The following is a 114,096-nucleotide window of genomic DNA, read 5'->3' as shown; positions in this document are numbered from 1 at the left end:
GATACGCGAGCTTCGGCAGGTCGGCGAGGAACTCCTCCTTCGTCGGGCGGACGACGTGGAGCTCGATGCCGGCGCGCTGGGCGAAGTCGACGGCGTAGAGCTCCTCGTCGATGGTCGACTTGAACTCGTCGAACTGGCAGGTGAACGCCTCCTTGATGCCGGCGAGCATGGCGATGATCGTCGAGTCGATGCCGCCCGAGAGGAACATCGTCACGGGCACGTCGGCGCGCATGCGCAGCTTGACGCTGTCGCGCAGGAGCTCGATGAATTGCTCGACGGCCTCGTCCTCGTTCTGGTGGCGCTCACCGAACAGCTGCGGGATGTCCCAGTATTCGCGCGTGAGCAGTGAGGCGCGGGTCGGGTCGTAGAAGAGATAGTGACCCGGCGACAGCGAGAACACGTCCTTGTAGAGCGTGTGTTCATTCGGGCAGAACTCGAAGACTTCGAACAGCTCGTTGTCGACGAAGGTCAGCTCGCCGAGGGCCTTGACCTCGCTGGCGAACTCGAAGGTCTTGCCGCGGCAACGGTAGAAGAAGGGCTTCTTGCCGAGGCGGTCGCGGGCGCAGAAGAAGCGGTGTCCGTCCCAGATCGCCAGGGCGAACATTCCGTTGAACTTCTCGAGGCAGGCGGGCCCCCACTCGAGGTAGGCGGCGAGCGCGACTTCGGTGTCGGTCTTGGTCTTGAAGCGGCGGCCGCGGGCCTCGAGCTCGGCCTTCAGCTCGATCCAGTTGTAGATCTCGCCGTTGAAGACGATGGCGGCCTCGCCGATGCGCACCGGGAGATCGATGTCGTGGCGATCGACGATGTTGAGGCGGGTCTGGCCGAGGCACACCTCGACGTCGGGGCCGACGCGGTCCCGCGTGAGGGACGACTGGTCGGGGCCGCGGTGGCGCAGCTTCTCAAGGGACGCCTCGTCCAGCCGGACATTGATGCCTCCCAGGATGCCGCACATAGCTCGTCAGACCTTGCGGGCGCGGCAGCTGATCCCGGCTTCTTGCTCGTCCCAGGCCAGGATCTCCCAGCCCGAGGCGAACCACTCGCGGAACTCCTCCGGTGTGTACCGGAAGCAATAGACCGGGTGGTACCAATCGGCGTTGACCACGTTGTTCGTGTAGAAGTCGAATTCGTCGTTCCAGAAGCACTTCATCACGTTCCAGTGCAGGAAGCGCTGGACGTCGTAGGTGCCCTTCTGGATGCCGAGGATCGGGATGTCCTCCTCCAGGGTGACCTTGGCCTTGAGGTCGCTGAAGGCCTTGCCCATCTTTGTGATGGCCTCGCAGAGCTCGAGCGCCTTCTCGAAGGACTCGTCCTTGATGCGGTCGCGGATGTAGTCGTCGACGAACTCGCGGATGACGGACTTCTTGCGGTAGACGTAGGTGGCGATCTGGCCGCCGGTCCGGAGCTTCTTCTTCAGGTTCTCGAAGGTCCTGCGCGGGTCGGGCGTGTGGTGGATGACCTGATCGCAATTGATGAAGTCGAAGAAGCCGTCCGGGAAGGGCAGGCGGTTGATGTCGGCGTGGACGAGCTGGACGTTGGGTCGATCGGGCTGAGCCGCCGCGTTCGAGAGGGCGTGCCAGGCCGTGTCGGCGCCGAAGACCACGGTATCGCTGACGGAGGACTGGTCGGCGAAATTCGCGGCGTCGCGGCCGGCGCCGGTGCCGGCGTCAAGGACGTAGCGCTGGTCCTTCAGGAAGCTCTTGAGGTTCTCGATGGTGCCGAAGCCGAAGCGGGCGAGGTACCAGTCGGTGTAGAAACGGCGCGTGTGTTCGCGGTAGTAGCGGTGCTGGTCCCACTTGTCGCCGAACGACTTCACGGTCTGGTCGGCCTTGACGTCCTCGGAGACGAAGCTCGGGATGCCCTCGCGGATCGGGTAGCGCCTTCCGTGCGTCCCGTCGGCCGCGTCGGGGGCCTGGAGCTCACCCTCGACCAAGTCGTCCCCGGTCTCGCGGGTGGCGTTGGCCGCGAGGCGGGTTTGGGTGTCGGGATCGACGAGACACTGGAGGTACTGTCTTTTCATGGGAGCGCGACCGTGAAGGCTCGTTGAATAGCGGCTGAGTGTAATCGGGGGGGACCTGCACCCGCAAGAGGGGCGGGGGCCTCTACTCGCACCGCGAGTCGGCGTCGGCAGACGAAATTGTGCGGTTTGCAGCGAATGATCAGGTCCTTGGTCTTCGCAGCGTCTCGAGACGGTAGCGGAGGAGGTCTTGGAAGATCCGGAGCGAAACCATGACTGGGAAGTTTGAGAGAAACGACTCACCAGCGTTTCGCGCATCGAAGTCGGTGTCGACCTCCTCGATGCGAAACCTACGCACCCCGGCGGCGACGCCGATAAAGCTCTGGAAGTACCTGTACCCTGGGGCATCCTTCAGGATGTCTGCCAGCACTTCGCGGCGACAGACGATGAATCCGCTCTTGTTGTCGCGGAGGTGCATCCCGAAGGTCACGTTCAGGAGCGCGTTGAGCCCCTTCGAGAACGCGAGGCGGCCGCCGCTGACCTTCGGGTTTCGCACCGCCTGAACGATGTCGGGCCGGGTCGCGCTGAACGAGGCGTAGAGGCGCGGGATGTCCTCCGGGCGGTTCTGCAGATCGGAGTCGATGAGGCAGACGATCGGGGCCGTCGTGTTGGCGAGGCCGGAGAGCCAGCCTCCGACGATACCCTTGTTCTGTTCGTGGCGGACGCCGCGCACGCGAGGGTCTCTGCGCATTGTCTCGGTGATGCGCGCCCAGGTGTCGTCCTTCGAGCCGTCGTCGATGAGCAATAACTCGGCCTGGACCGGCATCGCGTCGAAGACCGCGAGCATGCGGGCGCAGAAGGGGTCAACGTTGAGCTCCTCGTTGAAGCACGGTGCGATGACCGCGAGTTCTGGGGTCGTCATTGCGTCGGGATCTCCACCGTGTGCGTGAGCTTCGGTTCCGTCCGGTGCAGCTTCCCGTCGTGGTGGAACACCAGGTTCATCCACAGCTCGACCTTTGCGACCTTCTCCTGGGCGTCGAACACCTCGTTCTGCCCATCATTGAGCTGGCCCTTCGGCCACGACCAGATGTGCCGCGGACGCCCGACCCAGTTCAAGAAGGTGAGCCTTTGGCCGCCGCGGTTCAGGTTACCGAAGAAGCGGCGCATGAAGTCATCGTACCGGGCCTGCAATTTCTTGTTGCGGCACGAGCGCGCGCGGAGGTGGCGCTTCTCCATCTCCTCCGGCGTGATGGTCTCGAGCGCCCTCATCGTGGAATAGCTGCCCGTGGCGTAGATGCCGGTCATCGCGCGGCCGTCGGTCGCGTAGCACAGGCTCCCCTGCGACCAGTGCATGTCCGTCGGCTGAAAGTAGCTGCCCCGGACGAGGTAGCGGTTACCACTCTCGCCGATCGCGTAGATCTCGTAGTTCTCGGTCAGGCGGGTGTCGTACCAGGCGACGGCCGTCGGATAGTACCAGATGCGCGAGCCCGACCAGTAGATCGCTGCGAGGCCGAGGAGGAGCGGCAGCTTGTACTCGAGCATGCGGTCGATCAGCGGCTTGCCGCTCCGGCCGATCCACACGAACGCCAATACGCTGGTCGCCATCCACTTCCAGAAGCAGATCCCGCTCATCGCGAAGATGCCGAAGTTGAGCAGGAAGAGGCCGAGGAACCACCAGCGTGTCAGCTGCCGGAACAGGTAGAGCCCGACGATCGCCCCCACCTCGATGAAGAGCGTGTAAAATGCCATCCAGTAGTCGAACCGGCGGGCCAGGGCGTCGAATTGCAGGAAGGCCGACTCCGGGACGATCGAGAGCCAGCCGTGGACGTAGCCGGACATCCCGACGTTGGAGACGTGGTTCTCGTTGAGCCAGGAGCCCGTCGGCCCGATGTTCACCTTGGCGATGCCCGCCAGATAGTAGAAGGCTGCGAACGAGCCGATGCCGACGACGAGGAAATGCGCCGGCTTGAACGACCGCGACAGCGACGCCCAGACGAAGATCGAGAAGATGATCACGAGCTCGGCGGGCGCGCGAAAGTCGAAGTCGTCCAGCGGGGTCGGGACGTACGCCTCCTTGATCATCACGATCGACATCTTGACCGCGAGCGGGACGAAGATCGGGAATCGGATAGACAGCAGACCGCAGGCGACCAGCAGGAGGCGATCGAGGCCGTGGGCGCGGTCCAGATAGAGGTTGTACGGGGAGGTCGCGCCCGACCAACAGAGCATCAGCACGACGCCGAGCGTGAAGACACGCAGGGCTTTGCCGTGCTCCCAGTCGGTCCATCGCAGCTTCCTCCCGGCGACGAAGAACAGGGCCATCGGCACCAGAAAGGTCAGGAGCTGGGGCACGACGGGCACGTTCTTGGGCGCGCTCCGGGCGATGAGCGCCAGGTCAGCCTGTGCCATCGACAAGAAAATCGACGACGCATGATAGTGCGCGGCGTCCACGGCCTGGAAGAACAGCGGCCGGAACAGCGCGACGAGCACGAAGAGGACCGCCACGTGCAACAGCGCCGACAGGGCGTCGGCGCTGACCTGGCGACGCCCCCAGGCGCCGAGCCGCGGTAGCAGCGTTGACATCGCCTCGGCGCTGAACTGACTACGTGCCCACGAGGTGAGCCTCGGGATGATGCCTTTGAGGGTCTGCACGGAGCACGTTTGTGCGGTTCAGAACGATAGAATGATCAGGCCAGCGAAGTCCCGCGAAGTGGGCAAGATATCGTCATTTTCGCGGTCCGAGGGCAAGCGCAAATAATGCGTGACCCCTGGAGTGGGTCCTCCTGGGAGGACTACACATGTGCCTCGCCGCCGCATCCCAAACTGTTACTCTCTCGCCGCCCATGACCAGCACTGATGCCCGTGGCGGCGTGTTCCGAGCCGAACAGTTCCATTCGAATGTCCCCGATGGGATGGGGGATCACTACTGGCACCAGGCGCGCAACCGCATCATCGAGCGCCGCCTCGCCAGGATGCCTGGCAGCCGTGATGGCTTGCTCCTCGAGATCGGTTGCGGACGTGGGATCGTGGTGGGATTTCTCCGGCAGCGGGGGTGGCGTATCGTCGGCGCAGAGCTGGGAAGCCCGGAGCCCATCTCGGCGGAGGTGGCGCCCCACCTGCACCTCGGGACAGACGCCCTCGCTCTGCCCACAGCCCTGCGCAGCGAGGTGCGCGCCGTGCTGCTCCTCGACGTCCTCGAGCACCTCGACGACCCGGCCGGCTTCCTCACCGCGATCGTCGGGGCATTCCCGGCCATGGCGCGGCTGCTGATCACGGTGCCCGCCCGGCAGGAGTTGTTCTCGAACTACGACGAGTTCTACGGCCACCGTCTGCGCTTCGATGAGGCCGCCCTGGCCGAGCTGGTGGCGGCGGCGGGCCTCAGCCTCGCGGGCCAGGGCTACTTCTTCCACGCGCTGTATGCCCCTGCGCGCCTCCTGTCGGCCCTCGGCCGGCCGCGGGCGACGGTCGTGCACGCGCCCGCGGGCGCCGTGCGCCTGGCGCATCGCGTGCTCGGTGCGGCGCTCGCGGCCGAGGAGCGGCTGGTCCCGTCGGCGGTGCGCGGCACCTCGATGTGGGCCGAGCTTTGTGTTCCGGGGCGCTGATTCAGGTGTCGGCCCTGCCAGGAGATCGCACCACAGCGAATATTGTGCATTATGTCACAGTTGCCGGCGGCGGACCGTTCAGCGCGCACCAGTGACCAATTACAGACCCCCGCGACCCGTGAACCCTTGCCGCGAGAGACAGACCTGATGGCCAAGCAACACAACGTATTCGGGACGATGCGGGCGTTCGCTCTGCCAGTCTGGTTGCTGCTGGCCCTGGGGGTGTTCCTGTGGCGGATGAACCCGCATTACCCGATCCAGCACTGGCTGTTCTGGCGCTACGCCGGATATTGGGTCGCCTGCGCCGCCTTCGCCGCTGCCAGCCTCGGTCTCGGACACGCGATCGTGCGCCGTATCACCGGTCCGCGCCTGCCACTGCTGCAACACCTCTCGATCGCCTTCCCCGTCGGCGTCTTCGGCTTCGAGCTGCTGATGTTCTTCGCCGGCCACCTGCAGCTATACCGGCCGTGGCTCTTCTTCGCCTTCCCGGTGCTGCTGATCGCCGCGACCGGCCCGCGGCTGGTCCGCGACGCCCGCCGTTGGGCCACGCACCTCCGCGCGCACAGCCGTCGTGCGCCGCGCCTGGCCTGGTGGCAGTGGGCGATCCCCGCCTTCGGGCTGCTCGCCCTCAGCCTGCTCTACTTCGGCATCCTCACCCCCGACAATGTCCAGTTTGACGCCCGCTGGCGGCATCTGGCGCTCCCCGAGGACTACGTCGCCCATGGCGGCTTGCATCGCTTCGGCGAGGGCCTCACCGCCTCCACCGGCTCGCGCTTCCACGGCTTTCTCTACACCTGGGCCTTCCTGGTCCCGGGCAAGCTCTTCGATCGCATCGAGCTGGCGCAGCACATCGAATTCACCATCTTCCTGTTCACCACGCTGATCACGATCCCGGCGATGGTGCGCTGGATGGTCCCCGGCGCCGACCCGCGGCTCGTGTGGGCCGCGCGCTTCCTGTTCCCGGGTGTGTTCTGCTACGATTCGAACCTCAGCGGCAACGTCGACCACATCGCCGGGTTGTTCTGCGCGCCGCTGCTGCTGAGCACGGTCCGCGCGCTCCGCGACCTCAATCCGCGGCACGTGCTCATCCTGTCGATGATGCTCCCGGCGTTGATCATGGGCAAGGAGACCGCGGCGGTGATGATGGCGCCGATGGCGATCTTGCTCGTCGCCGGCAGAGCCGGGCAATCTGCGGTCCAGGCGGCGCGCCACCGCCTCGCGCCGCGGCGCGCGAGCAACTGGTGGCGCGGCCCGGTGGTCGCGGTGGTCGGGGTTGTCGTCTTCAGCGCCCCGCACTGGCTCAACAACGTCCTCTGGCACGGCGACCCCTTCTACCCGATCCTGCACAAATACTTCGACGCGCGCCCGTGGGCGGCCGACGCCACGTACAACTACGATTCATTCCTTGCGATGCAGCTGTGGGCCCCGCCGCGCACGCTGGCGGGCGTTTGGGAGACGCTGCAGGCGCTCTACAATTTCTCGTTCATCCCCAACGACTGGAAGAACCACCACGGCATGGTCCCGGTCTTCGGCTCGCTGATGACGCTGCTGCTGCCGTGCCTGCTGTTCGTGCGCCGCACCAGGCGTGTGTGGTTCCTGGTCGCCTGGGTCCATCTCGCCATCTTCTTGTGGTACTGGGTCAATCATCAGGATCGTTATCTACAGACGATCGTCCCGTGGATGAGCGCGATCACGGCCGCGATCATCGTGCTGGTGTGGCGTCAGAGCAGGCTCGTGACGCGCGGCGCCCTGGTCGCGCTGGTCAGCTTTCAGATCGTCTGGGGCGGCGACGTCCCGTTCTTTCAGACCCACAGCATGGCCAAGTCGACGTTCAAGAAGGTCGTCGACCTGTTGTCGAGCGGCTACAAGCGCAACTACGACAAGCGCCTGGACACGCAGGGCACCTACGCGGAGATCGGCAGGGCCCTCCCCGCTGGCGCGCGGCTGCTCATGCACGAGAACCACGCCCACCTCGGGGTTGGCGTCACATCCATCTCCGACTGGAGCACCTGGCAGTTTGGCCTCAGCTACGGGCTGCTCGCGTCCCCGCGCGATGTCTACGACGCCTACGTCGACCTCGGCGTCACCCACGTGCACTGGGTGAAGCTGCGCAGCCGGGCCTGGGACAGCGTCGCCGCCGACCTGATGTTCTTCGACTTCGCCCTCCGCCGCACCGTCAAGCCGCGGCGCTTCGGGAAGACCATCCTCGCCGAGATGCCCGCCGCGCCGCCGGTCGGCCCGGACGAGTTCGACGACAGCGTCGTCGTCCTCGGCTGTGGCCGCGGGTACGCCACCGGTAGCTACCGCGTCTCGGACCTCCAGACCAAGGAGTTCGGGACCGAGTCGCATGTCTTCGCCGAGCCCCGCGTCGCCGCGCCGGCGCGGCCGACGGTGGACGAGGTCGAGGCGCTGATCAGGGACGTCGCCTTCGTGGTCCTCGACCCGACCTGCAACGCCAAGGTCCGCCCCGCGGTCACCGCCAAGTTCGAACACGCGGCCACCCGCGGTCGCGTGTCGAAGCACCGCAATGTCCAGTACGAGCTCTACCTGCGCAAGCCGGTCAAGTCGCCCGGCAAGGCGGCCGCACGCACGTCGACGGCCAAGCCCGCGGCCGAGCCGGCCGCGCCCGTGGCCGAGCCGGCCAGGCCCGCTGACGAGCCGGCCAGGCCCGCTGACGAGCCGGCCAGGCCCGCGGCCGGGCCCCCGGCCGCGCCGGCGGACGCGCCCTTGTGATGCGGCTCAGCGCGGGCTGAGCTCGTCGCAGGCCGGGCCGGGGCCCAGGCGGGCGAGGGCGCGGTCGACGTCGCTGGCGAGCGCGCCCGGGTGCCGCGCGCGGTACAGGCGATAGGCGCAGCGGGCCTCGTCGCCGCGGCCGAGCTCACGGAGCAGGGCGGCGAGGTCGAGGAGGGCGCCGCGGGCGAGCGGGTCGTCGGGGTGTTCGCGGACGACGCGGGTCAGGAGCGCGGCGGCTGCGGCGGGCTGGCCCGCGGCGCGGAGGGTGTCGGCGCGGCGGACCAGCGCGTGCGGGTCGTCGCTGGCTGGCTCGCTGGTCGAGTTCGGGGTGTCGTCGTCGCCGGCCGGCACGCGCACGCCGGGGGCCAGCGGCGGGCCGCGCAGCACGGCGCGGTCGCTGGCTGGCGCGGGGGACATGTCCTGGGCGACATGTCCCGAGAGACCTGCCCTTTGGGACAGGCCGAGATCGAGGCCGGTGACGACGAGGGCGAGGGCGGCGGCGGCGAGGACGAGGCCGCCGACGATCACGCTGCGGCGGGCGCGGGCGCGGCGGGCGGCGAGGAAGCCGGCGTACACGCGCTCGGCGTCGACGCGCAGGGGCGGCGCGGGGGCGTCGCGGGCGAGCTGCGCGAGGGCGCGGAGCTGCGGGTTGAGGACGGCCGGCTCGTCGGCGGCGGGGCGGAGCTCGGGCTTCATGACGCCCTCCACGGGAGGCCGAGCGCGGCGCAGAGCAGCTGCTCGGCGCGGCGCGTACGGTACGAGACGGTGCTGATCGGGGCGCCGAGAGCGGCGGACGCGTCGATGAGGTTCATGCCCTCGATGGCGCGAGCGATGAAGGCCTCGCGTAATTTGTCGGGCAGGTCGGCGAGGGCGGCGTAGAGGTGGTCGCGTTGCTGGCGGGCGACGAGGTCGGACTCGGGGTCGTCCTGCGGCTCGCTGGGGCGCCCGGCCGCGACGTCCTCGCGGCGACGACGGCGACGCTGCGAGTCCCACCAGTTGCGGGTGCGGTTGGTGGCGATGGCATGCAGCCAGGTGCCGAGCTGGGCGTCGCCGCGGAAGCGCGGCAGGGCGGTGAAGGCGGCGATGAAGACCTCTTGCACGAGGTCGTCGACCGCGCTCGGGTCACCGACCATGCGAAGGATCTGGCGGGCGACGCGTTCGCGGTAGCGGGTGAACAGCTGCGACTGGGCGGCCCGGTCGCCGCGCTGGGCGGCCCGTAGCACTTGGGCCTCGTCGTCGCCGTCGTCGCTCACCATCGCCCGCGGCAGTGTAACGGAGGTCGACACCGGGTCATCGACCGCGCCGCGCGGGGAGATTCCAGGCCAGCCCCGGATCAGCCGAACACGAGGCCGATCTGGAGGCCGACGATGAATTGGGCCGGGCCTCGCTGGACGCGCGCGTGGTCGCCCTTGAGCTTGAGCGGCGGGAGGGCGAGGTCGACGCCGGTGCGGACGCCGATGAGCCAGCGTGGCCAGCGGATCTGCAGCAGGGCCCCGAGCTCGCTGCTGCTGGCCCAGGCGCTCGTGCTGCGGCGGTCGCTGGTGGTCGTCCAGGCCCCGTGCGCGAGCGCGTGGGCGCCGAGCCACAGGCGAGTGCGCGGCAGCGGGGCCCCGGCGGCGAGGCCGAGGCCGAGGCGCAGGGTGTGCAGGCCGAGGCCGGCGCGGGCGCTGGTCGACCAGCCGAGGCTGGCGAGCGGCTGGAGGTGCTCATGCAACAGCCAGGTGCCGCCCTGGACGTCGAGGCCGCCCTCGACGAGCGAACGGCCGAGCTCCATACGCGGGCCGAGGCCGAGCCAGCCGCGCAGCGGCGATGCCGGGGCTGGCGTGGTCGGCGTGGTGGTTGTTGTGTCGGCGCGGTGGTCTTGTGGGTCGTCCCACTGCGTGATGATGAGGGCGAGCGAGGCGGCCAGTTCGCGGCTGCGGTCCTCGGGGCTGGTGCCCGCGAGGGCGAGGCGGCGACGCTCGCTGCGGCCGTCGGGGCCGCGGAGCACGAGCTCGACCTCGCTGGGGTTGGCGCCGGGGGCTGCGTCGCGGACGGTGATCTGCCAGTCGTCGAGGGTGGGGACCCGGCTGCGCAGGCCGGCCTCGGCGGCGACGTGGTCGATCGCGGAGGCGTGCAGGTCGAGCGCCGGGGGGGCCAGCAGGGCGAGGGCTGCGAGGCTGGCGAGCGAGGCCACGAAGCGCAGGAGTGCCACGGGTCAACGGCGTTGGCCAGGGGGCGAACGGTCTGGAATCGCCGCGAGCGGGCCGGTCCCACGGGCCAGGATGCTTGTGGACATCGCCGGCCGGCTGAACGACATTGCCTACATGAGCACGGACGACGCGCGTTCGGCCTGGAATCGTTGCCGCCACGACCCCGCGCGCACGGCCGGGCACTACGAGAGCTACTTCCAGCGGGCCAACCACCCGTCGCGGCCGCTGGGCTTCTGGATCCGCTACACCCTGTTTAGCCCGGAGGGCCGCCCGCGCGACGCGGTCGGCGAGTTGTGGGCGATCTGGTTCGATGGCGAGCGCGGCACGGTGACGGCGGTCAAGTCGGTGCTGCCCTTCGCCCACTGCCGTTTTGACCGCACCTGTCTCTCGGTACAGGTGGGAGAGGCGCGGCTCAACGAGGCGCGGCTCTGCGGCGGAGCGGCGAGCACGGGGCACGCGATCGCGTGGGACCTCGAGTACAGCGGCGACGATCCGCCGCTGCTGCTGCTGGAGGCGCCGCTGTACGATCGGGCCTTCCCGGCCGCGAAGGCGCTGGTCGGCACGCCCAACGCGAGCTATCGCGGCACGATCTCGGTCGACGGTGAGGTGCACGCGATCGACGGCTGGATCGGCAGCCAGAACCACAACTGGGGCCGCCGCCACACCGACCGCTACGCCTGGGGGCAGGTGGCCGGCTTCGACGGGGTGCCCGGCAGCTTCCTCGAGTGCTCGACGGCGCAGGTCAAGCTCGGGCCGCTGTGGTCGCCGCGCTTCACCCTGGTGGTGCTGCGGGTCGACGGCGAGGAGTACGCGCTCAACTCGCTGACGCAGGCGCTGCGGGCCAGCGGTCGCTTCTCGTACTTCGAGTGGTCGCTGCATTCACGGCAGAAGCAGGTCGAGATCACGGCCCAGATCTCGGCGGTGCGCGAGCACTTCGTCGGGCTGCGCTATCACAACCCGCCGGGCGGCGGGAAGACCTGCCTCAACACCAAGCTGGCGTCGGTCCTGCTGACGCTGCGCCGCGCGGGTCGGCCGGAGCTGCAGCTGCGCTGCACGCAGCGGGCCGCGTTCGAGATCCTCACCGACGACGCGGCGCACGGGGTGCCGGTGGTCGCGTGATCACCAGATCACGCCGATGCCGCCGAGGATGTCCCAGTGCACGCCGATGCCGAGCGCTGAGCCCTCGACCTCGAGGTTGACGGGGCGGAAGCTGAGCAGCAGGCGCTCGCCGACGATCGTGGAGGCGCCGAAGCCGACGGCGGCGACGCCCCCGTGGGCGACGATGTTGCTGCCGGGGCTGCCGTAGTCCTCGACGCTGATGCCCCCACCGGCATAGCTGCTGAAGCGGTAGCCGGCGGTGAGGGTGGTGGTCAGGTAGATCGCGTATTCGGGGAGGATCGGCACGTCCCACTGAAGGCGCGGGGCGAAGGTGAAGCTGGTCAGCGGAAAGCCGCTGCGCACCTGCAGAACCGCGGCACCAGCGAGGTTGGGGCGGTTGCGGCTGTGGCCGCCGATCGCCGCCTCGAGCTTGAAGTCCATGCCGGGGAAATAGGCGTAGCCGCCGCGCAGCGACTTGGAGCCGCCGACGAAGAGGCTGAAGAAGTGGCGCTTCTCGGTGGCCCGCAGCAGCGAGGGGCGGGCCACCGGGGCCGGTGCGGAGCGCCGGGCCGCGTCGTCGACCTCGCGCCGCATCTCGGCGGATGAGATCGCGGGCGCGGCGGGGAAGGGGTCGACCGGCGGCGGCACGGCGGGCGGCGGGGTGGCGGGCGGCGGCGCGGGCACGACCACGGCGCCCTCGGGCGGGAGGGTCGGCGGGGGCTCGCTGACGGGGACCTGCACGGCCCCGGTGAAGCTGAGGGTGAGCTTGCCGGCGAGGCTGGAGAGCGGGAGCAGAGGCGGCGCCATCGACTCCCACGGTATCACGAGCGCGGGGCCTGGTGGCGAGACCTTCGCGGTGCTTGGTAGCGAGGCCGGGGATCGTCTATCGTCGCGCGGTGCTGGTCGTGACCGGAACGCGTCGCTCGGGGACCTCGATGTGGATGCAGGTGTTGGCGGCGGCGGGGCTGCCGGTGATCGGCGAGGCGTTCCCGGGTAATTGGGGGGAGTCGCTGCGGGCCGCCAATCCCCACGGTTTCTACGAGTCGCTGCTGCGCCACGGGATCTATTGGCGGACCAACCCGCACCCGGTGACGGGCGAGTTCGTGCTACCCGAGCAGGTGCGCCGGCACGCGGTCAAGATCTTCATTCCCGGGGTGATCCGGACCGATCGCGTATACCTCGATCGGGTGCTGGTATCGGTGCGATCGTGGCGGGAATATGAGGCCTCCTTGTTGCGGCTGCACACGATCGAGGATGCATATCGGGCGCGGGTGGCCCCGGGACGATCGGCGCCGCCGCGGATGCCCCCGGCGCTCGAATGGTGGGACGAGAACTTTGGCCTGGTCCGCGACCTAGCGATCCGCAGGTATGCGTGCCACGTGCAGGCGTACGACGCGGTGCTTGCCGACCCGGCGAGGGCGGTGCCGCGGATCCTCGCGTGGCTCGGCGAGGGCGGGGACGTCGCGGCGGCGATCGCCGCGGTGCGCCCGGAGGCGCGGACGCAGCGGCAATGGCAAGGGGCGGCGCGTGGGCACGCCGAACTGCCCGAGCACGTGGTGGCGGTGCTCGACGATTTTCACGCGGCGATCGTGTCGGGGGAGGGCCTCGAACGCGGGCTCATGGCGCGTATGAACGAGGTGCAGGCCGAGCTGGCACCGGCGCTGGCGGAGCACCGCGAGCGGGTGGCGGCGGCGGCGGGGAGCTATCGCGAGGACGAGCCGGAGCCGGACGACGGGCCCTCGGCGGTGCTGCGCGGCGAGTGGGCCTGAGGCGGTCGGGCGGCAGCACTGGCGCGGCGAGTGGGCCTGAGGCGGTCGGGCGGCAGCACTGGCGGAGAGTGGGCCTGAGGCGGTCGGGCGGCAGAATGGGCGTGCGGTGGTCGGGCGGCAGCACAGGCGCGTGGGCCGCAGTGCTCGCGGCTCCCACTCAATTTCTCGCTGGCTGGAATGTTGGCTCGTGGGGCTGTCGCACGGACCCCGGGGACGAATATGCAGATCCGAACATCGCTCGCACTCACGGCCGCGCTCGCGCTCGCATTCACGCCCACGCTCGCGTCCGCGGACGACTTCGCGGTGGGCTCGCTGATCGTGCCGATGGACACCGACTACCAGGATAGCGGCATGCTCGAGGCCTACGGGCTGGTGTACGAGCTGCTGCGCCAGGGCGTGCCGGTGCGCTGGGTGATCCAGTCGGGCAAGGCGCAGGGCGGCGTCGACATGACGGCGACCGGCAAGGACGTGCGCACGGGCGCGGCTGTGGTCGCGCACGGCTACCGCGGCGGGCCGTGGGTGATCGACGCGGCCGACGCGGCGAAGGCCCTGCCGATCGTCATGGCGTGGCAGAAGAAGAGCCTGGTGACGCAGGTGCACGAGGCGACCCAGATGTTCAAGGGCGAGGTGTCGCGCACGCTGGTGATCGCGCCGAACATTGCGATGATGGCGGACGGCAACCAGAAGATCGCCCGCAAGTACATGATCGCGGCGAAGATCCCGGACTCCGCCGGGGACCCGAATTGGCCCGACCTGAGCCCCGACATGCTCGACCCCAAGGAGCTGGCGGGGCCGACGACGGAGACGCACCACGACGGGGCGCTGTTCGACGAGGACGGCGACCCGGTATATTGCCAGTTCATGTCGATGCACTGGGCGGTGAAGGACGCCCAGGCCAACCCGGAGGTGGTCGCCGAGATGCGCGAGTTCCTCGGCTATCCGACCCACCTGTTCGCGGAGTGTCAGGCGGTCAACGCGTTCGAGAACCTGGCGCCGCACGGCTACTTCCTGACCGAGAAGGGGTTTGTGATCGGGCAGATGCCGAACACCTACGATTACTTCCAGCAGGACACGCCGTACGCGCAGCTCGACGGGGCCTTCCTGTCGGTCGGCGGCAGCGAGCCGGCGTACACGCTGCCGCCGGGGCAGATGTACAAGGGCACCGATATCGTGATGATCACCCAGAAGGGCACGCCGATCGGGGTCAATGACGTATGGATGACGGGCTTCCTCGACGGCGTGTGTCCGGCGGACGCGGGCGGCTGCCTCGGGGCGGGCAAGGTCAGTTATCTCGGGGGTCACGAGTACGACGTGGCCCTGCCGATCTCCAAGAACCCGAAGACGCAGGGGGTGCGGCTGTTCCTCAATTCCATGTTCGAGTCGCCGTGCGCGAGCGCCGAGGGCCTGCCGACCATCGAGCTGACGAAGACGGCGCCGCCGCAGGTGGGGGTGCCGCAGGTGACCTTCGACATCGCCTATGTGAACAGCGGGCCGATGCCGGCGCTCGAGGCGACGCTGACGGACACGCTGCCGCCCGGGACGACCTTCGTGTCGGCGACCGACAACGGGGCCTTCGCGGCGGGGGCGGTGACCTGGGACCTCGGCAACATCGGGCCCGGTGAGGCGGGTCAGGTGAGCGTGACGGTCGACCTCGACGCGCCGGGTGTGTATGTCAACACGGGGGTGGTCGACTTCCGCGCGGGGGTCAACAAGCTGTCAGTCGAGTCGGCGCCGGCGATGACGGAGTACGTGCTCGGGGGCGAGACCTCCGGGGACGCGTCGACTGGCGGGGCGAGCACGGACAGCGCTGGCACGGACAGCGCGGGCACGGGCGGGAGCGCCAGCGCGGGCACGGGCAGCGCGGGCACGGGCGGGGGCGAGAGCGCGGGCACGGGCGGCAGCAATGGTGGCAGCGGCGGCTCCGAGGGCAGCGGCGTGCCGACCGAGGGCAGCGGCGCGCCGACCGAGGGCGGCGGGGCCACGGGCGGCGCGGGCACGGGCGGGGGCCTGGACAGCGCGGGCGGCGAGGACGCCGGTGGTTGCGGCTGCAACGGGACGGGGCCGGCTCCGGCCTGGGCGCTGGGGCTGCTGGCGCTGGGGCTGCGGCGACGGCGGCGGGCGTGAATTTTCCTGAAATTCGGAAAATTCCGGATTTGGAAAATTCCGGATTTCAGGAAATTGTCGCGGCGACCGGGCTCAGCTCGCGGCGGCGCGGCGGGCCAGGACTTCGTCCATCTTCAGCGGGTTGAAGATGTTGGCGCGCTTGTGGTGGTTGGCGTGCATGTAGAGGCCGAACCAGATGCGGTTGCCGAGCCAGTAGACGCCGGTGTCGATGTTGATCGGCTTGTAGTCGCCGGTCTTGGAGAGGGCGTTGTGGGTGACCCAGTTGAAGTGGGCGACGTGCATCCAGCCGAGCGCCTGGGCCGGGACGAACAGGAACAGGAAGACCTCGGGGCCGAGGATGAGGTACCAGGCGAGCAGCAGCGGCAGCATGGTGGCGAAGCTGAGGACGGCCCGGATGCGCTCGCGGCTGCGGTTCTCGGGGGTGTCGCCGAACTGGTCGTAGGCCTGGTTTTGCAGCTGGCGCTCGACGTTGAAGAGCATCGTCTCGTAGAGGAAGACCAGGAAGTTGGGGAGGACGTGGTGGGGGTCCTTCTTCGGGTCGTCGGAGAAGCGATGGTGGCGCTGGTGAATGATCTCCCACGACGCGTAGCGGGTGATGACGACCAGGCCGGCGAGCTCACCGATGAGGCGGTTGATCGCGCGCGGGAAGTTGCCGTGGCAGCAGTTGTGGATGAAGACGTTGAGCAGGATGTGGCCGTAGAGGACCACCGGGAACGCGGCCAGGTACCACCAGCTCCACGTCAGGGTGCTGGGGATCAGCGACTGGCTGTGGTGCATCAGCAGCCAGGCGTCGAGGGCGAGCAGGCCCGCGAGGTAGCCGCCGTCGTAGAGGAAGTAGAACCACTTGTTCCTCCGGTACTGGACGGAGGGCTGGGCGGTGAAGCTGAAGACGAGACCTGAGACGAGCGCGGTCAAGGGGGTCCTCGCGGCGAAGCGGTAGGTGGCGACGAATAACACGGGGCGCCGCGCAGCGTCGAGATTCTCCCCACACGCGGGGCCGCGCGGGCGTCGTTGTCGGGGTTGCGAGGGCGGGTGTATGGTCGCAGCGCGATGGCCGAGGCGGCGACAGGCGATGCTCGCGGGGGTGCGCAGGCAGGTGCGCAGGGCGGTCCCTGGCTCGTGCGTCACCCCACGGAGTGGCGGCAGGTCGCGATCGTCGCGGTGTATCAGGCGCTGCTGCTGGGGATGATGTTCGTGCCGGGGCTGCGGCACCCGCTGGTGCTGGTGCCGGCGTTCTTGCTGAGCTTCCTGAACGCGGTGGTGATCCACAACCACCTGCACCGCGGCATCTTCCACAGCCATCGCTTGAACATGCTGTGGCGCGGGGTGCTGAGCTTCGGGGCGCTGTATCCGGCGTCGGCGAACGTGCCGTCGCACAACCTCGTGCACCACCACTTCGGCGACGACGGTCAGCCGGACTGGGCCGACCCGGGGCACGTCCGCTTCAAGTGGAACCTGCTGAACTTGATCCACTTCCCGAACATCGCGGGCCCGAACACCTTCGCGGGGGTGGCCCGCTGGGCGGCGAGCACCCGCCAGGCGAGCTTCGGCCGGCAGTACCTGGCGGAGACGATCTTCGCGTTCGGGCTGACCGGCGCGCTGCTGCTGTACGACTTCTGGCCGGCGCTGTGCTTCGTGGTGCTGCCGCAGTTCTACGGGGCGCGCTGCATCCTGCGCATCAACCTGATCCAGCACGATGGCACCGATACGAGCAGCGAGTGGAACCACTCGCGCAACTTCGTCGGTCGGGCCTTCAACTGGATCATGTGTAACAACGGCTATCACACGATCCATCACAACCGGGCCGGGCTGCACTGGTCGGAGCTGGCGGAGGCGCACCGGCGCGAGGTGGTGCCGCGCATCGACCCGGGCCTCGATGAGCCGAGCATGCTCGGGTACCTCGTGCGGCGGTATGTGATCGGGCTGCGGCGGCCGGCGGTGGGGGATGTCGCGGCGGCGGAGCGGGCGGCGGAGCGGTTGGCCGGGTTGGGTCGGCTCGAGTCGCGGGCGGCCCGGCGGGCGGCGGCGGAGCAGGCGGCGGCGGCGGAGCAGGCGGCGAATGGAGCGGCGTTGGGGCTGCCGGGCTAGGCGATGGACTTCACGGGGTTCATGGCCGCCTTCGCGCTGGCGGCGTTCTGGGTGAACACGCTGCTGATCGCGGGGGCCGGGTGGAGCGAGTGCGCGGGGCTGCGGCGGCGTTATGCGTTCCTGTCCCGCGGGACAGGTGCGCGGCGCGGGGTGGTGACGGCGGCGGGGGCTGATGGGGTGGTGGCGTTGTACACGGTGGTGCAGGTCGGGCGATCGAACGGGCGCGGGCCGATCTTGTTTCACGATCGCAGCCGCGGGTCGCGGGTGCTCGGCGGGGTGGTGGCGCTGGCGGACGGGGAGCGGCGCGAGCTGGCGGAGGGAGCCGCGGCGGAGGTGTGGGTGTCGGGGCTGCCGCGGGCGGCGGCTTGTCCTGACACGGCCAGCTTCGCGGGCGCGTTGCCGGCGGCGACGCGGGCGGCGGGGTGGGAGCGTCGCCTCGAGCTGCCGCTGCGGGTCGGGGACACGATCTGGCTCGCGGGACAGGTCGACGGGGAGCTCGTGATCGCCGACGCCGATCCGCGGCGCTGGTTGGCGCGCGTGACGTGGTGGACGGCGGCGCTGGTGCTCGGGCTGCTGGTGGTCGCGGGGGCGTGCACGGCGGCGTGCCTGTGGCCGCCGGTGTTCGGGACGGTGAGCAAGCTCGGGGCCCTGGCGGGGCTGGTGGCCTTCAACCTGTTTCAGCTGGCGGGCAAGCTGCACCACGACGCGATCCAGCCGCCGTCGCTGCGAGTGGTCGATGGGCAGTGGCCGGTGCCGCGTGGGCGGTGACGCTGGGCCGCGGGGCGGTGACGCGGAGCATGTGGGCTGGTAGCGTCGCGGGCGATGCGACGCGTGTTCGTCACCGGGGGATCGGGCTTCGTCGGCCGCAACCTGCTCGCGGCGCTGCAGCGGCGCGGAGTGACGGCGCTGGCGCTGGCCCGCAGCGACGCGGCGGCGGCGGCGTGCGCGGGCCAGGGGGCGAGGGTGGTGCGCGGCGATCTTGCCGACGTGAACGCGATGGCGGCGGGGATGGCGGGCTGCGAGGTGGTGTTCCACGCGGCGGCGCACGTGCTCGAGTGGGACGCGCCGGCGGTGTTCCAGCGGATCAACGTGACGGGGACGGCGAACACCTTGCTGGCGGCGCGGCAGGCGAAGGTGCCGCGCTTCGTGCACGTGGGCACCGAGGCGGTGCTGGTGGGTGGTGGGCCGATCGTTCAGGTCGACGAGACGCGGCCGCTGCCGGAGCAGCCGCTGCCCGGCTATCCGGCGAGCAAGGCGGCGGCGGAGCGGCTGGTGCGGGCGGCGACCGGGCTGGAGGCGGTGGTGGTGCGGCCGCGATTGATCTGGGGGGCGGGTGACAGCTCGCTGCTGCCGCAATTCGCGGCGGCGGTGCACGCGGGCCGGTTCCGATGGATCTCTGGCGGGCGCTACCTCACCTCGACCTGTCATGTGGACAACGTGGTCGAGGGGATGCTGCTTGCGGCGGAGCGCGGGCGGCACGGTGAGGCCTACTTCCTGAGCGACGGGGCGCCAGTCGAGTTTCGCGGCTTCGTCGCGGCGATGCTGGCGACCCAGGGGATCGACGCCGGGACGGGCAGCCTGCCGCGGGGGCTCGCGCGGGCCGTGGCGGTCAGCTGCGAGGCGATCAGCCGGGCGAGCGGGTACCGCTGGCGGCCGCCGCTGACGCGGGTGGCGCTCAAGCTGATGGGCGAGGAGGTCACGGTGGTCGACGCGAAGGCGCGGGCCGAACTTGGTTATGTCGGCGCGCGGCGCCACGAGGACGGGTTTCGGGCGATGCGCGAGGCGCAGGCGAGCACGGCGTCGTGAGGTGCTTGCAGATGCATCGTCTGGCCCGGTAGCGTGCGGCGGGTGACGGACGACCGAGTCAGCTCGCTCGCGCTGCTGCGGCGGGCGACGTCGGGGTGGCCGCGGCTGCTGCCGGCGGCGTGGGTGTGCGTGATGCTGGCGTGTCTGCTGGTGCCGCTGCCGACGGTGGCGGTCGACCTGCTGCTGTCGCTGAGCCTGGCGGGGTCGATGTTGCTGCTGGTCGCGAGCCTGGCGGTGCGGCGGCGGGCGGAGTTGCTGGCGTTCCCGTCGCTGCTGTTGTTGCTGACGCTGTCGCGGCTGGCGCTGAACGTGGCGACGACGCGGTTGATCTTGAGTCAGGCGGACGCGGGGCGGGTGATCGACGCGTTCGCGGGGCTGGTGGTGCGCGGGGACATCGTGGTCGGGGCGGTGATGTTCGCGGTGATCACGGCGGTGCAATTTTTGGTGATCGCGCGCGGGTCGGAGCGGGTCGCCGAGGTCGCGGCTCGCTTCGCGCTCGACGGGCTGCCGGGGCAGCAGGCGGCGATCGACGCCGACCTGCGGGCGGGGGCGATCTCACCGGAGGAGGCGGCGCGTCGGCGGCACGCGCTGCTGCAGCGCAGCGACTTCCACGGGGCGATGGACGGGGCGGTCCGCTTCGTGCGGGGCGACGCGATCGCGGGGCTGGCGATCACGATCATCAACCTGGTCGGCGGGATCGCGGTCGGGACGCTGCGGCATGACATGGACGTCGTCGCGAGCCTCGAGCTGTACGGGCGGCTGACCGTGGGCGACGGGCTGCTGGCGCAGATCCCCGCGCTGCTGGTGAGCCTGGCGGCGGGGGTGCTGGTGACCCGCGTCGACGAGGAGGCGACCAGGCGGCCGCGAGCGCTGGCGTGGCTCGAGCCGGCGATGTTGGCGGTGCCGGCGGCGCTGCTGACCGGGCTGGCGCTGGTGCCGGGGATGCCGCGGCTGGCGTTCCTGGCGACGGCGACGGGGCTCGTGTGCGCGGGGCTGTGGCTGGCCGCGCGCGCGCCCGAGGAGGCGCCGGAGGAGCCGGCGCTGGTGATCGAGCTGCGCCTGGTGGGGGCGGGGCCGGAGGCGCTGCGGGTGCTGCGTCCGCCGCTGGCGGCGCTGCGGCGGCGCTGCGCGGCGGCGCTGGCGATCGAGCTGCCGCCGATCGTGGCGGTGGCGCTGCCGGGCGAGCTCGGCGGCGTGGAGGTCCGGCTCGGCGTGCGTGTGCTGGCGACGCTCGGGCCGGCTGAGCTCGCGGTGCTCGTCGGTCCTCCGGGACAGGGCGCAGAGGACATGTCCTTCGGGCCAGGTAGCTTGGGGCCAGGTAGCGAGCCGTCGGGGCTGGTGGTCGACGCGCTGGTGGTGGTGTGCTTCCGGGCGGTGATGAACCACGCGGAGGCGTTCTACGATCTGCGCCAGCTCGAGGGGGCGCTCGAGCGGAGCCGGCGGCGCGACCCGGCGGCGGTGCGCGAGGCGCTGCGGGTGACGCCGGCGGGCGAGCTGCTGGCGCTGTGCCGCGGCCTGCTGCGCGAGCGCCTGCCGCTGCCGCCGCTGGCGACGCTGCTCGACGCGGTGGCGAGCGAGCCGCGGCTGCGCAGCGCGAGCGAGCGAGGGCGCTGGGGCGAGCTGCTGCGCGAGCGGCTGGCGGGGCTGTGGGTGCACGACCTGGTGGCGGCGCACGCCCGGCTCGGGCCGCTGCGCTGGGTCCGTCCGCTGCCGGACGTCGAGGCGGAGCTGCTGCAGCGGACGCGCACGGGCGAGGGCGGGTTGGCGCTGGCGCTGGCGCCGAGCGAGCGGGCGGCGTGGCTGGCGAGCCTGCGCGACGGGCACACCGAGCCGCCGATCGTGGTGACCACGCCGGCGGCGCGGCCGGCCTTCGCGGCGCTGGTCCACCGCAGCGCGCCGCAGGTGGCGGTGATCAGCACGGCGGAGCTGCAGGCGGTGGAGCTGATGCTGCCAGGCGAGCCGGGCGGGCCGCCGGTGCGCTGGTGGCAGCCGGGGTAGCTGTTTGGGGCGCGCGGCGATCGCGGAGGTTGAGACGACGAGGAGCGTCGGGCCGGGGTAGCGGTCAGCGGCGCGTGGCGATCGCGGCGGTGCAGCGATCGCACAGCTGGCGGGCGAGCTCGACGGCGTGCTGGGCGGGGCCGTGGGCGCTACGGCCGAGCTGGACCAGGGAGCCGCCGCCGCCCATGACGGCGATCTGCAGGAGGCCGGCGGCGAGGGGGCGGAGATCGTCGGGCAAGGGGGAGATGGGGACGCGGGGGTCGGCGAGGGCGCGGAGGTGGTCGAGGTAGCTGCGACCCCAGCGGAGCTCAGTGTCTGCTTCGGTGCCAGTTTCGACGCCAGCGTCGTGCGAGGCGACCAGCACGGCGTTGAGGGCCATGCCGGCGGCGCGGCGGGCGTGGGTGACGGCGGTGCGGCGGCTCTCGAGGTTGGCGGCGGCGGCAGCGAGCTCGACCTGGGCGGCGCGCAGCCAGGCGTCGGCGCCCAGGCGCCACAGCCAGTGCTCGCTGCGATCGACGGTCACGGCGGGTGGAGATCAGGTGGTGCTGCCGGTGCCAGTGCCGGTGCCAGTGCCGGTGCCGGTGCCAGTGCCAGTGCCAGTGCCAGTGCCAGTGCCAGTGCCAGTGCCAGTGCCAGTGCCAGTGGTGTCGCCGGTGGCGCTCGTGCCAGTGGTGTCGCCGGTGGTGCTCGTGCCGGTGGCGCCGGTGGTGTCGCCAGTGGTGGCGGCGCTCGTGCCGGTGGTGGCGGTGCTCGAGCTGCTGTCGGTGACGCTGGTGCTGGTATCGGTGGCGCTGGTGGTGGCGCCCATCGTGCCGCTGTGGCTGTCGCCGCCGAAGTCGCGGCGGGAGGGGAGGTCGAGGTAGACGGGGGGCTCGGTGGCGACGAGCGGGTCGCTGGCGTCGGAGTCCTTGCTGTTGTCCTCGACGCAGCGGCCGTTGGTGGGCGGCGGGAAGCACATGTCGGGGGTGAGGGTCTTCTCGCCCTCGGACTCGCAGACGAGGCCGGCGCGGCAGTCGGAGGCGCAGCGACAGACGGCACCGATGCCGCTGCGGCAGCCGGGCAGCAGGGCGGCGAGCACGAGCAGGGCGGCGGGGATACGAAGGGGGCCGGGCAGACGCAGGACCGCCGGCGATCGCCGTGCAGGATGCGAGGCGCGGCTCACGGGATGGCCTTGTACTCGACCATGACGACCTCGTATTCGCGGTCGCCCTTGGGCAGCTTGACGATGACCTCGTCGCCGACCTTCTTGCCGAGCATGGCGCGGGCGATCGGTGCGGAGATGGAGATCTTGCCGCTCGAGGCGTCGGACTCGTCCTCGCCGACGATGTGGTAGACGACCTCGGTCGCGTTATCGACGTCGTTGAGGGTGACGGTCGCGCCGAAGGTGACCTTGGACTCCTTGACGGTGGTCGGGTCGATGATCTGGGCCATGCCGATGCGGGCCTCGAGGTAGCGCATGCGGCCATCGAGCTGGCCCTGGCGCTCCTTGGCGGCGTGGTATTCGGCGTTCTCGCGGAGGTCGCCGTGCTCGCGGGCGACCTCGATGTCGCGGACGTTCTCGGCGCGGTCGTGCTCCCGGATCTGCTTGAGCTCCTGCTTGAGCCGCTCGAAGCAGCCGGGTGTCATCGGGATCTTGGGCTCGCTGGACATGACCGTGTCACCTGCGGGTGGGCTCAGGGCGAGTCGCCGCGGTAGCCGGTACGGCTGGCCTGGGCGGCGTCGGGGAGGTCCCCGGGCACGCGATGATAGTCCTGCAGGGTGCGGGCGACGAGGGTTTTCTCGCCGGCGCGGGCCGCAGCGATCGCGTGGGCGGCGGCCAGGGCGGCGGAGATGGTGGTGAAGTGGGGCACGCGCTGCATCAGCGAGGTGCGGCGGATGCTGAAGCTGTCGGCGATCGCCTGGGCGCCGACGGTGGTGTTGATGACCATGGCGATGTCGCCGTTGACGAGGGCGTCGACGATGTGGGGGCGGCCCTCCTTGACCTTGTTGACGGCGCTGCAGGCGAGGCCGGCGGCGCGGATGAAGGTCGCGGTGCCGCGGGTGGCGACCAGCTCGAAGCCGAGGGCCTGGAGGTGGCGGACGGCGGGCAGGACGGCGTGCTTGTCGGCGTCACGGACGGAGACGAACACGCGGCCGGACTGGGGCAGGCGCATGCCGGCGGCGAGCAGGCCCTTGTGGAAGGCGGCGCCGAAGTCGTCGGCGACGCCCATGACCTCGCCGGTGCTGCGCATCTCGGGGCCGAGGATGGTGTCGACGCCGGCGAACTTGTTGAAGGGGAAGACGGAGACCTTGACGGCGACGTGCCTGGGGATGCGCTCGTGCAGGTGCATGCTGGCGAGCGACTCGCCGGCGGCGACGCGGGCGGCGATCTTGGCGAAGGGGACGCCGGTGGCCTTGGCGACGAAGGGGATCGTCCGCGAGGCGCGGGGGTTGACCTCGAGGACGTAGAGGGTGTCGCCCTGGAGGGCGAACTGGACGTTCATGAGGCCGACGACGCCGAGCTCGCGGGCGAGGGCGGCGGTGGTGCGCCGGATCTCGTCGAGGATCGCGGGGGCGACGTTGACGGGGGGCAGCGAGCAGGCGGAGTCGCCGGAGTGCACGCCGGCCTCCTCGATGTGTTCCATGATGCCGGCGATGACGACGGCGCTGGCGTCGGCGACGGCGTCGACGTCGAACTCGGTGGCGTTGTGCAGGAACTCGTCGACCAGGACCGGGTGGTCGGGGCTGGCGAGCACGGCGGTGCGCATGTACTCGTCGAGATCGGCGGGGCTGTAGACGACGCGCATGGCCCGGCCGCCGAGGACGTAGCTCGGGCGGACGAGCACGGGGAAGCCGATGTCGCGGGCGATGGTCTCGGCCTCGGCGGGCGAGCGGGCGACGCCCCAGCGCGGGACCTTGATGCCGAGGCGGTCGACGAGCGCGCCGAAGCGGCCGCGGTCCTCGGCCTTGTCGATCGCCTCGGCGGAGGTGCCGAGGAGCTTGTAGCCGGCGGCCTCGATGTCGGCGGCGAGGCGCAGGGGGGTCTGGCCGCCGAACTGGACCAGGACGCCGACGATCGGGCCGGTGCTGGCCTCGCGGTCGAGGATCGCGAGGACGTGCTCGCGGGTGAGGGGTTCGAAGTAGAGGCGGTCGGAGGTGTCGTAGTCGGTCGAGACGGTCTCGGGGTTGCAGTTGACCATCACCGTCTCGAAGCCGGCCTCGCGCAGGGCGAAGGCGGCGTGACAGCAGCAGTAGTCGAACTCGATGCCCTGGCCGATGCGGTTGGGGCCGCCGCCGAGGATGACGATCTTGGGGCGGGTGCTGGTGTCGGCCTCGTCCTCCTCTTCGTAGGTGCTGTAGAGGTAGGGGGTGTGGGCGGCGAACTCGGCGGCGCAGGTGTCGATGCGCTTGTAGACGGGCCGGAGGCCGTGGGCGAGGCGCAGGGCCCGGATCTGGGCCTCGGGGACGTCGCGCAGATCGGCGAGGCGGCGGTCGCTGAGGCCGGCGCGCTTGGCCGTGCGCAGCAGCGGGGGGGCGAGCAGCTCGGTGCTGCGGACGCGGGCCTCGAGGGCGATGACGGCGGCGATCTGGTCGAGGAACCAGGGGTCGATGCGGGTCAGCTCGTGGACGCGCTCGATCGAGACGCCGAGGCGGAGGGCGGCGCCGACGTGCCACAGGCGGGTCGGGTGGGGCCGGCCGAGCAGGGCCTCGACGCTGGCGGCGGTGGCGTCGGCGGCCTGGAGGTCGAAGCCGTGGGTGCCGGTCTCGAGGCTGCACATGGCCTTGCCGAGCGACTCCTGGAATGTGCGGCCGATCGCCATGACCTCGCCGACGGACTTCATCTGGATGGTGAGGGTCTCGTCGGTGCCGGAGAACTTCTCGAAGGCGAAGCGGGGGATCTTGGTGACGACGTAGTCGATGCTGGGCTCGAAGCTGGCGGGGGTGGTGCGGGTGATGTCGTTCGTGAGCTCGTCGAGCGTGTAGCCGACGGCGAGCTTGGCGGCGAACTTGGCGATGGCGAAGCCGGTGGCCTTGGAGGCGAGGGCCGAGGAGCGCGAGACGCGGGGGTTCATCTCGATGACGATCATCCGCCCGGACTGCGGGTCGACGGCGAACTGGATGTTGCAGCCGCCGCAGGTGACGCCGATCTCGGTGACGCAGGCGCGGGCGGCGTCCCGCATGCGCTGGTACTCCTTGTCGGTGAGCGTCTGGGCGGGGGCGACGGTGATGCTGTCGCCGGTGTGCACGCCCATGGGGTCGAGGTTCTCGATCGAGCAGACGACGACGAAGTTGTCCTTCGTGTCGCGCATGACCTCGAGCTCGTACTCTTTCCAGCCGAGCACGGACTCCTCGATGAGGATCTCGTGGCGCATGCTCTCGCCCAGGGCGTGTTCGACGTGGGCCTCGAACTCGTCGCGGTTGTAGGAGATGGCGGCGCCGCTGCCCCCGAGGGTGAAGCTGGCGCGGATGATCGCGGGGAAGCCGATCTGCTCGAGGGCGGCGCGGGCCTCGGCGAGCGAGTGGCAGTAGACGCTGCGCGGGACGTCGAGGCCGATCTTCAGCATCGCGGCCTTGAACTGGTCGCGGTCCTCGGCCTTCTCGATGGCGGCGAGGTTGGCCCCGATGAGCTCGACGTTGTGGCGGGCGAGGATGCCCTGGCGGCCGGCCTCGAGCGCGAGGTTCAGGGCGGTCTGGCCGCCGACGGTCGGGAGGATCGCCTGGGGCTGCTCGGCGGCGAGGATGCGGTCGAGGAACTCGGGGGTGAGCGGCTCGACGTAGGTGCGGTCGGCCAGATCCGGGTCGGTCATGATCGTGGCCGGGTTGGAGTTGACGAGGATGACCTCGTAGCCCTCCTCGCGCAGCGCCTTGATGGCCTGGGTGCCGGAGTAGTCGAACTCGCAGGCTTGGCCGATGACGATCGGGCCGGAGCCGAGGACACAGATCCTGCGCAGGTCGCTGCGGCGTGGCATGTGGCTAGCGCTCCTTGATGCGGGCGCCGTCGAAGCTGTGCTCGTTGCCGAGGTTGGCGACGATGCGCTCCTTGTAGGCGGAGAGGTCCCACTTGAGGCGGGCGAGGCCGGTGAGGATCTTGGTGCGCAGGCGCAGCGAGTCCTCGCTGGGGTCGGCGAGGCGGGCGGTGAGGGCGTCCTGCAGGGCCTCGTTCGGGTGCTTGTCGTCGGCGATGTCGAGCAGGCTGTCGACGACCTGGAAGCGGACGGTCTCGTCGGGGTCGGCGAGGTAGCGCAGGAGGATCTCGGTGACCCGGGGGTCCTCGATCTCGGCGATGTGGGTGAGCAGCTGGAGCTTCTTCGCGGGGTCGCGCTCGTAGACCGGCGGGTGCTTCTCCAGCAGGGCGTCGAACAGCTCCCACTCCTCGCGGCCGTTGGCGCGGTCCTCGACGATGCGGAGGACCCAGGCGATGTTGTCGTTGTTGACGCAGAACTCGCGGGCGGCGCTGAGGAGCAGGCCCTTGTCGAGGTCGCTGAGGCGCTTGGACAGCCAGTTCTTCTCCTCCTCGTCCTCGATGCTCTTGCTCGAGTTGATGGTGAAGCGGCGCATCAGGCCGACGATCGCGGGGATGGTGCCGATCTCCAGCAGCTCCTGCATCGCGTGGTAGCGCTCGGCGGACTGGCCGTACTGGTTGATGACGGCGCGCATGTGGCGGTCGAGGCGGTTCTTGCTGCGGCCGCTGCTGCTAAACAGGTCTTTGAGTGCCAAGGTGCTCCTGGGGTCGGGGCTCGGCGTCAGGCCCCGAGGGGGCCGGTGCCAGAGCTGGTGCTGGAAGTGGTGCTGGCGTCGGTGGCGCTGCTGGTGCTGCTGCCGTCGCTGGTGCCGGTGGTGGTTGGGGTGCCGGTGGTGCCGGTGGTGCTGGTGGGGCCGCCAGAGCCAGTGCCAGAGCCAGTGCCAGTGCCAGCCAGTGCCAGTGCCAGTGCCAGGGCCAGTGCCAGGGCCGCCGGTGCCAGGGCCGCCGAGGCCGCAGGCGCCGGCGTTGGCGCTCAGGTCGCTGCCGTCGCGGTGGCAGCAGCCGTCGTCGGCGCAGGTGTAGCCGTCCGGGCAGGCGGGTGCGTCGGGGGTGCAGGCGAACAGCACCGCGTCGGCGGGCGGGTTGAAGCAGGCCGACAGGGTGGCGCTGGCGAGGCCGAGGACCAGGCCTGAGACAGCGCGCAAGCGAGGGCCTCCGAGCAGCTGTCCGAAAGGCCAGGTTGTGCGCGCGGGCGCGGCGGCGGCGGGGCGGGCCATGGCTAGAAGCGGACCTCGAGGCCGCCGCGGGTGAGGCCGACGCGTCGGGTCGTGCTGGCCGTGGCCTTGCGGGTCTTGACGGCCTGGACGATGAAGAGGACGACGCCGGCGACGAGGAAGGCGCTGGCGCCGGCGATGAGGCCCTTGGCGACGGCGGCGTCGCGGCGACCGACGCGGAGGACCTGCTCGTACTCGGACTGCACGTCGCTGTAGATGAGGGCTGAGCCGGTCATGCTGTCGAGGGTGATCGCCAGGCGTTCGGCCTTGTCCTCCTGGACCTCGGCGAGGCCGGCGAACACGCCGGCGGCGCTGCCGAGGGCGAAGGCGCCGAACATCGACCACCAGGCGTGGCGCTGCAGCGGCGGCAGGCGCTTCGGGACGTCGGCGCTGGCGCGCTTGTCGAGCGAGGTGCCCTCGAGCTCGGCCTTGGCGCGGCGCGCCTCGGGGTCGGTGGTGGACATCATGCGGCCGCCCATGCCGGCGGTGGGGGACAGCGGCGAGACGTTGTTGGCGGGGGCGACGATCGCGGGCTGGTCGCGGGTGCCGGGGCGGGGCGCGTCGTGGAGCGGCTTGCCGAGGGTGGGCGTGGTCGGCGGCGGGGGCTCGCTGCCGGTGGTGACCGCCTCGGGGCTGATCGGTGACGGTGGCGGGGCGTCGGTGGGGTCGTCGGGGGTCTCGCGGCGCGGCGGGTCGGGCTCCGGGGTCGGCGCGGCGGCCGAGGCGTGCGCGACAGCCGAGAACGGGACGACGGCCGGGACGATCGCCGGGACGATCGCCGGGACGATCATTTGTGTGGCGACCACGACGGCGACCGCCGTGAGGAGGCTGAGCGCGCGTGATGGCGACGAAGCCCGCATGGTCGGGGCGGGATTGTAGACGGGCGGCGCGGCGGCGGAAAGGCTGGCGAGCGTGCGTTCGCGGCCCGCAGGCCGCGTTTACGTGACTTTTGCCACCGCTGGACAGACGAACTGCGGACGCGCTGGTCGGGGCGGCGGGGCAGGTGGTATCCACTCGCGTCTCATGTCCCGCTCGCGCGCCATGCTCGGCGTCCTCTGGGTGGCGATCGCCACGACGGGGTGTCGCGTCGGGGCCTCGGGGAGCGGCGTCGATCCGTCGACGCCGGTGGCCGAGGCGTATGGGAAGGCGAGTGATTTTGCCGGCGAGTGGGTCGGCGAGAGCAACGGCGTGCTCGGTGCGCTGGCGGTGAAGTCGCTGAGCAAGGCGGACACGGTCGGGCCGCGGCGTTACTACGGGAAGTTCGTCGGCGACGACGGCGCGACGAGCTTCGTGATCAACATGCAGCAGCCGCTGGTGACCGTGGGCGAGCTGGGCATCGCGGGCAACCTGGCGCGCTTCACCTGGCAGGACGGGCGCGGCGGGCAGGGTGACGGGTGGGTCCTGATCAATCCTGAGGACTCGGCGCTCACGGGGGAGATCCGGGTCGGCAACGGCGGGCGCGCGCTGGACTTCGTGCGCGTCGACGACGGCTGAGCGGGCGCTCTGGACTTCGTGCGCGTCGACGGCGGCTGAGCTGGCGCGCGCTGGACTTCGTGCGCGGCTGAGCGGGCGCTCTACTTGGCTGCGGGCTTTTCTGCGGGCTTCGTCTTTGGTTGCTTCTTGGGGCTCTTCGCGGTGGGCGCGGGGGTCATGTTCGCGTCGACGGCGGGTGCGGCCTCGGGGAAGGGCTCGCCGTCGCTGCGCACGACGATCGGCTTGCCCTGCTTGTCGGTGCTGAACTTGCCGAACTGGTAGGTCGCGGAGGTGACGGTCTCGAACCTGCTCTGCGGATCGCGGCGGGTGACGATCTGCTCCTTGATCAGGTGCGGCTCGCCGACGTCGAGGAAGAAGTGGAGGATGCCCTGCACGGTGCCGGTGCGCGGCGACTGCTCGCCGGGGGCGAGGTAGTTGCCGAGGTAGGTGAAGTCGGCGCGGCGGCGGCCCTGCTCGTCGGTGCTGACGCGGGTCAGCTCCCAGATGACCTCGCGGGTGTCGACCACGCCGCCGGTGCGCATGTGACAGACGTCCTTCCACTTGGCGCCGACGCCGATCGGGACGTCGGGGAAGCGGATGCAGAAGAAGCGGTGGACCTCGTGCAGGGCCAGGCCCTCGGGGCTGCTCTGCTGCTCGGCGGGGCCGCTGACCTCGGTCTCGCCGTCGCGGGCGCCGTTGCTGCGCAGGGTGTGGCGGGTGACCAGCTTGTCGACCTTGCGCTCGTCGCCCTCGAAGATGCGGCCGTTGGGCGGCTCGGCCTCGAAGTGCACGTAGCTGTGGCTGAGGCGGCAGTGACGGGCGTCGCCCTCGCCCTCGCACTGGTCCAGCTCGATGCGCTCCTCACGGGCGAAGCCGCTCGGCTTGACGCTGGTGAAGCTGACCATGGCGATGGTGGTGATCTGGTAGACGCTGCCCTCTTTGAGCGCGAGGCGGACGGGGATGAGCTCGGTGCCGGCGGGCGGCTCGGCGGTGAGCTGGCCCGGGACCGCGGCGGGCGGCGAGGGTGTGGCTGCAGGTGCAGGGCCCGCGGATGGGCCCCCCGATGGGCCTTTGGGCGGGTTGCTTGGGCTGTCCTGAGGGACAGGTGTGGGCGTGGCGTTACGCTGTTCGAGGCCGGAAGGGGCGGGGCTTCCTGGACATGCGGACAGGACTACGGCAGGCACCAGCGCGGCGGATAGGAGCAGCGGGCGAGGCAGCACGCGGCGGAGCATGGCAGGTCGGCGCGCGCTTGCCCAGATCGGAGGGCGGATCGGAGGGCGGATCGGAGGGCGGATCGGAGGCGGTCCGGAGGCAGGGTGGAGGGGCTCGGGGGCGTGGGTCGGGGCGCGCTCACGCGAGGTCCGGGGAGCGCACAGGTGCCGGACAAACCCTGTATGCTGCGCCGCATGTCGTCGCCCCGTGTCGTCTCTCGCCCCATCGCGTTGTCGTGTGTCCTGCTCGCCGCTGCCGCCCCGCTGGCCTGTCAACAGGTCCAGGAGATGATCAACGGCAAGCCGGAGGAGAAGAAGCCGGACCCGGTCGTGGCCGTGGACACCAAGACGGTGACGCCGCCGGTGGTCGCGCCGACGGCGATGCCGAAGCCGGTGGCCGAGACGCACGCGGTGACGCTCGACGAGATGCTGGGGCTGGTGCACGCCGACTCGACCGGAGAGTTCGTGATCGTGCGCAACCCGAGCAGCCTGCTGGACCTCGGGGACGAGGCCTTCAAGTTCTACGACGGGCCGGTGCAGACGCTGGTCGGGCTGGTCGGGGCGCCGGAGGTGGCGAGCGGCTTCGCGGCGGCCAAGGCCGGGCTGCTGGAGGCGCGCAAGCAGCTGGAGACGGCGGGCATCGACCTGTCGCGCGGGCTGGTGATGACGCAGACGGCGTCCGGTGGATCGAGCGCGGTGCTGCTGGTGTCGGCGGCCAAGGCCGACGGCGTGAAGGGGCTGCTGACGGGGCTCAAGCTGCCGGACGCGGACAAGATGGTGTGCCAGGCGATCGACGCGGCGCCGGGCTATGTCGGCTGCGCTGACAGCGAGGCGGTGCTCAAGGCGTACAAGCCCGGCGACGGCAAGAAGCGGCGCGACGCGGCGACGGCCGGGTTGCCGGGGGTCAACCTCGACGAGCTGTCGCTGCTGGCGTTCTCCCCCGACAACGGCGGGGTGCACGTGGGCGCGGCGACGCCGGCGGGCGCGGGGGTGGTGCACATCGGGCTGCCGGCGGACGGCGACGACATCAAGCAGGCGATGGCGAGCCTCGAGCCGGGGCCGTCGACGACGCTGCGCTTCGCCCAGCCGGGCGCGGGCTTCCTGTGGGCGCGCACCGACGTGAACGAGATGAAGAAGCAGTCGCCGCAGCTCGGCGCCGTGCCGCCGCCCTTCGACGGGGTGATGGGGGCGTGGAACGGGGAGGTGTTCTTCGGCGGATCGAGCGACCCGGCGGCGCTCGAGATGCGGCTCGGCCTCAGCGACACCAAGCCGATCGAGGCGGCGATCACGGCCGGCGCAGCGGCGCTCAAGACCCAGATCCCGACGACGATCCCCGGGATCGACGCGAGCAAGCTGAGCTTCGACCTGGTCGACCTCAAGATCGGCAGCGAGACGGTCAAGGCGGCGCACCTCGGGGTCACCGGGATCGACGCCGCGCCGACGCTGAAGCACCTGGTTGGGCTCGGGCTCGACGGGTGGGTGTTCGCGGCCGAGGGCTCGCTGGCGATGGTGGTCGGACCGGACGCGGACAACGTCGGCAAGATGGTCGCGGCGAGCAGCGTCGACGCGACGCTGGCCAGCCTGCCGCACGCGCTGGCCGACGACCTGAAGGCGAACCGGGTCAACTTCATGATGCACATCCCGGTCGACGCGCTGCAGGGGCCGTCGCTGCGCCGGGGGCTCGACGCGGTGCTGAAGAACGTGGCGCAGTACCAGCCCGAGCAGGCGCGCAGCGCCCTGTCGCTGCTGGCCCCGCTGTCGAGCGGGACGGCGTGGATCACCGAGGTGGGCGGCGTCGGGGTGGTGCACATGGCGGTGCAGGGCATCGGCAACACGGCCGACGACGAGGGCAAGGCGGCGCTGGCGGCCGCGGTGGCGGTGGCGGGCGGCGGAGATCCGTCGGCGCTGTTCGGCGAGCTGGTCAGCAAGTATCCCGGCTCGCCGCGGCTGGCGGCCTACCAGGCGCGCGCGGGCGTCAATGGGCCCGGCGTGCTGGTCGGGTCGGCGGTCGGCGGGCTCGCGCTCACGGGCGCGATCGCCTACACGATCGTCAATGGTGCGGTGAACCCGAACCTGGCCACCGAGCTCGGTGTGCCGCCGCCGGACGCGGCCAAGCCGGTCGAGGCCAAGCCGGAGGAGACCAAGCCGGTCGAGGCCAAGCCGGTCGAGACCAAGCCGGAGGAGACCAAGCCGGTCGAGACGACGCCAGAGGACAAGGCGGCGGCGGACAAGGCGGCGGCGGACAAGGCGGCGGCGGACAAGAAGGCGGCCGACAAGAAGGCGGCGGACAAGAAGGCCGCGGAGAAGAAGGCGGCGGACAAGGCAGCGGCGGACAAGAAGGCCGCGGACAAGGCAGCGGCGGACAAGGCCGCGGCCGACAAGAAGGCCGAGGAGGACAAGAAGAAGGCCGAGGAGAAGCCGACCGAGAAGCCCAAGCGCAAGGGTCGCGACCAGATCGCGCTGCCGCCGGCGAAGTGAGCCCGGAGGCGGAGATGGACGCGGGGCTGTCCTTCGGGGCAGGTCCGCGTCGCTCGTCGGTGGCTGACCTTCGGGACAGGTCCTGTGCGGCTCAGCGGGCGAGCGTGGGGGCGGGGCCGTCGCAGCGCCAGGCCAGGTCGGGGAGGGCGGCGGCGTGGCGCTCGCAGAGGGCCGCGGTGGTGGTCTCGGGCCAGGTGAGGCGGGGCGGGGCGGACCAGGGCGGCGGGGTGAGGCCGGCGAGGGTGAATTGCGGGCTCATCAGGAGGGCGCCGGCGAGGCGGCGGAGGGCGGCGTCGAGGTCGGCGGCGTTTAGGTCGGCGGCGCGGGTCGTCAGCGGGACGGCGAGCAGGGCGGTGAGTTCGTCGCGGTGGGCGCGGTCGCTGAGCTCGGGCTCCTGCAGGATGCGGTCGTGGAGGGCGAGGGCGGCGTGCTCGACAGTGGCGTCCGGGTCGTCGCGGGCGAGGGCGACGAGGCGGGCGATCGCGTCGGTGTCGCTGTGGTCGATCGCGGGGGCGCCGAGCCAGCCCGGATCGCGGCCGGTGGCGACGCTGCGCTCCCACGCGAGGACGGCGACGAGATCTTGACCGCGGTGGCCGGGTTCGCTGTCGTCGATGTAGACCCCGAGCGCGCGCACGAGGGTCTCGTCCTCCCAGCCGAAGGGCAGCGGGAAGCGCTTGGGCGTGCGCCAGCCGAGCGCGTGGGCGGCGGTGTCGAGCAGGGTCCAGGGGTCCTCGCGGCGCAGGCCGTCGTCGCCGTGGTTGGTGGCGTTGAAGGGGTCGAGGATCGGCGGCAGGGCTTCGCCGCAGGCGCTGGGTTCGGCGAGGTCGAGGGCGGGGTGGAGCAGGGCGGCGACGACTGTGGCGCGGAGCGAGAAGTCGTGGTCGACGAGGGCGTCGGCGAGCTCGCGGAGCACGGCTTGTTGCTCGCGGTTGCGCGGCTGGCCGTGGGGCAGCACCAGGCTGCGGCCGCTGGCCTCGCGCCACACGGCGTCGGCGAGCTGGAGCGCGACGAGGCCGGCGAGCGCGGCCTCGGGGTCGTCGCTGGCGGCGTTGAGATCGTGCGCGGCGAGGTGGTCGAGGCCGCGGCGCAGGCGGGCCTCGAGGTCGAGGGCGTGGGCGCCGGGCGGGAGCGGGCCGGCGAGGTGACCGGCGCTGGCGAGCAGGTCGCTGCGGGCGGGGTCGAGGTCGCCGCAGGTGCGGCTGCCCCAGGGGGCGAGCGGGCCGTGGACGAAGCCGGCGACGCGGAAGGCCGCGTAGGCGCTGGCCTCGTCGGCGGCGGCGAGCGGGCCGTAGACGGCGGCCTCGAGGCCAGGGAGCACCGGCCAGCTGCGGTCCTTTGCGGGGTCGGGGTGGTCGGTGACACTGGCGTCGCTGTTGTGGCAGGGGAGGCACTCGAGGCGGCGGCCGAGGTAGGCGGCCTCGAAGCCGCGGCCGAGGAACACGCGGCGGGCTCGCTCGAGCTCGGCGGGGGCGACGTTGTTGCCGCCGACGGGGTGGGCCTGACGGGCGAGGATCTGGGCGCGCAGCAGCGGGCGGAGGTCGTCCAGGGCGAGGGCGCTGGGGAACAGGTCGGCCATGGACCATTCGGACATGTCCTCGGGGACAGGTACCTCGGGGCCGTGGTCGCGGAGGTGGAGCGCGAGCGCGGGGCTCTCCGCGGCGGGGCCGGGTTTGCCGTGGCAGGCGGCGAAGCTGGTCTCGCCGAGCCTGGGGACGCGCAGGTGGTCGAGCAGGAAGCTGTGCCAGCGGGCGGTGTAGCGGGGGCCCTGGGCGAGGCCCTCGGCGATGAGGCGACGGCCGGGCAGGCCGGCGGCGTCGAGCTCGCGGATCATCGCGGCGAGGACCTCGAGCTCGCGCACGCCGAGCGGGCGGCGGCCCTCGATGAGGCGCAGGGCGCGGAAGGCGAAGGCCGCGTCGCCGCCGGGGCATGGCGAGCGGGCAGCGGGCTCGGTGGGGGCGAGGGACGGGAGCTCGGGGTCGTCGTCGGCGAAGGGGGCGCGCAGGTCGTCGCCGCAGGCGGCGAGGGCGAGCACCAGGGTCGCCAGGCGCGGTGCGGAGGGGCTGGCGCTTGGGACAGGTTCGGATGGGCTGGCCCATGGGACAGGTTGGCGGGTCACAGGGGCACCCCCAGGAGTTCCGTGCGCAGGCGGAGGAGGGCGCTGCGGGGGTCGCTGGCGCCGCGGACGGCGTCGGGGGTGAAGCCGCCGAGGTCGAAGGGGTAGATGCCGAGGGCGAGGAGGAGGGCCATGCGCAGCTCGGCGGGGCTGGCGTGGTCGATGGCCTGGGCGCTGTCCCGGTCGATCGCGCCGACCACCGCGGGGGCGTCGATCGGGCCGCCGATCAGGACGGCGACGTGGGCCCCGGGCCAGTGGCCGAGGCCGTTGCGGTCGTCCTCGCGGTCGGGGCTGCGGCCGAACTCGCTGGTGATCGCGATCAGCGTGTCGGCGAGGTCGAGCTTGTTCGGGTCGTGCTCGTCGGGGCGATTGATCTGGTCGGCGAGGGTCTGGAAGGTGTGCGTGTAGTTGGTGGCGGCGGACAGCAGGTGATCGCGGTGGGTGTCGTGGCCGCCGTCGAGGGTGGGGCGCAGGCCGGCGTCGACCCAGAGGGCGTAGCGGGCGGGGTCGGGGCGGGTGAGCAGGTGGGTGGCCACGCGGGCGCCGAGGCCGGGGATCGAGAGGGACTGCTCGCCGCAGGCGTCGCCGAGAGCGACGCCGAGGAGGGAGGGCGGGAGCAGCTCGGCGAGGGCGGCGGCGTCGCGGCGGCCGGCGTCGATCGCCGCGTAGATGCCGAGCTCCGTGGCGCGCAGGGGGGCGCCGTCGGGGCGGCGGAGGCGGGCGCCGAGGCGGCGGGTGTAGCCGGCGACGGCGGCGTCGTGGGCGGGGCCGTGGGTGGCGGTGGCGGGGCGCGCGAGCAGGTCGAGGAGATCGGGGAGGCGGGACAGGGGGAGCTCGAGCGGGCGGGCGGCGCCGGGGTGGAGGCCGACGGCGAGGGCGCTCTGGACGTTGTCGAAGCGCGAGAGGTCGCCGGGGTGGACGACGGCGGCGCGCGGGCGGGTGCCGCCGTCGCGCTCGCGGAAGAAGCGTTCGACCGCGGCGCCGCTGCCGGCGAGCGTGGGGTCGCCGAGGCGCGCGCCGGTGAGGGCGAGCGGGACGGCGGTGGCGTGGGGGAACTGATCGTGGCGCAGCACGAGGACCCGCGTGCGGGCGAGGATGTCGGGGCGCGACCACAGCGGCGCGGTCCAGGGGCCGAGGTGGATGAGCTCGCCGGCGGTGTCCTCCGCGAAGGGGCGGGCGAGCTCGGCTGGGACGCCGCACGCGTCGAGGCGGGCGGCGAGCTCGGCGTCGCCGAAGGCGTGGAGGTAGCGGTGGTCGGCGAGGCCCCAGCTCGGGGCGCAGTAGAAGGTGTCCCACGGGCACAGGCCGCCGTAGACGTTGAGCTCGAGCAGGCGACGTGGGCTGCGATCGGGCGGGAGGGCGAGGTCGGCGAGGTCCGCGGGGAAGCTGCCCCAGGCGGCGCGGGCCGGCCGGGCGAGCAGGGCGGCGCCGGCGAGGCCGAGGCCGCCGGCGAGCAGGGCGCGGCGGCGAAGGACAGACGCGATCACAGCTTCAGGTTGGCGTGGAAGGTCATGTACTTGCGACCCTTCTTGAAGCGCTTGCGGGCGATCGCCTTCTCGGCGCAGCTGGCGAACTCGGCGTTGCCCTGGGGCGACTCGAGGTTGGCCCTGACCTTGCCGTTGCTCTCCTCGATCTCGAGCAGGAAGCTGACGGTCTGGCGCGGGAGCTTGCTGCTGTTGGCGCAGCGGTTCACGTCGGCGAGCAGGCTGTTGATGTAGGTCTGCTTCTCGGCGTCGCTGGCGTCGGTGGGCGCCGCGGGCGGGTTCTTCTTCGGGCGATCGGGCTTGATCGGATCTTCGGGGACGGCGACCGGCGGGACGGGCTCGGGCGGCGTGGTGCTCGGGTGGCCGGGGTCGACGGGGATCGTGGGGACGGGGACCTGGGCGCCGGCGGTGTCGAGCGGCGGGGCGACCTCGCCGGCGGGGCCCGACTCGGCCGGCGGCTCGATGCGCTGCAGCAGGTACCAGATGGCGCCGCCGAGGCCGGCGACGACGAGCAGGAGCAGCACGGACAGCGCGCGGTAGGGGTTCGGGCGGGCCATCGCGCCGGCGTCGGCGTCGGCGTCGGCGTCGGCGTCGGCGTCCGGTTCGGGTGCGATCGGCTGGCCGGTGAGGGCCTTCTGGGCGCCGGTGTTGCCGGGGGAGCGGGGCGGCTGGTGACGGCTGCTGCTGGCGAGCTTGTTGCTCTCGTCGCTGGCGCTGCGGATCTGCGACTTGCGGAGGACGGAGCCCTCGCCCTCGGGGCCGCGGACGCCGCTGCGGAGCATCGCGCTGTCGCCGACGCCCGAACCACCACCGGGGCCACCGGGGCCACCGGGGCCACCGGGGTTGGTCGCGGGGCCCGTGTTGGAGCTGTACTCGCCGGACTCGAAGTGCAGCGCGGGCAGGCCCTGCGAGGTCATGCGCAGGGCCCGGTCGGCGTCGATGAGCGCCTCGGCCAGCTCGTGCACGCTCTGGAAGCGGTCGTTCGGGTCCTTGCGCAGGGCGATGAGGATCACGTTCTCGATCTCGGGCGGGATCGAGGCCTCGGGGCAGCGCACGCTCGGCGGGACGGGCTCATCGACCATCTGCATGGCGACGGTGGCCATGAAGGTGTGGCCCTTGAAGGGCACGTTGCCGGTCAGCATCTCGTACATGAGGATGCCGAGCGAGTAGACGTCGACGCGGGCATCGGCTTTTTGATCGCGGGCGATCTCCGGGGCCATGTACTCGGGCGTGCCGAGCAGGGTGCCGGCCTCGGTGGCCATCTTCGGCTTGTCGTCGCGGCCGCCGAACTGGCCGTCGGCGATGACCTTGGCGATGCCGAAGTCGAGGATCTTGATGAAGTCGTGGTTGCCGCCGCGCTTGATGCGAAAGCAGTTGTCCGGCTTCATGTCGCGGTGCACGATGCCCTTCTCGTGCGCGGCGTGAAGCGCCCGGCAGACCTGAAGGATCATGCGCCGCAGGCGGGCCCACGGCTGTCGGCCCTCGCGCTGCAGCAGGGTCGCGAGGTCCTCGCCTTCGAGGTACTCCATCGTCAGGAAGGCGAGGCCTTGCTTCGTGTAGCCGAAGTCGGTGATGTCGACGATGTGCTCGTGGTGCAGCATCGACGCGGTGCGGGCCTCCTGGAGGAAGCGGGCGACGACCTCGGGGCTGTCGCAGTACTCGGGGGCGAGCACCTTCACGGCGAGCTTGCGGCCGATCGTGATGTGCTCGGCCTGGTAGACCGAGCCCATGCCGCCCTCGCCGATCAACTTGAGCAGGCGATAGCGATCGGCGAGGACGTGGCCGACGAGGTTGGCGTGCGAGCCCATCTGGCTGGGACGCAGGGTCTCATCGGCGGGGCGCGGATCAGCGGGCGCTGCGGGCGGAGCGTTGTTCTCCGGCGGACCGCTCGCCGCCGGGGCGCCCGGTGATGGGCCGGGCACGGGCATGTGGGGGGGCACGATCCGCATGAGCCAGGTGGCGGCCCAGCATATCGCATTCGTCCCGGCGCGACGGAAGGCCGTTGATCACCGCCGGTCGAGCGTGGTGAAACTTCGGTGCGCACGGTCGCGCGCACCCGGATGTGGGCCGGTCGAGGGCCGCTTGTCGCCGCGGCCGGATATGGGCCGGATGTGGGCGACGGCCGGACGCGGGCCAGACGTGGGCCAGACGCGGGCCGGACGTGGGCCAGACGTGGGCCAGACGTGGGCCAGACGTGGGCCGGACGTGGGCCAGACGCGGGCCGCGGGCCGATGTCGTGGGGCCGCGCCGAGGCCACGGACCGCGGCGACGAGGTCGCCGACGGTGAGGGCCTCGGGGAGGTTCTTCTCGGCGAGCAGGTTCCACAGCGGCAGCAGGGGGGCGTCGGCCGGGGTGCGGCGGAGGGTCTCGCCGAGGGCCTGGGCGGCGGCCCGGCGGCGGCCGAGGGCGAGGCCGCGGGCGATGGCCTCGGCGACCGGGCCGCTGGGCTTCTTGCCAGCCGTGCTGGTGGGGCTGGGGATGTTTGTGGGGCTGCCGGTGGGGCTGCTGGTGCCCGCGGGGCCGCTGGGGCTCCCGGCGAGGCTGCTGGGGGCGATCAGGCGGTTGCCGCCGAGGCGGGATCGCAGGCGGGCGCTGCCGCGGTCGTCGCTGTCGTCGGGTTCGGGGCGGGCGTCGGGGCGGCCGAAGCCGGGGAGCAGCAGATCTTGCGGGCGGGCGGTGATGGGGGCGTCGGCGTCGTCCTCGGGGCGATCGCTGCCGGGGCTGCGCACGCGCTCGACGACCGGGGTGGGCACCTCGCGGCGCCAGCGACGGCGGCCGAGCTCCCACGCCTCGTCGCGCTCGTTGTTGCGGGCCGGGGGCTCACCGGCGGCGACTCGCTGTTCGAGGGCCTGGCCGCGCTGGAGGATCTCCTCGCCGTGGCCGCGTGGCAGGACGGTGACGACGGTGTCCTCTTTGATGATGGCGTAGAGGATGTCGCCGAAGCTCTCGAGCGGGATGAGGATCTGCGGCTCGCCGAGCATCACGTCGAGGGTGCGCACGGCCTTGCCGGTGTCCTCGGCGCTGGTGATGGCGGCGTCGAGGCGATCGCGCAGGGCCTCGTCATCTTCCTCGGCGACGGTGGGCACGAGCTCGCGCAGGCGCTGCACGGCTCGGTGCGTGATGCTGTAGCGTCGATGACCGGGAAAGGGGCTCCGCAGCATGATCGCGGCGGGTGTATCGCAGGCGGGGCGAGATTGCCACCGCGCACACGGGAGACCTTCGGATGGGGGCAGGGTGGATCCTCGCGGCGGCGGGGCCGGGGTTTCGCCGTATCCTTGCGCCGCGGCGACGAGGCCTGCCAAGCTCGCGGCGATGCGGCGACTCGCGGTGGTGCTCGGCCTGAGCCTGTTCTGGGGCGCGGAGGCGCTGGCAGCGCCGTTCGCCGGGACGGGGCATGCGGCGATCGGGGACAAGGTCGACGCGCTCAAGGCGAGGGACCAGGCGCTCGAGCGGGCCCGCAAGGCGGCGCTCGAGGCCGCGGTGGAGCAGCTCGGGGCGGGCGATCTCACGGCCCGCAAGCAGGTGTTGGCGGCGCCCGCGGTGTGGACGCGGTCCTATCGGGTGCTGCGGCAGGACGACGACGGGGCGACGGCGACGGCGATGGTGTCGGTGGAGATCGACACGGCGCGACTCGGGAAGGCGCTGGCCGGGGCGGTCGCTGGCGGGGCGGTCGCTGGCAAGGGGCCTTCGAACTTCATCCTGCTGCCGGCGCTCGCGCTGGAGAACAGCGGCTGCCCGGCGAGCGCGGAGGCGGAGCTGCGGCGGGCCCTGTTGGCGGTCGGGGCGATCCGCGACGTGGCGCCGGGGTCGGCGGGACCTGTCCTTTCAGCCAGCTTGAGCTGCGCGGCGCCGGGGAGCCTGAGCTACCCGCGGGTGACGGTGGTGCGCGGCGAGCTGGGCCTGAAGTGGCCGGCCGGGGCGACGCCGGGGCCGAGCAGCGTGCGCGCGACGGGCCTGGGTGAGGACGCGCAGGCGGCCGCGAGCGACGCGCTGGCCGGGCTCATCGGACAGGTCACAAGGGGCATGTCCCGGGGGACAGATGGCGGCGTGCGCCTGAAGATCGCGGCGCCGTGGCCGGCGGCGCGGGTGCGCCGGCTCGAGCGTGCGCTGCGGGAGTCGGTGCTCGGGGCCACGGCGGTGACGGTGGCGGCGGTCGGCAGCGACGGGGCGGTGACCCTGCGGGTCGAGGGCGGGCTGACGGCCCAGGAGCTGCAGGAGCGGCTCGCGGGGGTGCAGGTCCCGGGGGCGACGATTGTGGTAGGAGAGGTCGAGGCGTCCCATGTCGTGCACATCTCGCTGCAAGCCGCCGCGCCGTGACCGGCGCTGGTGCTCTCGAACGACTCTGGTGCTGGGGTTGGGGCTGGCGCTGACGGCCTGTGCGCACCGCGGTGCGGGCCGTGACGAGCCGGCGGCGCCGCTGGCGATCGAGGTGCCGGACGTCGACCTCGACGCGGAGGTGTTCGTGGACGGCAACTACGTCGGACAGGTGAAGGCGCTGCGCGTGCCGGAGACCGGGCCGATCTTGTTGGCGCCGGGGGTGCACCGGGTCGAGGTGCGCAAGCCAGGGCGCTTCCCGGTGCAGCGCACGGTCACGGTGGCGAAGACGCAGCGCACGGCGGTGGTCGTGCGCGCCGAGCTGCTCGAAGACCCGTCCTGAGGGAGCGGGCCAGCGAGCGCGTGGTGAAGCGCGGTGGTCGTCGAGGACGCGAGCGTGTGGTGAAGCGCGGTGGTCATGCGCGCCGTCCTGAGCGCCATCGAGCGCGCGGGCCGGTTATCGTGGGCGGATGATCGGGCGGATGTTCTTGCTGGCGATCGCCATGATCCTCGGGTTCGCCGCGATGTTCATGGGCGGGGTGATGATCGCGGTCGGGCGCGAGGTCGGCACCGGGGTGATCGTGGCGGGGCTCGGTACGCCGGTGGCGGTGCTGTGCCTCGTGCAGCTGGTCCGGCTCAATCGTCGCTACCAGGAGGAGGCGCTGTTGGCGGTGCTCGCCGACCCGGCGCAGATCGTGGCCCGCTGGCAGGACGGGGGCAGCGAGGTGATCCTGGCCGAGCGCGGGCTGTTCGTCGGGCGCGCCTTCTCGCCGTTTCGCGCCGGCTATCAGCTGCTCGTGCGGGCGTCGCTGGATGGTTCGCGGCTGTCGCTCGAGTTCGCGAACATCGGCGCGAACGGCAACCTGACGCGCACGGTGACGGTGGCGGAGGCGGCCTTGCCGGCGGTGCGGGCCTTCGTGGCGCGGGTCGGCGCCTGAGCTCGATCTGTCCCGAAAGCCAGACCGCCACCGTCGCGCCCGTGGGGGTGGCGGCGGTGGCGGTGGCGGGCGAGCGCGCAGGGCTACTGCGGGAGGATGCTGTTGAGCTGGCCGCCGGTCATGTCGGAGTAGACGTAGTGGCTGCCCGGGACCATGACCTGCTTCATCGCCGGGACGTTCTCGGGTCGATCTTCCAGGCCCAGCCCTCCTGGTCGACGAGCCACACGTACTTCTCGGCGTCGATGCTGACGCCGATGGCGGTGGAGCAGGGGTTGGTGTTGTGGAACTTGATGAGGGTGTTGGTCGCGCGGTCGATCTGGACCAGGCCGCAGGGGCCGTTGGCGGCGGCCCAGACGTACTTCTCGTCGGCCGCGATGCCGCGGTGGCAGGCGTTGGTGCCGGGGATCGAGGTGTACTGCATGGTGTCGGTGTCGTAGGTGCTGACGGCGCCGCCGCAGCCGGCGAACCAGGGGTTACCGTCGGGGTCGACGGTGAAGCCGTAGCCCTGGGTGTTGCCGGGCGGGGTGAAGCGGTCGACGGTGATCGGGTTCTGGTCGGTGTTGATGCGGATGAACTCGCCGCGCAGGCCAGCCATCCACGGGCGGAACTCGGGGTCGAGGGCGCCGCCGTAGGGCGAGTAGCCCTGGCCGTTCCAGCCGGGGACCATGACGGTCTCCTCGACGGTGCCGTCGACGGCGACGCGGGCGAAGTGGGCGACGCCGCCGGGGGCCGAGTAGCCGATCCAGACCTTGGGGTCGACGTACTGGCACAGGTCGTAGTCCCAGGTGCCGGGGGTCCAGGTGGTGCCGCGCGGGCCGGCCGCGAAGCCGCCAGCGTAGGGCCACTGCTTGTCCCACAGGATGCACTCGTCGGTGCCCCAGGCGAGCACGTCGTTGGGGCCCTGGGATGTCTCGATCTTGCCGTTGTTGTTCTTGTCGACGCAGTCCTCGATGTTGGCGGCGACCATGGTGCTGCGGCCGGTCTGGCGCGAGTTGACGATGACGAAGCGGCCGTCGCCGCTGACCGAGGTGCGCGAGGGGCTGTCACCGCCGGCGCCGATCTTGTAGCGGGCGAGCAGGACCATGGTCTGGGTGTTGACCTTGGCGACGTCGCTGAGGTCCTGGCTGGGGATCCAGATGAAGCTCTTCTCGACCATGCCCATGCCCATGCCGTCGCCGGGCTCGCAGATCACCTTGCCGGTGCTGGACTCGCCGCCGCTGGTCGAGGCGCTGACGCCCGAGGTGCTGCTGGTGCCCGGGTTGTCCGTGGTGCTGGCGCTGGTGGTGGTGGCGCTGCTGTTGGTGGTCGTGGTCGGATCACCGCTGCCGCTGCTGGTGCCGTTCGACTCGGAGTTGGAGTTCGAGCCGGCGGTGGTGTCCGAGTCGCTGACGCTGACGCCCGTCGTCGGGTTGCTCGTGGTCGGTGGCGTGGTCGGGTCGACGGTGGTGGAAGGCTGACCCGTCGAGCTGTTCGATGTGGAGTCGGAGCTGTTCCCCGCGTCGCCACAGGCCAAGAGAAGCACACTGCACGGCAGCGCGAGCCGCCACGTCATCGAATTGAATCCCCGCATGGGGGCATCCTATATGCGTGGAAGTATCCGTGCTCGTGAGTGGAACCACGGGTCTGCGGGCGCACGGGTCTGCGAGCGCGTTCGCGCGCGCAGGCTTCAGGCTTCAGGCCAGAGTCAGGCGAGCGGGGGGTCCTGGCGGGTGGCCTGACGCGGGACCATGTAGGGCGGGAGGCTGGCGACCATGAACTCGTCGAGGTCGTCGAGCGGGGTGTGGCCGGTGGCCCGGTAGCGCAGGTGGACGAAGGGGTTGCCGTCGACGTCGTACTCGACCTCGGCGCTGGCCTCGGTGATGCGGCGGTGGCGGAGCATGGCGGCCTCGATCGTGCGCAGGGAGGCGCGGCGGCCCTCGAGGTTGACGAGGCTGTCGGTGCGGCCGGGGACCTCGCCGAGGACGGTGGCGTCGAGGCGGCCAGTGAAGTGGCCGAGGTAGCCGGTGTGGAACCAGCCCCCGCCTGCGCCGAAGTTGCCCAGGACCGGGCCGCCGGGCTGGCCGGCTGGGACCGGCGGGCGGGTGACGACGGGGAGGCTGGGGTGGAAGAGGACCTCGTGGCCGCCCTCGTGGGTCGGGCTGAAGTGGGGCGCGCCGGGGCGGAGCTCGATGCCGGGGGTGGGCTCGAAGCGTTCGCCGCGGTGCATGGCGCGGACGCCGAGGATGCCGATCTCCTCGAGCAGGAGGAGTTGGCGGGGGTGCTCGCCGAACACCTGCTTGAGCATGCGTCCGTGGCTGGTGGCGATGGTGGCCTGGGGGATCACGGCGAGCAGCTCGCGGGTGGCCCCGGCGGCCTTGAGCGCGCGGGCGGCGGTCTGCAGCGAGTAGAGGAGGTCGACGACGACGAGGCGCTCGTAGGTGCCGATGGGGGGCAGCACGGACTCGAGGGTGGGGTTGTCGGCCATCACCAGGCGGGCCTCGGAGGCGAGCCAGCCGAGCACGACGGGGTCGAAGAAGCGGGGGCTGGTGAAGGCCTGGGCGCAGGCGAGGTGGGTGCCGGGGCCGAGGTCGAGCATCTTGGCGGCGGACTCACCGAGCCAGCGCAGGTGGGCGCCGCTGCGGAGGACGTCGTGGAGCACGCCGTCGGCGCCGGCGGTCTCGCAGATGTACTCGGTGTCGCCGGGGAGGGTCTGGCGGCGCAGCTCGTCGGGGAGCTCGAGGGTGTCGACTTCAAGGAGGGAGCCGCTGAGCTTGCGGCGGGCGAGCAGCTTGTAGCCTTCGGGGTACTGCAGCGGCGAGTTCTCGAGGCCGCGGGGGCGGCGGAGGACGGCGCGCACGGGCAGGCGAGAGGCGACGCCGAGCAGGCTGCGGTCGCCGTTGGCGGGGTCGACGGGCATGGCGATGGCGCCGAGCTTGCTGACCGCGAGGAGGAGGATGACGAACTCGGCGACGTTGCCCATCGACAGGGCGACGACGTCGCCGGCGCCGATCTTGAGGCCGGCGAGCTCGCGGGCGCGCTTGTCGGCGCGGATCAGCAGGCCGCGGCGGCTGAGGGTGGTGTCCTGGCTGTCGAGCGATCGCTGGCTGCCGGCGCGGGGGACGGCCTCGTCGAGCCAGCGGTAGAACTGTCCGGCGCCGGGGGTGGTCACGCGCGGCCTCCGGCCAGGGATGGCGAGGGCGTCGCGGCAACGAGGCCGTTGGCCGGGCCGGGGCGCGGTTGCGTGCGGGTCAGCATGTCAGAAGCGGAACGCGTAGCCGATGGCGCTGGTCAGCACGAACCTGGCCCGAGGGACATCCTGCAGGACGTGGCCGTCGCAGGCATTGGGCCCATTGGGATCAGCAGGAGCGAGTGGGCCGCGGCCGAAGCCGTGAAAGGCGGAGGTCAAGTGCATGCCGAGCTCGTGGTTGCGGCGGGCTCCCACTAACACAGCGAACCCGATGCGTCCACCGACCACCCCGCCGGCGCGCGCGGCCACCAGCGTGCCCGTGCTCTGGATCGCACAGGTCGGGAGCGGCTGGCCTGCGCGCACGCGGAGGGCCTCGCGGGCGGCGCCGGCGAAGCCGCCGATCGGGAGCTCGAAGCGCCGCTTGTGGCCGAGGGGCAGCGCGGCGCCGAGGTCGAGCAGGAAGGTCTGCGTCGATAGGGCAAGATTGGTTTTTTCGGTCTCCACGGGGAGCGCGAGGGTCAGTTGTCCGCCGAGTGCGAGGCGTCGGCGCATGCCGAGCAATGCGCCGCCGCGGAGGACGAGCAGGCTCTGAAAGCCGCCGTCGAGGTCGGTGCGCGTGACCAGCTGCGGCTGGCTGGTGAGGCCGAGGAGGACGCCGAGGTAGCCGCGGGACAGCGGGATCGCGGGGGCTGGTGTGGGGGCTGGCGCGGGGCCTGGCGCAGGGATCGCTGTCGGGGCAGGGATCGCGTCGAGGGGGCGCAAGAGCGGGTCGCCGGTCGGGCGATCGGGCTGCGGCGCGGGGTCCATCGGGTCGCGGAGTCGCGGTGGGGTCGCCGGGGTGCCGCCGAGGGCGCGGACCGTGTCGGCGACGGCGTCGCGATCGTCGGCTGACGGCGCGGCGCGCAGGTAGGTGTTGAAGGCGTCGATCGCCGCGCTGGCGTGGCGGGCGGCGGGCTCGGCGTCGCCGCGGGCGTCAGCGGCGCGGTACAGCCGGGTGTGGCACACGCCGAGGTTGTAGTGGATCTTCGGCGCGGGGCGCAGCGCGAGGGCGGCCTCGAAGTGGGTGATCGCGGCGGCGTAGTCGGAGCGGTCGAAGGCGGCGCGCGCGTCGGCGACGGCCTGGCTGGCGCGGGCCTGGATCGCGGGGTCGGGCGGGGCGGCGGCGCGGGCCGGCAGGGCTGGCGCGAGCAGGAGGGCGCAGGCGAGGGCGGCCCAGAGTCCGGGCGGCGCGCCGTGGCGCCGGGTGCGGGGTGGCGCTTGGGACAGGTCCTTGGGGACAGGTCTGGGTGGCGCTTGGGACATGTCCGTAGGGACAGGTCCGGGTAGCGCCTGGGACAGGTCCGTGGGGACAGGTGGCGCGGGCAGGTGTGTGCGCGGCGGGAGCGGTGCCCTGGGCGGCGGGCGCACGCGCGGGTGCACGGCGTCAGACCCCGCTGGGCTTGCCTGGCCGGGCGCTTGGCTGGGTCGGCCGCTGGCCGGCGGGGGGCTTCTTGGCGACCGGGCCGGGGATCGGCGGCAGGGCGTCGGGGGCGATGGCGCCGGGCTTGGCGGCGAGGGGCTCGGGCTTGCGCGGCTCGGGCCTGTCGGGCTTGTCTTGCCTGTCGGGTTGCTCGGGCTTGTCGGCGCGGGCGACCGCGGGGCGGGCCTGGCCGGGGAGCTCCAGGCCCTGGGCGCCGAGGCGGGCGTCGCGGTGCTCAGCGATCGCGGTGCGGCGCTGGAGGTAGATCTGGACCAGGCGGCGGGCGGCGTAGTGGGCCTTGATCTGCCACTTCGGCTCGTTGGCGACGAGCACGGCGAAGGCGATCTCGGGGCGCTCGGCGGGGGCATAGCCGACGAACCAGTTGTAGTTGAGGCCCGGGGCGCGCTTGCCGGTGAGGCTGCCGGTCTTGCCGGCGACCTCGATGTCGGTGATGTAGTAGACGCCCTGGCGGTCGCGGAAGCTGCCGCGGGCGGTGCCCTCGGAGGTGGTGCGGACCATCATCTCGCCGACCTGCTGGGCGATGTCCTTGGGGAGGACGCGCTCGCTGCGGGGGAGGGCGGGGGTGCGGTCGACGCCGTCGGGGCCGCGGACCTGGGCGAGCACGTGCGGCGGCTGGTAGATGCCGTCGCGGGCGAAGATGCTGGCCATGAGGGCGCCGTGCAGCGGGCTCATGTCGACGTGCCAGAAGCCGGCGGCGACGCGGGCGCGCTCCTTGGCGTCGGCGGGGATGAGGGCTGGGCTGCGCTCGACGGGGAATTCGAAGGGGATGTCGCTCTCGAACTTGAAGGTCTTGGCGATGTCGAGGAGGCCGTCGGCGCTCATGTGCTTGAGGGCCATCTTGGCGACCACGACGTTGTGGCTGTGGGCGATCGCGCCGCCGAGGTCGTCGCAGCGCTCGTCGCGGGCGGGGTCGTCGGCGAGGAGCTCGTCGGTGATGCCGTGGAGGCCGCCGGTGAAGCAGACCTTGGTCTTGTTGTTGACCGACTTGTTCTTCAGCAGGCCGGCGGCGGTGACGAGCTTGAAGGTGGAGGCGGCCGGGGCCCAGGCGGTGGTGACGATCTCCAGCGGGTCGACCTGGGGGTCCATGGTCGAGTGGCCGGCCATCGCCAGGACCGAGTTGTCCTGGACGTCGAGGATCACGGCGGCGGCGTAGGGGACCTCGCGGTTGCGGAAGATCTGGAGGGCCGCGTCTTGGAGGACCGGGTCGAGGGTGTAGAGGATGCGGTGGCCGTCGCTCAGCTCCTGGACGAGGCGGCTGTCGCCGAGGTTGCTGGCGAGGCCGGCGAAGTCGGGGTCGCTCGACTTGCCGGCGGCCTTGGCGGGCGCCTCGGGGACCGGGCCGATCGGGACCGGCTTGAGGGCGCCGAGGTCGAGGCGGTCCTGCCACGGGAGGGCGGCGAGCGGGGTGGGCTCGCTGGCGGAATCGGGGGCGCTGCTGACGGCGGTGCGCACGGCGTCGTGGGTGTCCGGGACCGTCTGTCGCTGCACGTAGAACGCGATGGCGCCGAGGGTCGCGATGAAGAACACCGCGCCGAAACCGCCGAGCCGTGTGCGTGGGGCCGACATGCAGCGGCGGTCCTAGCACCGAGCTGACGTGGCGGTCAAAAACCTGGCGTGGAAGCGCGTCCGTGGTCGTTCGTTGCGAGCGTCTGGGGCTGGAGATCTCGGCCGCGGGGCGCCTGTGAGGGGTGACTCGACATGGGGGCGCCCCGGGACATGGTCGGGCGGCCATGGCGGGCTGCTCGCAAGTTGTTGGTACGTGATCACGAGGGTGTGTTGCGGCCGAACGCAGCGGGGTGCGGCCCGACCCTCCGGCGAGTCATCGTGCGAGTCGCCGCGTGTGCGTGGCTTCGAGCCTACATCGTGGGTGGGGGGCGCACCAACTTCGCCCGGAGCACGGGCTCAGCGTTCGCGGGACAGCCGGGGTCTGGTACCCTCCCGGGCAGGGAGTCCCGACCACGGGGCTGGGCGCGTGCCTATGCGTGACGAGACGATTGTCACAGTCATCAACAAGTCCGACGAAGCCGGGGGGAACCGTCCAAAGAAGGAAGCGTGCCTGGTCGTGATCTACGGCGCAGAGCTCGGACGGAAGTACCACATCGACGGGCGCGAGATGACGATCGGGCGCGGCACGCTCAACGACATCTGCGTCAGCCAGGACTCGGTGTCGCGCACGCACGCGTCGCTGCGGGTCGAGGAGGCGGGGGTCAAGATCCGCGACAACGAGTCGACCAACGGCACCTACGTGAACGACCACAAGGTGCACGAGGCGTGGTTAAAGGATGGTGACCTGGTCAAGATCGGCCGCGCTATTTTTAAGTTTCTCAGCGGCGACAACATCGAGAGCCTGTATCACGAGGAAATTTATCGCCTCTCGACAGTCGACGGTCTGACCCAGATCTTCAACAAGCGCTACTTCCTGGAGACCCTCGAGCGCGAGCTCAGCCGGGCCCGCCGTTATGATCGGCCGCTCGCGCTGGTGATGTTCGACATCGACTACTTCAAGCAGTGCAACGACACCTACGGGCACCGCGCCGGCGACTTCGTGCTGCGCGAGATCTCGGACGTGGTCCGCGAGCGGGCCCGCAAGGTCGACGTGCTGGCCCGCTACGGCGGCGAGGAGTTCGCGTTGATCCTGCCGGAGATCGAGCTGAAGGGGGCGACGCAGTTCGCGGAGAAGATCCGCACGATGCTCGCGGACTCGAAGTTCATGTTCGAGGGGCGGCACATCCCGGTCACGATCTCGGTCGGGGTCGCCGAGCTGACGCCGGAGGTCGCGACCTACGACGACCTGATCAAGCGGGCGGACGCGCGGCTGTACAAGGCCAAGCAGACCGGGCGCAACCGGGTCGTGTCGATCGACTGAGCCGGTGGCGGGAGTCGGCGCGCTCGGCTCGCGCCGGAAGCGGGGTCAGGTCGGGGGAGGGCCGCGGAGGCTGCTGACCAGCATCACGGTGCCGAGGATGAGGAACAGGGCGGCCGCGCTGCGCTGGATCCACACCGGGTCGACGCGGCTGCGCAGGAATTCGCCGAGCAGCACGGCGAGCAGGCTCGAGAGGACCAGGGCCAGGGCGGCGGCGGCGAACACGAGCCAGCGCTGACCGGAGCTGGCGGCCAGGCTGAGGGTGGCGAGCTGGGTCTTGTCGCCGAGCTCGGCGAGGAAGACGAGGCCGAAGGTGGTGGCGAAGACGCGGAGGTCCATCGCCGGCGAGGATGGGGCGGGGTGGCCCTCGGGAGCAAGCGGGGGCTTGCGCTTCCGCGCCTGCTGGGCCTTACTTCGCCGGTGAGCTCGCCTTCGCCCGCACCCGTGGCGCCCGCCCGGATCGCCCTGCTGAGCCCGCTGGCGATCGATCAGATCGCGGCGGGTGAGGTGGTGGAGCGGCCGGCCTCGGTGGTCAAGGAGCTGGTGGACAACGCGATCGACGCCGGGGCGACGCGGGTGGACGTCGAGCTCGAGGACGGCGGACTGACGCTGATCGCGGTGCGGGACAACGGGCGGGGGATCCACCCGGACGACCTGTTGTTGGCGGTGACGCGGCACGCGACCAGCAAGCTGCGCGACCCGAGCGAGCTGGCGGACATCGGTACGCTGGGCTTTCGCGGCGAGGCTCTGGCGAGCGTGGCGGCGGTGGCGAGGCTCGACCTGCGCAGCCGTCAGCCGAGCGCGGCGGTCGGCACCCACCTGCACGTGCGTCCTGGCGAGCCGCCGCGGATGAGCCCGGCGGGGCTGCCGGTGGGCACCCAGGTCGAGGTGCACGGGTTGTTCGCCAACCTGCCGGCGCGGCGCAAGTTCATGCGCGCGGAGGCGACGGAGGTCGGGCAGTGCAGCGAGGTGCTGCTGCGCCTGGCGGTGGTGCACCCGGAGGTGCACGTGACGCTGCGGCACGGCAAGCGCGAGCTGCTGAATTTGCCGAGGGGGACGCTCGAGCAGCGGGTGCAGCAGGTGCTGGGGCGGCGGGTCGCGGGGCCGTTGTTTCACTTCGCGGGCGAGGAGGACGGGACGGCGGTGCAGGTGTGGTTGCCGACGCCGGAGGCGGCCGGGCGCGGGCGCGGTGGGCCGTACCTGGTGGTGCGTCGGCGGGTGGTGCGGGAGCGCAGCCTGGCGCAGATCGTGGCCCAGGCCTACGGGCTCAGCGGCGAGGCGACGGCGTGCTTGATCGTCGAGCCGCCGCGCTCGAGCGTGGACGTGAACGTCCACCCGCAGAAGTCGGAGGTGCGCTTCAGCGATCCGCAGCGGGTGTACGCGGCGGTGCGGCGGGTGCTGGCGGCGGCGATGGCGGCGGCGCCGTGGGGCGGGCTGGTGCCGCCGGCGGAGGAGCGCGCGGCGGCGGGGCGGCCGAGCGAGGCGCCGCTGTCGCTCGCGGCGATGGCGACACGGAGGGGTAGTGGGCTGGCCGAAGGGACAGGTGATGGTGAGGAGCGTCGGCGCGGTGGGATGGCCGAAGGGACAGGTGAGGGTGAGCGTGGGCGTGGTGGGCTGGCCGAAGGGACAGCTGCACGCGGCGCCGATCGCTGGAACGATTCATGGGCGCGGCGAGGCGAGCCGGTGGTGGCCGCGGAGACGCGCGTGGTGCCCGTGCTGGCGCGTGAGGAGGGCGGGCAGGGCTGGGAGGCGCCGGGCGAGTTCACGGACGGGGCAGAGCGCGAGGCGAGCGCAAGGCTGGCCGCGGGGACAGGTCGTGAGGCGGGGCTGGCCGCGGGGACAGGTCGTGCGGCGGGGCTGTCCGTTGGGACAGGTCGTGAGGCGGGGCTGTCCGTTGGGACAGGTCGTGAGGCGGGGCTGTCCGCGGGGACAGGTCGTGAGGCGGGGCTGTCCGCGGGGACAGGTCGTGAGGCGGGGCTGTCCGCGGGGACAGGTCGTGAGGCGGGGCTGTCCGTTGGGACAGGTAGCGAGGACGCTGGCGCGGCGCGGGCGGGCTATCGCCTGAGCACGCGGGCGCTCGCGCCGGACTACGACCAGCACAAGCGCGGGGTCATGGCGGAGGCGGCGGCGCTGCGGCCAGCGAGCGAGCCGTCGCAGTGGCCGCGGGACAGCGATCCGGTGGCGCGCGCGGTGGAGGCGGGGCTGCCAGGTCTGTTCGCGCCGGAGCAGATGGCGCCGGTGCGGGCTGCGCTCGAGGACATGGATGGGGTGCCGCAGGGGCCCAACAACGAGCGCAGCTCGGGGCCGCTGCGGGCCGACTTGCCGCACCTGCTGACCTGCTTGCCGGGGCCGGTGGCGCTGTTCGCCGAGCGCGACACGCTGCTGGCGATCGACCTGCGGCGGCTGCGTTCGCACCTGGTGTATCTGCGGCTGCAACGCGACCTGATCGGCCGGCGCGTGGTCGCGGTGCAGGGGCTGCTGGCGCCTGCGGTGGTGCGGCGGCCGGCGGAGGAGGTCGCGCTGATCGTGGCGGCGCGGGCCGAGCTGCTGACGCTGGGCGTCGACCTCGACGACTTCGGCGGCGATTCGGTGGTCGTGCGCGGGGTGCCGGCGCACCTGCGGCACTGCGTCGACGACGCGGATATGGCCGATCTGATCGCACGCATCGTGCCGTGGCTGCGCATGCGTACCCGCGAGTCGGACGCGTCGGCGGTGGAGCGCGGGCTGCTCGGGGCGATCGCGGCGACCCGCGGCGGCGACCCGGCGCCGCGCCTGGCCCGGCGCTGGCTGGCGGAGCTGCTCGACGCCGGGGCGACGTTGACGGATGTGCCGGGGCTGCGACGCTGGACAGCGGCGGCGCTGCTGGGCGAGGCGTCCGCGAGCTCGCGGCGCGTGTCGGCGTCGGAGCGCGACGACGGGGCGACGGTGTGAAGCGACGGTGTGAAGCGGCGATGAGGCGAGGCGCGTGATGAGCCCGGAGGGGGACAGCTCGCTGCCGCGGGCGCTGGCGATCGTGGGGCCGACGGCGTCCGGAAAGTCACGGCTCGCGCTGTGGCTGGCGGCGCGGCTGGGCCTGCCGGTGCTGTGCTGCGATTCGGTGCAGGTGTACCGCGGGCTCGACATCGGCAGCGCCAAGCCGGACGCGGCGCTGCGGGCCCGCGTGCCGCACCGACTGATCGACCTGGCGGCGCCCGACGAGGCGTTCAGCGCGGGCGACTACGCGGCGGCGGCGTTGCGTGAGCTCGGGGCGGGCCCGGGGCTGTTCGCCGGCGGGACCGGCTTCTACCTGCGTGCGACCGCGTTCACGCACAGCGGCGAGGAGATCGGGGACGCGGACGAGCCCGGGCGCGCGGCCTTCACGGCGCAGTGGGAGGCACGCGAGCGCGAGTCGCCTGGCAGCGTGCACGCGGCGCTGACGCGCGTCGACCCGGCGATGGCGGCGTCGATCCACCCGCGCAATGTCGTTCGCGTGGTGCGGGCGCTGTGGCTGTGCGAGGCGCACGGTCAGCCGGTGAGCCTGGTGCGAGCGGCCGATCCGCCGCGGGCCCGGGTGGCGTTGGCGCTGGTGATCCTCGAGCCCCCGGCGGCGCTGCTGGGTCCGGCGATCGACGCGCGTTGCGACGCGATGATGCGCGCGGGCTTCCTCGCCGAGGTGGAGATGCTGCGGGAGGCTGGGTATAGTGCGCGCCACAAGTCCATGCGCAGCCTCGGTTACCGCCAGCTCGACGCGTACCTCGAGGAGCGTGCGCATCACGATCGTCACGATCGTCAGGGCAGCCTCGCCAGGGTGGTCGCGGCGATCAAGGCGGAGACGCGGAGCTACGCGCGGCGCCAGCGGACCTACTTCCGGCATCAACTGGCGGGGGGGGTGGCCGAGGGGGTCGCGCTGCGCGTCAGCGTCGACGCGCCGCTGTGGGAGCCTGCTGTCGATCTGTCCCGAGAGACAGCTCCGTGGTTGGCGCGGGTCGAGGCGTTCTTGTCGGGGGGGTCGCAATGAGTGGCAAGGTGCTTGAGTTTGAGCGGCCGATCGTCGAGCTGGAGAGCAAGATCCGCGAGCTGAAGACGCTGTCGGGCAGCGTCGACATGGCGGGGGAGATCGCCAGGCTCGAGGAGAAGGCGGCGGTGCTGCAGAAGGAGCGCTTCGCCGCGCTGACGCCGTGGGAGCAGCTGCAGCTGGCCAAGCACCCGGACCGGCCCTACACGCTCGACTACATCGGCGAGCTGCTGACCGACTTCGTCGAGCTGCGCGGCGACCGGCTGTTCGGCGACGACCCGGCGATCGTCGCGGGCCTGGCCCGCTTCGGCGACGAGCCGATCGTGGTGATGGGCCAGCAGAAGGGTCGCAACACCAAGGAGAACCTGTACCGCAACTTCGGGATGGCCCGCCCCGAGGGCTACCGCAAGGCGCAGCGGCTGATGCGGATGGCGGAGCAGTTCGGGCTGTCGGTGCTGTGCTTCATCGACACCGCGGGGGCCTACCCGGGCATCGACGCCGAGGAGCGCGGCCAGGCCGAGGCGATCGCGACCTGCCTCGAGCTGATGGCGGGGCTCAAGGTGCCGACGATCTCGGTGGTGATCGGCGAGGGCGGCTCGGGCGGGGCGCTGGCGATCGGGGTCACGGACCGCATCCTCATGCTCGAGCATTCGGTGTACTCGGTGATCTCGCCGCGGGGCTGCGCGTCGATCCTGTGGAAGGACGCGGACGCCGAGCGCACCGCGGCCGAGCAGCTGCGCATGACGGCGCAGGATCTGGTCAGCCTCGGGGTCTGCGACGAGATCGTGCGCGAGGCGCCCGGCGGGGCCCACCGCGGCCTGACGACCACGGCGCAGGCGCTGCAGGTGGCGCTGCGCCGGCACTTCGACGAGCTGCGCGCGCTGTCCTGCGAGGCGCGCCGTGACCAGCGCTACGCGAAGTTTCGCCGGATCGGCCACCTCGAGACGGTGACGCAGGCCCAGGCGTGACGCTCTACGAGAACCTGCTGGTCTTCGCGGCGATCCTGCAGAGCCTGACCTTGCTGCGGCTGGTGCGGCGCCGCGACGCGGGCCAGCGCGTGTACACGCTGGTAGTGCTGGCGGAGCTGCTGCTGGCGACGGTGGCGATGGTGGAGGGCGACCGCTTCCTCGGGCTGTGCGCGACGTGCCTGTGCGGGTTGACGGTGGTGCTGCCGTGGCTGCTCGAGCGCGGGGCGCGGCAGGTGTTCGCGCTGGGGCAGCCGCGCTGGGCGGTGCGGATGACGGGGCTGCGGGCGCTGTTGATGCCGGGCGCGGGCCTGGGGCGCCAGCAGCAGATCCTCGCCGGCTTCTCGCTGCTCGACCGCAAGGGTCCGGCGGCGGCGCTGGGTCACTTCCGGGGCCTGCTGGCCGAGGCCGAGGACCCGGCCGAGCTGGCGATGATCCACGAGCAGATCGTGGCGATGCTGCTCTACGACCTGCGCTGGGGCGAGGCGGTGGCGCACTATGAGTCGCAGTTCCAGCCGGGCTACGCGGCGCTGCGTCCGGCGCTGGCGCTGGGGATGCTCAAGGCGCTGGGCGAGCTCGGGCGCATGCGCGACGCGGCGACGCTGCTGCGCGCGCTCGAGGAGGGGCCGCTCGGGCAGGAGCCGGGGGCGGCGGAGCTAGTCGGTCAGGCGCGCTTGACCTTCCTGGCCCACGCGGGGGCGACGACGACGGTCGACGCGGCGCTGGCGGGCGAGCGGGCGCGGGAGCTCGGCCTCAGCCCGGCGAACGCGGCGCTGTTGCAGGCGACGGCGGCGGCCTTCGCCGGGGATGAGGATCGGGCGCGGACGATCTTGCAGGCCCTGCCGACGCGGCTGCGCGGGCGCGACGAGCGGGCGCTGGCGGCCGCGCGGGCGCTGCAGGAGCGGCTGCCGCGGGAGCCGACGGAGCGCAGCGCGGAGCTCGACGAGCAGGTGCTGCGGGCGGCGCTGGGGCTGCGCGAGCAGCTGGCGGCGCGGGCCGGGCGAGCGGCGCCGCGGGCCGGCGGTGTGCTGATGACCTCGCTGTTGATCGCGGGGATGGCGGGCAGCTTTCTTGTGGCGCTGTGGCAGGGGCTGGCGGGGGTCGGGCTGCTGCGCGTGGGGGCGTTCACGCCGGAGCTGTGGCGGGCGGGCAGCTGGGGTCGGCTGGTCACGGCGCCGTTCGTGCACGCCGACCTGCTGGGGCTGTTGCTCGACGCGTACTCGATCTGGCTCGCGGGACATGTCCTCGAGCGCATCCTCGGGCGGGCGCGCATGGGGCTGGTGGCGATCGTCGGCGCGGCGGCGGGGCTGTGGGCGGCGGGGCGTCACGAGCCCGGGCCGGCGCTGATGATCGGTGGCGGCAACGCGATGGCGGTGGCGGTGCTGGTGGCGACGCTGTGGACGCTGATGCCGGGGCGTACGCCGGGCGTGGCGCCGACCGTGCGGCGCAGCCTGGTCGTGACGCTGCTGCTGCTGCTCGGGGCGCAGCTCTTGAGCTGCGTGCCCGGAGACGCGGCGCTGCGTTCGACGCCGCTGTCGCTGGGGGTCGCGGCCTTCGTCGGCTCGCTGCTGGCGATCGCGCTGCCGCCGGCGTTGCCGCGGCTCGTCAGCCGGGGGCTCGATCTGCTGCTGGTGGCGGCGCTGTGCTTCGTCGGCGTCGGGGCGTACCGCGTGGGGCAGGAGGATCCGATCGGCTTCGCGTTGGTCCATCGGGAGCCGCGGCCGGCGGAGCGGGGGGCGATCGTTGCGTTGCCACAGAGCTTCGAGCGGGTCGGCGCGGCGGGTGAACGGCGGCACGCGTTGCTGTCGGTGTATCAGGGGTGGATCGACGCGCAAGCGCTGCGAGGCGGGGCGCTCGTGCAGATCATGGTGGTCGAGGGCGTGGGGTCGTCGGGGAGCAGCGCGCTGTTTCGGGTCGATCCCGGGTTGCTCCGCGAGCTGACAATTCGCAGCGACGAGGGCCTCGACCCGGCGGCGCGGGAGATCGTCGCGGGGGCGTCCGGGTCGTGGTCGACCTACACGCTGCAACGAAACGGCGAGGCGGTCGCCCGGGTGATCGAGCGTCGCCTCGCCGAGTCGGGTCCGACGGTGTTGTTGTTGGCCGCGCCGCCGCTGGCCTTCGACCAGGCGCCGACGCTGTACGCCCGCGTCGTCGCGGACGCGGTGCTGGCGGAGTGAGTGCCGCTCGCTGTGGGACTGGCGTCGTCGCGGACGCGGGTCTGGCGGAGTGAGTGCCGTCAGTCCCGCGGCCGCGGTGCTGGCGGCGTGCCGCCAGTCACGAGCGAGCCTAGTCGCGGGCGAGGTTGCTGTTGCTGGCGTGGACCAGCTCGACGCGGCTGTGCACGCCGATGCGGCGGTAGATCTGGCGCACGTAGGTGCGGACGGTGCTGAAGGACAGGCCGGTGCGGCTGGCGATCTGCTTGTCGGTGCAGCCCGAGATGACGAGCCGGGCGATCTTCGCCAGGCGCGGCGGGAGCTGCGGCTCGGGCGTGTTGGTGGCGGTGTCGAGGGCCTGGTTCGGGACGGCCAGGTAGTAGGTCTGGCCGTCGGCCTGGATCGCGGCGCGGCGCGGCCAGTCCTTCGGATCGGAGGGCGTGCCGTCGGACTCCTCGCCGGGCTTGCGGTCGATGTTGCGCATCGCCGCGGCGTTCATACACACGACGGCGCCCTGCTCCGTGGTGACCACCGCGGGGCGACGGTAGCCCTGCAGCAGCTCGGTCAGGATGTTGAGCACCGGGACCGGGCGAGACGCGACTGGTTCGGCCTCGCCTTTTTGCCAATTTCCTGCAGGGTTTCGCGCTTCCATGGTTGTGGTCGTCTGGTTGTCGAGCATAGAAAACCGCAATTTTTGCCCGGTGAAGGCGCCGGGGTCGCCGCGCATGAACGGTGTCCATGCGGCCGTCTCGCAAGTCGGCGAGCGGGGTAGTGTCTGCGGGGGCTTCACCGATCCCAACTTCCTACAACGATGATGTATAGCCGCGAATTGGGGCCCCTCAGACTGCGGAGGCCGGGGGGCGGCCAGTGTCCGGCTAGTGTCCGTCGAGCTGGGAGCGGAGCGAGCGGACCCACTTCTCGAGGCTGCTCACGGTGGTCTTCAGGAGGTCGGGCTCGCTGGCGATGGCGGTCATCTTCTCTGCGAGGGCCTCCTTGGCGCGGCGGAGGCGGGAGCGGATGGTGCCCTCGGGGAGGCCGAGGACCTGGGCCAGCTCGGGGGCGGCCATATCCTCCCAATAGTAGAGTTCGAGGACCAGCTGGTAGTCGAGGGGGATGCGGCGGAGGGCCTCGAGCAGGAGGCGCTGCTCCTGATGGATCGCCAGCACGCTGCTCGGGGAGGGGGTGAGTTCGTCGCTCGAGCGTTCGCCGAGGTCGACGGAGTCCTCGGCGCCGCGGCGGCGCTCGCGGAAGTAGGCCCGGAGGACGTTGTGGGCGACGGCAAACAGGTAGGTTCGGAAGCTAGCTTGTTTTTGGAACCTGTCGCGGCCCTCGACGCAGCCCAGGAAGGTCTTCTGGATCAGGTCGTCGATGTTGTGGTGCACCTTGTTGGTGAAGAACCGACAGATGGGATCGAAGTAGCGTTCAAACAGCGTGTTGCCGGCAACGCGATCGCCGGCCTTCCAGGCGTCCAGGAGTTCAAAGTCCGTGGCCAAGGTGCCGGGTCAGGATAACACCGGCGGCCCCGAACGTGGGCGTCGTGATACGATGAGGTATGGCGCAGGCGGGCGGGGGCGCGGACAGCTTGACGCTGCAGCTCCAGGCGGCCCGGGCGGTGGCGGCGGAGCAGGGGCTCGAGCTGCGCCAGTTGAAGGCGTCGGTGCGGGCGCGGCTGTTCGGGATCATCGAGACGCCGCCGACCCTCGGCGACTACACGATCGTGCGGTTGATCGGCCGCGGGGGCATGGGGGCGGTGTACGAGGCCCGCGATGCCCACGGCGAGGTGGTCGCGCTGAAGGCCCTGCGCGGCTGCGAGGCGACGGCGCTGGTCCGCTTCAAGCACGAGTTTCGGGCCCTCAGCGACCTCGTGCACCCGAACCTCGCGCTGCTCTACAGCCTGGTCGTGGCGGGCGACCAGGCCTATTTGACGATGGAGCATATCGACGGGGTCGACCTGCTCAGTCACCTCCAGGCGTGTCGCTCGAGCGAGGCGATCTTCGCGGCGCTGCGGCAGCTGGTCGACGGCCTGGCGGCGTTGCACGCGGCCGGCAAGCTGCACCGCGACGTGAAGCCGACCAACGTGCTGGTCACGCCCGAGGGTCGGGTGGTGATCCTCGACTTCGGGCTGGTCCAGGAGCTGGCGGTTGGCGCCCCGGGTGAGGGCCTGGCCGGCACGCCGGCATATCTTGCGCCGGAGCTGCTGATCGGCGGGACCGCGACCACGGCGAGCGACTGGTACAGCGTGGGCGTGATGCTGTACGAGGCGCTGACGGGGGAGCTGCCCTTCGGCGGTGGCGGCGGCCTGGCGGCGCTGCGCGACAAGTGCCAGCGCGACCCGGTGGCGCCGGAGCTGCGCGCGCCGGGGGCCGATCCTGGGCTGTCGCGGCTGTGCATGCAGCTGCTCTGCCGCGACCCGCAGCTGCGGCCGGACCGCGCGGCGATCGTGGCGGCCCTGTCCCGTGGGACAGGTGATCCGAGGGTGTCCTTCGGGACAGGTGTGTCACGATCGCCGCGCGGTCCGGCCGGGCCGGCGGGGCTGGTCGGGCGTGCCGACGAGCTGGCGGCGCTGCGGCAGGCGCTCGCGGGCGTGGGCCCGGGGCGGGCGGCGGTGGCCCTGCTGCGCGGGGGCTCGGGGGTCGGCAAGACGGCGCTGGTGGACAGCTTCCTGCTCGAGGTGAGCGGGCCGGCGATCGTGCTGCGCGGGCGCTGCTACGAGCGCGAGCAGGTGCCGCACAACGCCTTCGATGGGCTTGTCGACGAGCTCGCGCTGGTGATGCAGGGCTGGCCCGAGGCGGTGCAGGCGGCGGCGGGCGGCGGGGACGTGGCGGCGCTGGTGCGCCTGTTTCCCGGCCTGAAGCGGCTGCTGCCAGGCGGCGACGAGGAGGGGGCGGCGGCGACGAGGTCGCGGACTGGGCCCTTCGCGGTGGTCTCGACGCGGGCGGGGACCCGGTCGCAGGCGGGCAGGTCCCGGCGCGCACCGGGGACTGGTGAGGAGGCGCGGCCGGTGGAGCCGGAGTCGCGCTGGCGCGAGCGGGCGTACGCGGCGTTCAAGGGGCTGCTCGCGTGGCTGGCGGAGCGCCGGCCGGTGGTGCTGTACATCGACGATCTGCAGTGGGCCGACGCCGACAGCGCGGCGCTGCTGACCGAGCTGGTGAGCGCGCCAGCGCCGGCCTGTCTGTTGCTCGCGAGCTACCGCGGGGCGGACGGCGGGGCGGCGCCGGTGGTTCGCGGGCTGGTGCAGCGTCTGCGGGGCGGCGGGGCGCGGCTGTGGGAGCTGACGGTCGAGCCGCTGGCCCTGGCCGAGGCGGAGCAGCTGGCGCGGGCGCTGCTCGGGTCGGGGCTGGCGAGCAGCTACGCCGGGGCGGTGGCCAGCGAGTCGGGCGGGGTGCCGTTGTTCGTGCACGAGCTCGTGCACGAGGTGCTGGCGTCGGGCGGGGCGTGGCCGGGGCGGCTCGAGGACCTGATCGCGGCGCGGGTGCAGCGGTTGCCGCCGACGGCCCGCGACGTGCTCGAGCTGCTCGCGGTGGCGGCGCGCCCGCTGGCGCACGGGCTGGTGCTGGGGCTGCCGGGCGGGGCGTCGCTGGGGCGGGCGGCGCTGCAGACCCTGAGCGCGGCGCGGCTGGTGCGGGTCGGTCGCAGCGAGCGCGGCGAGCTGGTCGAGGTGTTCCACGACCGCGTGCGTGAGACGGTGCTCGCGAGCTTGTCGGCGCTGCGCGAGCGGGCGTGTCATCGGCGGCTGGCGGCGGCGATGGAGTCGTGGCCGGGGGAGGCGCTCGCTGAGCCGGAGATCCTCGCGCATCACCTGCATGCGGCGGGAGATCCGGAGGGGGCGCGGCAGCACATGATCACGGCCGCGGCCCAGGCGGCGGGGTCGCTGGCGTTCGCGCGGGCGGCGGAGCTGTCGCTGGCGGCGGTCCGGCTGTGTCCGGTGGAGGACGCCGTGGGTCGCCGTGCGCTGCGGGTCGACGCGGCCCGGGCGTTGATCCACGCCGGCAACCACGCGGAGGCGGCGGCGTGTTTCCTCGCGGCGGCCGCGGAGGCGGGGCCGGTGCTGGCGCTGGAGCTGCAGCAGCAGGCGGCGGAGGCGCTGTTGACCTGCGGGGCGACGCAGCAGGGCGAGGCGTTGTTGCAGGCGGTGCTGCGCGCGTTGGGTTCACCGCTGCCGCAGACGCGGGTGGCGATGCTGCTGCGGGTGGCGAGGTCGAGGTTGTGGTTGCGGCGCAACGGGCTCGCGTTCACGGCGCGGCAGGCGGCGGAGGTGGCGCGGGAGCAGCTGTTGCGGCTCGACACGCTGCGGCTGGCCCGGCTGGCGGTCGTGAGCCTCGACCCGACGACGGCGCGGATGTACCAGCTCGAGCACCTGCGGCAGTGCCTCGAGGTGGGCGAGCCGCGGAGGATCGTGCACGCGGTGGCCGGGCACGCGGGGTATCTGGCGCACGAGGGGGCGCGGACCCGGGTGGAGGTGGCCCGTCTGCTCGACCAGGCGCGGGCGATCGCGGTGCGGCACGGGGTCGCGGACGAGCGCTACATCGACGTGTGCACCGGGATGGCGGCGTTTGGCCTCGGCGCGTGGCGCAGCGCGCTCGACCACTTCGAGGCCGCGTTGCCGGCCGTCGACGGCGCGCCGCCCAGCGTCGGCGGTGCGGCCCTCTACGCCTATTGCGGGGTGTGGACGCTTGCCTGCAGCTTCTACCTCGGCGACCTGCAGGCGCTGAGTGTGCGCCGCGATCGTTACCTCGAGCTGGTGCGGGCGGTGGGAGATCGGGCGAACGAGGGTCGGCTGTGCGTGAGCATGCAAGTGTTCGTGGCGCTGGCCGCCGACGATCCGCAGGGCGCGGCGCAGGGGCTGGCGGCGGCGCAGCAGGGCTGGTCTCGCGGCGGCTTCGCGATGGAGCGGGCGCACGCCTTCCTCGCCGAGCGGGCGATCGATCTGTACGTCGGCGAGGGCGGGCGGGCGTGGTCGCGTTGCGCCGCGCAATGGCCGGCCTTCGCGCGCTCGCACATGGCTCAGGGGCAGCACGGGCGGGTGTTTGGCGAGTTCTGGCGCGGCGGCTGTGCCCTGCTGGCGGCGGCGGAGCTGAGGGGACGGCCGGCGGAGCGGCTGCGGGCGATCGCGGCGGAGGCGGAGCGTCGCATCGTCGCGCAGGAGGTCGGGTGGGGCGACCCGCTGGCGCAGCTGCTGCGAGCGGGTCTCGCGGTGCAGCGCGGTCGCCCGGAGCTGGCCCGGACGGCGCTGGCGCTGGCGGTCGCGGGCTTCGAGCGGGTCGAGATGCGCCTGTGGGCGGCGGCGGCGGGCTGGCACGAGAGCCGGCTGGCCGGCGACGCGGTCGCTCGTGCGGCGCACGAGCAGCGCATGCGCGCGTGCGGGGTGCTGCAGCCGGAGCGGATGGCGGCGGCGCTGGCTCCTGGGCTGTTGTAGGCCGGCTTGCCAACCCGAGGGGATTGCCCCATCTTGGCGCCCGCCATGGCGCTTGGAGAATTGATCGCGGAGCCGGCGGTGCGTGTGCCTGGATGGGCGCTGCGCTGGCGTGCCGTGCGTTCGTCGGGGCCAGGCGGGCAGAACGTCAACAAGGTGGCGTCGAAGGTCGAGCTGCGGGTGGCGCTGGCCTGCATCGATGGGCTCACGGCGCGGACCGGGGCTCGCCTGCGGCTGCTGGCCGGGGCCCGGCTGACGCTCGGCGAGGAGATCGTGGTGACCAGCGCGCTGACCCGCGACCAGGGGCGCAACCTCGACGACGCGGTGGCCAAGCTGCAGGGGCTGCTCGTGCGGGCCCAGGCGCTGCCGCGACCGCGGCGGGCGACGACCCCGAGCGCCGGCGCGGTGCGTCGGCGGCTCAGCGACAAGAAGCTCGCCGGGGCGAAGAAGCGGGGCCGGCGCGTCGATGGCGACGAGGGCTGACGGCGGGCGGATGGGGGACGGAGCGCGGAGCGCGGAGCAGGCTGGCGCCGGGGACAGGTCGCGTGGGGCTGGTCTTTGGGACAGGTCGGTTCGGCGCCGCGGCGCATCGGGGCGGGTTGGCGTGCTGGCGGTGCTGCTGGCGCTCGCGGGCTGCGGGGCGGAGCCGGAGCAGGGTGGGCCGGCGGTGCGGGCCGCGGCGCGGGAGCTGTGGCAGGGGCGCTGCGCCAACTGTCACGGGGTGGACGGGCGCGGCGACGGGCCCTCGGGGCGAGCGCTCGCCCGGCGGCCGCGCGACTTCCACGACGCGGCCTGGCAGGCGAGCCGCGACGACGAGCAGCTGCGGCGGGTGATCGTGGAGGGCGGGGCGGAGCACGGGCTCGCGGCCGACATGGCCGCGAACGCGGATCTGGCGGACCGGCCGGCGATCGTGAGCGAGCTGGTGCGGATCGTGCGGGGCTTCGGGGCCTCGCCCTGAGCGGCGACGGGGTCACAGTGGCGGTCGCGTCGTCGGAGGTCCAGCTGCCCCAGGGGACAGGTCTAGTGCTGGCCCTCGGGACAGGTAGAGCTGGCCCTCGGGACAGGTGGCGCTGTCCCGGGGACAGGTAGAGCTGGCCCTCGGGACAGGTGGCCCTGTCCCCTGGGATAGGTGTAGAGGTGTCCCGTGGGACAGGTAGAGCTGGCCCTCGGGACAGGTGGCGTCAGGGTGCGCGGCGGACGAAGTGGGTGCGCATGCTGCCGCGGCCCTTGAGCTCGACCTCGCCGCGTTCGTCGATCTGCCAGCGCGAGGGGTCGAGCAGCTGGCGGGTGGATTCGCTGACCTGCACGTGCATCGGCCGGGAGGTGGTCTCCATGCGGCTGGCGATGTTGACGGTGTCGCCGAACAGGCAGAAGCGGGGGGTCTTGGTGCCGACGACGCCGCCGACGACGGGGCCGGAGTGGACGCCGATGCGCAGCTGCTGGGGGGCGCCGCCGGGGAGGGTGACGCCGGCGACGGCGTCGAGCATGTCGAGGGCGACGGCGACGACCGCGTCGGCGTGGCGCGGGTGGGCCTCGGGGACGCCGCAGGCGAGCATGTAGCAGTCGCCGCTGGTCTCGACCTTGTAGACGGGGTGGCGCTCGACGATCGCGTCGAAGCGGGTGTAGAGGTCGCCGAGCAGCTCGAAGATCTCGAGCGGCGAGTGGCGTGAGGCGGTGGTGGTGAAGTCGACGATGTCCGAGAACAGGACGGTGACGTCGGGGAAGCTGCCGGCGGGGACGCGCTTGCCCTCGCGGAGGTCGTTGGCGACGCTGCGGGGGAGCACGCTGTAGAGCAGCTCGTCGCTGCGGCGCTTCTCCTCGGTGAGGGCGAGGGCGGTGGTCTCGAGCTGGCGCTGGAGGGCGCGCAGGGACACGTGGGTGGCGACGCGGGCGAGCAGCTCCTCGAGGTGGAAGGGCTTGGTGACGTAGTCGACGCCGCCGACCTCGAAGGCGCGGATCTTGTCGAGGACCTCGTCGCGGGCGCTCATGAAGATGACGGGGACGTCGCGGGTCGCGGGGTGCTGCTTGAGCTGGCGGCAGACCTCGTAGCCGGTCATGCCGGGCATGTTGATGTCGAGGAGGACGAGGTCGGGTGGGGCCGCGATGCCGGCCTGCAGGGCCTGCGGGCCGGAGGTGACGGGGCGGACCTTGTAGCCGTGGGCGGCCAGCATCTCGGCGAGGATGCGGAGGTTGACGAGGGTGTCGTCGACGACGAGGACGTTGCCGCGAATGACTGGAGCGGGCGCAGGAGGGGTCACTGGAGTGGTCACGGGGGTGGTCACTGGAGTGGTCCGTGGGGGCGCGCTGGGGTCGGCGCAGGGGTGGCAGGGGTGGGTGCTGTGGTGCTCACGCGGGGCCTCCGGCGAGGGCGCTGCGGGTGAGCGAGGTGATGTGTTCGAAGTTGAAGCTGCGGGCGAGCTCGTCGAGGGCGGCGGCGGTGTCGGGGGCGTCGCTGCGGATCTGGGCGACGAGGCCGAGGATCTCGTCGAGGTCGGCCTGGACGCAGGCGCTGTGGAGGGCGCCGAGCCAGGGTCTGGGCAGGCCGGCGAGGGTGGTGTCGGTCAGGCTCGGGGTCGCGGCGGTGGTGGTGGTGTCTTCGTGGCGGTAGACCACGCCGAGGTGCTCGCGCAGCTTGGCGAACACCTCGGGCATGCGGATCGGCTTGCGCACGAAGTCGTCGCAGCCGGCGGCGCGGGCGGTGGCGGGGTCCTCCTCGAAGGCGCTGGCGGTGAGGGCGATGACCACCGTCTGCTTGCCGCCGGGCGAGCGTTTGATGCGGAGGGTGGCCTCGAGGCCGGTGACCTCGGGCATGCGCATGTCCATCCAGATCAGGTGGGGTCGCCAGTGCTGCCAGATCTCGAGCGCCTCGGCGCCGTTGCTGGCCTCGCGGACGTCGAAGCCGACGCGGGCGAGCATGTGGACGAGCAGCTGGCGGCTCTGCCAGCGGTCCTCGGCGACGAGGATGCGGTAGCTCGGTTGGCCGGGGGCGAGGCCGACGATCGGGCGCTCGCGGGCGGGGTCCGGCAGGTCCGCGGGGGCGACGATCGCGACCGGGAGGTCGATGCGCAGCTCGCCGGCGCCGACCTCGATCTCGCCGCCGAGGGCTCCGGCGAGCTCCTGTGCGAGCGAGGGGCCGGCGTCGCGCGGGCCGCCGGTGCTGCGCACGAAGGCCTCGAGGTCGGCGCGCTCGAGGCCGGGGAGGCGCAGCTGGCAGCGCAGGGTGGCGCGTCGGGGGTCATGCGCGTCGAGCTCGCAGGTGAGGTGGAGGCCGAGCTCGCCGGGGCGGGCGAACTTGATGGCGTTGCCGAGGAGGAGGAGGAACAGCTGGCGCAGCTTGGGGCCGTCGGCGCGGCAGTGGCGAGGCAGGCCGGGGTCACGCACGACGCGGAGCCGCAGGCCGCGGCGTTCGGCGCGGAGGTAGAGCATGTCCTCGAGGTCGTCGACCAGCTGCAGGAGGTCGAAGTTGGCGCCGGCGCGGGACTCATCGACGTCCTGGCGGGACAGCTCGACGACGTCGTTGATGAGGGTGAGCAGCTGTTCGCCGCTGCGGTGGATGATCTCCACGTGGGTGAGCTGTTCGGGGGCGAGCTTGCGGTCCTGGCGGAGCAGCTGGGAGAAGCCGAGGATCGCGTTGAGCGGGGTGCGCAGCTCGTGGCTCATGTTGGCGAGGAAGGCCCCGCGGGTGCGACGGGCGGTCTCGGCGGCGAGGCGGGCCTGCTGCAGTCCGGCCTCGACGCGCTGCAGGGGCTCGCGCAGGGTGGGGTCGTCCGCGGCGGCGCGGTGCAGCGCGGTGAGTTCGTCGTGGAGGGGGTCCACGGCCGCGGGGGTTTGCGTGGGGCGGGTCAAACGGGCCTCGGGAGGGCCTGATGGTACCCGAACTCGCTCGCGTCGCGGGCCATCCTCGGCCACCCAGAGTCAGCCAGAGCCAGCCAGCCAGAGCCAGCCAGAGCCAGCCAGAGCCAGCCAGAGCCAGCCAGAGCCAGCCAGAGTTAGTGGTTGCGGCCGGCCTCCCGCATGTTGGCCGACAGGACCTGGGCGGAGACCCAGGCCATCCAGCCGTAGCCCAGCAGCCAGGGCAGGTTGGGGGCGTAGAACAGGAAGTAGGTGTAGGCCGACTGGTAGCGCATGTCGGGGTAGCCGGTGACGTGGGCGCACCAGAAGTAGAGGACCACCGAATAGGTGAGATAGCTGGAGACGATCAGCTGGAGGACGTGGCGGTAGTGGTGGCGGCCGACGATCGCGGCGATGAGCCACATGTTCAGCAGCTGGGTGACGTAGACGTTGATGCCCTCGAGGCCGATCGCCAGGGCGGAGATCCGGTCGTAGTAGGCCCGGTCGGCGTCGCCGTAGATCTCGAACAGGTGGGCGAACAGCTCGTGCGGGGCGCGGGCCACCAGCTCGTCGCGGAAGATCAGCCAGTAGAGCTCGAGCGAGAAGGCGATGCAGATGAAGAAGCAGAGCAGGCCCAGGGTGACGCGGTCGCTGCGAGACATGAGCGGGCAGTGTATCGACGGCCCGCGGCCAGGTTCTCGCGGGGGGGACGTGGGTGTGTTGCGTGTCACGGGTGTGACCGGGCTTGCGCGGCGAGCGGTGGGGCGGCATGGTCCGGCGGCGATGCGTGACCAGACCACCGTGATCACAGGCGCGACCGGGTTTTTGGGACGAGAGCTGGTCCTGCATATGTTGGCAGCGGACCCGGCGGCGCACCTGACCTTGCTCGTGCGTGGGCGGGACGAGGCGGAGGCGCAGGCGCGGGGGCTGTCGCTGTTGACGGGGCAGCTGCAGGGGGCGGCGCTGGCCGACGCGAGCGTGCGGGTGGCGGTGGTGCGGGCGGACCTCGAGCGCGATCGGCTGGGGCTGACGCAGAAGGCGTACGACGATCTGGCCGGGCGGACGACGGCTGTCATCCACGGGGCGGCGTCGGTGAGCTTCAGCCTGCCGATCGACGAGGCGCGGGCGATCAACGTCGAGGGGACGCGGCGGATCCTGGGCCTGGCGCGGCAGGCCGGGGCGCACCTCGACTATGTGGGCACGGCCTATGTGGCGGGCGAGCGCACGGGGTTGGTGCTCGAGGCGGAGCTCGAGTGCGGGCAGGGCTTTCGCAACACCTACGAGCGCTCGAAGTGCGAGGCCGAGGCGTTGGTGCGCTCGCGGGCGGGCGAGCAGTCGCTGACGATCTACCGCCCGAGCATCATCGTCGGCGACTCGCGTACGGGCCGGACGGCGAGCTTCAAGGTGCTGTACTGGCCGCTCAAGATCTTCGCGCGCGGGTTTCGGGTGGTGCCCGGGCGGGCCGACACGCCGATGGACGTGGTGCCCTCGGACTTCGTGGTCCAGGCGATCGCTCACCTGCGCCAGCAGCCAGGTCGTGAGGGTCAGGTCTATCACCTGTGCGCGGGGCCCGAGCGATCGGCGACGCTGGGGGCGCTGGCCGGGCTGGCGGCGGAGTACTTCCACGTGCGGGCGCCGTTCTTCGTGCAGCCGCGGCTGTTCGTGCGGGCGCGCCCGCTGGTCGACCGCTTCACCTGGGGCCGGCTGCGGCGGATCTTGGTCGCGGGGCGCGTGTACACGCCGTACCTGTCGTTGAACCTGAGCTTTGACACGCGCAACCAGCGGGCCGGGCTGGCGGGCAGCGGGATCGAGGTGCCGCGGGTCGAGGACTACTTCGCCAACCTGTTTCGCTTCGCGATCGAGACGGACTGGGGCAAGAAGCTGCCGGGCGGCGGCGGCGACTGAGCGGCCGCGTCGGCGATATACTCGCGGGCCGATGACTTATCTTCGCGTCGCCCTGGTGTGTGTGCTGTGCGGGTCGTGCTTCAAGCCGGAGGGCAAGGACACGGGCGGTGCGAGCGAGTCCGACGCGACCACGGAGGCCGCGACTGGGACGCCGACCGCGAGCACGCCGACCGAGGCGCTGACGACGGGTTCGCCGACCTCCGAGACCTTGACCTCGGGTTCGCCGACCTCGGAGACCTTGACCTCGGGGTCGCCGACCTCGGAGACCTTGACCTCGAGCGGGGAGACCACGGGCACGGCCAGCGGGGTGACGACGGAGTCGGTGGACACGACGACCGAGGTCGACTCGAGCGGTGGTTCGACGGGCGGGGAGGCGGTGTGCGGCAATTCAGTGGTGGATGAAGGGGAGCTGTGTGACGACGGCAACATGCTGGGCGGGGACAAGTGCCCGGGGAACTGCAAGGGGCCGTGCACGAACGGGGTGATCGACGGGAATGAGGCGTGTGACGACGGCAATACGGTCGCCGCGGACGGCTGCAGTCCGACCTGCACGCGCGACGGGTCGTACGTGTTCGTGACGAGCGAGATGTACTCGGGGCTGATGGGCGGGCTCGGGGGGGCGGACAGCAGGTGCAAGGATCTGGCGCTCAAGGCGAAGCTGCCGGGCAAGTACAAGGCGTGGTTGAGCGACGAGACGACCTCGGCCAAGGATCGCATCACGCCGACGGGGATGCAGTACGTGCGCACGGACGGGACCCTGGTGGCGAAGAACCTCGAGTCGATCGTCCTGGGCGGGCCGGGCGACAAGCTCATGGCGCCGATCAACCGGACCGAGTCCAAGGTGGAGATCAAGACGCCGGCGGCCTGCTCGCAGGACGGCCTGGCGTGGACCTCGACGACCGGGACCGGAGATGTGCAGCCGATGGTCCCGTGCGGCGATTGGCAGAACAACATCAATCCGACGATGGCGGTGGCCGGCGACATCGGCGTCACCACCGCGGCGTGGACGGATGGCTGCACGCAGCTCTGTACGTTGACGGCCCGCCTGTACTGCTTCGAGGTGCCGCAGTGACGCGGTAGAGTGCGCGGGATGTCGCTCGTCGTCTCGCTGCTGCTGTGTGTTTCGGGTCCGGTGATCGTGGTCGGGCCGGGGAGCGGAGCCTCGTCGGCGCGGGCGCTGTTGCTGCCGATCGAGGTCGGGTATGTGCAGGCGCGGCAGGTGCCGGTGGTCGCTGCGGTGGAGGTGGTCGCGGAGCCGGTGGCGCTGGCGGTGGTTGTCGAGTCGGGGGCGGGGCCGAAGCAGCTGCTCGGGGCGATGGAGGCGGCGTACGCCGGCGTGAAGGACTACACGGCGACGCTGCTGAAGCAGGAGCGGGTCAAGGGCAAGCTGCTGCCGCGCGAGACGATCCAGGTCAAGTTTCGCAGGCCGTTTAGCATCTATATGAAGTGGACCGGGAGCGAGAAGGCGGGGCAGGAGGTGCTGTATGTCCGCGGGCGCAACGACGGGCAGATGCGGGCCCACCCGGGCAGCTTCCCGGATGTCACGGTGAGCCTGAAGCCGGGCAGCGGGCTGGCGATGCGGGGCAATCGGCACCCGATCACGGAGGCGAGCCTGGGCGACGTGCTGGCGCTGATGCTCCGCGACCTGAAGCGCAGCGAGGCGCGGCCGCAGGACGGGGTGACGCTGACGGATCTCGGCGAGGAGACGCGCTTCGGGGCGCGGGTGCGCTGCGTCGAGGGCCGCTTCCCGGCCGACGGGTATTATGCGCCGCGCCTGCGGATCTGCGTGTTCGCGGCGAGCAAGCTGCTGAGCCGCGTGCAGGCGTGGGACGCGGGCGATCGTCTGGTCGAGGATTACGAGTACCGCGACCTGCGGGTCAACGTCGGGCTGCGTGACCGCGACTTCGCGGAGGACAACCCGGCGTACAAGTTCTAGCGTGGGTTGCTAGCCGCGGGGGTGGGTGACGGCGCGGAGGTCGACGCTGAGGGGGCTCTGCTGGGGCAGCCAGAGGACGCCGTCGCTCGAGCTGAGGAGCGCCCCGTCGGCGCCGACGGCGAGGTGCAGGCTGCCGCTGGTCGTGATGCCGAGGAGCTGACCGGCGTGGCCGCTGTCCTGGGCGACCCACTGGGCGCCGTCGCCGGAGAAGAGGATCTTGCCGGTGTCGCCGACGGCGATCCATCCCTGCTGGGTGTAGGTCAGTCCGCGCATCGCGGCGGCCTCGAAGATCGGGGCTTGCGTCCAGGTGATCGCGTCGGTGGAGGAGGCGGAGCCGCCGGGGCCGATGGTCACGAAGGCGGGGGCGCCGGCGGCGATGGCCTTGTAGCGCAGGCTGAGGCCGGTGCCGTCGACGCGCTGCGTCCAGCCTGCGGCCACGTTGCTGTCTTGCGGCCCCCCCTGCGGCCAGGTGAAGAGGCCGAAGATCTGGAGGTCGCTCTGGGAGGTGCCGATCGCGACCAGCTGGTTGCCGTCGGAGGCGAGGTCGGCGAGCAGGAAGTCGAGCTGGGGGATCTCCGGGCGGGTCCAGGTGGTGCCGTCCATCGACTCGAGGGTCTCGGCGCCGGCGCTGTAGTCACCGCCGACGGCGTAGAAGCGGTCGATGTGGTGGACCACGGCGAACAGGTCGCGGCTCGAGGGCGAGTCGGCGGGGTCCCACATGATGCCGTCCTCGGAGACGAGGATCTTGCCGGCCTGGCCGACGGCGACGTAGCGGCCGTCGCCGTGGGCGATGTCGTTGAGGGCGACGGTGGTGCCGCTGGTGCGGGTGGTCCAGGTGGCGCCGTCGGGCGAGCTGAGCAGCGCGCCCTGGTCGCCAACGGCGATATAGAGGTTGTCGTCGGCGCTGCCGTTGCTGTCCTCGTCGCCGGTGTCGCCCGGGAGATACAGGCTGCAGGCGGGCATCGAGAGGGACAGGGCGAGGAGCGTGTGCTTGGCCGACATGCGGGCGCAGTCTAACAAAGTCGGCGCGGGCCCGGGTGTGTGGCGGGGCTCAGGCGGGGCTCACGGGGGTGCATTGCTGAGGCGAAACACCTTGCCTCTGGGCACGAAGGGCAGGTTTCGGCCCTCGGGCATGAGGAAGGCGTGGTCGCGGCGGGGGTGCAGGCGATCGCACATTCCGTCGGTGATGATCAGCAGCGGGCCGTCCGCGGGGAAGTCGGCGGCGCGCTCGAGCAGCTCGATGCCTGGCTGGAGGATCGTGCCGCCGCGGCCGCGCACGCGCACGCGGCCGGCGATCGCCTCGGGGGCCATGTAGCCCTCGTCGTAGACCGCGGCGTCGCAGAAGACCACGCGCACGCGGGTCACGTCGCGGGCGATCGCGTAGCTGGCGATCGCGCCGAGGGCCTGCGCCAGCAGTTTGCGGTCCATGGAGCCCGAGGTGTCGAGGAGCACGCCGAAGGTGCGGCCCTCGTCGTTGCGGGTCGCCGGCACCCAGGAGGGCCGCGGGATGTCGGGGGTGGAAGATTGCCGGCGGCTGAGGCGGGCGAAGCTGCGGCGGCGCTCGAGCGGGGAGAAGCGCTCGTCGAACCAGCGGGCGAGCTCGACGTCCCACGGGATCGCCGGCTGGTCGAGGGCCCGGATCTCCTCGACGAGGCCGGCGGGGAGCAGGCCGCGGCCCTGGCTGTGGTGATAGGCGAGGCCCTGCGAGAGGCAGCGGCGATAGAAGGCGTCGAGGGTGGTCGCGTCGCCGCGCGGGGCCGTGTCGTCGCCGAGCATGTCGCCGAGGCCGAAGCCGCGCAATGTGGCGAGTTTGCGGTAGCGGCGGAGGTTGACGACGATATGATCGTAGATCGATTCGGCGGACATTCCCTTGAGCTCGGGGTCGTGGAGCAGGCCGAACTCGGGCAGCTCGCCGACCCCCATCTCGACCAGCCAGCCGTTGATCACGTAGTCGCAGGCGACGTTCCACAGGTAGGGCTCGCGGCCCTGGCGGCGGGCCTGATGGCGCAGGCCGACGTGCAGCAGCTCGTGGGCGAGGACGAAGCGGGCGCTCTGGTCGTCGAGGTGGGCGGCGGGGTTGATGTAGAGCTCGCGGGCCTCGGCGTCGACGGCGGCGACGGTGATCTGCAGGCGCTGGCATATCTGCGGATCTTCGATCAGTTCGAAGGCCGCGGCGAGCGAGCCGAGCAGGGGATAGCTTGCCATGAACCAGGCGCGGGCGCGGGCGGCGGGGCTGCGGGGGAAGTGGCCGGCGAGCGAGGTGTGCAGGCCCGCGGCGAGGGCGACCGCGGCGTCGACGGCGTTGACCAGGCCGCCGGCGAGGCGGGCCTGCCAGGCCTTGCGATTGTCGGCGGACATCGGGCCTGCGAACAGCATGCCCGGGCTTCGCGGTCCGGCGGTGCCGCAGGCGAGCAGGGGCGGCGGGACGCCCTCGCGGAGGAAGCGGGCGTAGAGCAGCTCCTCGGAGCGGGCGGGCAGGTCGGGGTCGAAGAACAGCTCGGCCGGGAGGCGGCCGAACTTGAGGTCGCGGAGGAAGCGGGCGACGCAGCAGTCGCACGCGACCTGCCAGGCGATCGGATCGAGGTTCGGCCGGAAGTGGTCCATGCCGAGGTGCAGCACGGCGTGGGCGAGCAGGTACGCCCATTCTTCCGGGGCTGCGCGGCGGGTCGATCGCACATATAGGACGCTGCTCGAGGCGACGACGACCCAGCCGTCCTCGGGGACGCGCTCGTGGTCGTCGGTGATTCGGACGAAGCCGATGAGCGGGGCGAAGATCGGGTGCTGGGTCAGCAGATCGTGGCCGGCCCAGAAGGCCTCGCGCGCGGGGTCCTGCGGGCGCTTCGGGGTCCTACGGGCCATCGCGGCGCTCCACCAGGCGCGGCAGGTCGCGGACGATCTCCATCAGGAGCCAGTCGGGCAGGCCCTCGCCGGACTGGCGGGCGACGACCATCTGCGCCATCTCGAAGCTGATCGCCGCGAGGTCCTTGATCAGCGCCTTGGCGCGGTGGGCGAGGTCTTTGTGCAGGTCGGTCATCGATTCGCGGACGGCGGGCAGGTCCTTGATCAGGCGGGCGCGCAGCGACTGCGACAGGAAGTAGAGGATATCGCGGTCCTCCGGGGCGTGCGGCCAGCCCATCTCGCCGCGGAGGATCGCGGCGAGGCGGAACTTGCTGCGGACCTGCTTGACGAAGGCCTTGAACTGGCCGGCGTGGGCGGGGGTCAGGCAGCCGAACGCGAGCGTCTCGATCGCGTCCTCGCCCGGATCGTCGCCGAATTCTTTGAGGGCGTCGCTGAGCATGTGCCACGATCGCGGGGTGGAGAACGGCTCCTCCGTCTTGGGCGGCTGGCTCCACAGGTGGTCGGGGCGGGTCTGGATGTATTCGAGGACGCTGGTGTGGAGATTATGCTCGTGCGCCCATTCGAGCCAGTCGCGGTGCGAGGGCTGGAGCTGGACGTGGATCATGCGATTGATCAGCGCCGAGGACATCGGCCGGACGATCGCGGAGTCCTGGGCCCGGTTGCCGGCGCCGAGCACGATCGACCCGCGCGGGAGCTCGTACTCGCCGAGGCGGCGCTCGTGGATGAGGCTGTAGAACGCCTTCTGGACCTCGTGGGAGCAGGCGTTCAGCTCGTCGAGGAACAGGCAATACGGGTCGTCGCGGGCGACCATGGTCGGCGGACAGAAGCGGCTCTTGCCGTCGACGATCTGGGGGACGCCGATCAGGTCCTCGGGGGCGAGCTGGCTGCCGAGCAGCGAGACGCAGGGCAGGCCGACCTGGCGCGCGAACTGCTGGACGATCGCCGATTTGCCGATCCCTGGCGGGCCCCAGATGAACACCGGCCGGATCACGGCGACGTGCAGCAGGAATTCGGCCAGGGCCTTTTGAGTCAGCGCTTTGGCGGGCAGCACGGCGGCTCCATGGGCGACGCAGGATAGCTCGTGGCGGGTCAGGTCGCGGCGAAGCCCGAGACGAGGTGCGGGCCGTCGCCGACGGGCGACAATTGGCTGGCGTGCGCGATCCAGAGGAAATGTCCCTGGCCGCTGCCGGCGTCGAAATCGACGGATCTATCGCCGTCGTGGTAGCGCCAGCGCCCGACCAGGAAGGTCACCATGAATGGGTGCTGGGTGGTGTCCGGTCCCCGGGTCAGGGTCTGCCATCGCTGGGGATCGATCGCGGCGCCGGCGAGGTGCGCCTCGACGGAGGCCAGGTACCCCGCTCGATCGTGGGGTTTTGCGGGATCGCGAAGCACAGACTTGATCTCGATCGTGACCGACGACACCGAAACAGCTCATCACGCGGCCGCCAGCGCCGTCAATCGCTAATTCGCCCGCGAATTGGCCCGCGCTGCCGCGAATGGCTAGACGCTGCTGCATATTTCGCCGGGGCGCGGTCTTGCTGAATCTTGCTGAATCGGGGCTGCTTCCGTATGCTGCCGGCTCCAACCGAGGAGGCCGAGATGTTGCGTGCCATCGTGGGTGTGTGTGCCCTGAGCGTGGGGCTTGTGGCGGGCTGTGACGACGGAGCCGCCACCAAGGCGGCCGAGATGGGCCGCAAGGAGGCGGAGACCAAGCTCGCGGCGAGCGCCAAGAAGATCGGCGAGCTCGAGGCGGAGATCGCCAAGTTGAGTGCGAAGCCGGCGGAGCCCGCGGTCGTCGCTGCGGCGCCGCCGCGGCTGGACGCGGAGATCGTGCGCGCCGCTGCGACCGCGGCCGGGGTCACGAAGGTCGCGCTCGAGGTCGACGCCGACGGGACCATCCGCGAGCTGTCGCTCTACCACAACGACGCCGGGGCCCTGCCGCCCGCGGTGACGGCGTTGCGCGAGCAGCAGTATCCGGGCAGCAAGGTCCGCGCCTACGAGACCGAGTTTGACAGCGAGCACGGCCGCGTGTTCGAGGTCGAGGTCACGACGCAGACCAAGCAAGAGTGTGAGTTCAGCGCGAAGCCCGACGGCACGCTGATCTACAACGAGTGCCACATCGCGGCGAAGGAGCTGAGCGGCCCGATCAAGTCGGCGATCGAGAAGGCCGTGCCGGGCGCCAAGATCGTCGAGGCGGAGAAGAAGACCTACCCCGACGGTCGCGCGATCATCTCGGTCGAGGTCACCGCGGGCGGCAAGAAGCACGAGCTGTACTTCGAGGGCGACGGGCTGACCCGCCACGAGCTGGTGCTGGCGGCCGAGATCGAGGTGCCAGCGCTGTAGCAGCTGTCAAGGTCATGCCGCGCTCCGCGGGGCTACGGCCAGGCCCCGAGGAGCTCGCAGGCCTCGACGAAGTAGACGTTGTTGCGCCCGTCGTTGGGGATGTAGACCTGGTTCACCGCCGACTTCGGGTGCGATTCGCCGACCTCGCAGCGCACGCTCTGGCCCGGGCCGACGACGAAGCGGGCGTCGACCTTGAGGTCGCAGACGATCAATCGGTCGAGCGGGCTCCAATCCTCGCAGATGTCGTTGTCGCGGCGATACTGCTCGCGCGGTCCGACCGGGCGATCGAAGGACCACCAGCTGCCGCGCTGGGTGTGGTCCTTGGCGCTGTTCCACACGCGATAGACCTTGATCGGCTCGACGACGCGGTGGACCGCGCCGGTGCACAGGCTGCCCTTGTCCGTGTCGGCGATCGCGGCGGCGAGCAGGGTCTTGATCGCGTCGGGGTCGGTCTCGGCGACCGCGCCTTTCGGCGGCGGGGCGATCACACCGACGCAGGCGACGCCGTCCGCGGCCACGCCGACGTTGGCTGGCGGCGTGGCCGGGGCTGGCGGCGTGGGCGGGGTCTCCACCGGTGTGGTGACGGCGGGCTCCGGCGGGGTCGCCTCGGGCGTGGCGCCGCGGTTGCACGCCAACGCCAGAACGAACGCTCCCAGCCAGACTTGCGAAGATCGACGATTGCTCATGCCACCCACATTATCTGGGGTCCGTTCACGGCACAATACGGCCTGCCCGCTGGGCCCGCATGCTCCAGATCCGCGCAGGCGCGGCGTGGCCATGGAGCGCGGGCCTTGCCCTCCGGTCGAGGCTGCGGTAGTGTCGACCTTCATTGACTTGACCTAAACGAGGGAGGTTGTGATGTTTCGATATACTGCCTGGCGCCTGTTCGGCCTGTTATGCCTGTCTGGCGCAGGCTGCGGGGACAACGGTGGGAGCGGTTCGAGCGCGGGGTTCCAGACCGAGGGGGGCGTCACGGCGGGGACGGCCGATACGGCCGCCACCAGCGGCGACTCGCCGACCACCGATGGTCCGCCGCCGGAGGTCGAGGACGAGGGGGATTTTCGCGTGCCGCGGGCCAGCGGGAAGTACGTATACACGGCCAGCAAGACCACCGATTCGGTGGCGGTGATCGACACCGCGACGCTGGCGATCGACGTGATCGAGGTCGGGCAGGGGCCCACGGTGGTGCAGCCGATCCCGGGGCAGAGCGGCGACGCCGGCAGCGCGGTCGTGCTGGATCAGGGCAGCGACGACATCGCGGTGCTGCGCACCAGCGAGGCCGGCGTCACCACCCGCGAGCTGTTTCGCGTGACCCCAGGAGCCAACAACCTCGCGGTCGCGCCGGACGGCAAATATGTGTTCGTTTACCACGACATCGACGGTCCGGAGCAGCTCGGACCGGGCAGCGATCAGGAGCTCACGGTGCTCGCGGTGGCGACCGGGGTCACCTATTCGATGACGGTGGGCGCCCACCCGCGCGAGATCGTGTTCGCCACCGACAACAGCAAGGCGTGGGTGATCACGGCCGCGGGTGTCAACGTGATCGCGTTTGATGGGCTCGGCAGCGTGGGCAAGCCGCTGCTGCTGCCGGTGATCAGCGATCCGGGGATCGATCCGGCCACGCTCGAGGTGCAGGTGGCGGCGAGCCAGGGCATCGCTCTGGCGCGGGTCGACGGCGCGGCCTGGCTGGCGGTCACCGACCTGGCCAGCGGCGCGCTGACGGTGATCGATCTGCCGGTGAGCCCGACCGACCTCGACCTCGCGCCCGCGGGGGACTTCGCGGTGCTGACCTTGCCCGGCACGGACGGCAGCAGCTTCCTCGAGCTGCCGCTGCCGCTGATCAACGGCGGCACGTTCACCCAGCACCCGGTCGACGGCGAGTATGTGGGCCAGTCGGCGGTCGCGCAGAACGGCGACGTGATGCTGCTGTTCACCACCGTCAACCCGTTCGCGCGGGTCGCCGGGGCGCCGGATCAGCTGCGGGCGGCGGAGGAGGAGCCGGTGTACGCGTCGACGGGAGGGTCGACCGGTTCGGGAGGGTCGACCGGTTCGGGAGGGTCGACGGGCTCGTCGAGCTCGACGGCCTCGACCGGCGACGTGGGCATGAGCACAGGTGACACGAGCGGCGGTCAGGACACCGGCGGCGGGCCGGACGGTGACCCGCGTCAGCGCATCACGCTGGCCCGGCGCGACGGGGCTGGCTGGGATCTGGTGACCCTCTTCGTCGAGGTGCCAGTGGCGAGCGTCGGCATCGCGCCGGACAGTCGCAACGCGATCCTCGTGCACGCGGCGGATCCGGAGAGCCCGGCGGCGGCGTGGTCCTACAGCCTCTTCGATCTCACGCCGGCCTTCCCGCTGCTCAAGCGCCAGACCACCCAGGCGCCGCCGGGTCCGGTGCTGTTCACGCCGAGCGGCGGGCGGGCTGCGGTGCTGCTGCGCGATGACGATACGCACGTTCGCAAGGTCGACCTGGTCGACCTCGGCAACTTCATCGTCGAGCCGCTGCTGCTCGGTTCGCCGCCCGAGGGCGCCGGGTATGTCGAGGCCACGCAGAAGATCTATGTCTCGCAGGAGCACCCGACCGGACGCATCACCTTCGTGGCGGCGACCGGCGAGGTCCAGACCGTGACCGGCTATGTGCTCAACGATTCGGTGAAGGACTGACCATGAAGCGCCCGAGCATTCTTCGTCATGGTCTGCTGATATTGCTGGCCGCCTGTGAGTACAATGACCCCTATGCGGGGGCGCTGGATCTGTTGCCGCCGGTGACCACGCGGGACGGGCTCGTGTGGGTCGACCGCGGGCACGACGAGGTCGTGTTCGTGTTGCCGAAGGCCGACGCGCTGACGGTCCGCCGGGCCGCGATCGGCGACGAGCACACGATCGTCGCCTGGAGCGCGGTGACGCGCGACGGCGACTCGGTGCTCGCGTTGACGGTCCCGGCGACGGCCAAGGAGGAGGACGTGGACGAGCAGCTGCACCGCCTCGCCGCCGACGGCGAGGGCGAGGCCGTGGTCTACGACGTGCACGCGCCGTTCTCCTCGGTCGCGCTGAGCCCCGACCACCGCCGCGCGGTGCTGTTCTTCGGCGAGGACGCTGGCTCGGAGCAGCTGCACAACGCCAACCAGGTCTCGATCGTCGACCTCAAGGGCGACCGGGCGGTGAACGTCACGCTCAACGGCTTCGGCGGGGCGCTGCGCTCGGTGGAATTCCCCGGGCAGCTGGTCGAGGGCGAGCCGGCGCCGATCGCCATCGCCGGCAAGGCGCACGACATCGTCGCGTTCCTGGCCGCCAGCGAGGTCGTGCTGCTCGACATGGACGACGCGGCGCTCGATCAGGTCGCGATTCCTCTTGGCATGGACATCGGCTTCGCCCCCACGACCACCCTGCTGCGGCCCGGGAACCCGCTGTTCGCAGATCCGGTGCTGTTCGTGCGCTCGGGTCAGGGCGCGGAGGTCGGCATGCTCACGCTGCTCGCCGAGGCCGACGGCTCCGGCTTCACCGCCCAGATCAGCCTGATCTCGGTCGGCCAGAGCGGCAGCGACTTCGTCTATCACGACAGCGGCGAGGTGCCCTATCTCATCACCACCGATCCGGTCGCCGGCGAGCTCGTGTTCACCGATATCCGCACCCAGGGCGGCTTCTCGGTCGCGCTCTCGGCCCCCGCCAGCCAGCTGTTCCTGCGCGACGCGGAGGACGGCGGCGCGACGGTCCGTCAGGTCGTCGCCTGGGCGCCTGGCGGGACCACGATCAGCACCCTCGACCTCGGCGGCATCGAGGACAGCCTCGGCCGCAAGCCGAAGCACCTGAGCATCGAGACCGGCGTCGACGCGCTGGTGCGCCTCGACAACGACCGCGTGCTCATCGGCTCGAGCAGCCGGCTCTACGTCGTCGACTTCCCGAGCGAGCAGGTCACGCCGCTGTCGTCGCAGACCCCGTACGACCCGCAGGGCTCGGCGCTGGTCGGGGACCGGCTGCTGCTCGGCACGGTCGGCCAGCAGTGGGTCAGCACGGTCGATCTGCAGACCTTGAATCCGGAGTCCATGCTGCTGGACGGCATCATCGCCAGCTTTCACTACCTCCCGGGGCCCAAGCGGATCGTCGTGACCCACGCCGACGCGATCGGCCACCTCACGGTGGTCGACCCCGCCGATCCAGCGCGCTCGACCAGCCGTGTGCACTGGGGCTTTCTCCTGGACGGCGCGCTCGATCGCTGAGGAGGACCACCATGTCGATACTTACCCTCCTCACCGTTCACCTGCTGAGTCCGCCGATCACGAGCGACCGCGAGGTCGCGCCCGTCGAGATCGAGGCGCCCGCGGAGGCGTCGCCCGAGGCAGCACCGGTCGCGTCGCCGCAACCACAGGAGCAGCCGGCGGCGAGCGACGCGACGCTGTACTGGCGCGATGCGCCGGCCGTCGCGCCGCCTCCGGCTCCACCGCCGGCGCCGAAGCCACAGGCGCGGCCCGATCGACCGATCCGCTGGCGCGTCGATATCATGGGCTCGCTCGGCGGTGCGGTGTTTCGCGACGCGGCGTGGCGGGCCTTCGACTACAATCGGAGCGTGCTGCAATATGGCGTGACCGTGCGCGGCGACACCCGCCTCGGCAGCGGCCGCGTGTTCCTCGGCGGCGGCGCGAGCTTCCGTCGCTTCGCCAGCCGCGGCGATCTCTACGACAACTTCTCCACCGATATCCTCGCCCGCGAGCCGGTCGGCTTCATTCGTGTATCGGTGGCCGCGCTCGAGGGCGTCGACGCGTTCGCGCAGGCCGGCGGCGGCGTGAGCATCGTCGATGTCCACGTCTACTCGAGCTCGACGGCGTCGCAGCGCGCCTTCGCCGGTCTCGCTGAGGGCCTCGCGGGTGTCGCCCTCTATCTGCCCAAGCGCTGGCTGGCGCGCCGCGGCGCGTCCCGGCTCACGGGGGGCCTCGAGCTGGGCGCTGGCTACACCTGGCGCGGCAAGGTCGATGTCCGGCCGCAGGTGAGCACGGACGACGAGCCGATCCCGACGAGCAGCGCGGGCCTCGGCGACCTCGCCCTCCGCGGCTTCACGTGGCGGCTCGGCGTGTTCATCCGCTTTCAGTAGAGTTCGGGGGTCCGCGGGGGGCGGGGGGGGGGGGGGGGGGGGGGGGGGGGGGGGGGGGGGGGGGGGGGGGGGGGGGGGGGGGGGGGGGGGGGGGGGGGGGGGGGGGGGGGGGGGGGGGGGGGGGGGGGGGGGGGGGGGGGGGGGGGGGGGGGGGGGGGGGGGGGGGGGGGGGGGGGGGGGGGGGGGGGGGGGGGGGGGGGGGGGGGGGGGGGGGGGGGGGGGGGGGGGGGGGGGGGGGGGGGGGGGGGGGGGGGGGGGGGGGGGGGGGGGGGGGGGGGGGGGGGGGGGGGGGGGGGGGGGGGGGGGGGGGGGGGGGGGGGGGGGGGGGGGGGGGGGGGGGGGGGGCGGCGGGGGGGGGGGGGGGGGGGGGGGGGGGGGGGGGGCGGCCGGGGGGGGGGGGGGGGGGGGGGGGGGGGGGGGGGGGGGGGGGGGGGGGGGGGGGGGGGGGGGGGGGGGGGGGGGGGGGGGGGGGGGGGGGGGGGGGGGGTGGGGGGGGGGGGGGGGGGGGGGGGGGGGGGGGGGGGGGGGGGGGGGGGGGGGGGGGGGGGGGGGGGGGGGGGGGGGGGGGGGGGGGGGGGGGGGGGGGGGGGGGGGGGGGGGGGGGGGGGGGGGGGGGGGGGGGGGGGGGGGGGGGGGGGGGGGGGGGGGGGGGGGGGGGGGGGGGGGGGGGGGGGGGGGGGGGGGGGGGGGGGGGGGGGGGGGGGGGGGGGGGGGGGGGGGGGGGGGGGGGGGGGGGGGGGGGGGGGGGGGGGGGGGGGGGGGGGGGGGGGGGGGGGGGGGGGGGGGGGGGGGGGGGGGGGGGGGGGGGGCGGGGTTCAATCGCCGAGGCGCCGCTCGAGCCGATCGAGCCTTGCGCGCAGCGCCTCGTTCTCGGCCTCCGCGGCGACGAGGCGGGCGTGTAGCCCCTGGATCGCGGCCATCGACACGCCGCTGGCGTCGAGCGGGAAGATCATCGTGTCGCTGTTCCACAGGCCGAAGGCGGCGTGGAAGTCCTGGGCCATCGGGCCCAGGTGGCGCACCACGGGATCGTCGGTGCGGTAGCGCCAGCTCGAGAGGGGCAGGGCGACGACCTTTCGTAGCACCTCGGCGGCGTTGATCTCGACGAAGTCTGTCTTGGCGTTGCGGTCGCTCTTGGGGCACATCATGCTGCAGAACTCCTGGCCCTGCGGGACCGGCACGCCGACGCAGCACTGCAGGCCCTGACAGCACGCCTCGCCCTTGGCGCAGCTCGCCTGCTCGCCGCCGCACAGGTTTCCGCCGCTGCTGGAATCGCCGCCGCTGCTGGAATTGCCGCCGCTGCTGGAATCGCCGCTGCCGCTGCTCGTGCCGGCGCTCGAGCTCCCCGCGCTCGAGCTGCTGCTCTCGCCGCCGGAGCTGCTGACGGGCCCGCTGCTGCTGCCGCTGTCGCTCGCGGACATGCCACTGGTGGAGGTCGGGTTGCTGCTGGTGCTGCCGCTGCCGGTCGTGGGCGCCGTGGTGCCGGCGCTGGTGTCGGATGAAGTGGCGTCGGTGTTGCTGCCGGCGGTGGTTTTCCCGGCGTCGCCGCAGGCGAGCGTCAGGCCGATGAATGCAAGCGCAAGGGTCGAGGGTCGCATGGGTGGCAGCATAACCGGATACCGGTCCGGCGAACGATCTGCGACGACGTGCAGTCCGTGCGCGTCGCACGGCCCGCGTGGCCGCTGCTGGTGCATGGCGGGGCGGTGGTCGCCTGGCACAGCCCTTGCTGAGCCGCGTCGGCCGCGAGGTAGACGGTGGATGCGCCAGGGCCCGTCCTCGCGAATGCCACCGATTCCGCCGCAACCACTCAGGAGAGTTCCTCGTCATGCCCGACCATCCCGCGCGATTCCCCGGCCTCAGCAACGACCCGGCCACCCACGTCCTCACGGCCCGCCAGGCGGCCCGCCTCGCCGCCCTCGCCCCGGTCCCCGCGGCCAACCTCGCCGGCAAGAAGCTCGCCGATGTCGCCGCGAGCCTGCGCCCATACATCGACCCCAAGCTGCTGGTCTTTCGCAAGATCTGCGGGCAGGTCGTCAAGACCGACGCCGCCGGCAAGGATCTGCCCGTCCCCTTCGCCACGGTCACCGCGTATGACATCGACCTCGCCTTCCTCGCGTGGTCGCCGACGGATTCGCTGTACTCGTGGTTCTTCCCGTTCCGCGTGCGCCGCGAGAAGCTCGCCACGGTCACCACCGACGAGTGCGGTCGCTTCTGCCTGTGGGTGCCGCGCTTCGACGTGGATTACTATCTGCGCTGGCGCCTCGAGCGTCGCTGCTATCTCACCTGGCTGCGCAAGCCGAGCATCGAGGATCTCCTGCGCGCCCGCGAGGTGATCCCGCATCCGCAGCCCGACCCCGGCCCGATCCGCCTCGACGAGCGCGTGCTCAATCACGCGGCCCGCCTCATCGACCCGGCGGCGATCAATCGCCTGCGCGAGGTCGCCACCGTCGCGCGCCCGGGGGCGCTCAACGTCGAGGCCACGGCGCCGATGGCCCGCGCGGCCTTCCCGATCGCGGCGCGTCCGCCCCTCACGGACGAGGCCCGCGCGACCCTCGGCCCGGCGACGCGGGCCAAGCTGGCCGCGCGCATCGGTGTGCCCGCTGAGGTGCTGGCCAAGCTCGACCCGCACCACGGCTTCGGGCCCTTCCTGCGCTGCATCGACGTGCCGGTGCCGCAGTGGAGCGCCGTGCTCGACGTCCCGGATCTCAGCTTCGAGGTGACGCAGGACGTCAACGCCGACGGCGTGCAGGAGGTGATCTACAGCGAGGGCCTGTTCGAGGTCCGCTGGGACGCGACCAGCATCGGTGACGTGACGCTGCGGGCCAACGCCAGCGCGCTCGCGGGGCCGAGCTGCGACATCCCGGACGTCGGTCCCTGCGGCGAGCCGGCGATCCTGTTCGCCAGCAACTATCCGCTGCAGGTCGGCAGCATTCCCTCCGTGTACCACGACGGCAGCAGCGGCTACGCGCTCCTGCCCAATCGGCCCGACGCCAACGGCGTGCCCGGCGAGGGCGCGCGGACCGAGCCGGCGCAGGCGCCGTTCACCGAGCCCTTCTATTTGGTCGGCTGCGCCGAGCGGCCGGGCGCGACCCACTATCGCGTGTACCACCAGATCGACGGCGGCAGCGCGACCTTCCTGAACGGGTCCTACGGGCCGCTGATGAAGCTGGTGGGCGGGACGCTGCAGCAGCTCGTGATCAGCCCGGTGGAGGGGCAGTGGTATCGCATCGTCCCGCGCTCCGAGGGTTGGACGCCGGTCGGCATCCTCGCGCCGGTGCTCGAGGGCGGCGACCATCTGCACACATTCAAGCTCGAGTTCGGCGCCGCGGCGCCGGGCGGCGCGATCACGGCGATCCCCGGGAGCCAGACCCCGCCGGTCAACCTGAAGATCGACGCGACCCCGCCGACCGTCGAATTCCTGGCGTTGCAATGGCGCCACCCGGACACCTCGCTCGCCTGGCAGCCGCTGCCGGTCGCAGATTGCGCCGTGATCACGCGTCAGGGCACCGCGCGCGTGCAGATCCGCCTCGCGCTGCGGATCAGCGCCGACCACCTGCGGGACTTCGCGGTCACGCCCCAGGGCTGCGGGCCGATGGTCGCGCCGCAGCTCATCACCGACGGTCGCAACGGGCTGCCGGTGGCCGCCGCCGACGCCGCGGCGCACTGGCATACCAGCGCCAGTGACAATGTGCAGACCCGGGAGCTGTACTATGAGCTCCCGGCCGGGTCCCCGGCGGGTTGCTATCATTTCCTGGTGTTCGCCGCCACCCGGGCCTTCCGCCCGACGGGCGTCGTCTCCGGGCCCGACCCCGCGGTGGCCTGGCGCATCGACACCGCGCCGGTGTACGTGTATCCGCGGATCACCGTCGCCCTCCAGTAGGACGGGCCCCGCGAGCGCCGACGCGGCGCTGATCCGCGGGGCGACGGCGGCTGGGACCGCGCGCACTGGGTTTGGCGAGCCCGGGGCCGCGGTTCAATGTCGGCGCTTGCTGTCACGCCGACTTCACCGTCATCCTCGTGGCCATGAACGCGATCCCTCGCCTGTTCCTCGCCGCGCTCGTGACCGCATCGCTGAGCGGCTGTGGTGACGCCGGCTCCGGAGATGCCAGCAGTGGCCCGGCCGGCACGAGCGCCGCGACCTCGACGGGCTCGCTTGAGCCCACCGGCGACTCCGGCGACGCGAACCCCACCGGTGAGACCACGGCCACCGGCGTGGCGACGGCGACCGACCCAGGCGGGAGCACCGGCGATTCGGCGACGACCGCGGATCCGAGCGATGGCACGGGCGGCGAGGCGGGCTGCGAACCGAAGCTCCCGACCTTCGCCGACGGCAAGCAGGCGAGCAGCTCGCTGTATGTCCAGGCTGGTGCAGCGCCTGGCGGCGACGGCAGCGAGCTCGCGCCCTTCGCCGAGCTGGCGGCCGCGTTGATGGTGGCGACGCCCGGGACCGAGGTGCGCGTCGCTGGCGAGCTGCCGGCGCCGACGTACACGGTCGGCCTCGCGGGCAGCGCGGACGCGCCGATCTGGATCACGGGCGAGCCGGGCGCGAAGATCGGTCCGCTCACGCTCGAGCAGGCCAGCCACATCATCGTTCAGGACCTCGAGATCTCGGGCTCCGACGGCCATGTGCTGCACTTCTTCTTCGCCGACCATCTGCTGCTGCGGCGCCTGAAGATCCACGACGCCGGGCTGGGCTGCATCAAGGGTAGCCAGACCACCGCGGCCTACGTCGAGGACTCCGAGCTGTGGGCCGCCGGTCAGGTCAACGCGCACCCCGTCCTCGACTACGTCGGCGTCAACACCGGGCACATCGTGCGCAGCGAGTTCCACGACGGCCCCGGCGTGATGATCATGCTCAAGGGCGGCACCAGCGACCTGCTGTTCGCGTGGAACGAGGTCCACCACCAGAGCGAGCCGGGCAACGCATTGTCGCTCGGGCAGAGCACCGGGCCGGAGTTCTTCCAGCCGCTGGACGCCGCGTTCGAGGGTCTGCGCATCGTCGCCTTCGCCAATCGCTTGCACGATCTGGTCGGCGCGCCGGTGGCCTTCGAGGGCTGCAAGGACTGCGCCGCCGTGCGCAACACGATCTGGAGCTGCACCGGCCCGCAGCTGCTGCGCTTCCTGCCCAGCGCCGCCGGCATGAGCTCCGGTGTCCAGATATCGAAGCCCGAAGGCTGCCGCTTCACCGGCAACATCGTCGTCGGCGGGCAGGACGGCGGCGCCTCGCTCAACGCCGACGACGGCAATACCGGCCCTGGCAACGTCGTCGATTACAACGTGTTCCTCAAGCCCGGCGCGCTGAATTGGTGGGGCGTGATAGCCCAGGACCTGGTCCACTCGACCTACGATCAGGACCCGCAGCTCGACGCCGCGGGCATGCCGGGGAACGTCGGGCTCGTCGACGGTAAGGGTCCGCCGGACACCGCCGGTCTGCCCTTCGCGGATGCGTTCACGCGCGACGCGGCGGGGGCGTGCATCGGACCGGCGCCCGACATCGGTGCATTCGAGCTGCCCTGAGGCGTCGCGCGGCTGAGGGCGGCTGACGGCCCGCAGGGGTGCTCACCCGCACACGACGTCTTGCGGGCAGTAGATCGCCTCGAAGCTGCCGCTCAGCACGGTGCTGTCGCTGAGGGTCACGTTGTAGGCGCCGAGGTATCCGTCGGCGACCTCGGCGGTGATCGTGAGGCTGCCGCTATCGCCAGTGACGGGCATGCCGTTGCCGTCGTCGAGGTAGGCGAAGCCGAGCCCGCCGTCGAGCTTGTGCTCGCCGACCGGCAGGGCGACGCCCTGATACAGGGTGATGCGGAAGATCGGCGCGTCCTCGGGGAAGTCCGCCGTGCACTCGCGGGCGGCGATCCCGATGCTGAACTCGACCGCGGAGCCGTCGTCGGGGGCGCAGGCCTGGCCATACTTGGCCGGGTCGGCGGCGACACCCCCGGTGGTCGGCTCGCTCGCGGCGGACGACGAGCCCGAGGCGCTCGCCTCGCTGGTGGCCGTGTCGCTCGCGCTGGTGTCCGTGGCGCCTGCGCCGGTGGAGCCGCCGTCGCTGCCGCTCATCGTCTTGCCGTCACCGCAGGCCGCGAGCCCGAGCGCGATGAGGAGGCCGACCGATCGCTGGAAAGAAAGGTGCCGCATCGACGCAGTATCGAGGAAGCGGGCGCGGCTGTCCACGCGGTCACGAGGGCCGTCGACGCGCGTCGGCACAACTCCTTACTGTAGTTTTACCGGGCGGCCTGAAAGTGGGGGGCCGCCCGCAGTCCAACGCGCATGAGCCACCTGCCCACCCGGAGTCTGGTCGCGGCGCTCGCGGTGTTATCTCCCCAGGCCCCGCTGGAGGCGCACGCCGCCGCCGCGAGCGAGCTCGACGAGCTGGTCGACGCGTTCGCGGCCCGGACCGGCGCGCGGCTGGTGTTCACCCGCGAGGAGGTCCCCGCGGACGCGGGCTTCGACGTCATGCCCTTGCTCGACGCGGCGCGCCGGCTCGATGCCGCCCGGATCGCGCTGGCCGAGGCGACGAAGTATCCGCGCGGATACCTCGGCGCGCTGGGCCTGCGGACGATCGGCCTCTATCAGGGCCTGGCGTCGAAGACCGGCGATGGCTTCCGGCCGTGGGCCCCGCGCCTCGGGGGATATCGCTATTTCGGTCAGTGGGACGGGGACCACACGATCGTCGCGGCCTATTACAACGATCCGCAATTACCGCTGACGCTGCACCACGAGGTCTTTCATGGCGTCGACGCCACCGTCGATGGCGTGCAGCTGGCCAGCAACGCCGCGGAGGATGACGCGCGCTTCGCCGCCGCCGTCGCGGGCGAGCAGCGCTACCCGGCCGCGGCGATCGCCGCCGAGGACCTCGCCGCGCTGGCGGGCCGCTCCGGGGGCGTTGTGCTGGATGACGCGGTGTCGGACTACGCCGCCAAGGGGCCCGGCGAGGATCAAGCCGAGACGGCGCGGCACCTCATGTCGCATCTGCCCGACGCCCTGATCCAGATCGCGACCCAGCCCGAGCTGGCCGGCTCACAGCGGCTGCTCCACGTGCTCGATCAATATGCTCGCTCGACCGTCGACGGCCCGGATGTGGCCTGGCTGGTCGACGTCGCGCTGGGCCGCGATCCGGCCGCGTCCAGGCAGCGCGACAACCAATATCTGCACAAGGTCGACGACGAGATCCGCGACCCGTCGCTGCGCCGGGCGATCCGCCGGGTCCAGCCCGCCGCGGTGCGGCTCGGCCGGGCCAGCGGCGTCAACCTGGCGAGCACCGGCACGATCCTCACGGCGGCCCATGTGGTCGACGCGCACGGCCAGCGCCTGCGCGTGGCGTTCCCGGACGGCACGACGGTGAACGCGGTCGTGACCGCGATCGATCATACCCTCGATCTCGCGCTGCTCACGGTCGAGGCTGGCGGCGGCGATCTGGCGTGGGCTCCGCTGGCAGCGGCGGCCCCGGTCCGCGGCGCGACGGTCGTGGTGATCGGCCAGCCGGGCACGCGGACGCCCGCCGGCGAGGCGACCGGCTATCTCCCGTGGCACGTCTCGCGCGGTCAGATCCGCGGCGTCCGCGGCGACGCGCTCGCCGATCAATCGCTCGGCGGCACCATGCACGACGCCTGGACCTACTGGGGGCACTCGGGGAGCCCGCTGTTCGACGATCACGGCCGGATCGTCGGGTTGCACAACAGCTGGGACAGCTCGACCGCGATGCGCCACGCGGTCCGTCACGAGGCGATCGTCCACTTCCTGGACGCCCACGGCGTGAGCTACACCCGCCGATAGTCATCGCCGGGCTCCACGGCGATCGCCAAACGTGGCTGTCGAGCAGCAGGAACGCCCGGTAGGCCTGCGCGACAGTGAAGCCGTCAGCCATCAGCAGGCCGACGACCGCGTCGGAGTAGCGGAGTCGCGACGCCGTCATCGTCGTGCACGACTCCACGAGGTAAGCTTACACAGTAAACATGCGCGCCATCATCTGCCCCCACTACGGTCCCCCCGACGTGCTTGAGATCCGCGAGGTGCCGACGCCGGTGCCCGGCCCGAAGGATGTGCTGGTCCGTGTCCTCGCGACCACGGTGACCAGCGGCGACCGGCGTGTCCGGAGCGGGGACTTTCCGCGCGGCTTCGGGTGGATCGCGGTCCTCGTCGTGGGCTTGAAGGGGCCGCGACAGCCGATCCTGGGCACCGAGCTTGCGGGTGTCGTGGAGGCGGTGGGCCCCGCGGTGACTCGGTTCAAGGTCGGCGACGCGGTCATCGGATTCGCTGGCGCGTCGATGGGCTGTCACGCGGAGTTCCGGTGCTTCCCGGAGGATGGGCTCATCGTGCCCAAGCCGGCGAACCTGACCTTCGAGGAGGCGGCCTCCCTGTCGTTCGGGGCGACCACCGCGATCGACTTTCTCCGGCGTGCGAAGCTCCAGGCGGGCGAGCACCTGCTCGTCAACGGCGCGGCCGGCGGCGTGGGCACGTCGGTCGTTCAGATAGCGAAGCACCTCGGTGCGCACGTGACTGGCGTCTGCAGCACCGCGAACGTCGAGCTGGTGAGGTCGATCGGCGCCGACAGGGTGATCGACTACACCAGGGAGGATTTCACCCGTGACGCTGCGCGCTATGACGTCATCGTCGACACCGTCGGAAACGCGGCGTATGAGCGGAGCAGGGTCGCGCTGAAGGAGCGCGGTCGCCTTGCCCTCGTGTTAGCGACGCTCGCCGACAACCTGGGCGCGCTGTGGGTGGCCATGACGAGCCGCCATCGCGTGGTGGGTGGTCCGGCGAACGTACGTGTCGAGGATCTGCACACCATGGTCGAACTCGCCGCGAAGGGGGCGCTCAGGCCAGTCATCGACCGGCGCTTCCCGTTCGAGCGCATCGCCGACGCCCACCGGTACGTCGACGCCGGCCACAAGCGCGGGAGTGTGGTGGTCACGATCGGCGACCGCGACCCGCAGTCCCGGTGATATGAGGGGATTGCGGGGTGATCGTCAGGCCGTCGTTGACCGCGGTGGCCATCGGTGCGAAAATGCGCGCAATGCGACCCCCGCTATTTTGTGCCGTCCTCTTCGTCGCCGCTTGCAACCCCGACGACGAGCGCCAGGGTTCGGCGACCGGCTTCACCACGACGGTGACGACGGCCACCACCGTCAGCACGGCGGCCAGCAGCGGGGACGGGAGCAGCGGGGACGCGAGCTCGGCGGCGTTCACCAGCGATGCGCCGACCACGAGCGCCGGCGCCACGACCGAGCTCGCGAGCACCGGCGGGGCGTCGACCACCGCTGTCGCCAGCAGCACCAGCGAGGCCGTGGGTTCGACCTCGCTGGCCAGCACGACCGCGGACACCGGCGCGCCGCTGTGTCCGCCGCAGGGCGAGCAGGACTGCTCTCCAGGCCCCGGTTCGGGCGAGGGGGACACTTGCGCCAAGGGCGAGACCTGCTTCCGCGTGTCGGTGCAGGACGCGGTCAAGCAGGTGTTGGCCGGGCACCCCGAGTGGTTCATGCACGATGACATGGGCGACTATGTGGTGGAGGTCGAGCTGTATATGAACGCAGTGGTCGAGCTGGTCGCCGCGACTGGTCTGTGTGCGATCCGCGACCCGAACGCGGGCGACGAGATCGCCGTGAAGTTCAACAACGAATTCGCCGAGAGCTTCGATATCCTCACGGCCGCCGGCTACGCCCGCTACGGCGACGGCATCTATACGGCGACCTGCACCCCGGCGTGGTTCTGAGCCAGCGGCGCTCAGACCCACACCGCGAACACCTCGCGCGGCGGCGGTCCGCCGTAGGGCAGCGGGATCGTCGTGCTGCTGTCGTTGGTCGTGCTGCCGGTGCCGTCCCCCGTGCTGCCGGTGCCGCCGGTGCTGCCCGTATCGCCGGTGGTGTCGCCGGTCGTGGCCGTGGTGTCGCCGGTGGTGGTATCGGTGGTGTCGTCGCCGGTGCTCGTGCTCGAGCTGCCAGTCGCGCTGGTGCCGGTGCCCGATCCAGTGGCGGTGCCCGTGGCTTCGCCCGTGGTCGGGCTGTCGGTGCCGCCGGGGCCGCTCGTGCTCGCCACGCCGGTGCTCGCGGCGCTGGTCCCGGTCTCGCTGGTCATCTTGTCGTCGCCGCAGGCGAACAGGCCGAGGCCGAGCGCGAGCCCGAGGATCGCCGCGGGCACCGCGAGCGCGGCCCGCAGGGTCGTGCCGCAGAAGGGACAGACGGGCGCGTCGATGAGGACGTGGCGTGAGCACGCGGAGCAGAGCTGCATGCCGGCATGGTATCCGGTCGCGCGCGGCCCCGCGAGCGCTCAGTATCCCCGCGCCGGGTCGACCAGGCCCGGGGGTGCCCGGCCGGCCGCGATATGCTCGAGGTTTGTCCGCACCACGGCGGCGACCTGGCGGGCGTAGTCGGGTGACCAGCCGGCGACGTGCGGGGTCAGCAGCAAATTCGGCGCGCCCCACAGCGGCGAGTCCGGCGGCAGCGGCTCCTCGGCGGCGACGTCGAGGGCGGCCCCGGCGATCGCCCCGCAGCGCAGGCGATCGATCAGCGCCGACTCGTCGACGATCCCGCCGCGGCTGATCACCACCAGGCGCGACCCGGGACGCATTCGCGCGAGCAGCTCCGGCCCGAGCAGGCCGCGGGTCGCGGGTGTGCGCGGCAGGGCCACCACGACGAAGTCCGCGGCGGCGAGCACCGTCGCGGTCGCGTCCGGCGGATGCACGGACACGCCCGGCTCGGCGGGCCCCGGGTTGGTGGTCGCCGGCAGGCCGCGTCGCGTCCCGAGCACCCGCATCCCGAAGCTCCGGCCCAGCGCCGCGATCCGCCCGCCGATCGCCCCGAGCCCGAGCACGCCGAGGGTGCAGCCGGCGAGCTGGCGGGTCGCGAAGGGCCGCCACACGCGGGCCCGCTGCTGCTCGCACGCGAGGGGCAGCTCGCGCGCCAGCGCCAACAGCAGCGCCCACGCGTGCTCGCTCACCGCGGCCTCACAGACCCCGGTCACGCGCACGAGCGAGGCCGCGGGCGGGAGCTCGCCTGTCAGCGCGTCGACACCTCCGCCGAGCGCGTGCAGCCAGCGCAGCTGGGTCGCACGCGCCGCTGCGCCCGGCGGCAGGCTGCCAGCGACGACGCAGCGCGCATCGGGGAGGCCCGCGAGCACCGCCGCGGCGTCGTCCCAGATCTCGCAATCTCGGTCCGGCAGCGCGGCGACCAGCGTCTCGGCGAAGCTGCGGCTCGGGGCGTAAATATGGACAGGTTCGCGGGCCACTCGCTCCGCGATATACCGCGGCCTGGTCGCGCGCGACACTTCGGCCGCCGGTGCGGCGTGCTCACCCGGTGGCTCGCGTCGCGTGCCCATGCGGCTCGCATGTTCGGGCGCCCGCGCGTTATGCTCGCCTGCGCCGATGCCCCTGCCTCTGCCTCGCCGCCCCGCGATCGGCCTGCGCTGCGTCGCCTCGCCGGCCGGCGGGGCCCTGGTCCGCGAGCTGCGAGCCGGCAGCGCCGCGGCCGCGCTGCTGCGCCCCGGTGATCGCCTGCTCGCGCTCGACGAGCGCCCGATCTCCGACCCTTCGCAGCTCGCGGCGCTGCTGCGCCCGCGTCGCGGCGGCGAGCTGCTGCGCCTCCGCGTCGCCCGCGGCGAGGCGCTGCTCGCCGTCGATCTGCACCTTGATGACCTGCCCCATGAGACATGTCCCGATGCGCATGTCCTTTACGACAGCATCGAGGTCGCCGGCGTCCGCCTGCGCACGATCACCGTGCGCCCGCCGGGCCCGGGCCCGCATCCGGCGTGGCTGCTGCTGCCCGGCCTCGCCTGCTCCTCGCAGGACTTCGCGGTCGCGCCCGGGCACCCGCTGCGCCCGCTGGTCGAGGCGCTCGTCGGCGCTGGCGTCGTCAGCATGCGGGTCGAGCGACCTGGCCTCGGAGACAGCGAGGGCGGTCCCTGCGAGGCGCTCGGCTTCCTCGCCGAGCGCGACATCTTCGCCGCCGGACTCGCTGCGCTGCGGGCCCGCGCCTTCGTCGATCCGGAGGCGCTCGGCCTGTTCGGCCACAGCGTCGGCGGCATGCTGGCGCCGCTGCTCGCCGGCGCGGGCGAGGTGCGGAGGATCGCCGTCTACGGCAGCTGCGCCCTGCCGTGGCCGCAGGTGGTCCGCCGATCGGCCGAACGCCAGGCCGCGCGCACCGGCCAGGACATCGCCGCCCTCGTCGCGGGCGCCCGCACCGGCCGCGACCCTCGCTTCACCGACGAGCTCTCCGCGATCGATCTCGCCGCCGCCTGGTCGCGCGTCACCGCCGATGTCCTGGTCGTGCGCGGCGCCCTCGACCAGGCGGTCGCCGACGTCGACGCCCGCGCCCTCGTCGAATTGCTGGCCGCGCGCCCGCGGGCCTGGACGGGGTTCATCGAGGTTCCGGGCGCCGACCACGATCTCGGCGTGCACCCCGACCTCGCGGCCAGCCTGCGCGCGCCGGGCAGCGGCGCCGCGTGCCCGGCGCTGTATGCCGCGCTGGCCCGCTTCGCCCGCGGCCTTCGGCCGGAGGTCTGAACGCCGCCTACCAGTCGCCGTTGCTCGGTCGCAGGCGCTGCAGCAGCACGTCCTCGTCGCCCTTGGCGGCGAAGTTCAGCACGCCGGGGCCGGCGTCGGCGTCGATCTGTCCGTAGAAATTGATCTGCGCGTGGACCATCTGGTCCTCGTCGATACCGACGCCCTGGGTCACCCCCGAGGCAGCGTTCGGCCAGCTGCGCGACCAGCGATAGGCGCCGGCGTCGTCGAGGGCGAGCAGGAAGGGGTCGCTCTCGCCGCCCGAGCTGTGCATGGCCACGCCCATGCCGGGGTCGAGGTCGGCCGTCATGCTGAAGTGCCCGGCGACATACACGCCGCCGTGGCAATCGGTGGTGATGCCCCACAGGTTGTCGTGACCCTTGCCGGCGAGCGCGAGAGATTGCTCGTACTTTCCGTCGGCGCCGTAGCGGGCGACGAAGCCGTCGTAGCTCTGGCTCATGTTGACCTGCACCGCCATGCCGACGCCGGGGTCGAGGTCGATGCTCGTCGAGCTGGTGCCGCCGGCGATCCACACCCGACCCATCGGGTCGACCGCGATGTCGTTGATCTGCTCGTAGTTGTCGCCGCCGATGGCGAAGGCCCAGCTCCAGGTGCCGTCGGCGAGGAAGCGCTCGACGAAGGTGTCCGCCAGCCCGAGCGCGTTGTGGACCTGCATGCCGGGCCCGGGATCGAGGTCGGCCGGGCCGCCGGTGGTGCCGCTGACGACGGGGTTGCCGTCGGCGTCGACCGCCACGTCGTAGCTGTAGACCTCGCCGCCCGCGCCCCAGGTCCGACCCCACAGATAATTGCCGTCGTGATCGAACTTGCTGAGATAGCCGTCGGTCGCGTTGCCGACGCCGGAGGCCATGAATGGAGCGTTGCCGACGCCGGGGTCGAGGTCGATGTTGCCGCTGAAGTAGCCGGTCACGTAGAGCGCGCCGTCGGGCGCCAGCGCGACGCCGAAGGCGGTGGTCCAGTCCGAGCCCCAGTGGCGCCCCCACTGGTACTTCCCGTCCGGCCCGAGCTTCATCAGGAAGCCGGCGAGGTCGCCCTTGCCGTCGCCGGCCTTGTGCTTGTCGACGCCGGGGCCGGGGTCGAGGTCGAGGTCGCCGACGAAGTGCCCGACCACGTATACGCTGCCGTCCGCGTCCGGCGCGAAACCCCACACATAACAATGATAGCCGGAGATCGTCGGCCAGGTGTAGCCATAGACGTAGCTGCCGTCGACGGCGACCTTGTTGAGCCACATGTTGCCGCTGTCGCCCTGCGCCGGAAACACCGCGCCGCCGCCCGGCTTGAGGTCCACGCTCGGGCCGAAGAACACGCCGCCGCTGTAGCGCGCCCCGTCCGCGCCGACGGCGAAGCCCAGCGCCTGCTCGCCGCCGAGGCCGCCGAAGCTCACCGCGGCGCCCTTGCTCTCGACCGGGTCGGGGCACAGCAGCGGCTCGCCGGTCGAGCTGTCGCCGCCGGTGCTGGCCTCGCCGGTGCTCGTGCTTGCGTCGCTGGTGCTCGTGCTGGCGTCGCCGCTGGTGCTGGCGTCGCCGCTGCTGCCTGTCTCGGTCAGCGTCACCGCATCGCTGGTGCCGGTGCTCATGCCCTCGCTGACCGTGCCCGGGCCGGCGCTGGTCGTCGGCGTCGCGGTGTCGGTCGACCCGGCGCTGGTGCTGCTGCTGGCGCCGCCGCTGCTCCCCGTGTCCGTGCCCGTGCCCGTGCCGGCAGATCCGGCGACGTCGTCGCCGCAGCCCGCCCCAATCGCCGCCACCACCCACCAAACGCCGCGCTTGCTCATGCCCACACCCCCAGCCGCCACGTTACCGGCATATTCGTCGGCTGTCGACGGGCGTGCGCGCCCGGAGGGCGCTTGCCAGGCAGGTGCTTTCATGGTCGCATCTTTGATGCACATCGGCATCCGCCTCGGGCTCGCCATCATCATCGTGCTGGTCGACTTCGTCAGCTTCTTCGTGCCGCTCGGGTCGCTGGCGATCGCGTGGGTCATCGTCGGCCGCCCGCCGTGGGCGCGAGACTTCATCGACCGGCTCTACGCCGACGACGACGAGCCAGCCGAGCCGAACGCGGCGGCAGAGCCCGCGGCGCCGACGGAGGCAGCGGAGCCGGCAGAGCCAGCGGACGCGGCGGAGCCGGCAGCGCCAGCGGAGCCAGCAGAGCCGGTGGGCACGCCCGCGGATCGTTGACCCGCGCAGCGCCCGAGGACGTGATTCACGGCAGCGTCTGGTCGGTGAAGAATGCTACGATCTGCTCGCTCGCCGAGAAGTCGCGGGAGACGGCGCCGATCTTGTCGACCGCGAGGTACTGGTCGCCGCCTGGCCAGGTGTGGCCGGCGCCGTCGACGGCGATGAGCGCGGTCCCGGCGGTGCAGCCGGCGAAGCTGGTGAGCGTCGCGCTGGTGCCGTCATCGGCGTTGTCGGCGATCGGGGCGACGATCGGCGCCGGGTCGCAGCCGTTGCGGAGCGCCCACCCGGGCGCGTCGGCGCTGCCGATCATCGACGGTTCGACGGCGACGTAGTTGCCCTCCTGGACCGAGAGGCAGGTGCCCTCACCGCCGTCGTAGGGCCAGCAGGGGTCGTCGCGGCCGTGGATCGCGAGGATCGGGACCGGCCTTGCCGGGGCGCAGTCGGCCGCGCCGGCGAATTGATTGGCGCCGCTGACCGGCGCGACCGCGGCGAGGCGGTCGCTGAGCTCGCAGGCGAGGCGGTGGCTCATGCCGCCGCCGTTGGAGAAGCCGGTCGCGTAGATCCGCCGGGGATCGACGGAGGCGACGGCCTCGATGTCGTCGAGCAGCGCCTTGAAGTAGGCGATATCGTCGATCCCCTGCTCGCAGGCGTAGGGGCACTGCAGCGCGCCGTCGGCGGTGCCGCCCTGGTTCCACGTGCGAAAGCCGAGGCTGTTGGCGGTGCCGTCGGGGTAGGCGATGATGTAGCCCTCGCGCTCGGCGACCTGGCTCAGGCAATGTGGGCTCGCCTCGTCGCCGTCCTCGCAGGTCAGGGGATTGGCGCCCTCCTTGTCGCCGCCGCCGCCGTGGAGCGCGACGATCAGCGGATAGCGCTGGCCGGGATCGTAGCTCGCGGGCAGGCGCAGGATGTAGTCGCGGTCGCGCCACGCCGGCACGCGACATACGGCCTCGTCGCCGGCGGTCGGCGGGCGCCGGTGACAGTCGACCCCGCGTCCCTGACACCCGGTCAGGGTGAGCGCGAGCGCCAGGAGTGCGGGGGTCGAGGACACGACCGGGTGGAGCATCCCGCGATGGTACGCGCTCCCGGATGTGCTGGCGGCAATGCCCGGATGTCTCTCAGCGCGCAAATGACCACAGGGCGCGGCGCGTGTGGCCGGCGGACAGCCGTCCATCGCGCGGCGCACGACCTTCGCGGGGCGATCGGTCGCGGGTGACCCAAAGATCGGTGCATGCCCCGGTCCCCCGCGATCCCTCTCGTCGTAGCCCTCATGGTCGGCGCGTGCTCACCCTCGGGCGCGAGCACGACCGACGCGAGCACGGACACAACCGACGCCGCGAGTTCCACGGGCTCCACCGATCCCAGCGGAGTGAGCACGAGCACGGATAGCCCGACCAGCACGGGCGCCACGCCGACGAGCACCGGCACGGGCACGACCGGTGAATCGGGGGCCTCGACCGGCGATATGGGGGCCTCGACCGGCGAGGGCAGCACGGGCGGTGCGAGCAGCACCGGCGGTGCGAGCAGCACCGGCGAAGCGAGCAGCGGCGGCGAAGCGAGCACCGGAGGCGGCGTGGTGGCCTCGTTCAACTGCGTGGAGACGACGCCCGTCGAGCTCGCCCTGAAGGAGACCATCTCCGGGTCGTTCCTCGGCGACGGCACGCCCGTGGACCTCAGCGCCGTGATGGTCAAGGGCGGCGGGATCGACTTCCACGTCGACATGGCGCTCCCCGTCGACCCCAACGACCCGAACGCGGCGGACGTCGCGGCCTTCGAGGCGTTTCTGACGATGAAGGGATGGGACGTGAATATCAACGACATGACCGAGGACCGGCGTTACTTCTTCGCCCCGGAGGGGGCGCAGAACGTGGCGATCTTCCCGGCCTTCTACTTCAAGGTGTACGGCGGCGGCGGCAACGGGCAATTCGAGTTCGACTGCAAGGCGCAGTGAGCCCGCGCCGTCATGGTCGCTCGTCGACGCCGAGCAGGCGGTTGATGGCGAGCGCGTACAATGTCAACACCACGACCGCCGCCTCGAGGATCAGCAGGTGTGCCGGGCGCGTCACGATGCCGAGCGAGACGATCAGGGTCGTCGCGCCGGCTGGCGGGTGCGCCACTCCGAGGACGATCATGAGGGCGCCGGTGCACGCGAGCGAGAGCGAGGCGGCGAGGATGCGGGCCCCGTCGACGCCGGTCACGATCGCCGCGGGTGCGTGCTCGAGCCCGACCAGGAGCAGGGCGCCGTATCCACAGACGATGCCGATGGCGTGGCCGACGATCGTGCTCCGCGGGCTCGCGCTGGGCGCCGTGGGGGTGAAGAAGCACAGGAACGCGGTGGGCCCGAGCGAAGGGAAGACGAAGGGGTTGGCCGTGACCATGGCGAGCCCGGCCAGCAGCGCGATGGCGACGAAGCTGTTCACGAGCATGAAGACCGCCCGCACCGGCCGCTCTGGATAGCGCGCGAGCAGGCGCGCGAGCACTGGACGCGGCGCAGCTCCGCCGACCACCTCCGCCTCGCCATCGGCACGCTGCGGCGGGTTCACGCGTGGGTCTCCGGCATCGCGCGATCCTATCATGACGAGCTTGCCAGCCCCGGAGGCGGGTGCTCGGGGGCAGCCAGCGGATGTATGATGGCGCCGCGGGCGGAGATCGAAGGATGGGTGTCGTCGGGCCTTGGGGGACTGCGGTGGCCGCGGCGTCGATCTGCGCCCTGATGCCGGTCGTCGCCAGGCCGGCGCCCGCCGTGCCGGAGATCACCGACGATGGCGACGGGCTGTTCGTGTGGAGCGGGTCCATCGGGCTCGGCGCAGCGCTGCGTGCGGCTCGCCGCGCGGAGCATCCGCCGCCGACCACGAGCGAGGCGTACAGCGGGTTGGGGCAGCTGTATGGGCGGCTCGCCGCATACGATCATTCCGGCGTCGCGCCCGGCCTGGTGAAGTTCATCGCCGTCGATATCTCGCAGACGCTGGACCTCGGTGCGACGATCTCGCGGGACATCGCGGGGTCGTCGTCGGAGGTCCGGCGCCGGCTCGCGTTCGGGGGCAACGGGACGCTGGCGATGCAGCTCGGGTGGGCCGGGTCTCGGGCGGCGTCGTGGTATGTGAAGTCGCTGCTCGAGCAGCGCTTCGCGGCGTATCTGAACGGGCGCGTGGAGGGGGCGCACTATGTCGGGGCCACCGGGGCGGGCGGCGGGCTCCGCCTCCACCGGCCGGGTCGCTGGGTGCTGCACGTCGGGCCGATCGTGGCGGCGTCGGCCGGGGTGCACGACCTCGGGCGGCTGGTCCGCTTCTCGAACCTCCTGGTCGGCGGCGACCTCGGTTGGTTTGTGCGGCCGGCTCGCGGCGTGCAACTGGCGTGGACAATGCGCGGAGATCACGGCTTCTTCGACCGCCGCGCCGGCGTGCGCGACCACTGGCGCGCGACGCTGGACCTGGCGCTGGCACGCCACGGGCCGGGGAAGATCCGCAGCATCAACGTTGTCGTGATGTATGAGGGCGACCGCGTCACGATCGACGCGGCGCCCGTGGACGGCCAGCCGTCCCGCGTCCGGGAGACGCGGGTCAGCCATGCGCTGATGCTCGGGGTGGGGATCGGCTTCGGTCAGGGGGATTGAGCGCGAGCGATCGACATGTCCGCAAGGACAGGTCGATAAGTGCAGCGACGGGTCAGTCCCAGCGGGTGTCGAGGGTCAGGGCGACGCGGGTGACGGCGCCGCTGGCCTGGCCGCCGAGGTCGTCGACGACGAGGTGCCAGACGCCACCCGCCGATTCGTCGGTCGGCACCGCGATGGGCTCGAGGTCGAGGACGACCAGCGGGGCGTCGGTGAGGCTGACGGAGGTGCTCGTGCCGAGGGGGTTGACCAGGTGGATCGCGACCTGGTTGGCGCCGTCCTGGGCGCGCTGGAGATCGAGGTAGGCGGCGGTGGGGACGGTGGCGACGCCGGCGACGAGGAGCGGGAGCTTCACGGAGCCGCCAGCGACGAGGGCGGTGTCGGGGCCGGCGAAGCTGCGGCGCATCCAGCCCGGGCGGCACACGCCGTCGTCGCCCTCGTTGATGCTGTCGAGGCATAACAGGCCGCTGGAGGGGTCGCAGTCCTGGTGGGCGTTGCAGGGCGATCCCTCGCCGGCGATCGGCGTCGGCGAGGCGCAGACGCCCGGTGCGAGCACGACATTGTCGGCGTCGCTGAGGATATCGATGCACTTGTGATCGGGCGCGCAGGCCAGGTCGTCGGTGCAGGGCTGGCCCTCGATCGTGCGCTCGACGCCGCAGCGGGTGAAGCTGCCGTCCTCGACGGCGCCGACGAGCGTCAAGGTGCCGGCGAAGAACATGCGACCGACGCGGGTGTCGCCGTAGTGGCCCGAATAGAGGACGAGGGTGCGGTCGGTGCCGACGTCGAGGACGGTGAGCTGTTCGAGGCCGTCGTCGTCGCTGGCGAGCAGGGCCTCCTCGACGCTCGCGGCGGGGAAGCCCATGTCCGCGCTGGCCCACAGGAGCTGCTGCTGCTCGCTGGCGTCGAGCTGCGCGGCGGTGGTGACGAAGCGCCGCTCCATCAGGGCGATCGCCGGGGCGAACAGGAGCTCCGGGTAGGTCGCGGGCAGCAGGCATACGTCGGCGAACACGAGCTGCTGGACGCGCGCGACGCACTCCGGGAGGACGGTCTCGACGAATACCTGGTACTCGAGGGCGCAGATCGGGTCGTCCGGGTGGGCGGCGCAGTGGGCGTCGTAGTCGTCGGCGACCGGCTCGGCGTCGCTGCACATCCACAGCAGGTCGAGGAGGAAGTTGTTGTCGGCGAGCTCCGGGTCGGCCTGCAACTCGGCGATGCAGGCGAGGATCGCATCGTCGATCGCCACGGGGCACAGGAGCTCACCCGGGGGGTCGCCGGTGGCGCTGGTCGCGTCGCTGGTGCTGGCCTGGCCGCTCGTGCTCGCGGCTTCGCCGGTGCTGGTGTCGCCGGTGGGGACGCCGGTGGTGTCGCCCGTGGGGCCGCTGGTGGGGCTGCTGGTGGGGGTCGTGTCGCTGACGTCGTCACCTGCCGCTCTGGTGCTCGCTGTGTCGGCGGGGAGGGTCCCCTTGTCGGTGCAAGCGGCGAGGGCGAGGCCGAGGGAGAGCAAGTGAATGCGTGCAGCGCGGGGTCGCATGGCGAGGGTGCCTTTAGCACGGGCCGCGGGCGCGGTCCCGCGGAATCATCGCGGCCACCGTCACGGTGGGACGCTGCAGATGCCCACGTGCGAATATTCGGGGTCAGGGTCAAACTGCCATGGCCACGGGAGACAGACCTGGCCCGCACCGGGGCAGTCCGGGGCGCCGAGATCACAGAACGGGACGCAGCATTGCGAGTCTGCGCCGTCGCATTCGATCGCTGCGCTCTTGAAGGTGCACGCGAGCCCCTCGGCGCAACCCCACCCGGCGCAGGTCTCGAACAGCCCAGCCGGATCCGGCGCGGATTCCCCGCAGAAGAAGGACAGGTAGTCCGGGGTGCACACCTCGCCGCGCGGGCATGCCGGGGCCAGGGGATCGCAGGTCTGCAGGCACCACAGCGAGATGCGCCCGCTGTTGCATGCGTAGCCCTCGGGGCAGGCCGGAATGCCGTCGATCAGGGTACAGAATTGCCGACACGTGCCGGCGAAGCACTGCGAGCCGACGTCGCAGGTATCGGCGTTGATCGCGTGGCCGTCGCCGTCGACGATGCACGCGAGCAGCTTCTCGCACGCCGCGCCAGGCGGGGACGCGTCCTCCTGGACCGGCACGCAGCCGGGCGTCGTTCCGTCGTAGATCTGATGCACGCACTTGAAGCCAGACGGGCAGTCCTGGGCGTAGATGTCGCAGCCAGTGGCGTTTGGATCGACGGGTGGGAAGCAGTACTGTTGCGGGCTGTACGGTACGTCCACGTCCTCGGACGGGTCGACGCAGCGCCAGCCATCGGGGCAATCGAGCTCGGACTGGCATGGCGCGGGCGGACACGAGGGGAGCGGGTCGCTGGTGGTGGTGGTCGGCGTATCCGTGGTGATCGCAGCCGTGCTCGTCGAGGACGCCAGGTCGGTGACGGCGCTGCCGGTGTGGACCGCGGTGGTGCTGGAGTTGGTGCCCGAGGTGGTGTCGGGATCGCCGTCGGGCGTGGATGCGGGCTTCACGGCGCACGCGGCGAGGAGCACGAGGACGCCGAGGGATCGAGACACCGGCGGATCGTTGCATGTTTTGGAAGAATACTCAGCCCGGGCCACAGGCGGCGACGCCGGGCCCGCTGGGGCCAAATCGCCTCAGCGCTCGAGGAACTCCGCGATCTTGCGGCTCGCCTCGGGCGTGCGCTCGTAGGTGTCATCGCGGTCGGTCTTGCGGAGCACGCCGCTGCGCAGCCAGGCGTCGATCGTCCGCGGGGAGATACCGATGACCCGGAGATACTCGCGGCGGACCTCTGACTGCAGGTTCGGCGGAGCGCCAGCCGGCACCGGGGGGGTGGACGCTGGCGGGGCGGGCTCGGTGGTCGGCAGCGGCTCGGTCGGCGACTCGGTCGACGGCACGGCGATCGTCGTGCCGTCGGCGATCGCTGCCTGCCCGCGTGAATCGACGAGATCGATGCCGAAGATTGCGAGGTCGTCGACGAGCCGACGCCGGTCGGTGGCGAGCGGCGGGATCACGAACGTGGCGGCGGCCTGCAGCTCCTTCGCGTCGATGCCCCACAGGGAAAACAGCTGCTCCGGTTCGCGGTCGAGCAGGACCCCGAAGGCGTACACGGCCGCGACGATGTGCTTGCAGCGCGGGCCGTCCGTGCAGGTGCATTCGCCGTGGAGCTGGGCCGCGCTGGGGAACAGCCCGGGGCCGCCGCCTTGGATCGCGCGCTGGGTCGCGATCCGCGGGTCGGTCCCCGTCGGCGCGATGCGGGCCTGCTGCACGCGCTCGAGCGCGGCCTGCATGTCCGCCTGCGGTGGCAGCAGGATCTCGACCTCGACGCGGTAGCGGCTGGTGCCCAGCACCGTGGCGACGAGCCGGCGCGGTCCGACCTGGAGGTCCTGCACGGCGCCGCTGAGGAGGTAGTCGATGCCACCCTGCAGGCGGGCTGCGCTCGCGTTGCAGTCGCCGACGCGGGCGCACCACGCCTTGGTCAGCGGCTGACCGCCGAGATCCGCCTGGCGAGCGCGGATCGGCCGCGGCGGCCGGGCGAGCGCCATCACCACCTGGTCCAGGGGATCGCCGAGCAGCTCGTCGAGCTCGCTGAGCTCGTCGTCGATGTCGGAGCCGCCGAACAGATCGTCGTAGGCGTCGAAGGCGCCAAAGACGGCGCGGGGCGTCCAGCTGCGGCGGGAGGTGCTCTTGCGGCGCGCCATGGGCTCAGTCCTCCGCCAGCGCTGCGCGCAGATCGAGCGAGACGACGCGCAGCAGTTCGTCGGTGCTGAGCTCGGTGAGTCGGTGCTCGCCATCGTCGGCGAGGACGCCGTCGGCGAGGCCTTGCTTGTCGCGGAGCATCGCGTCGATCTTCTCCTCGAGGGTGCCGCGGCACACGAACTTGTGCACGAGCACGTTCTTGTGCTGGCCGATGCGGTAGGCGCGGTCGGTCGCCTGGTTCTCGACGGCGGGGTTCCACCAGCGGTCGAAGTGGACGACGTGGCCGGCGGCGGTGAGGTTCAGGCCGGTGCCGCCGGCCTTGAGCGAGAGCACCATGAAGGGCGGGCCGTCGCCCTGCTGGAACTCGGCGACCATGTCGCTGCGGCGGGCGATCGGTGTACCGCCGTGGAGCACGAGGCCGGGGCGTCCGAATGTGGCCTCGAGCAGCGCCGCGATGGGAGCGCAGACCTCGCGGAACTGGGTGAATACCAGCACCTTCTCACCGACCTCGGCCAGCTGGGCGCACAGCTCCTGTAAGCGGAGGAACTTGGCGCTGTCCTCGGGGACATATTGGCCGTCGCCGCTGTAGTGCGAGGGATGGTTGCAGATCTGCTTGAAGCGGGTCAGGTAGGCCAGGATGACGCCGCGCCGGCGGATCCCCTCGAGGCTCTGGACCTCGCTGGCGAGCGCGTCGACGGCCTTCTGGTAGAGCGCCGCTTGCCCGCGCGTGAGGCCGCAATAGACCTGCAGCTCGGTCTTGTCGGGCAGGTCGGTGATGACGCGGCGGTCGGTCTTGAGGCGGCGCAGGATGTACGGGCGGACCAGGGCCCGCAGCGGCGCGAGGCCGGCGTGATCGGAGCCGAGGCGGCGCACGAAGGCCTTGAATTCGCCGGAGGCGCCGAGCAGACCGGGGCTGCCGAAGTCGAACAAGGACCACAGATCGGTCAGCGAATTCTCGACCGGCGTACCGGTGAGGATCAGGCGGTGGCGGCAGTGCAACGCCTTGACGGCGTGGGTCTGCTTGGCCTGGGCGTTCTTGATCGCCTGGGCCTCGTCGAGCACGACCAGGCCCCACGCCTGGTCCTTGAGCCAGGGCTGGCGCTGCAGCGTGGCGTAGGTCGTGAGCACGACGTCGACCCTGGCCTTCGGGGCGTCGCCGTCGTTGACGCTGCGGTGGGCGGTGTAGACGCGCAGGCTGGGGCCGAAGCGCGCGAGCTCGGCGCGCCAGTTGCCGAGCAGCGAGGCCGGCAGGACGATCAGGTGCGGGCCGGCGACCTTGTGCTTGCGCATGAGCAGGAGCAGCGCGATCACCTGGATCGTCTTGCCGAGGCCCATGTCGTCGGCGAGACAGCCGCCGAGGCCGAGGCGCATGAGCAGCCACAACCACGCCACGCCGTCGCGCTGGTAGGGTCGAAGGGTGCCGTGCAGGGCCGGGCCCGGGTCGGTCTCGGGGCTGCCACGCGGGCTCTGCAGCTCGGCCAGCATGGTCGCGAGCCACGGGCCCGGGGTCGCCACGGTCCACGCTGCCGGGGTGGATTCGGTCAGCGAGCCCCGCGGAAGACCGGCGAGCAGGCGCATGCCCTCGGCGAAGGAGATCTGGCCGCGGCCCGCGGCGGCGGCGATGCTCTGCCAGTGGCGCAGCGCCTCGGCGTGGCGCGCCGGGTCGAGCTCGATCCAGCGGCCGCGCAGGTGGTGGAGGCCCGCGGCGCCGCCCATGAGGGCGCGCCACTCCTCGGGCGTGAGCTCGTCGTCGCCGAGGAAGTAGCGGAGTCGGAAGTCGAGCAGGGCGCCGATCCCGAGTTGTGACCCGTTTGGAGCCCCGCTTGGAGCCCGTTGGGTGGCGCCGAGCTCGACCCGCACCTGCGGGCTCGGGGCCTGCTGATGCCACCAATCCGGGACGCGGATGCGCAGCCCGCTGTCCTCGAGCTCGGCGGTGGCGCACAGCAGGGCGTGCGCCTGGGCGGCGGTCCACGCGACCGGGTGGTAGACCTCGCCGCTCTCGACGAGGGCGCGGATGATCGGGCTCAGCGAGGCGGCGCGGCGCAGCGGCGCGAGCAGGCGCTGCCGGGCCTGGGGGTCGTCCACGTGCTGCTGCAGCGCCGCGGCCAGGGGGACGTGCAGCGTGCGTCCGTGCGGGCCGCGGCCCTGTGCGACGGTGACGAGGAACGCGAAGGGGTAGGCACGGTCGTGCTTGCGCTCGGCGACGTGCAGGTACATGCGGTCCTGGTCCGGGTCGACGCCGTGACGGCGGAAGAAGGCCTCGCGGGCGGCATCCGGGCGCGCGAGCTCGCGGCGCGCGGCGTGGCAGACCTCGTGCCACGCGCGGAGCAGGGCGCGCTCGCTGAGCCCGCGGCGGAGCGCGGCGGGGGCCGTGGCGAGGAGCTCGGGGAGCACGCCTGGCCCGGGTTCGCCGGGCGTCGCCTCGCGCGGGTGGGCCGCGGCGAGCTCACGCAGCGCGGCGCGGGCGAGCGCGCGACCAAACGCGAGATCGTCCGGGAGCGGCGCGGGCGATCGCTGATCGTCGGCCACGGCGAGTCGCAGCAGCCGCTCTCCGGTGGGCGTCTCTCCGGTCCGGGCCTGCCAGCGGAGCATCGTGATCTCCTGCTCGCCGTCCGCGAGGACCAGCAGGTGGCCGTCGCGTGCGAGCACGAGAGTCGCGGGTGTCGCGGGTCGCGGGTGGACGAGCATGAAGGCGCCGGTGGGCCACCTAGCACATTCCGTGTCGGCGTGGCCAGCACCGTCCGGCGGGCGCGCGCTGCGGGGTCCCCCATCGGACAGGGTTTCGGACAGCTTGCCGGTCTGGTGTACGCCCACGCAGCGGCCGCGCCTGGTACCGCGCGATCGACCGCATGACGGCGATCGCTGTGTCCTCGATTGTGGCGTTCTCGTCTGGTACCTCGCCACCGAGCCAGCCGGACCGCACCGGTCCGTGCGACGTCGTCCGCGCCGCCGATCGCCTAGATCCCGTGTGTCAAGGTACAGGGTGCGCCGGGCACGGTCGCAGCCGCAATATCTCGGTCCGCGTCGCCAGCGTGATCTCACCGCCGTCGCTGACGAGCGGCGGCCCGCGGAGGAGGTGGTCGGGGAATTGATGCACGATGGTTCGCGCCCCGTCGGCGGCGAAGCGGACCAGATCGTGGCCATCGGTGGCGAGCACGCTGCCGTCGGCCAGGGCGACCGCGCCCCCGTCGGGCGCGAGGCAGCCAGTCCAGTGAATCTCGCCACCTTGGCCCAGGCAGAGCAAGCCTGCGGGCGCGCGCACGAGCACCTGCCCCGTGGGCAGGAGGAGCGGGGGCTGCTGCGTCCGATCATAGGGAGCGGGCAGCGGGAGACGCAGGGACCGCTGACCGTCCCACGCCACGATCCACAGCGCACGGGGCTCGCCCGGCGCATCGACGATCAGATGCAAGACGCCAGCGGCGTCGACGCTGAGCGCCACGGGCTCGCCGTGAAATGTGAGCACGCGGACAATGTCCAGCGATTCGTCGACCCGGTGGATCTCGCCCGGAAAGGCGATGGCGAGCCCCTGCGCCCACGCGGCCGCGGTCCAGCCGAGCGCCTGCCAGAGCAGGGGTGACGTCATTCCCGGCGCGAGCTGGCCGCTCGGGCGCACCTCGGGCACTGGCCCGACGGTCAGCGCCTCGAGGCAGCTGAGCTTCGGCTCGAAGCTCCCGCTCGCCGGGCGTGAGCGCTCGCTGCCGAGGAGCAGCAGGGAATCGCCGACCCGGGCGAGGAATGTGCGCAGGAGGTTCGCGTTGAGATAGAGGGGCGACCAGAACACCCGCTGCCCGGCGTCGAAGTGCAGACCGTCGAGCTGGCCCTGGGCGTCGGGCTGGTAGAGCAGCGGGAGCAGCGGATCGAGGGCCCCGTCGCCCAGCCCGCGCAGTCCCCGGGCGACGACCTCCCCGGTGGCCGCGTGGAGCAGGGTCCAGACCATGCTGCCCATCGCATAGATCCGGTCCCCCGCGGCGAGGACCGAGAGCACCTCCATGGGCGCATCAGCGACGGTGCGCGTGAACAGCAGGGCGAAGGGTCCAGGCGGACAGGCAGGCGCCGGCGCTGCCGGCGGGCCCTCGCGCCGCGGCGCATCGTGGATCGCCACGGGCGCGGGCAAGCTCACCGGGTTGCTCCGCGAGCGGCGAAACACCAGGACGCGGCTCACGGTTTCGTCGCGCTGCGGTACGGGGCCAGGGTGTCCTGTCATTGCCCGATATGTCAACTGCTGCGACGAGGTCGCCGATGTTCGGTTGCGAGGGCCCCAGATCGCGCAGATCGGCAGATCGGCAGATCGGCAGATCGGCGGGTGCGCAGCGCGGGCTCGGTGAGGCCGTGACTGGGCAGGCCGGTGGTGAGCATCGTATGCTGGCGGGCGATGACCTGCCGTCGACCTCGTCGTTCACGCGCGTGGGCTGCCTGCGCGTGGGCGCTGGGGTCGGCGCTGCTGGGCGGATGTGGCGGCGCCGGGTCGGGCACCGGCGTGAGCGGCACGAGCGAGGCGACGGTGGCGTCGACGACGGAGGACGGGCCCGATGTCGGCACCGGGGCGACGAGCGAGCCGACCAGCAGCAGCAGCGCCGAGAGCACGAGCACGACGGCCAGCAGCGGCACGACGACCAGCGGCACGGGCACGACGACCAGCGGCGGCACGACGACCAGCGGCGGCACGACCGACAGCACGGGCACGACGGGGCCCGTCGCGGTGTGTGGCGACGGGGTGGTGCAAGCGGGCGAGGTCTGCGATGACGGCAACCAGGACGACAGCGACGCGTGCCTCGTCACCTGTTCGCCGGCCAAGTGCGGGGACGGCGAGGTGCAGGCCGGGGTCGAGGCCTGCGACGACGGCAACGCCGACGACCTCGACGCCTGCAGCGACGCGTGCGTGCAGGCGAGCTGCTTCGACAAGATCGCCAACGGCGGCGAGACGGATCTCGACTGCGGCGGCGCGTGCAAGCAGGGCTGCAAGTTCGGCCAGGGCTGCGCGGTCGACTCCGACTGTCAGGCCAAATCGTGCGAGGGCGGGACCTGTGCGAGCGGGCTGACCCTGCCGGACTGTCCGGGCGACCCCGACGTGACGGCGGCGATTGTCTTCGCCGCCGTCGTGGCGCCGCGCTGCGGGCCCTGTCACGTCGCCGGGCAGAGCGCGGGCGGGCTCAACATGCTCGACGCGGCGACGATGCAGGCGAACCTGGTCGGCGTGAAGGCGCAGACGGCAGCGATGCTGCGCGTGACCCCCGGGGACCTCGACCACAGCTACCTCGTCTACAAGCTCCTCGACCTCGCGTACTACGTGACTGGCGGCAGTGGCGAGGGCATGCCGCTCGACGGACCGCTCAGCGACGCCGAGCTGTGCGTGGTCCTCGACTGGATCTCGTCCGGGGCGAAGTGAGGCGATACACCGCGCTGGACCCGGTGCCGCGGGTCCCGCGTCCAGGAGCGGGCGCGGACGGGGTGGAATTTCCTGTACACTCGCGCGTGCTGATGGCCCAGGACGATCCCGATCTCACGGATGTTGTGCGCTGGGTCGAGGCGCTCCGCGCTGCGTATGCGCGCTCGCTCGAGGATGGGGTGGCGTGCTGGCGTCGCGCCGAGGCGGCGGCGGCGGCGGGCGCCGTGTCGGCGACGGCGCTGGCCCAGGCCGCGTTGCTGGCCCTCGAGACGATGGGCCCCGCCGACTCGATCTCGCTGGGCATGTCGGCCTGCGAGGCGCTGCGTCGACACGGCGGGGCGGGCGAGCTCGATCGGCTGCGGGCCGTGCGGGCCACGCTGCCGGCGCGCTCGGGCCTGCGCGACTGGCGGGCCGAGGCCTCGCGCGCCCAGGCGGTGATCGAGGCGCGCGCGGCGGGCTGGTGCACTTGCGCCGCCGAGGCCGCGTGCGGCGCTGGGGTTTATGGCGAGCAGTGGCGAATCGAGTCCGAGCGCGTCGACGCCGAGCAGTATTGCGTGCACATGGTCGTCCGCTGCACGGTCTGCCAGAGCGAGTGGCAGGTGCGCCAGGACGACGGCTATCACTATCCGATCTTCGCGTGGAGCCGGGCCTGAGGCCGGGTCCCAGCGATACCGCCATGCGCAGCGAATATCTCATCGTTGGCAGCGGCATCTCGGCCCTCGCCGTGGGCGCGCTGCTGGCGAAGGCGGGGCGCTCGGTGCGGGTGCTCGAGGCCCACGACGCGCCGGGCGGCTATGGCCACACCTTCGCAGCGGGCGGCTATCGCTTCAACGCCCAGCTGCACTACGTCTGGAACTGCGGCCCGGGGCGCTCGGTGCGGCGCGTGCTCGACAAGCTCGGGCTCGCGGAGATCAGCTTCGAGTCGCTCGATCCCGGCGGCTTCGACCGGATGCACATGCCCGGCCACGAGCTGGCGATCCCCGCCGATATGGAGGTCCTGAAGCAGCGGCTGGCGAGCAGCTTCCCCGCGCACGGGCGGCGGCTGGCGGCGTTCTGCGACGAGGTGCGGCGCACGGCCGAGGAGCTGGACGCGGTGCCCGCACCGTTGACGCCGCTGACGCTGCTGCCACGACTGCATCGCCTGACGCGGGTGCTGCGTTACCGCAACGCCACGCTGCAGGACGTGTTCGACGGCTTCGGCCTGCCGCTCGCGGCGCAGACGCTGCTGGCGCTGCAGTGGCCCGATTTCCTGGCGCCGCCGCGGCGGCTGTCGTTCTTCGCCTGGGTGATGCTGTTCGTCGGTTATCAACGCGGCGCGTACTACCCCACGCGGCACTTCGAGCACGTGATCGACTCGCTGGTCGGGGTGATCCGCCAGTGCGGCGGCGAGGTGCTGCTCGAGCACCGGGTCGCCGAGTTCGTGATCGAGGGTGGGCGCGTCGCGGGGGTGATCGCGGAGCGGCTCGGCTCGCGCGGCGGCTCGCGCGGCGAGTTCGTGCGCCACGACGGCGACGCGATCGTCTGCAACATGGATCCGCGTCAGGCGGCCACGATGATCGGCCTGGAGCGGTTCTCCCGCGACCTGCGAGCTCGCCTCGACTACGAGTACAGCCCCTCGAACTTCATGGCCTACTGCGTGATCGACGGGGTCGATCTGCCCGCCCTCGGGTTCGGCAAGTGGAACACCTTTCACACCGAGATGGAGGATCTGAACGCCTGCTTCGACGCGATGCTCACGCGCGGCGACTATTCGCGGCCCAGCTTCGCGCTCACCACGCCGAGCCTGATGACGAACGATCGCGGCGACTGCCCCGAGGGCAAGAGCATCGTCGAGCTGCTCACGGTGGCCGACTACGCCCGCTTTCGTCACATGCGCTTCGCCAACCTCAAGACGTACAACGCCAAGAAGCTCGAGATCTTCGACGAGCTGTGCAAGGTCGTGGAGCGCAGCTACATCCCCGACTTCCGCGAGCGCCTGTGCTTCAAGATGCTCGGCAGCCCGACCACCAACGAGCGCTATTGCCTGTCGCCCTTCGGCCATTCATACGGGTCGGACATGACCCCGGCGCAGATCGGGTCGCGCCGCCTGGGGCACGACAGCTCGATCGCCAATCTCCACTTCTGCAGCGCCTCGGCGGGCTTCGCGGGCTTCGCCGGCGCGTTCTGGACGGGGGCCACGCTCTACGAGAAGCTGACCGGCGACCGCGTCCTGGCGCGCTGATTCACAGCCTCGCCGCCGCCGCCTGGGCCGACTGCCACGCGCCCTCGTGGAGCCCGTCGTACAGCCACGCGCCGGCGAAGAAGGTGTGCCGCGCGCCGCTCATCGCCTTGATCGCGTTGCGGGTGGCGACCGCCTCCGGCGTGTAGCGCGGCGTGCGGTGCTGCTGGCGGTGCAGGACCTGCGCCTCGGCGATCTCGGGCTCGATGCCGAGGGCCAGGAAGTAGTGGCGTCCGTGCGCCGCCGGGATCTCGCACAGGCGGTTGAGATATGCGTTGTAGCCCGCGGAGCCGGGGCTCTTGAGCAGGTCGAACTCGGAGTAATAGCTGCGGCGGCGACGCGTATGAAAGCCGGTGTCCGCGTGGACGATGGTGGTCGCTACATTGGCCCGCCAGGGGGCGAACCACCGGCGCTCGTCCTCGTGCGCGTCGGCGAGGACGCCGAGCACCTCGTCGGGGGTGGTGGCGACGATGAGCGCGTCGTGGCGGAGCTCCTCGCCGCTGGCCAGGCGCAGCTGCACGCCGTCGCCGGTGCGGGCGGCGCGGACGCGGGCGTCGGTGTGGACGTGAATGGCGCGGGTGGCGACGATGCGCTCGATATATCGGTAGACCCCGCCGCGCACGGAGGTCCAGCGCTGCGGCGCCATGAATGATGCGAGCGTGGGCATCGCCAGCGCGGCGGCGATGCCGTCGATGTCCGCGTAGGGCTGCGAGTACGCGTATACCATGAGCAGCCGGCACCACTCGGAGAAGGCGTCGCGGCCGAGGAATTCGCCGAGTGAGCGCCCCGCGAGCTCGCCGCGCGCGCTGCGACGCAGACGCAGGAGGCCGAGCGCGCCGGGCAGCGATCGCAGGGCCCAGCGGGCGCGCTGCGGCCACGAGGCGTGGATCTCGTCGAGGACGCCCGGCGAGTTCCACGTACCCCGGCCATCGAGGGACAGGCTGCTGCAGCCGGGGGCATCGACGAGATCGACGCCGAGGGCGGAGAAGAATCTGTGCAGCCCGTGGAAGCGATCGCGGCTGAACTCGATCACGCCGGCGTCGAGGTGCAGGCCCGCCGCGGCGAGGCGCGTCGCGGCGGGGGTGTCGACGTTGCGGCCGAGCGTGCGGATGTTGCCGCCGAGCACGGGCTCGCGCTCGAACACGTGCACCTCGTGGCGGTCGGCCAGGAGCCACGCGCACATCATCCCGCTGGCGCCGCCGCCGATGACCGCGATCTTCATCGCCCACCCGGAGCTGCGGCGACGCTGGCGAGGAATTGCGAGAGCCTGCGCTCGAAGCCGGCGGGGTCGTGGTTCCACAGGCCCAGGTGCTGGGCCCCGGGGACGACCTCGATCGTGGCGTTGCCCTGCTGCGTCAGGGCCGCGAACACCGGGCGATTCGACTCGGCGGAGATCGTCGAATCGGCCTCACCGTGGAGCACGAGCATCGGCACCGTGACATCGTCGACCGCGGATAGATAGTCCATCGCCGCCCAGTCGAGCCCGAAGCGCCAGGTCGAGAGGAGAAACCCGAGCTCGGCGAGAAGCCCCGGCACGCCCATCGCGTCGGAGGCGAGCCTGGACTGGCGGCCGACGTCCAGCGCGGGCGAGTCGAGGAAGATGCCGCGGACCGCCTTCGCCTGCGCCGAGCCGTGCTCGAAAAGCGACAGGGTGATCGCCCCGCCCATGCTGCCGGCGGCGAGGATCACGTCGGCGGCGCCGCGGGTCCGCGCATACGCGATCGCGGCCTCGAGGTCCTCCCATTCGTCGGCGCCGAACTTGGCGATGCCGTCGCCGCGCGGGGCGCCCGGGTCGTTGCGGTAGCTGATCACCAGCGCGGGGTGACCCGCGCGGTGGGCGATGTCGACGACCCGCAGCCCCTCGCGCAGCGTCGAGCCGCGGCCGTGGGTGTAGATCAGCCAGGTCGAGCCCGGGCCCGGGACAAACCACGCGGGGTAGTCGCCGAGCGGCCCCGGGAAGCTCACCTGCGCATACTCGAGGCCGAGCCCGCGCCGCGGGTCGACCGGAAAATACGACAGGTCGAACTGCGCGAGCTCGCCGGCTCGCGGGGGCGTGCCCTCGACCTTCTCGATCCGCCGCTCCGAGACGCCGCCCTGGACGGACACCCCGGCGCGCGTGTACACCCAGCCCCCGTCGGGCAGCTTGAGCGCCAATCTCCCGAGGTCCTTCGGACCCACGTCGAGACGCGTGTCGCGGTAGCGGATCACGTCGCCCTCGACGGCGACGATCTCGAGGTCGTCCGGTCGCGGCGGCTGGGGGACCGCGAAGCCGGCGCCCACGCGCCCGGCGATGAACCACGCGAGCGCCACGCAGGCCACGGCGGCGACGCTGACCAGCACCGCCGCGGCGATCGCGAGCCGGCGGGGCCAGGGACCGCGACCAGGGCGAGCTTCTGTCCTCATTCGCCGTCGGCCTTCTCGAGGAAGATGTCGCCCTTGTATTCGACGTAGTTCAGCACGCCCGTGGGCAGGAAGCAGAGCAGCTCGCCGCCGTCGGCGACGGGCAGCGCGACCAGTCGATCGTCGTTGGTGGGGAGCGACATCCGGAGGCCCCGCTCCATCGCGAGGTCGTCGAGGACCGCGAAGAACTCGTCGCGCGTCATGCCGGCGCGGAGCAGGGTGCGCATCTCCTCGAGGCTCGGCGCCTTCGGGGCCTGGCGCGGCGCTCGGGTCAGGGCCTCCGGCGACGGCGGATGGGGTCGAAAGGCGCTACGGATCCGTTCCCACAGGCTCATGGAGTGGTCCTCCGGGGCAGTGTATCGGAGGCGTCGGCGGAGGTGCATCATCTTGCTGGTGGCCGAGGATCCGAAGTATCAGCGCATCCATCGCGCCCTCGCGCCGTTCTTCGCGATGTTGTGTCTGGTGAGCCTCCCGTTCCTCTGGATGTCCAGGCTGGCGGGGATCGCCACCGCGTTCGCCGCGATCGGCTGGCTGGTCGTGTACGGCCTGCTGCGGCTCGACCGCGTACGCGCGGCCCGCTGGCTCACCTCGGCGCTGCCCGTGCTGCACTTGCCGATGGTGGCCCTGGCGCTCGGCCGGCCCGTCGAGGCGCACCTCTATTTGCTGGTCTCGGTGGGGACACCGTTCGTGTTGTACCCCCGGAGCGAGCGGCGGATGATCGCCGCGACCGTCGTGGCCTTCGCGGCGTCGTACCTCGCCTGTGAGGTGTGGGTTTCGACGCACGCGCCGTGGCTGTCGCTCGAGCCCGGGTCCGCAGCTGCGGCGCACAGCGTCATCGTCGTCGGCGCCGTGCTGTTCGCGCTGGTGATCGCCGGGTACACCGCGGTGACCGGGTGGAACGCCGACGCCGCCCTGGCGGCCGAGCACACGCGCACCGAGTCGCTGCTCCGCAACGTCCTCCCCGCTCGCATCGCCGAGCGGTTGAAGCGAGACCCCACGGCCATCGCCGATCGTTGCGCCGGGTGCACCGTGTTGTTCGCCGACATCGTCGGGTTCACCCGGATGTCCGAGCGGATGCCCGCCGCCGAGCTCGTCGGTGTCCTCGACGAGATCTTCGCCCGCTTCGACGACCTCGCCGACGCGCACGGGCTCGAGAAGATCAAGACGATCGGCGACGCCTATATGGCGGCGGCGGGGGTTCCGGAAGCGCGCCCGGATCACGCGCTGGCCGCCGCGCGGATGGCCCTGGCGATGCAGGACGTGATCGCGGGGCTCGCCGATCGCCATCCCGGCCTGAGGATCCGGATCGGGCTGCACAGCGGTCCGCTGGTCGCCGGGGTCATCGGCCGACGCAAGTTCGCCTACGACGTGTGGGGCGACACGGTCAACGTGGCGAGCCGGATGGAGTCGCACGGCGTGGCGGGTCGCGTGCAGGTGAGCGCGGCCACGGCCGAACAGCTCGGCGCAGCGCTGCGCGTCGAGCCGCGCGGGACGATCGAGATCAAGGGTACGGAGCCGATGGCCGTGTTCCTCATCGTGCCGCCGAGCTGAGCGAGGACCCCCCAGGCAGGTGCCCCCGACATCACAGGCGGGCCGCGGCGATGCATGATACTCACCCCGCCATGCAAGAGTGGCTCTACAGGGCGAGCAACGCCAAGGCGAACTCCGAGGCGACCCGCGAGCTCGTCGACCGTTTCGGCTTCATCCACCGCAACGCCTACGCCGACAGCACGAAGACCCAGATGATCGCCAACGTCGCCAAGGTCGACCTCGGTGACATCATCCACTTCTACTTCGTCGACACCAGCGGCGGCCGCCAGATCGGGGCGTTTCGCGTGGTCGCCCCGTACCGCCACCCGAACGCGGCCCTGTTCGCCGCCGCGGTGCCCCGGACCACCTTGCGCAAGCTCGCCGCGGGCGAGCTGCGCGAGTTCCTCGTGGGCAGCGGCTACGAGCCCGACCCGCAGATCCACGAGTTCTGCGGCTGGCCCGTGATCCCCGACGAGCACCACTCGCCGACCTACGCCGCCTCGATGTTCCCCGGCCGCAACGCCCTGGTCCTGCGCTGACGTGGCACCGCCCGCGGGGGTCGCCCGGCTACCGCAAGCCGGGGCCTCGCGCAAGGCCCGGGGCGGCCCACCGGCGTCGGAGGCCCGGGCCACGGCGCGTCGGCGCTCGCGTGCTTCGGCGCGGCGACCATCGCGTTTGTGTAAGACTCGGCCGCGATGGTCGACACCGGAGCGATGGGGCAGGACCCGGACGAGCGCCGCATCGGCAGCGTGCTCCGTGAACGCTACCGCATCACCGGGGTGATCGGCGCGGGCGGGATGGCGACGGTGTACCTGGCCGTCCACCGCAACGGCAATCGGGTGGCGCTGAAGATGCTGCACCCGGAGCTCAGCCGGCAGGCGGCGCACCGCGAGCGGTTCGTGCGCGAGGGCTACGTCGCCAACAAGGTCGAGCACCCGGGGGCGGTGCGGGTGCTCGACGACGACGTCGCCGACG

General features: G+C 72.1%; 94 protein-coding genes (2 of these 94 running past the window's edge). 44 read left to right on the top strand and 50 right to left on the bottom strand.

The window, feature by feature from the left end; genetic code table 11:
- The 4 genes from asnB to IPJ59_RS20275 form a co-directional block, all read right to left on the bottom strand.
- Positions 1-952 carry the 5' portion of an asparagine synthase (glutamine-hydrolyzing) gene (gene asnB / locus IPJ59_RS20290; RefSeq protein WP_293258201.1) on the bottom strand. It extends 686 nt beyond the left edge of the window, so only the first 952 of its 1,638 coding nucleotides appear in the window; it begins with the start codon at positions 950-952; the stop codon falls past the left edge of the window.
- A 6-nt stretch (positions 953-958) separates the two neighbouring features.
- Positions 959-2,017, bottom strand: a complete 1,059-nt coding sequence (locus IPJ59_RS20285) for a methyltransferase domain-containing protein (protein ID WP_293272948.1) — start codon at positions 2,015-2,017, stop codon at positions 959-961.
- 139 nt (positions 2,018-2,156) lie between these two features.
- Positions 2,157-2,876, bottom strand: a complete 720-nt coding sequence (locus tag IPJ59_RS20280; RefSeq protein ID WP_293258197.1) for a glycosyltransferase family 2 protein — start codon at positions 2,874-2,876, stop codon at positions 2,157-2,159.
- Positions 2,873-4,537, bottom strand: a complete 1,665-nt coding sequence (locus tag IPJ59_RS20275; protein ID WP_293272947.1) for a hypothetical protein — start codon at positions 4,535-4,537, stop codon at positions 2,873-2,875. Before IPJ59_RS20275 ends, IPJ59_RS20280 begins: the two co-directional genes overlap by 4 nt.
- 260 nt (positions 4,538-4,797) lie before the next feature.
- On the opposite strand from IPJ59_RS20275, the gene IPJ59_RS20270 reads away from it, so the two are divergent.
- Both IPJ59_RS20270 and IPJ59_RS20265 read left to right on the top strand, forming a co-directional pair.
- Positions 4,798-5,556: a class I SAM-dependent methyltransferase gene (locus IPJ59_RS20270; protein WP_293272946.1), complete on the top strand. Its 759-nt coding sequence runs from the start codon at positions 4,798-4,800 to the stop codon at positions 5,554-5,556.
- A gap of 147 nt (positions 5,557-5,703) precedes the next feature.
- Entirely contained in the window at positions 5,704-8,289 is a 2,586-nt protein-coding gene (locus tag IPJ59_RS20265; protein WP_293272945.1) for a hypothetical protein, read from the top strand.
- 6 nt (positions 8,290-8,295) lie between these two features.
- Here IPJ59_RS20265 and IPJ59_RS20260 read toward each other — a convergent pair whose 3' ends face one another.
- The 3 genes from IPJ59_RS20260 to IPJ59_RS20250 form a co-directional block, all read right to left on the bottom strand.
- Entirely contained in the window at positions 8,296-8,985 is a 690-nt protein-coding gene (locus IPJ59_RS20260; RefSeq protein WP_293258189.1) for a tetratricopeptide repeat protein, read from the bottom strand.
- The gene (locus IPJ59_RS20255) at positions 8,982-9,545 is read right to left on the bottom strand and encodes an RNA polymerase sigma factor (RefSeq protein WP_293272944.1); all 564 of its coding nucleotides are present in this window, start codon (positions 9,543-9,545) and stop codon (positions 8,982-8,984) included. Before IPJ59_RS20255 ends, IPJ59_RS20260 begins: the two co-directional genes overlap by 4 nt.
- A 77-nt stretch (positions 9,546-9,622) precedes the next feature.
- Positions 9,623-10,483: a hypothetical protein gene (locus IPJ59_RS20250; protein WP_293258185.1), complete on the bottom strand. Its 861-nt coding sequence runs from the start codon at positions 10,481-10,483 to the stop codon at positions 9,623-9,625.
- 112 nt (positions 10,484-10,595) lie between these two features.
- Here IPJ59_RS20250 and IPJ59_RS20245 point away from each other — a divergent pair, with 112 nt between their 5' ends.
- Positions 10,596-11,600 (top strand): hypothetical protein, encoded by a 1,005-nt coding sequence (locus IPJ59_RS20245; RefSeq protein ID WP_293272943.1) that lies wholly within the window; start codon positions 10,596-10,598, stop codon positions 11,598-11,600.
- Here the strand turns inward: IPJ59_RS20245 and IPJ59_RS20240 are convergent, their stop codons facing one another.
- Positions 11,601-12,386, bottom strand: a complete 786-nt coding sequence (locus tag IPJ59_RS20240; protein WP_293258181.1) for a hypothetical protein — start codon at positions 12,384-12,386, stop codon at positions 11,601-11,603.
- Positions 12,387-12,484: 98 nt separating this feature from the next.
- Between IPJ59_RS20240 and IPJ59_RS20235 the strand changes: the two genes are divergently transcribed.
- The gene (locus IPJ59_RS20235) at positions 12,485-13,348 is read left to right on the top strand and encodes a hypothetical protein (RefSeq protein WP_293272942.1); all 864 of its coding nucleotides are present in this window, start codon (positions 12,485-12,487) and stop codon (positions 13,346-13,348) included.
- Between the two features lie 219 nt (positions 13,349-13,567).
- The gene (locus tag IPJ59_RS20230; RefSeq protein ID WP_293272941.1) at positions 13,568-15,472 is read left to right on the top strand and encodes a DUF11 domain-containing protein; all 1,905 of its coding nucleotides are present in this window, start codon (positions 13,568-13,570) and stop codon (positions 15,470-15,472) included.
- 72 nt (positions 15,473-15,544) lie between these two features.
- Here the strand turns inward: IPJ59_RS20230 and IPJ59_RS20225 are convergent, their stop codons facing one another.
- Positions 15,545-16,387 (bottom strand): fatty acid desaturase family protein, encoded by an 843-nt coding sequence (locus IPJ59_RS20225; RefSeq protein WP_293272940.1) that lies wholly within the window; start codon positions 16,385-16,387, stop codon positions 15,545-15,547.
- Positions 16,388-16,591: 204 nt separating this feature from the next.
- Here IPJ59_RS20225 and IPJ59_RS20220 point away from each other — a divergent pair, with 204 nt between their 5' ends.
- The 4 genes from IPJ59_RS20220 to IPJ59_RS20205 are packed head-to-tail and all read left to right on the top strand — an operon-like array spanning position 16,592 to position 21,364.
- Positions 16,592-17,560 (top strand): fatty acid desaturase family protein, encoded by a 969-nt coding sequence (locus tag IPJ59_RS20220; RefSeq protein ID WP_293272939.1) that lies wholly within the window; start codon positions 16,592-16,594, stop codon positions 17,558-17,560.
- Between the two features lie 3 nt (positions 17,561-17,563).
- The gene (locus IPJ59_RS20215; protein WP_293272938.1) at positions 17,564-18,328 is read left to right on the top strand and encodes a hypothetical protein; all 765 of its coding nucleotides are present in this window, start codon (positions 17,564-17,566) and stop codon (positions 18,326-18,328) included.
- Positions 18,329-18,382: 54 nt separating this feature from the next.
- The gene (locus IPJ59_RS20210; RefSeq protein ID WP_293258171.1) at positions 18,383-19,366 is read left to right on the top strand and encodes an NAD-dependent epimerase/dehydratase family protein; all 984 of its coding nucleotides are present in this window, start codon (positions 18,383-18,385) and stop codon (positions 19,364-19,366) included.
- A gap of 42 nt (positions 19,367-19,408) precedes the next feature.
- Positions 19,409-21,364, top strand: coding sequence for an FHIPEP family type III secretion protein (locus tag IPJ59_RS20205; protein WP_293272937.1), 1,956 nt, complete (start codon positions 19,409-19,411; stop codon positions 21,362-21,364).
- 64 nt (positions 21,365-21,428) lie between these two features.
- Here the strand turns inward: IPJ59_RS20205 and IPJ59_RS20200 are convergent, their stop codons facing one another.
- From IPJ59_RS20200 to IPJ59_RS20175, 6 genes are all read right to left on the bottom strand, one after another.
- A complete protein-coding gene (locus IPJ59_RS20200; protein ID WP_293258167.1) occupies positions 21,429-21,887 on the bottom strand; it encodes a hypothetical protein in 459 nt (152 codons plus the stop codon).
- Positions 21,888-21,899: 12 nt separating this feature from the next.
- Positions 21,900-22,526 (bottom strand): hypothetical protein, encoded by a 627-nt coding sequence (locus IPJ59_RS20195; RefSeq protein ID WP_293272936.1) that lies wholly within the window; start codon positions 22,524-22,526, stop codon positions 21,900-21,902.
- The gene (gene greA, locus IPJ59_RS20190; RefSeq protein ID WP_293258163.1) at positions 22,523-23,014 is read right to left on the bottom strand and encodes a transcription elongation factor GreA; all 492 of its coding nucleotides are present in this window, start codon (positions 23,012-23,014) and stop codon (positions 22,523-22,525) included. Before greA ends, IPJ59_RS20195 begins: the two co-directional genes overlap by 4 nt.
- Before the next feature lie 23 nt (positions 23,015-23,037).
- Positions 23,038-26,313 (bottom strand): carbamoyl-phosphate synthase large subunit, encoded by a 3,276-nt coding sequence (carB, locus tag IPJ59_RS20185; RefSeq protein ID WP_293272935.1) that lies wholly within the window; start codon positions 26,311-26,313, stop codon positions 23,038-23,040.
- Positions 26,314-26,317: 4 nt separating this feature from the next.
- A complete protein-coding gene (locus IPJ59_RS20180; RefSeq protein WP_293272934.1) occupies positions 26,318-27,511 on the bottom strand; it encodes a HEAT repeat domain-containing protein in 1,194 nt (397 codons plus the stop codon).
- A gap of 74 nt (positions 27,512-27,585) precedes the next feature.
- Positions 27,586-28,440 (bottom strand): hypothetical protein, encoded by an 855-nt coding sequence (locus tag IPJ59_RS20175; RefSeq protein WP_293258153.1) that lies wholly within the window; start codon positions 28,438-28,440, stop codon positions 27,586-27,588.
- A gap of 163 nt (positions 28,441-28,603) precedes the next feature.
- Between IPJ59_RS20175 and IPJ59_RS20170 the strand changes: the two genes are divergently transcribed.
- Positions 28,604-29,074, top strand: a complete 471-nt coding sequence (locus IPJ59_RS20170) for a hypothetical protein (RefSeq protein ID WP_293258151.1) — start codon at positions 28,604-28,606, stop codon at positions 29,072-29,074.
- A gap of 80 nt (positions 29,075-29,154) precedes the next feature.
- Here the strand turns inward: IPJ59_RS20170 and IPJ59_RS20165 are convergent, their stop codons facing one another.
- Positions 29,155-30,237 carry a hypothetical protein gene (locus IPJ59_RS20165; protein ID WP_293272933.1) on the bottom strand — a complete coding sequence of 361 codons (1,083 nt, stop codon included), beginning with the start codon at positions 30,235-30,237 and terminating at the stop codon, positions 29,155-29,157.
- Positions 30,238-30,459: 222 nt separating this feature from the next.
- Here IPJ59_RS20165 and IPJ59_RS20160 point away from each other — a divergent pair, with 222 nt between their 5' ends.
- Positions 30,460-32,742, top strand: coding sequence for a hypothetical protein (locus IPJ59_RS20160; protein ID WP_293272932.1), 2,283 nt, complete (start codon positions 30,460-30,462; stop codon positions 32,740-32,742).
- Between the two features lie 91 nt (positions 32,743-32,833).
- On the opposite strand, the gene IPJ59_RS20155 is transcribed toward IPJ59_RS20160, so the two are convergent.
- The 4 genes from IPJ59_RS20155 to IPJ59_RS20140 form a co-directional block, all read right to left on the bottom strand.
- Positions 32,834-34,858, bottom strand: a complete 2,025-nt coding sequence (locus tag IPJ59_RS20155; RefSeq protein WP_293272931.1) for a hypothetical protein — start codon at positions 34,856-34,858, stop codon at positions 32,834-32,836.
- Positions 34,855-36,342 carry a DUF1501 domain-containing protein gene (locus IPJ59_RS20150; RefSeq protein WP_293272930.1) on the bottom strand — a complete coding sequence of 496 codons (1,488 nt, stop codon included), beginning with the start codon at positions 36,340-36,342 and terminating at the stop codon, positions 34,855-34,857. The genes IPJ59_RS20155 and IPJ59_RS20150 overlap by 4 nt, the downstream gene beginning before the upstream one ends.
- A complete protein-coding gene (locus tag IPJ59_RS20145; protein ID WP_293272929.1) occupies positions 36,339-38,267 on the bottom strand; it encodes a serine/threonine protein kinase in 1,929 nt (642 codons plus the stop codon). The genes IPJ59_RS20150 and IPJ59_RS20145 overlap by 4 nt, the downstream gene beginning before the upstream one ends.
- A gap of 78 nt (positions 38,268-38,345) precedes the next feature.
- A complete protein-coding gene (locus tag IPJ59_RS20140; RefSeq protein WP_293272928.1) occupies positions 38,346-39,446 on the bottom strand; it encodes a hypothetical protein in 1,101 nt (366 codons plus the stop codon).
- A gap of 205 nt (positions 39,447-39,651) precedes the next feature.
- Here IPJ59_RS20140 and IPJ59_RS20135 point away from each other — a divergent pair, with 205 nt between their 5' ends.
- The 3 genes from IPJ59_RS20135 to IPJ59_RS20125 all read left to right on the top strand — a co-directional run bounded on the left by IPJ59_RS20135 (position 39,652) and on the right by IPJ59_RS20125 (position 41,591).
- On the top strand, positions 39,652-40,656 hold the full coding sequence (locus IPJ59_RS20135) for a hypothetical protein (RefSeq protein ID WP_293258135.1): 1,005 nt from the start codon (positions 39,652-39,654) through the stop codon (positions 40,654-40,656).
- Positions 40,657-40,684: 28 nt separating this feature from the next.
- Positions 40,685-40,996, top strand: coding sequence for a peptidase associated/transthyretin-like domain-containing protein (locus tag IPJ59_RS20130; RefSeq protein WP_293258133.1), 312 nt, complete (start codon positions 40,685-40,687; stop codon positions 40,994-40,996).
- A 127-nt stretch (positions 40,997-41,123) separates the two neighbouring features.
- A complete protein-coding gene (locus IPJ59_RS20125; RefSeq protein ID WP_293258131.1) occupies positions 41,124-41,591 on the top strand; it encodes a hypothetical protein in 468 nt (155 codons plus the stop codon).
- A 163-nt stretch (positions 41,592-41,754) separates the two neighbouring features.
- On the opposite strand, the gene IPJ59_RS20120 is transcribed toward IPJ59_RS20125, so the two are convergent.
- The 4 genes from IPJ59_RS20120 to IPJ59_RS20105 all read right to left on the bottom strand — a co-directional run bounded on the left by IPJ59_RS20120 (position 41,755) and on the right by IPJ59_RS20105 (position 47,803).
- Complete coding sequence (locus IPJ59_RS20120; protein ID WP_293272927.1) at positions 41,755-43,161, bottom strand: NHL repeat-containing protein; 1,407 nt, start codon at positions 43,159-43,161, stop codon at positions 41,755-41,757.
- A 114-nt stretch (positions 43,162-43,275) separates the two neighbouring features.
- Complete coding sequence (locus IPJ59_RS20115) at positions 43,276-44,739, bottom strand: AMP-binding protein (protein WP_293258127.1); 1,464 nt, start codon at positions 44,737-44,739, stop codon at positions 43,276-43,278.
- A gap of 87 nt (positions 44,740-44,826) precedes the next feature.
- Positions 44,827-46,059, bottom strand: a complete 1,233-nt coding sequence (locus tag IPJ59_RS20110; protein WP_293272926.1) for a hypothetical protein — start codon at positions 46,057-46,059, stop codon at positions 44,827-44,829.
- Positions 46,060-46,180: 121 nt separating this feature from the next.
- The gene (locus tag IPJ59_RS20105; protein ID WP_293258123.1) at positions 46,181-47,803 is read right to left on the bottom strand and encodes a penicillin-binding transpeptidase domain-containing protein; all 1,623 of its coding nucleotides are present in this window, start codon (positions 47,801-47,803) and stop codon (positions 46,181-46,183) included.
- Between the two features lie 412 nt (positions 47,804-48,215).
- Between IPJ59_RS20105 and IPJ59_RS20100 the strand changes: the two genes are divergently transcribed.
- Positions 48,216-49,103 (top strand): GGDEF domain-containing protein, encoded by an 888-nt coding sequence (locus tag IPJ59_RS20100; protein ID WP_366524646.1) that lies wholly within the window; start codon positions 48,216-48,218, stop codon positions 49,101-49,103.
- Positions 49,104-49,148: 45 nt separating this feature from the next.
- Here IPJ59_RS20100 and IPJ59_RS20095 read toward each other — a convergent pair whose 3' ends face one another.
- Positions 49,149-49,439, bottom strand: a complete 291-nt coding sequence (locus IPJ59_RS20095) for a TMEM165/GDT1 family protein (protein WP_293272925.1) — start codon at positions 49,437-49,439, stop codon at positions 49,149-49,151.
- An 81-nt stretch (positions 49,440-49,520) separates the two neighbouring features.
- On the opposite strand from IPJ59_RS20095, the gene mutL reads away from it, so the two are divergent.
- The 4 genes from mutL to IPJ59_RS20075 are packed head-to-tail and all read left to right on the top strand — an operon-like array spanning position 49,521 to position 56,236.
- Positions 49,521-52,031: a DNA mismatch repair endonuclease MutL gene (gene mutL, locus IPJ59_RS20090; protein WP_293272924.1), complete on the top strand. Its 2,511-nt coding sequence runs from the start codon at positions 49,521-49,523 to the stop codon at positions 52,029-52,031.
- Between the two features lie 37 nt (positions 52,032-52,068).
- Positions 52,069-53,097 carry a tRNA (adenosine(37)-N6)-dimethylallyltransferase MiaA gene (gene miaA / locus IPJ59_RS20085; RefSeq protein ID WP_293272923.1) on the top strand — a complete coding sequence of 343 codons (1,029 nt, stop codon included), beginning with the start codon at positions 52,069-52,071 and terminating at the stop codon, positions 53,095-53,097.
- Positions 53,094-54,062: an acetyl-CoA carboxylase carboxyltransferase subunit alpha gene (locus IPJ59_RS20080; protein WP_366524645.1), complete on the top strand. Its 969-nt coding sequence runs from the start codon at positions 53,094-53,096 to the stop codon at positions 54,060-54,062. Before miaA ends, IPJ59_RS20080 begins: the two co-directional genes overlap by 4 nt.
- Entirely contained in the window at positions 54,059-56,236 is a 2,178-nt protein-coding gene (locus tag IPJ59_RS20075) for a rhomboid family intramembrane serine protease (protein ID WP_293272922.1), read from the top strand. The genes IPJ59_RS20080 and IPJ59_RS20075 overlap by 4 nt, the downstream gene beginning before the upstream one ends.
- 109 nt (positions 56,237-56,345) lie before the next feature.
- Here the strand turns inward: IPJ59_RS20075 and IPJ59_RS20070 are convergent, their stop codons facing one another.
- Entirely contained in the window at positions 56,346-56,864 is a 519-nt protein-coding gene (locus IPJ59_RS20070) for a helix-turn-helix domain-containing protein (protein ID WP_293272921.1), read from the bottom strand.
- A gap of 223 nt (positions 56,865-57,087) precedes the next feature.
- Positions 57,088-57,705: an RNA polymerase sigma factor gene (locus IPJ59_RS20065; RefSeq protein WP_293258107.1), complete on the bottom strand. Its 618-nt coding sequence runs from the start codon at positions 57,703-57,705 to the stop codon at positions 57,088-57,090.
- Between the two features lie 59 nt (positions 57,706-57,764).
- On the opposite strand from IPJ59_RS20065, the gene IPJ59_RS20060 reads away from it, so the two are divergent.
- From IPJ59_RS20060 to IPJ59_RS20050, 3 genes are all read left to right on the top strand, one after another.
- Entirely contained in the window at positions 57,765-61,628 is a 3,864-nt protein-coding gene (locus IPJ59_RS20060; RefSeq protein WP_293272920.1) for a serine/threonine-protein kinase, read from the top strand.
- A gap of 78 nt (positions 61,629-61,706) precedes the next feature.
- On the top strand, positions 61,707-62,108 hold the full coding sequence (gene arfB, locus IPJ59_RS20055) for an alternative ribosome rescue aminoacyl-tRNA hydrolase ArfB (protein ID WP_293258103.1): 402 nt from the start codon (positions 61,707-61,709) through the stop codon (positions 62,106-62,108).
- 130 nt (positions 62,109-62,238) lie between these two features.
- Positions 62,239-62,583: a c-type cytochrome gene (locus tag IPJ59_RS20050; protein ID WP_293258101.1), complete on the top strand. Its 345-nt coding sequence runs from the start codon at positions 62,239-62,241 to the stop codon at positions 62,581-62,583.
- Between the two features lie 223 nt (positions 62,584-62,806).
- Here the strand turns inward: IPJ59_RS20050 and IPJ59_RS20045 are convergent, their stop codons facing one another.
- The 3 genes from IPJ59_RS20045 to IPJ59_RS20035 all read right to left on the bottom strand — a co-directional run bounded on the left by IPJ59_RS20045 (position 62,807) and on the right by IPJ59_RS20035 (position 66,118).
- Complete coding sequence (locus IPJ59_RS20045) at positions 62,807-63,907, bottom strand: adenylate/guanylate cyclase domain-containing protein (protein WP_293272919.1); 1,101 nt, start codon at positions 63,905-63,907, stop codon at positions 62,807-62,809.
- A 64-nt stretch (positions 63,908-63,971) separates the two neighbouring features.
- Positions 63,972-65,441: a response regulator gene (locus tag IPJ59_RS20040; protein WP_293272918.1), complete on the bottom strand. Its 1,470-nt coding sequence runs from the start codon at positions 65,439-65,441 to the stop codon at positions 63,972-63,974.
- A gap of 173 nt (positions 65,442-65,614) precedes the next feature.
- A complete protein-coding gene (locus IPJ59_RS20035) occupies positions 65,615-66,118 on the bottom strand; it encodes an EXPERA domain-containing protein (RefSeq protein WP_293272917.1) in 504 nt (167 codons plus the stop codon).
- Between the two features lie 121 nt (positions 66,119-66,239).
- Between IPJ59_RS20035 and IPJ59_RS20030 the strand changes: the two genes are divergently transcribed.
- From IPJ59_RS20030 to IPJ59_RS20020, 3 genes are read left to right on the top strand one after another with little or no spacing between them, the layout of a single operon-like run.
- Complete coding sequence (locus IPJ59_RS20030; RefSeq protein WP_293272916.1) at positions 66,240-67,361, top strand: SDR family oxidoreductase; 1,122 nt, start codon at positions 66,240-66,242, stop codon at positions 67,359-67,361.
- Positions 67,362-67,392: 31 nt separating this feature from the next.
- Entirely contained in the window at positions 67,393-68,433 is a 1,041-nt protein-coding gene (locus tag IPJ59_RS20025; RefSeq protein WP_293272915.1) for a hypothetical protein, read from the top strand.
- Between the two features lie 18 nt (positions 68,434-68,451).
- Entirely contained in the window at positions 68,452-69,297 is an 846-nt protein-coding gene (locus tag IPJ59_RS20020) for a DUF1571 domain-containing protein (RefSeq protein ID WP_293272914.1), read from the top strand.
- A gap of 9 nt (positions 69,298-69,306) precedes the next feature.
- Here the strand turns inward: IPJ59_RS20020 and IPJ59_RS20015 are convergent, their stop codons facing one another.
- The 4 genes from IPJ59_RS20015 to IPJ59_RS20000 are packed head-to-tail and all read right to left on the bottom strand — an operon-like array spanning position 69,307 to position 73,578.
- Positions 69,307-70,299, bottom strand: a complete 993-nt coding sequence (locus IPJ59_RS20015) for a beta propeller repeat protein (RefSeq protein ID WP_293272913.1) — start codon at positions 70,297-70,299, stop codon at positions 69,307-69,309.
- 60 nt (positions 70,300-70,359) lie between these two features.
- Positions 70,360-72,156 (bottom strand): vWA domain-containing protein, encoded by a 1,797-nt coding sequence (locus IPJ59_RS20010; RefSeq protein ID WP_293272912.1) that lies wholly within the window; start codon positions 72,154-72,156, stop codon positions 70,360-70,362.
- The gene (locus tag IPJ59_RS20005; protein WP_293258085.1) at positions 72,146-73,207 is read right to left on the bottom strand and encodes an AAA family ATPase; all 1,062 of its coding nucleotides are present in this window, start codon (positions 73,205-73,207) and stop codon (positions 72,146-72,148) included. The genes IPJ59_RS20010 and IPJ59_RS20005 overlap by 11 nt, the downstream gene beginning before the upstream one ends.
- Positions 73,208-73,245: 38 nt before the next feature.
- Positions 73,246-73,578 (bottom strand): hypothetical protein, encoded by a 333-nt coding sequence (locus IPJ59_RS20000; RefSeq protein ID WP_293258083.1) that lies wholly within the window; start codon positions 73,576-73,578, stop codon positions 73,246-73,248.
- 177 nt (positions 73,579-73,755) lie between these two features.
- Here IPJ59_RS20000 and IPJ59_RS19995 point away from each other — a divergent pair, with 177 nt between their 5' ends.
- On the top strand, positions 73,756-74,499 hold the full coding sequence (locus IPJ59_RS19995) for a hypothetical protein (RefSeq protein WP_293258081.1): 744 nt from the start codon (positions 73,756-73,758) through the stop codon (positions 74,497-74,499).
- 32 nt (positions 74,500-74,531) lie between these two features.
- Here IPJ59_RS19995 and IPJ59_RS19990 read toward each other — a convergent pair whose 3' ends face one another.
- Positions 74,532-75,185 carry a hypothetical protein gene (locus IPJ59_RS19990; RefSeq protein WP_293272911.1) on the bottom strand — a complete coding sequence of 218 codons (654 nt, stop codon included), beginning with the start codon at positions 75,183-75,185 and terminating at the stop codon, positions 74,532-74,534.
- Positions 75,186-75,357: 172 nt separating this feature from the next.
- Here IPJ59_RS19990 and IPJ59_RS19985 point away from each other — a divergent pair, with 172 nt between their 5' ends.
- The 3 genes from IPJ59_RS19985 to IPJ59_RS19975 are packed head-to-tail and all read left to right on the top strand — an operon-like array spanning position 75,358 to position 79,585.
- Positions 75,358-77,163: a YncE family protein gene (locus IPJ59_RS19985; RefSeq protein WP_293272910.1), complete on the top strand. Its 1,806-nt coding sequence runs from the start codon at positions 75,358-75,360 to the stop codon at positions 77,161-77,163.
- A 2-nt stretch (positions 77,164-77,165) separates the two neighbouring features.
- Positions 77,166-78,716, top strand: coding sequence for a hypothetical protein (locus tag IPJ59_RS19980; protein WP_293258075.1), 1,551 nt, complete (start codon positions 77,166-77,168; stop codon positions 78,714-78,716).
- 11 nt (positions 78,717-78,727) lie between these two features.
- On the top strand, positions 78,728-79,585 hold the full coding sequence (locus IPJ59_RS19975; RefSeq protein WP_293272909.1) for a hypothetical protein: 858 nt from the start codon (positions 78,728-78,730) through the stop codon (positions 79,583-79,585).
- An 815-nt stretch (positions 79,586-80,400) separates the two neighbouring features.
- Here IPJ59_RS19975 and IPJ59_RS19970 read toward each other — a convergent pair.
- Positions 80,401-81,180: a tail fiber domain-containing protein gene (locus tag IPJ59_RS19970; RefSeq protein ID WP_293272908.1), complete on the bottom strand. Its 780-nt coding sequence runs from the start codon at positions 81,178-81,180 to the stop codon at positions 80,401-80,403.
- A gap of 227 nt (positions 81,181-81,407) precedes the next feature.
- Here IPJ59_RS19970 and IPJ59_RS19965 point away from each other — a divergent pair, with 227 nt between their 5' ends.
- Both IPJ59_RS19965 and IPJ59_RS19960 read left to right on the top strand, forming a co-directional pair.
- On the top strand, positions 81,408-83,462 hold the full coding sequence (locus IPJ59_RS19965; RefSeq protein WP_293272907.1) for a hypothetical protein: 2,055 nt from the start codon (positions 81,408-81,410) through the stop codon (positions 83,460-83,462).
- A 143-nt stretch (positions 83,463-83,605) separates the two neighbouring features.
- Positions 83,606-85,099, top strand: a complete 1,494-nt coding sequence (locus IPJ59_RS19960; RefSeq protein WP_293272906.1) for a hypothetical protein — start codon at positions 83,606-83,608, stop codon at positions 85,097-85,099.
- Between the two features lie 42 nt (positions 85,100-85,141).
- On the opposite strand, the gene IPJ59_RS19955 is transcribed toward IPJ59_RS19960, so the two are convergent.
- Positions 85,142-85,717, bottom strand: coding sequence for a hypothetical protein (locus tag IPJ59_RS19955; RefSeq protein WP_293258066.1), 576 nt, complete (start codon positions 85,715-85,717; stop codon positions 85,142-85,144).
- A gap of 132 nt (positions 85,718-85,849) precedes the next feature.
- On the opposite strand from IPJ59_RS19955, the gene IPJ59_RS19950 reads away from it, so the two are divergent.
- The 3 genes from IPJ59_RS19950 to IPJ59_RS19940 all read left to right on the top strand — a co-directional run bounded on the left by IPJ59_RS19950 (position 85,850) and on the right by IPJ59_RS19940 (position 89,294).
- Entirely contained in the window at positions 85,850-87,355 is a 1,506-nt protein-coding gene (locus tag IPJ59_RS19950) for a S1 family peptidase (RefSeq protein WP_293258064.1), read from the top strand.
- A gap of 179 nt (positions 87,356-87,534) precedes the next feature.
- A complete protein-coding gene (locus IPJ59_RS19945; RefSeq protein ID WP_293258062.1) occupies positions 87,535-88,527 on the top strand; it encodes an NAD(P)-dependent alcohol dehydrogenase in 993 nt (330 codons plus the stop codon).
- 71 nt (positions 88,528-88,598) lie between these two features.
- Positions 88,599-89,294, top strand: a complete 696-nt coding sequence (locus IPJ59_RS19940; protein ID WP_293258060.1) for a hypothetical protein — start codon at positions 88,599-88,601, stop codon at positions 89,292-89,294.
- A gap of 11 nt (positions 89,295-89,305) precedes the next feature.
- Here IPJ59_RS19940 and IPJ59_RS19935 read toward each other — a convergent pair whose 3' ends face one another.
- On the bottom strand, positions 89,306-89,809 hold the full coding sequence (locus IPJ59_RS19935) for a hypothetical protein (protein WP_293272905.1): 504 nt from the start codon (positions 89,807-89,809) through the stop codon (positions 89,306-89,308).
- Positions 89,810-89,848: 39 nt separating this feature from the next.
- The gene (locus IPJ59_RS19930; RefSeq protein ID WP_293258056.1) at positions 89,849-90,805 is read right to left on the bottom strand and encodes a D-2-hydroxyacid dehydrogenase; all 957 of its coding nucleotides are present in this window, start codon (positions 90,803-90,805) and stop codon (positions 89,849-89,851) included.
- Between the two features lie 136 nt (positions 90,806-90,941).
- Here IPJ59_RS19930 and IPJ59_RS19925 point away from each other — a divergent pair, with 136 nt between their 5' ends.
- Positions 90,942-92,078 (top strand): PDZ domain-containing protein, encoded by a 1,137-nt coding sequence (locus IPJ59_RS19925; RefSeq protein ID WP_293272904.1) that lies wholly within the window; start codon positions 90,942-90,944, stop codon positions 92,076-92,078.
- Positions 92,079-92,085: 7 nt separating this feature from the next.
- Here IPJ59_RS19925 and IPJ59_RS19920 read toward each other — a convergent pair whose 3' ends face one another.
- Entirely contained in the window at positions 92,086-93,864 is a 1,779-nt protein-coding gene (locus IPJ59_RS19920) for an NHL repeat-containing protein (RefSeq protein WP_293258052.1), read from the bottom strand.
- A gap of 91 nt (positions 93,865-93,955) precedes the next feature.
- Here IPJ59_RS19920 and IPJ59_RS19915 point away from each other — a divergent pair, with 91 nt between their 5' ends.
- Positions 93,956-94,267, top strand: coding sequence for a hypothetical protein (locus IPJ59_RS19915; RefSeq protein WP_293258050.1), 312 nt, complete (start codon positions 93,956-93,958; stop codon positions 94,265-94,267).
- A gap of 25 nt (positions 94,268-94,292) precedes the next feature.
- Here the strand turns inward: IPJ59_RS19915 and IPJ59_RS19910 are convergent, their stop codons facing one another.
- The gene (locus IPJ59_RS19910; RefSeq protein ID WP_293272903.1) at positions 94,293-95,330 is read right to left on the bottom strand and encodes a CE1 family esterase; all 1,038 of its coding nucleotides are present in this window, start codon (positions 95,328-95,330) and stop codon (positions 94,293-94,295) included.
- Positions 95,331-95,495: 165 nt separating this feature from the next.
- On the opposite strand from IPJ59_RS19910, the gene IPJ59_RS19905 reads away from it, so the two are divergent.
- Positions 95,496-96,215: a hypothetical protein gene (locus tag IPJ59_RS19905; RefSeq protein WP_293258046.1), complete on the top strand. Its 720-nt coding sequence runs from the start codon at positions 95,496-95,498 to the stop codon at positions 96,213-96,215.
- 10 nt (positions 96,216-96,225) lie between these two features.
- Here IPJ59_RS19905 and IPJ59_RS19900 read toward each other — a convergent pair whose 3' ends face one another.
- Positions 96,226-96,807 (bottom strand): HPP family protein, encoded by a 582-nt coding sequence (locus IPJ59_RS19900; protein ID WP_293272902.1) that lies wholly within the window; start codon positions 96,805-96,807, stop codon positions 96,226-96,228.
- Between the two features lie 143 nt (positions 96,808-96,950).
- On the opposite strand from IPJ59_RS19900, the gene IPJ59_RS19895 reads away from it, so the two are divergent.
- On the top strand, positions 96,951-97,877 hold the full coding sequence (locus tag IPJ59_RS19895; RefSeq protein WP_293272901.1) for a hypothetical protein: 927 nt from the start codon (positions 96,951-96,953) through the stop codon (positions 97,875-97,877).
- A gap of 52 nt (positions 97,878-97,929) precedes the next feature.
- Here IPJ59_RS19895 and IPJ59_RS19890 read toward each other — a convergent pair whose 3' ends face one another.
- The 5 genes from IPJ59_RS19890 to IPJ59_RS19870 form a co-directional block, all read right to left on the bottom strand.
- On the bottom strand, positions 97,930-99,405 hold the full coding sequence (locus IPJ59_RS19890; protein ID WP_293272900.1) for a hypothetical protein: 1,476 nt from the start codon (positions 99,403-99,405) through the stop codon (positions 97,930-97,932).
- Between the two features lie 60 nt (positions 99,406-99,465).
- Positions 99,466-100,443, bottom strand: coding sequence for a hypothetical protein (locus IPJ59_RS19885; RefSeq protein ID WP_293272899.1), 978 nt, complete (start codon positions 100,441-100,443; stop codon positions 99,466-99,468).
- Between the two features lie 81 nt (positions 100,444-100,524).
- Positions 100,525-101,589, bottom strand: coding sequence for an SWIM zinc finger family protein (locus IPJ59_RS19880; protein WP_293258038.1), 1,065 nt, complete (start codon positions 101,587-101,589; stop codon positions 100,525-100,527).
- Positions 101,590-101,593: 4 nt separating this feature from the next.
- Positions 101,594-104,236 (bottom strand): DEAD/DEAH box helicase, encoded by a 2,643-nt coding sequence (locus IPJ59_RS19875; RefSeq protein ID WP_293258036.1) that lies wholly within the window; start codon positions 104,234-104,236, stop codon positions 101,594-101,596.
- A 322-nt stretch (positions 104,237-104,558) separates the two neighbouring features.
- On the bottom strand, positions 104,559-105,749 hold the full coding sequence (locus IPJ59_RS19870; RefSeq protein WP_293272898.1) for a hypothetical protein: 1,191 nt from the start codon (positions 105,747-105,749) through the stop codon (positions 104,559-104,561).
- A gap of 210 nt (positions 105,750-105,959) precedes the next feature.
- On the opposite strand from IPJ59_RS19870, the gene IPJ59_RS19865 reads away from it, so the two are divergent.
- The 3 genes from IPJ59_RS19865 to IPJ59_RS19855 all read left to right on the top strand — a co-directional run bounded on the left by IPJ59_RS19865 (position 105,960) and on the right by IPJ59_RS19855 (position 109,194).
- Complete coding sequence (locus IPJ59_RS19865; protein WP_293272897.1) at positions 105,960-106,973, top strand: hypothetical protein; 1,014 nt, start codon at positions 105,960-105,962, stop codon at positions 106,971-106,973.
- A gap of 86 nt (positions 106,974-107,059) precedes the next feature.
- Entirely contained in the window at positions 107,060-107,626 is a 567-nt protein-coding gene (locus IPJ59_RS19860) for a hypothetical protein (protein ID WP_293272896.1), read from the top strand.
- A 23-nt stretch (positions 107,627-107,649) separates the two neighbouring features.
- Entirely contained in the window at positions 107,650-109,194 is a 1,545-nt protein-coding gene (locus IPJ59_RS19855; RefSeq protein ID WP_293258028.1) for a phytoene desaturase family protein, read from the top strand.
- A gap of 1 nt (position 109,195) precedes the next feature.
- Here IPJ59_RS19855 and IPJ59_RS19850 read toward each other — a convergent pair whose 3' ends face one another.
- Genes IPJ59_RS19850 through IPJ59_RS19840 form a run of 3 tightly spaced genes read right to left on the bottom strand, consistent with a single transcriptional unit; the run spans position 109,196 to position 111,818 of the window.
- Positions 109,196-110,413 carry an FAD-dependent oxidoreductase gene (locus IPJ59_RS19850; RefSeq protein WP_293272895.1) on the bottom strand — a complete coding sequence of 406 codons (1,218 nt, stop codon included), beginning with the start codon at positions 110,411-110,413 and terminating at the stop codon, positions 109,196-109,198.
- Positions 110,410-111,531 carry an alpha/beta hydrolase gene (locus IPJ59_RS19845; RefSeq protein WP_293258024.1) on the bottom strand — a complete coding sequence of 374 codons (1,122 nt, stop codon included), beginning with the start codon at positions 111,529-111,531 and terminating at the stop codon, positions 110,410-110,412. The genes IPJ59_RS19850 and IPJ59_RS19845 overlap by 4 nt, the downstream gene beginning before the upstream one ends.
- 59 nt (positions 111,532-111,590) lie before the next feature.
- Positions 111,591-111,818, bottom strand: a complete 228-nt coding sequence (locus IPJ59_RS19840; RefSeq protein WP_293258022.1) for a hypothetical protein — start codon at positions 111,816-111,818, stop codon at positions 111,591-111,593.
- Between the two features lie 166 nt (positions 111,819-111,984).
- On the opposite strand from IPJ59_RS19840, the gene IPJ59_RS19835 reads away from it, so the two are divergent.
- The 3 genes from IPJ59_RS19835 to IPJ59_RS19825 form a co-directional block, all read left to right on the top strand.
- Positions 111,985-113,142, top strand: coding sequence for an adenylate/guanylate cyclase domain-containing protein (locus tag IPJ59_RS19835; RefSeq protein ID WP_293272894.1), 1,158 nt, complete (start codon positions 111,985-111,987; stop codon positions 113,140-113,142).
- 71 nt (positions 113,143-113,213) lie between these two features.
- Positions 113,214-113,660: a hypothetical protein gene (locus tag IPJ59_RS19830; protein WP_293258018.1), complete on the top strand. Its 447-nt coding sequence runs from the start codon at positions 113,214-113,216 to the stop codon at positions 113,658-113,660.
- A 156-nt stretch (positions 113,661-113,816) separates the two neighbouring features.
- Positions 113,817-114,096, top strand: the start of a protein-coding gene (locus IPJ59_RS19825; RefSeq protein WP_293272893.1) for a bifunctional serine/threonine-protein kinase/ABC transporter substrate-binding protein. Its footprint extends 2,321 nt past the window's final position; 280 of the gene's 2,601 nt are visible here — the first part of the coding sequence; it begins with the start codon at positions 113,817-113,819; its stop codon lies beyond the right edge, outside the window.

Origin of the sequence: Nannocystis sp. (assembly GCF_016714285.1) — a bacterium.
Taxonomy (GTDB): Bacteria; Myxococcota_A; Polyangia; order Nannocystales; family Nannocystaceae; genus Nannocystis.
The sequence above is the reverse complement of the archived record's forward strand: the minus strand, read 5'-3'. Positions and strand labels throughout refer to the sequence as shown.

Bases quoted from the DNA above. Each gene is read 5' to 3' on its own strand.
- IPJ59_RS20285 (WP_293272948.1), bottom strand. From the start codon at position 2,017: ATGAAAAGACAGTACCTCCAGTGTCTCGTCGATCCCGACACCCAAACC.
- IPJ59_RS20280 (WP_293258197.1), bottom strand. From the start codon at position 2,876: ATGACGACCCCAGAACTCGCGGTCATCGCACCGTGCTTCAACGAGGAG.
- IPJ59_RS20275 (WP_293272947.1), bottom strand. From the start codon at position 4,537: ATGTCAACGCTGCTACCGCGGCTCGGCGCCTGGGGGCGTCGCCAGGTC.
- IPJ59_RS20270 (WP_293272946.1), top strand. From the start codon at position 4,798: ATGACCAGCACTGATGCCCGTGGCGGCGTGTTCCGAGCCGAACAGTTC.
- IPJ59_RS20265 (WP_293272945.1), top strand. From the start codon at position 5,704: ATGGCCAAGCAACACAACGTATTCGGGACGATGCGGGCGTTCGCTCTG.
- IPJ59_RS20260 (WP_293258189.1), bottom strand. From the start codon at position 8,985: ATGAAGCCCGAGCTCCGCCCCGCCGCCGACGAGCCGGCCGTCCTCAAC.
- IPJ59_RS20255 (WP_293272944.1), bottom strand. From the start codon at position 9,545: ATGGTGAGCGACGACGGCGACGACGAGGCCCAAGTGCTACGGGCCGCC.
- IPJ59_RS20245 (WP_293272943.1), top strand. From the start codon at position 10,596: ATGAGCACGGACGACGCGCGTTCGGCCTGGAATCGTTGCCGCCACGAC.
- IPJ59_RS20240 (WP_293258181.1), bottom strand. From the start codon at position 12,386: ATGGCGCCGCCTCTGCTCCCGCTCTCCAGCCTCGCCGGCAAGCTCACC.
- IPJ59_RS20230 (WP_293272941.1), top strand. From the start codon at position 13,568: ATGCAGATCCGAACATCGCTCGCACTCACGGCCGCGCTCGCGCTCGCA.
- IPJ59_RS20215 (WP_293272938.1), top strand. From the start codon at position 17,564: ATGGACTTCACGGGGTTCATGGCCGCCTTCGCGCTGGCGGCGTTCTGG.
- IPJ59_RS20210 (WP_293258171.1), top strand. From the start codon at position 18,383: ATGCGACGCGTGTTCGTCACCGGGGGATCGGGCTTCGTCGGCCGCAAC.
- greA (WP_293258163.1), bottom strand. From the start codon at position 23,014: ATGTCCAGCGAGCCCAAGATCCCGATGACACCCGGCTGCTTCGAGCGG.
- carB (WP_293272935.1), bottom strand. From the start codon at position 26,313: ATGCCACGCCGCAGCGACCTGCGCAGGATCTGTGTCCTCGGCTCCGGC.
- IPJ59_RS20175 (WP_293258153.1), bottom strand. From the start codon at position 28,440: ATGCGGGCTTCGTCGCCATCACGCGCGCTCAGCCTCCTCACGGCGGTC.
- IPJ59_RS20170 (WP_293258151.1), top strand. From the start codon at position 28,604: ATGTCCCGCTCGCGCGCCATGCTCGGCGTCCTCTGGGTGGCGATCGCC.
- IPJ59_RS20160 (WP_293272932.1), top strand. From the start codon at position 30,460: ATGTCGTCGCCCCGTGTCGTCTCTCGCCCCATCGCGTTGTCGTGTGTC.
- IPJ59_RS20145 (WP_293272929.1), bottom strand. From the start codon at position 38,267: ATGCCCGTGCCCGGCCCATCACCGGGCGCCCCGGCGGCGAGCGGTCCG.
- IPJ59_RS20135 (WP_293258135.1), top strand. From the start codon at position 39,652: ATGCGGCGACTCGCGGTGGTGCTCGGCCTGAGCCTGTTCTGGGGCGCG.
- IPJ59_RS20125 (WP_293258131.1), top strand. From the start codon at position 41,124: ATGATCGGGCGGATGTTCTTGCTGGCGATCGCCATGATCCTCGGGTTC.
- IPJ59_RS20120 (WP_293272927.1), bottom strand. From the start codon at position 43,161: ATGCGGGGATTCAATTCGATGACGTGGCGGCTCGCGCTGCCGTGCAGT.
- IPJ59_RS20110 (WP_293272926.1), bottom strand. From the start codon at position 46,059: ATGTCCCAAGCGCCACCCAGACCTGTCCCCAAGGACCTGTCCCAAGCG.
- IPJ59_RS20105 (WP_293258123.1), bottom strand. From the start codon at position 47,803: ATGTCGGCCCCACGCACACGGCTCGGCGGTTTCGGCGCGGTGTTCTTC.
- IPJ59_RS20100 (WP_366524646.1), top strand. From the start codon at position 48,216: ATGCGTGACGAGACGATTGTCACAGTCATCAACAAGTCCGACGAAGCC.
- IPJ59_RS20095 (WP_293272925.1), bottom strand. From the start codon at position 49,439: ATGGACCTCCGCGTCTTCGCCACCACCTTCGGCCTCGTCTTCCTCGCC.
- miaA (WP_293272923.1), top strand. From the start codon at position 52,069: ATGAGCCCGGAGGGGGACAGCTCGCTGCCGCGGGCGCTGGCGATCGTG.
- IPJ59_RS20080 (WP_366524645.1), top strand. From the start codon at position 53,094: ATGAGTGGCAAGGTGCTTGAGTTTGAGCGGCCGATCGTCGAGCTGGAG.
- IPJ59_RS20070 (WP_293272921.1), bottom strand. From the start codon at position 56,864: ATGGAAGCGCGAAACCCTGCAGGAAATTGGCAAAAAGGCGAGGCCGAA.
- IPJ59_RS20060 (WP_293272920.1), top strand. From the start codon at position 57,765: ATGGCGCAGGCGGGCGGGGGCGCGGACAGCTTGACGCTGCAGCTCCAG.
- IPJ59_RS20035 (WP_293272917.1), bottom strand. From the start codon at position 66,118: ATGTCTCGCAGCGACCGCGTCACCCTGGGCCTGCTCTGCTTCTTCATC.
- IPJ59_RS20030 (WP_293272916.1), top strand. From the start codon at position 66,240: ATGCGTGACCAGACCACCGTGATCACAGGCGCGACCGGGTTTTTGGGA.
- IPJ59_RS20025 (WP_293272915.1), top strand. From the start codon at position 67,393: ATGACTTATCTTCGCGTCGCCCTGGTGTGTGTGCTGTGCGGGTCGTGC.
- IPJ59_RS20020 (WP_293272914.1), top strand. From the start codon at position 68,452: ATGTCGCTCGTCGTCTCGCTGCTGCTGTGTGTTTCGGGTCCGGTGATC.
- IPJ59_RS20015 (WP_293272913.1), bottom strand. From the start codon at position 70,299: ATGTCGGCCAAGCACACGCTCCTCGCCCTGTCCCTCTCGATGCCCGCC.
- IPJ59_RS20010 (WP_293272912.1), bottom strand. From the start codon at position 72,156: ATGGCCCGTAGGACCCCGAAGCGCCCGCAGGACCCCGCGCGCGAGGCC.
- IPJ59_RS19995 (WP_293258081.1), top strand. From the start codon at position 73,756: ATGTTGCGTGCCATCGTGGGTGTGTGTGCCCTGAGCGTGGGGCTTGTG.
- IPJ59_RS19990 (WP_293272911.1), bottom strand. From the start codon at position 75,185: ATGAGCAATCGTCGATCTTCGCAAGTCTGGCTGGGAGCGTTCGTTCTG.
- IPJ59_RS19985 (WP_293272910.1), top strand. From the start codon at position 75,358: ATGTTTCGATATACTGCCTGGCGCCTGTTCGGCCTGTTATGCCTGTCT.
- IPJ59_RS19980 (WP_293258075.1), top strand. From the start codon at position 77,166: ATGAAGCGCCCGAGCATTCTTCGTCATGGTCTGCTGATATTGCTGGCC.
- IPJ59_RS19975 (WP_293272909.1), top strand. From the start codon at position 78,728: ATGTCGATACTTACCCTCCTCACCGTTCACCTGCTGAGTCCGCCGATC.
- IPJ59_RS19970 (WP_293272908.1), bottom strand. From the start codon at position 81,180: ATGCGACCCTCGACCCTTGCGCTTGCATTCATCGGCCTGACGCTCGCC.
- IPJ59_RS19965 (WP_293272907.1), top strand. From the start codon at position 81,408: ATGCCCGACCATCCCGCGCGATTCCCCGGCCTCAGCAACGACCCGGCC.
- IPJ59_RS19960 (WP_293272906.1), top strand. From the start codon at position 83,606: ATGAACGCGATCCCTCGCCTGTTCCTCGCCGCGCTCGTGACCGCATCG.
- IPJ59_RS19955 (WP_293258066.1), bottom strand. From the start codon at position 85,717: ATGCGGCACCTTTCTTTCCAGCGATCGGTCGGCCTCCTCATCGCGCTC.
- IPJ59_RS19950 (WP_293258064.1), top strand. From the start codon at position 85,850: ATGAGCCACCTGCCCACCCGGAGTCTGGTCGCGGCGCTCGCGGTGTTA.
- IPJ59_RS19945 (WP_293258062.1), top strand. From the start codon at position 87,535: ATGCGCGCCATCATCTGCCCCCACTACGGTCCCCCCGACGTGCTTGAG.
- IPJ59_RS19940 (WP_293258060.1), top strand. From the start codon at position 88,599: ATGCGACCCCCGCTATTTTGTGCCGTCCTCTTCGTCGCCGCTTGCAAC.
- IPJ59_RS19935 (WP_293272905.1), bottom strand. From the start codon at position 89,809: ATGCAGCTCTGCTCCGCGTGCTCACGCCACGTCCTCATCGACGCGCCC.
- IPJ59_RS19925 (WP_293272904.1), top strand. From the start codon at position 90,942: ATGCCCCTGCCTCTGCCTCGCCGCCCCGCGATCGGCCTGCGCTGCGTC.
- IPJ59_RS19920 (WP_293258052.1), bottom strand. From the start codon at position 93,864: ATGAGCAAGCGCGGCGTTTGGTGGGTGGTGGCGGCGATTGGGGCGGGC.
- IPJ59_RS19915 (WP_293258050.1), top strand. From the start codon at position 93,956: ATGGTCGCATCTTTGATGCACATCGGCATCCGCCTCGGGCTCGCCATC.
- IPJ59_RS19910 (WP_293272903.1), bottom strand. From the start codon at position 95,330: ATGCTCCACCCGGTCGTGTCCTCGACCCCCGCACTCCTGGCGCTCGCG.
- IPJ59_RS19905 (WP_293258046.1), top strand. From the start codon at position 95,496: ATGCCCCGGTCCCCCGCGATCCCTCTCGTCGTAGCCCTCATGGTCGGC.
- IPJ59_RS19890 (WP_293272900.1), bottom strand. From the start codon at position 99,405: ATGCGACCCCGCGCTGCACGCATTCACTTGCTCTCCCTCGGCCTCGCC.
- IPJ59_RS19880 (WP_293258038.1), bottom strand. From the start codon at position 101,589: ATGGCGCGCCGCAAGAGCACCTCCCGCCGCAGCTGGACGCCCCGCGCC.
- IPJ59_RS19865 (WP_293272897.1), top strand. From the start codon at position 105,960: ATGACCTGCCGTCGACCTCGTCGTTCACGCGCGTGGGCTGCCTGCGCG.
- IPJ59_RS19855 (WP_293258028.1), top strand. From the start codon at position 107,650: ATGCGCAGCGAATATCTCATCGTTGGCAGCGGCATCTCGGCCCTCGCC.
- IPJ59_RS19850 (WP_293272895.1), bottom strand. From the start codon at position 110,413: ATGAAGATCGCGGTCATCGGCGGCGGCGCCAGCGGGATGATGTGCGCG.
- IPJ59_RS19840 (WP_293258022.1), bottom strand. From the start codon at position 111,818: ATGCGCACCCTGCTCCGCGCCGGCATGACGCGCGACGAGTTCTTCGCG.
- IPJ59_RS19830 (WP_293258018.1), top strand. From the start codon at position 113,214: ATGCAAGAGTGGCTCTACAGGGCGAGCAACGCCAAGGCGAACTCCGAG.